The following is an 82,294-nucleotide window of genomic DNA, read 5'->3' as shown; positions in this document are numbered from 1 at the left end:
CGGACAAGTTAACCCCATGAATAGATTATATTTTAATCCTTAAATTAAAAAAAGAGAGCTTTCACCCTCTTTTTTAACTATACCCCTCATTTATACAAGCTTATCACTTCAATTCAGCCCTTTCACATGCAGCGGCGGTAAACAAGACATCAGTAGAACTATTTAGTGCTGTTTCAGCAGAGTCTTGCAGTACGCCAACAATAAAGCCCACAGCAACCACCTGCATGGCCACTTCATTAGGTATATTAAACAGGCTACAGGCAAGCGGAATAAGCAGTAGCGAACCACCTGCAACACCTGAACTTCCACATGCTGATACCGCAGCGATAACGCTTAACAGTACAGCAGTAGGAAAATCTACAGAAATACCTAAGGTGTTAACCGCAGCCAGCGTCAACACGGTAATTGTGATCGCAGCCCCAGCCATATTTATAGTAGCGCCTAACGGAATGGATACCGAATAGGTGTCCTCATCAAGCTTTAAGCGTTTACATAGCGCCATGTTTACCGGAATATTCGCCGCCGAACTACGGGTGAAAAACGCCGTAATACCGCTTTCTTTAAGGCATTTGAAGACCAAAGGATAAGGGTTCTTTTTGGTTGCAAAAAATACTAATAAAGGGTTGGTCACAAGTGCGATAAATAGCATTGCGCCAATCAGTACCGTTAATAAATGAGAGTAGCCAAGCAATGCTTCAAAGCCTGTTGTAGCAATGGTATTAGCTACCAAGCCGAAAATACCAAATGGCGCAAGCCTGATAACAAAACTCACTACGGTTGTTACGCTATCTGCCATATTTTGAAGTAGCGCTTTCGTTGCCTCGCTAGCGTGTCGAAGGCCTAAACCTAGGCCTACAGCCCAAGTAAGAATACCGATGTAGTTTCCATTTACTAGCGCATTCACTGGGTTATCCACCATGTTATAAAGCAACGTGGTAAGCACTTCCGACACCCCTTTTGGTGCAGCTTGACTAATGTCGGAGGTCACTAAACTTAAACTTGTGGGAAAAGCGAAGCTTGCTAATACGGCAGTTAGCGCAGCCAGTAACGTACCTACGAGGTACAGCACCAAAACGGGTTTGATAAAGGTTTGCTCGTTTTGCTTGTGATTGGCAATGGACGCCATGACCAAAACAAACACTAACAGAGGCGCAATCGCTTTAAGGGCCTTTACGAATAAGCTCCCCAACAGCCCTGCTGATTGAGCAGCTGAAGGTGAAAAACTCGCTATCGCAATACCACATACAATACCGATGATAATTTGCAGTACCAAACTGCCATTCATGTAGCGCTGAAACAAGCTTGGGCGTGATGTTGAATCCATAAATGTTGGTCCATTATTATTTTGACGAAGCACCATAAAGGATAACGCCCAACAAATGAACCTGTTTAGTCTTAGTTACACGCAAATAACCGCACGCTGGCCGTTTATGAGGGTTTACATGCCTTCAAGTATCTTTTGCGTATAAGACGTCCACTCATAAATAGGGATCTCTTCGTCAATATAATAGTCTGGCTGAATGCCCACTCCATCAATGGCCATGTGGGGGATGCGCAAACTTTTGGTTAGACTGTAATGCAAAGTAAAAGTACCGCTCGGCGAATCAGTTTGATACATATTAGAGATATCAAGTACACCTGCGGTGGTTTGCCCAAACAACTTTACTTTCTTGCTTTGTTTAGCCGCCAGTAAGAACTGCTCAGCGGTACTGCCATTACTCGAATCTACAAGTACGCCTATACTTTTTGGCAAGGGTTCAATTTTATCAAATGTCTCTACTGTTACATCTTCACCAATATTGATGTAGCTACCAATGTGTTGCTGAAGTATGTCGTACCCGTCTTTGGCCCATTGCTTTTCTTCGTCACTAAAATGAGGGTTTTGCAAAAAGCCGAGCATTCTAGAATTGTTAAGCTCGGTGGATAAGTATTCCACGCCTACAGTGCGAATAGGGTTGGTGTATAAAATTGGTAGCAAAGAAGCATAGCTTGCATCACTACCACCACCGTTTCCTCGGATGTCGATAATGAGGTTTTCGGTTTCTAAAATCGTATCCAGGTGCTCAGCGATAACCCCGTCGATATCTTTTTTGAAGGCATGGTCGAAAGACGGTATGCGAACTAATACTGTGTTCACTGAAATTTTTTCGAATAGCGGAGCCTTTGTACTTAGTAGGCGAACATAGCGTGTTATTTCAGGCGACGATTCTTCTCTCGGTTCCTGGCGCGACATAACAATGAAGCTATTGCCCAACACCACGTCATTGTTACCCAAGAGTGTCATGGTATCGATTTGTCGGGCGGAGTGATCGCCCATAAAAAACGTCACTTTTGCAGTATTGCTGTCTGCAGGGTCGTTAAGGATGAACTTTACTTGTCCCGCCTTCCATGAAGGGTTGGTACTTTCAACGATATAAGCCTTATGGACATTACCCTCTTTTTTAAGCGCAACCGTATAGCTTGAGAATTGCCAGATCCCTTCAAGGGTTTCGTCACGTTGGCTTTTCAAATACTGTTTAAATGCCGATAAGTCGAAATCATGCACTTCCGATTCGGGTACCGCTTCCTCTGAACCATTCGTATTTAGCGCAAGACCAATGTGCCCCTTGCGAAAAAATGTAAGCCAGTCGCTAAGCACCGTGTGGCATTGCGCTTCACTTTTCGCGCTTTGTATCCGAGTAAGAGTGGCATTATTGTGGGCGAAATAAAGGTCCTGCCCGTTTTTCTCGACGCTATATTGAAAACCAGCATCGTTATTTTCAAATGTGCTTTTTAGCCATGTAAACTCACTTTCACACTGAAAGGTACTACCAAACGAACAGAAAGAGGCAAAAAGAGGGAATATTACAAATCGTTTCACTGTTTATGATGTCCATATCTACTTTTGATAACGATAAAGTATCATAAAACCATGATCTTGCGAGCATTTACCAAGCACATACTTTTAAACAAACGTTTTAGCTACTAATTCCTAAGCGGTGAGTTCACCCACCGCATAAGGTTTTTCTAGTGCACTTAACCCTACACCGTTGCGTTTAATCACTTTAAGCTGAGTAGGAATACGCTCTTTCATGGCTTCAATATGGCTTATCACACCAATCATTTTTCCACTGGCATTTAAGTTGTCTAGGGCATCAAGGGCCACATCCAAAGTTTCTGCATCCAGGGTGCCAAAGCCTTCATCTAAAAACAGCGAATCGATGCTGGTTTTGTGACTGACCAAGTCAGATAAAGCTAAAGCCAGCGCTAGGCTCACTAAGAAACTTTCTCCGCCAGACAGGGTTTTGGTATCTCGCACCACGTCGCCTTGCCAGGTGTCTAATACACTCAAACCCAACCCTTCGTTTTCTTTTCGCATTAGCTGGTAGCGACCGTGTAATTTATCAAGCTGCTGATTAGCAAGCTGCACTAAGTTGTCCAGAGTAAGCCCTTGCGCAAAACGTCTGAATTTATCGCCGCTTGCCGAACCAATTAACGAGTGCAGGTAAGTAATATCATCGTAATAGGCATCGAATGCAGCCATCTCTTCTACAAGCTGCTGCTGCTTTTCACGGGCTTTATTGTTAGCGCTTAGCTGCTGTTCAATTTGCCCTAGGGAAGATAACAGGGTGTCACGCTGCCCGGCTTGCTGGGTAATTTTCGTATCGAGCCACTGTGCACCGTGCTCTTCTAACTCGCTCTGCCACTGCGCTGCGTTAGCATGGGCTTTCAGCGATTGTCGTGTAGCCAGCGCGTTTTCTAGCTTTAAGTCTGCTTGTTGTTTTTTCTGCGTTAATCGCTTTTGCAGTGCAAGCAAGGTGTGACGGGTATCTTCGTCTAAGAGCGCATTGCTAAACGCCTGCTCATCGTCAAATGGGCTGCTTGCCAACTGACGGTTAAAGTGCTCTATTGCTTCTGTAAGTGCCATTTCTTTTTCGTTTAATTGTTCGTTTAATTGAGCAATTTCTGCTTCTAAACGAGACAAAATAGTGTCCGTTTGTTGCAGGCGAGATTTGCATTCATCTACGCTTCGTTCAGCCTTTTCTTGGGCAGCGCCTGCCTTATTCCTTGTTTCAGCAATATTGCCTTCAGGAAATACGTTTAAGCGTGAATCACGCAGCGCCTTTAAACTATTATCTAGCTCCACAAGCTCTTCAGATACATCCTTCAGCTGATTCTCAGCGCTTTCGATGTCTCGGTTAAGCACAAGCAAGGTACTGCCTACCTCTTGCAACTCATTTTTAAGTTTGGCGTGTAGCTGATGATTGTGTTTATAAGTTTTAAGCGCTTTGGCTTTTTCATTTAACCATTTGGTGATTCCATCAATAGACAGATTGTGAATGTCGGCACCGTGCGCCGACATAGTCTCGCTGAGCGCTAAAATACTATTGTTAATCCCTTGTGTTTTGTTCTCTAGCTCCACATTGCGTTCGGTGAACTGCTTTCCTAAGGTTTCGCGCTGCTGCAGCGAAACAGCATGCTCTGACTGTTTGGCTTGTAGCAACTGTTGCGCCTCATTTTTAGCCTGCAGTGCAGCATTTAAAGCTTGCTCGCACTCTTCTAAACGCGTTAATTGGGCACTAATGTCATCAAGACGGGTTTTAAACTGTTCGGTAAATTGAGCGACGCTTTGCGATGTATTAATGTCGACCTTTTCAAAGCTCGGTATATCAGCGCTAAGTACGTTTGAAAGCTGCTGCCACTTTTCTAGCAGCGTATCTCGTTGAGCGCTTGCCTGTTCTAGCTGCTTATCAACCTGAGTAAGGGTGTATTCAGTGTGTGTAACGCTTTCTTTTGCCCGCGCCCCTTGCTGCTCAATATCATCTAACTGCTGCTTTAAGCTATCTCGTTTTTGAATAGTTTCAGGCACATCTATAGCCACGCTAGACGTGGTGTGCTCGTTAGCCCCACAAACAGGGCATGGCTCGCCACTTTTTAACTGTGCGCGCAGGTGCGCCACTTCAGCATCCAGGGCGATAAGCGCCTCTATGTCTTTTAAATTACTACGAGTTTGCTTGTAGGCGTCAACCAAGGCTTGGCGGTCAGATTGCTGCTGGGCTAGTTGCTTCGTTAAGTCTTCTTTCTGTGCACTCAGCGATACTTTGTCTTGCTCTAGAGCCAAATATTGCTGTTGAATATGCCCTAGCTGTAACACGTTATCCCAATGATGAAGCTTGGTATCGCGCTCTTGCTGAAGGCTTGCTTTGCTGGTTGCACTAGCACTATTAGTATCAGTTAGTTTATCAGATAGCGCGGCGTGAAGTGCCTTTTCGCACTCGGCAACTTGCGCGTTTTTGTCATCGAATGTCTGCGTTAAGGTGTTTAACGACTCATTTGTTATTGCAATAGCTTCATCTAGGGATGAAAACGCCTGACGATCATTCTTTACACTTTGTGTCAGTGTTTCTAACTGCTTCTGATCATGTTCAATATGGCGCGCCGTTTCACTCCAGCCACTTATAAATTCTGCAATGCCGCTAAGTGAATGATGTTCATTCAAGTAGGTTTCAAGTTCACCAAGCTTGGTCTTGTTATCTGCCGAAGCGTTCTCTATTTCTGTGCGCTTCAGTGTTAACGCGTTTATTGACTGTCTTAAACTTGCCGCGCTTTCGTTTGCTTTTTGCTGTTCAGTAGTGAGCTGCGCTATTTGGTTATCAAGCGGCACCACCTGCTCGTTTATGCGCTTTTCAAGCTCACTGCTTTGTTGCTTTGTATGCGCTAGCGCTTTTTCGGCATGGGTTACTTCTGAACTAAGTTGTGCCTTTTGCGTTTTTAAGCCGGGAAGCTGCGTAGCTTTCTCGTCGAGCCTTTCTTTATAACGGGTTACATCCTGCAGAAGGGCGTTTCTTTGCAAAAATGGCAAGCGAAGCTTTTCAGCCGGCTCGCTTTGAGTTAGAAGATCAAGCTCATGCTTCGCCTCATTGATGGCATTATTCGCGGCCTGCTGCGCTTCACTGGCTTCTTTAATGGCGAGCTCGTTGGCGTTAAACGCATGTTGCCACTGCTGTTGCTTTTGCAGTTCAGTAAGTGTTTGGTTAAACGCTGCGACTTGGTTCTTGGTTTGTGCTTGTTCATCTTCAAGCTGAGTGATTTGCTCGTCGCTAAGTAAGGTTACGCCTTCTAGCTTTATCTCAAACTCTTTTTTCTTTTGTTTAGCGTCACTAAATTGCTGATGTACCGCCTGTGATATCTGCCCGTAAATTTCGGTGCCGGTTAACTCTTCAAGCAGCTCGGCTCGGTCGGCCTCGTTAGCATTTAAGAATGCAGCAAAATCGCCTTGCGACAACATCATAGACTTGGTGAAGCGGGCAAAATTAAGGCCGGTCAGCTTTTCAATCTCTTCACTTTTCGGCCTAACCTGAGTGGCTAATACCTTGCCGCTTTCAACTTCAGCAAGCTCAACATCGGCACTTTGCAGATTACCGTCAACTTTCCCTCTGGCCCGACGCATACTCCAAAACGCACGATATGCTTTACCCTTAATATCAAACTCAACCTCCGCCAAACACTCCGCCGTGCCGCGAGTCATGATGTCGTTGTTTGACGTTGAAATTGGCCCCAAGCGAGGGGTTTGGTGATAAAGCGCTAAACATATGGCATCAAGCAGCGTGGTTTTACCCGCCCCTGTTGGGCCAGTAATGGCAAACAGGCCATTGTCGATAAACGGCGACTGGGTGAAATCTATCTTCCACTCCCCTTTTAGGGCGTTTAAGTTTTTAAGGCGTAAGGTCAATATTCTCATTGTGTTACTCGCCCTTCCCTTTGTGACCGTGTTGTTGAGCATCGCCTTGCTCAAGCTCTGCCTTACCTATTTCCGTTGATGTAGAATAACTTTCATTCTGCGAAGACGCTCCAGCGCTAGTTTTACGGGCTGCACGTGGTAGCGATATTTCACCTGACACGTCGACATCTTCATCATTAGTGTGAACCCGCTCTACCGCTTCATTGAACAGCTGTCTTATCCTGTTTATGCGTGAAGCGCTTTTCTCTGAAGCTGCTTCTTCAGTTTCTCCGGCACTTTGTGCCGATTCAGGCTTGGTTGCCTCTGCTGACTCACCACTTGGGTTATCATCTATGCTCTCAAGAGCCAAACGCGCTTCAAATACGTCGTTTACCGACAGTTCACTAAGCTGTACATTTTGCTTTTCCGTTAAACTATTTGCCGTGCGCTTACGCTTGCGTTTCAACTGCAAGATTTCAGCGTTTTTTCCCTCTAATAAGCCCTGAATACGTTGCTGTAGATCAGTCAGATAGTCTTCTGTTTCAACTTCAATGCATAACCACACTGGGTCTTTAGGGCTAATGGCGTTTTCCGTGGCGCTAAGCGTTTTATTCAACTCGCTAAAGGCTTTATCTACTTCGCTAACGGCATCATCTGTTTGAGAAGCTAGCGCGATAGCTTCGCTTTCATTAATGGCCGCCTCAATCGCTTTTAAGTCACCTTTTATGACTTCCATGGCCTGAAAGCGCGGTACCGGAAGCGTTGAGATAGTTGGCGTTGTGCTTTGAGATTCAAACGAAACTAACACCACTTGCTTTTGCGTGTTCAGCTCATCAAAACTAAGTGGTATGGGCGAACCTGAATAGCGAATATGTTCGGTTTTTGCTACTTTCTGTGGCCTATGAATATGCCCCAGCGCAATGTAATCGGCGGGCGGAAACCCTTTAGCGTCAAAGCCTTCAAGGGTGCCAATGTAAATATCACGCACACTTTCTGACTGACTCACGCCTAAAGCAGTTAAGTGCCCTGTAGCAATAATAGGAATGGCAGCGCTATTTTTGCTGCCCTCTTTTATTCTCTTTTCTTCCATTAAGGCGCGCAATGACAGCGCTTCATTATAAAGCGCCACGTAATGCTGCTTTATCGCATCGCCCAGCGCTTGGCGCTTGTCAGTGGCGCTTTGCCCTGCCTCACTGACTAGTACATCACGTGGGCGAATAAAGGGAACAGCACACAGTACGGCACTGGGTAGCCCCTTGCGATCATTAAGCGTGACTACTTGTTCACTTATTTCGCCATACGTACTAGCTATAACGTGGCTATTTAAATATTTCAGCAGAGCCTTACTTTCGTTTAACACCGACACTGAATCGTGGTTTCCACCTAACACTACCAGTGTACAACTCATGCCTTGTAGTTCACCGATGAACCCGTGGTAAAGTTCTCTGGCATAGCTAGGCGGCGTGCCCGTATCAAACACATCACCCGCGACAATAATCGCATCTATTTGATGCGTTTCTACTTGTTGAAGAAGCCATTTGAGGAAGGCGGCATGTTCGTTTTTGCGGCTTTTCGTAAAAAAACTCTGACCTAAGTGCCAGTCAGATGTATGCAATATTTTCATGTAGAAGTGAACCAGGCTTGTTGCATTGGAGATAGAGAAACGCTTTGGGCGCTGCGGTCTGAAGATCTAGTTCAACACACCGTTCAGCAACTATAGAGATTTTGTGGTTTTATGACAATGGTTTGATAACTCGGTTACTGGCCTTAATTCTCTTATGCCACGCGTGTCTAAATGTTCGCTTCGCAAAGAATGCAGGTGGAATAACCCAGCACGTGCAATCTTTTAGTCTGCACAAGAATAATTTAAACAGGCTGGTAAATGTTGTCCCAGTAATCATCGAGTATCTTGACAGCATCATGAAGCGTCCGAGCAACGTAAACATCGCCATTTCGTTCGACTAGTTCCATAGTTAAAAGTTTGTCTATAGCATCGGAAACATCGAAATCGAGAGCACAGTTGAGCTCTTCTAAAAAGTAGGTTTCTATTGCGCTATCAAGGGTTGTCAATACCATTCCACCAGCGGCAATCTCCCGCTCTGTACGCACCTCGCAGAATGCAGCACCGCCCTCTACAGACACTTCACTACATTTAAGCAAAAACGTATAGGCCAATAAGGCTTCTTTGCAGTTTTCTTCCTCTGCGGCATCAATTAACGTATGAAATACACCTGCGTTATTGTCTAAATTTTTAAAGTACAAATTGTCGGACAGTGCTTTCATAAATCGAATTTTTCGGTTTTTAAACTTTGTCCATTCCTTAAAGATAAAGCTACCAAATACGCCCATGCCAATACCAAAGGTGATTAAGCTCTGCTTAGTTAATTCCACTTCTTCGTTTTTAAAGCCCAGCCAGAACGCCAAAAAGGACGCCATAAGAAGCAGCGACGCGCCTAACTTAGTCACCAAGACGACGGTGCCGCCTATTGCAGCCGAAGCACTAATAATCAGCTTATCTAGCGGACGCATTTTGACTTCGCTATTGGGAAACAGCATTTCTAAGTCTGCTTTAGGTACGTTTTGAAAAAGCTTTACTATGGTTGAGCCAGGTTTGAAGGTTACCGGTATCTGGCCCTTATCTTTAAAGTAAGTCTCATCTTTAAAAGTAATATAAACAGCTACTTTGTCATAGTTGGTAAACGACACCTGCTTTTTGCGTAGCCCGAAAAAGGTACGTACAGTTTCCGTTTTTATAGACTCCCCCCGGCGATAGAACACAACATCCTCAAAGTCATCGAAGCTTACCGCGAGACGCACTTTGAACAAGGATTCTTCATTCAGCGCAGCTTCCAAATCATCATCTGTGACTTTCTCAAAATTTGCTGCGTTTAAGAGGTTGGCAAAACCCTTGGCAAAGGCTTTTTGGTTCAGCTTGCGTACCCTTTCATTCGAAGATTGCAATTCACGTGTGTCTTTATTTGGATCGAAATGGCTGTAGCTGTCTTTCAGCGCTTCCAATTGCTCGTGATACTGGTAGTGAATACGATTCGCTAACAAGGTTGAGAAGTATCGGAAGTTAACAATCTCGTTCGCTAGCAAATTTTCACATAAAGTAGCGATATCGCGTTTGCGAAAAGGAATAAATCGTTCTAATGGCATCAGGTGGTCTTATGAGTTTTATTGATTCTTGTACGATGTGAATAGTTACCGTAGTGTAAGAAAAACACAACCATTCTCAACGGAATTAAGCCCATTGGGTAATATTTAGGCCGTAAATTCCGCCTAATGTCTAAACGAATTAATCCCCCAAAGAATATAATCTACACTATACTTATTCATAATAATGCATGTAACTTCAGGAGACGTTATGTTCGTATCAAGCTCTCGATACAATAATGACATATCGGCTCTTAGGGATGAGAGTCAAGGTTTGCTTGGTACGCTGGATGCGTTCAAAAATAATATGGCTTATGCCATCTATAGCACCGATGGGCAGTGTACCTTTGCCTCTCAAGCATTACTTTCCATTTTGAACTACCCAAACTCCACAGTAGCATCGTTTTCCCATGCTGCGATGCGTGTAGAAGGTATTGAAACCGAACATCAATACAAAGCGTTTTGGCAACAGCTTGTCAATGGTGGCAGTTTTAGCGACACAGTGGCTAGAAAGTCAGCACTTGGTGAAACTAAATGGCTTAAAGCAAGCTATGTTACTGTGAATAGAAACGGTAGTTTGGAAATTCATGCTATTTATCATGATATTACTGAGCACGAAAAAGCATATTTTGAAGGTAAAGCAGTCACTGATGCGCTAAACAAATCAATGGCGGTTATCGAGTTTGAACCAGACGGAACAATTATTACGGCAAACGAAAATTTCACTGCCACAGTAAAATACAATTTGTCCGACATTCAGGGCAAACACCACCGCATGTTTTGTAATGATAAATTTTATCAAGATAATCCCAATTTTTGGGATAATCTTGCGCGTGGAAATTTCTCTTCAGGTCAATTCGAACGAGTCGATGCTAACGGTAATACGTTGTGGTTAGAAGCAACGTACAACCCTGTTTTTGATGCCTCAGGTCGTGTTACTAAAGTTATTAAATTCGCTTCAAATATTACCGACGCCGTGAACGAAAAACATGCCATTGCTCAAGCGGCAGAGTTAGCGGTATCAACAGCAGAAGAAACCTCTCAGATTGCTGCTGATGGCGCCTCTTCCTTACAGCGCAGCGTAGAAACTTTCGACGTTGCTCTTTCAGAAGTTGAAGAAACCAATCTACTCATGCACGAGCTCAGTGAACAGTCGCTTAAGATTGAAACCATCGTTACGACCATTAGTGGTATTGCTGAGCAAACTAACTTGTTAGCGTTAAATGCTGCGATTGAAGCAGCACGAGCTGGCGATCAAGGCAGAGGTTTTGCCGTGGTTGCAGATGAAGTGAGACAGCTTGCACAGCGCACTAGCGACTCGACGGTGGAAATAGAAAGCGTGGTTGCAGAAAACAGGAAACTTGCAGACAAGTCCACGAAGAAGATGGCCGGAGTAAAAGATAGCGTGGACCAAAACAGTCAGCAAATTGCGCAAGTTCAAAGCATAATTGATGAAATTCAAAAAGGTGCGTTGAATGTATCAGAAACCGTTTCTGGTATTCTTCGTTAACAAACATTGAAAATTACTAAGAAGGGGCTGTTGATTATCAACGGCCCCTTTTTCATTAGAGATTGTGTTTTACTCTGGTAAATATTTTAAGTCCGTAAACACTGAGAGCGTTTTTTTACCTGACACTTTTGCACTAGTTAGTATGCGCAACATTAGCAATGTGCTGCTGTTGAATATTCAGATACTTCTTAATGCTGTCGCCATTTTCACCATACTGGTCGACAAAGGCCGAAACCGTTAAGCCATTACAGGTCATTTCTTCTGCAACGTATTTTTTATCTAACGCTGATGCTTTAATTTGATTGTGAAACTTCCATTTATTTCCGGAAGCGGCCGTTACGCAGAGGTTAGACGTTACCGAATCGTCAGAAGGAGTGAACTCAACAGAAGCTAAAGCGCTTCCAGTGAAAAGAGATGTAAGAGCAATAATGGTAAGGGCAGTAGTACGTGATTTCATAGCATGATTTCCTTATTGGGACGAAGTTACCTTGTAGTGGCAATACGTCTTAGCCACATTCACAATTACAATTACTGTTACAATCATTGCGCCAACTTTAAAAAACCTTTTATCTTCAACATCTTAACCTTAACAAAAGAAGTATTTGCAGACTAATTGTCGAGCACTAGTGCCACCTTTCGACAAATTTAACTAATTAGTAGCATTTTTGACCACTTCGTTTCCATATGTTTTTTAAGGCCATAAGTCTCTTTGTTTACCGATAAAGTGCGTAACCTAGCCCATTTGTCTTAAATAAAAAATTATCTTCGCTTACAATATAACGATGACTTATCCCGTTCCCGCTAAACAGGTTGAAACCCTGTACGAAATTAAAAAAAGTAAATTCATCGCTTGTGCTGGCTTTGCCAACTCTCGTGAAAGTGCAATGGCGCTTTTAGACAGCGTTAAGCAACAATATCCCGACGCAAGACACCACTGCTGGGCCTATATCTTTGGTAATCCTACCTCTCCCACTAGTGCAGCTATGGCCGATGACGGCGAACCTAGCGGTACCGCAGGAAAACCCATATTAAATGTGCTTCAGCATAAAGATATCGGCGATATTATGGTTATTGTTACGCGATATTTTGGCGGCATTAAATTAGGTGCAGGTGGGTTGGTAAGGGCTTATTCGGCAGCAGCTCAGCAAGCCATTGACGCTCTTGAAGTAAGACAAGAGATTAAGCTAGAACCACTAAGCGTGAACATCGATTTTAAGCATGAGCAGTTCGTACGACACTTAGTGGAGCAAGCGAATGGAAAAATTGCAAACTGCGACTACGGTAGTAGCGTAGTTGTTGAAGTTGAGTTGCCAATAGATGCACTAGATGACTTTAAAAAGCAGATGGCGCCTATTGCGTTTTCAGTGGCAGTAAAGGACAAGTAAACCTTATAAAAATAAGATGCTGGTAGTGACATCAAAAGTAGCTTTGGGCTGTTTTCGCATGCAAATTAGATAGGCTCAGTAAGTGAAGTGCCCCCAGTGATTGGATAGTCCAACTATAGGGAGGCACTTTATAACAACATTAAAACTTCTTTTCTGAAGCCAAAATTTCCAATAATTACCCTTTAAACGTGCCTCGAATAGGATAGTTATTCTCTGGATTGCGAATAAACTCTAGGCCAGATACAAGCTGTTCTAAATCAGGGCGAACAAAAGGCGCATTCGCGATTTCAGCAATGTGAATTTCATTGTCACCGTTAAGCACAAACAAGGCTGGCTCTGCGAAGTTATGATCCGTTTCTTTTTCTGAACGAGGCTCAGAAATGTACAAACCTAGCTTTTCCATATCGCTTTGCGACAAACCGTACGCAATCGGGTAGTTTATCGACAAGTCATCTAAATGCGCTTCAAGCTGATCTTTACTGTCGCCGCTTACTGCAACGACATCAATATTAAGCTCACGTAGTCGACCTGTGAAATCTTCAAGTTTATTTAGGTATTTGGTACAAATCGGGCAGTGCTTACCACGGTAAACCACCACCATTTTCCAGTCACATCCATCGCCCTTGTCAGCCAGCGATATAGTTTCGCCAGTTGATAGCGTTGCCTTTACTTCAGGAAAAGTAGTAGCTGGGTGCATCTTTTGTGTATACATAAAAACTCCTTAACGATTAATTCAAATCCTTCAGCGTGCGGCTAGCAAATAAGCTGCTCAGCTACACTTGAATTACACTAGGTAAACGTTAGTACGCTTTTCCTAACTTTAAGATCGCCCTTTTGAACAATCGTTCAATTTTTGTTTATAAGTATTACTCTTGGTAGAAATAAAAAAGCAGCGCCTGCTGCGCTGCTTTACTTGTTACTATATTAACAGAACCACTGATGATTAATTCACATAGCCTTCATTCGCTTTCACCGTAAGTGGGTGATAGCCAGATTTAGCTTCTTCAAAAGCGCGCTTTGCAAACGCTTTGCCTTCTGGCGTTTTAGATAGCTCGCGATAAAGCGGCTTAACCAGTTTATTTCGACCAATCGAAACCAGGTAACTATACAAACGCTCAAACGCAGGCTGATAGTTATTCTCTACTGCAATCATCAACCAGCTATGGGCAATTTCGTTATTTTTAGTCGTTGTTAGTGAAAACGCTGAATCAAGCTCAGCAAGTTGAGCTTTGCTTAACGTTTCAGGCATGTTGTTTAAGAAATACAGCCACTCATGTACTGTCCATTGCGCTGTTTCAATATCTGTCGCTTTCACATCGCCTGTTAGCCATGCGCTTCGTGTATCATCAATTTTAGTGAAGGCATCAGATTCTGGCTGCGGTGCGCCCTTTGGAATACCGGGTTCAAAAATCCAGGTATGAATACGATCTGCATCTAGCTTATCTGGATACTGCTTTAACAAGGTGTCATCTAAGTAGGCGATAAAAGTGTCGGTGGTAATGCTCTTAAAGGCAAAGTCTTTAAAGTATTGCATTAAAAACGCATCAAAATTCTCGCGACCTATCTTCTGTTCGATTTCACGTAAGAAAAGTGCGCCTTTTTCGTAAGGAATGTTTGAAAAAACATCGTCTGGGTTGCGGCCTCGAAGGTCGACGGCAAGGATCTCATCATTCTGATCTAGGGCTGCAATATCGTTCTCTAAATCTTGATAACCTAGCACCGCTTCTTTCTTAAAGCGATCATGCCCATAAATCATCTCCATAATTCGGTAGGTGAGATAAGTCGTAAAGCCTTCGTTTAACCACAGGTCGCGCCATGTAGCATTGGTGACGGTGTTACCAGACCAGCTGTGTGCCAGTTCGTGAGCTATTAACGACACCAAGCTTTTATCACCTGCGATAACCGTTGGCGTAATGAAAGACAAACGAGGGTTTTCCATACCACCAAACGGGAACGATGGCGGTAGAATGAGAAGGTCGTAACGGTCCCACTGATAAGGGCCATAAGTTTCCTCTGTTACCTCTAACATGGCTTCGGTATCTTCAAATTCTTTTGCGGCGCTTTCAAGAAGCGCGGGTTCTGCGTACACACCCGTGCGCTCACCCATAGCTTTAAACTTCAAATCACCGATTGCTAAGGCAATAAGATACGAAGGGATAGGCTGTGGCATGGTGAACTCATATTCACCGTCGCGGGCAGTAGTAGGGTCGTTCGACGCACTCATCACTGCCAATAGGTCTTCAGGTGTTTTTATCGTAGCGTCATAAGTTACCCGTACTTGCGGAGAATCTTGAAGTGGAATAAAGCTTCGTGCGTGTACCGCTTGCGCTTGGGTAAAGAGAAACGGATGCTTTTTACCCGCAGTTTGCGCTGGCGTTAACCATTGTACGCCAGACGCTTCAGGCGAGGTTGAGTACGCCACCGTTACCGCGTTTGCTGCGTTAGGTAACGTAATAGAAAGAGGTGTGCCTAAGTCTTTGTCAGTTTCACCCATTGCAAAAGGAACGCTTTCACCGTCAACGGTAACACTTTCAATGTTTAAAGCGCGTGTATCTAAAACTAGCGTGTTGTTTTCAGGCGTTGTGCGTTTTACATCAAGAGTTACGTCACCAATAAGCTGCTTAGTCTCAAAGTTAGCCGTTAGATTTAGGCTCAGATGAGTAACCCTAATCTCATTAGGGTTCGCGAAGGAGTGATAATCTACCCCAGAGGCAATAGCTGCGTCAGCTTGGTTTGCTACTACAACATTTTGTGCTTCGGTGTCTGAAGTTGAGCCTACGCTAAAGGCTTGATCTTTGTCTGTCTTGGCTGCATCTACATTGCTGTTGTCGCTGCATGCGAACAACGCTGGCGCGCATACAAATGTAGCCAGTAATCCGTACTTTTTCATATAACTTCCTAAAGGATGATTAATACTAAATTAGTGTATCAAGCTGTTATATGACTGGCGAATCTAATTCAATAAACACGCCCGCTGCTGCGGGCGTTACTATCAACGTTTATTGCGTTAACACCTAAAACGGTTTTCGTGAAATTAGACTAGGCTTATTTCTACTTCAATGTTGCCACGGGTCGCATTTGAATATGGACATACCTGATGGGCAGTATCGACTAAGCTTTGTGCTTGTGCTTTGTCTATATCGCCCAAATCAACTGTCAGTTTAACCGCTATAGCAAAACCTTGCTCAATAGGGCCAATTGATACATCGCCCGTTACGCTAATATCATCAGCTAGCTTTAACTTTTGCGATGCAGCAACGTGCTTAAGTGCGCCAATAAAGCAAGCCGAATAGCCTGCCGCGAACATTTGCTCAGGGTTAGTGCCTTCACCACCAGCGCCCCCCAGGGCTTTAGGTGTAGACAATTTAAGGTCTAAATTACCATCACTAGATTTTGCTGTACCTTCGCGACCGCCGGTTGCAGTTGCACTTCCGGTATAAACGACTTGTTGAAGCTTATGCATAGTTGTTCTCCTGAATTATTAATTAAAACATTTGCTTTGCATGCAAAATAAATTAACACCGAACCAACTTGCAGATCAAGTACTTTGTATGCAAAATATAAACAGCATTCAAAAAGCAGTATTAATAAGGGTTAAGTGTCATGTCTGAATTATTGAAGTTGGAAAATCAGCTTTGTCATCGTTTTTATACGCTGTCGAATGCATTCACTCGCGCTTACCGCCCACTTCTTAAAGCGCTAGATATCACCTACCCTCAATATGTAACATTAATGGCCCTGTGGGAAACCGACGACATCACTATTGCTGAGCTCCTAGATAAAACAGTAATAGATGGGGGTGCCATGTCTCTCATTCTTAAAAAGCTGGAAGAAAAGGGCTTTTTGGTCGTGACTAAAGATGAGAGCGACAAACGCGTTAAGCGCGTACAGCTGACAAAAATGGGTAAAGAACAGAAAGTCATAGCAGAAGATGTACCCGCGCAAATGCTTTGCAAGCTCAATGGTATGAGTGCAGAAGAAAGTCGCACGCTAAAGCACCTTCTAGATAAACTAGGCGGCTGTTTGAAAGGACCGATTTGTAAATCCTTTTGTAATCTTATCGTCATTACACCATCAGCGTTTTCTGTTAATATTTTCACATTGAGCGAACAAGTGTGCGCTATAATTGTCCAGATATGCGAATAGACAAATAAGAGGTGCGCGTATTTCTACTGATTACAAAACAGGAGACGTGATGACAGACGTAAAGGAACAAACAAAAGCTATTTCTGCCAAAGCTTACTCCGTTTTAGAAGAGTGGTTAAATAGTATTACTCACGGCATTGGCTTTATTGCGGCTATCGTGGGTTTAATATTTATGCTGTATCGCGCTGAAGATACACTGGCGCTAACCACGGCCGCCATTTACGGCTCTACCCTCATTCTGGTTTTTTTAAGTTCTACGCTTTACCATGCAATTTCGCATCAAAAAGCAAAGGGCTGGCTTAAGTTATTCGACCATAGTGCAATATATTTATTGATAGCGGGTACTTACACACCTTTACTATTGGTTTCAATTGGTGGCGTATTAGGCATTACCATGACCGCTATTATTTGGAGCTTAGCGCTAGGTGGCGTCGCGTTTAAACTTATCGCTCAGCACAGATTCCCAAAAGTATCGGTAATGACTTATTTATTAATGGGCTGGATTGCCCTAGGTCTTATCTATCCTCTATATGTCGCCCTGCCCGGCGCTGGCCTCTGGCTATTGGTAGCAGGGGGGCTTTGTTTCAGCGTAGGCGTGTGCTTTTATGTGGCAAAAAAGGTAAAGTACACCCATGCAATTTGGCACTTGTTCGTTATCGGTGGATGTAGCTGCCATTACTTTTCTATTTATTACTTCGTCGTTTAACAAAAGGCTTTAGATAACGCAGCTATGCAAGAAGGTAAGAAAAAAGAAGACAGCGCAACAGCAAAACCGAATATCGCGTGGTTTTCACTGCGCGCCGGACAAATATGCCTTGGTAAAAAACCCGTTGAAAGTGATTTTGAAAGACTTAAATCACTAGGCGTGACTCACGTGGCTACGGTACAAACCAGTGAAGAGAACGCACCGATTATTCGCGATAGTTCAAACGCGGCTGGGTTAGAATGGTTATGGGTTCCCTTTTTACACCCGTCGTCAGAGTCTCCCACCGAAGATGTACACCTTCACCAATACCTTCATGAGTTGTCTCAAATGTTGACTGAGGGAGCCAAGATATATCTACACTGTGATGGTTCACAGCACCGCTGTAGTCTTTTGTTCTATGCACTTTGCCACTATTGCCGCGTTCCATCTAACAGCGCTTACAATGCGCTGCACAGCTTTGGCGCTAGTGCGGCTAACAACCTTAAAAGATCCGAACTCACATGGGCTGCAGAATTAGGGCGTATCGCACCTAAAATGTAGGTCATTAAAAATGCGCCTTTGTTGACAATGAAGCTAAGAAAGGCGCACCTTTTGTTTAATAGCGCAAAGCGTTTACAAGTAACAGGGCTAATCGCAACTCATAGCGTCATGTTTTTCTGCTCAAAACTGATAAATGTTAGCGTTGGTGAGAAGCTTATTTGCGTCTATTTTTTCTTGAACGCAACGTACTATATCGGCACGAGTAAATACATAAATTCGGTCCCTACGCTCTCGACTTTCGTCAATTTCAAAATCCTTAAGTACCATGCTGAGGTGTTCATTTTCAGGCAAACCGCGAAGACCAGACCCGAATCGGCATAAACTCTCACTCATGCCAGATTCGAAACCGGCTAAAAACGTTTTGCGAGCCTGCTGTTGCTCAGCTTTACGTGCCTCCATCTGCTTTTCTTGCTTCTTCTCAATTGCTTTAAGCTCATCCTTCATACTTTTTTCTTTCGCTTCTAATTCCTCAAGCTGCTCACCATACTGCTCTTTTTGCGTAAGTAATTCCTTTTTTCGCGCTTCGTCAGCGTGACGCAATTCGAACGTGATATCTCGCAGTTCTCGCTCTACTTCTCTTGCTTCCCAAGCAAGCTCGCGCTGCATGTTACGTAAGTCCCGTAAGCGATTGTTGTTATCAGAAAACGCTTGGGAAAAACGGTGACTCGTCTCTTCTGCGTAGGCTTCCCACTCCCTCGCGGCCTCAAATACAATATCATCCACATCGCTAAACGAGTTTGCCGCAGAAACCGGAGGTGCAGGCGGAGCCGGTGGCACTGCGCCAACCAAACCTTCTACCAAGGATTCAATTTCTCGTACCCAATTACCACTTTTCCCCCTTACCGAAAAAGTAAACACTGCCCCCTGCCCCGCTAAATAACTAGTTTCAATGTGACTCACTCTCCAGGTATCTGTAGCAGCATTTTGTCGTAGGGACGTTTTAAGCACCCCTGACATTATTTCTAACTCGTTCGATAGCGTGTCATATTTTTGCGCGGTTTGTGCACTTGCAAGGCCGCTAGCAGCTGAGCAAAGTAGTAAAGCAGATAATAATTGTTTCATAATTTCACCTAGTTACATTAGTCATCTAGCGAAGACTGTGGATTGTTTGTGGCGTACGGTATTGTTGATGACACGCCTGACCGGCTGTTCGGCAAATTTACCGCGCTGTACCCTATTTCAATATCATCGATTTCATCTTGAAGACGCGTAAATTGGCGTGCGTAGAATCGCTGATCATCAATTCGCTGCTCGTTAATAAATTTAATAAGCTCAGCGAAGTCATGCTTGCGCTCTTCTCGGCTCGACGCTAATAAGTACTTGGTAAGTTCCGCACTGCTTTGTTGCTGTTGAGTAGATAGCGCATGAGCATACTCTTTGAAAAGTGTTTGGTTTGCTTGTTGATAGAAGTCACGTTGTTCACCTAATGCTTTGGCAACTTCTTGTGTAACCCGTTGGTCAACCATTTCATCGACGCTGCTTGAACTATTGTTTAATAACGTAAGTGCTACTTTGTTATCGCTATATGTGAGTTTTGCACCAGTAAGAACGGCTAATAGCGCACACGCTGACATGGCCATGGCGCACGCTGGCAAGTTAAACCAAGACCAAAGCGAACGTGGTTCATCTTTCTTGAAGAAGATCCGTTCTTTGCCCCACGGTGGAAGTGCTGGGGCAACGAAGTTTGAACTTGCGTTGCTAAAACGAACGCTATTTTCTATCACCTGTGCGAATTTATCATCTGACTCACACAGCGCTTTAAACTGCTTCTCTTGCTCGCTAGTAAGCGAGTTGTTCAGATAAGCTGAGAATAAGGCTTCTTTGTCATATAAGGTCATTATTCCAACTCCAACTTCAATTTTGCCAAGGCTGCGTAAAGTCGCGACTTGGCGGTATTAACTGAGATATCCATTTGCTGTGCAATTTCTTCAAATGTGAAATGGCCGAAGAATTTCAACTCCACCACAGCTTTTTGGCCTAAAGGTAAGGTTTGCATGGCCTGCGTTAACGCTCTACTTTCCCTATCACTATAAAGCTGCATTTCAGGGCACGGCGTATCACAAAGTGGCGCTTGTATGTCGTCGATATCTGTGTGCGGTTTTCGCTTGCGATACAACTCAACACAGCGACAGTGGGCAATACGATAGAGCCAGCTTTTAAAACTGCCCTTTCCTTTAAAACAGGCAAGGCTGCGAAACACAGAGATAAAAATCTCCTGCATTAAATCTGCTGCATCATGGCTATTTCCCGTCATTCGAATACCGTATTGATACATTGCGGTTTCGTAGCGAGAGATAAGCGTAAACCACGCTTTTTTATTGCCCTTTAATGCCTGTTCCACGAGTTTCTCATCTCGTTTTTTAAACACGCCATTCCCCGTTTTACGCTCTATTTTTTTACTTAACCATTAAGTCGATAAGCTTTGCAAAAAAGTTTGTTTATTTTAAAAATAAATGTCTATGTAAGCTCAGTATCACCGTAATGGAGACTGGATTCGAATAAAGAAGTCAGGTTCAAAATATCAGATTGAAGAAGTGAGGTTGAAAAAATGAGATTGAAGAGCTCTAAGCAAGGTAAAAGAATAACTATTGTTACCAACAAAAAACGGCTGAACGCACGCGTTCAACCGTTTTAAATGAAAGGCTAAAAACTGCGCCTTCAGCGCAAGCGTTATTTTAAAGTTGGCTTTGGCAACAGAGGCGAAATAATTTCACCTATACGACGAAACAGCTGCATACGAGTTGTGCCTGAACGCCATACTAGACCAATCTCTCTAAAGCCCTGTTCTTCTGCCGGGAAGCTCTTAAGACCGGTGTGCTCAAGAATGGATTGATTGATCGCAAGTTCAGGCAAAAAGGTGTAGCCCATTTTGCTATTCGCCAATTGCACCAAGGTGTACAGACTGCTTGCTGCCACGCTGCTAATCTGGTCGCTATGTTGAAGGTTACATGCGCTTACGGCGTGGCCTGTCATACAGTGTTCTTGCTGAAGTAAGAAAATACTCTTTTTAGGCAAGGTAGAGATATCGACAGGGTTGGGCAGTTGCTCGGCCATATCTTCATGAGCAATAAGGTGAAACGGGTCGTGCCCCAAGACCATTTGTTTGCACCCAGGGGTGTCCATTGGCAGCGCTAAGATCAGTAAGTCTAATCGACCGTCAGTCAATTGCTGTAGCAACTTCTCGGTGGTGTCTTCCTGCATTTCTAAATTGATCTCAGGTAGAAATGCAGAAAACGCTCCCAACATGCCTTCAAATAAAAACGGCGCTATTGTTGGTATAACACCTAGCTTTAACGTGCCTCGCTGCCAGTTACCCGCGTTTTGCGCATACTCAACAAGCTCGCCGGCTTCTTGAAGGAGCATTTTGCTGCGCTCAACAATATCCAAACCTAATGAGGTGAACACAAACGTTTTATGTTCACGTTCAAGAAGCTGGCTTCCAAAGTGTTCCTCTAAATTTTGAATGGCAGTACTCAATGTTGACTGACTTACATTACAGCGCTGGGCTGCTCGGTGAAAATGCTGCTCTTGATGTAGCGTCACCAAATAGTGCAGGTGCTTAAGATTAGGCCATTTCATGGATATCTCACTATTATTCAAAAAGGGATTAGAAAATATTGGATTAATCTAACATAAAGATTAAATACAGCCTAGCGCTGTAACCTCCACGTAACTTGTACTACCGTCTACTATTTCAAGCAGCGTATAGACATTCACTGCAGCCCTTCAATTAATAAGAACCTTTTAAGAATTTATAGTTTCCCGCTGGAAAGCCCTTATAAGTAGCGTTAGGATTAAGAAAGTATGTTAATTATCACGTTTTTTTACAGCGAAGTAAGACACGCTCTTGTATCATTCAGTCAATAAAGCGAACCACTATTGAGGGCAGTATGAAAGGACATTATAAAAACATTTTATGTGTGTTGAGCGACTCACATCGTCAAGATGACACAGTTGCTCAAGCACTGCATATCGCCAAAGCTCACCAAGCCTCGCTTACTGTTATGCTTTCTTTAGAATCACTACCGCCTAATGCGAGTATGGTCATGGAGTCATTCTCTTACGTGGACTCTCAGCAAACCATGGAAACTCAGGCTCAGGTTTGGTTGAAGCAGCAGGCTGAAAGCTGGAGTAAACAATATGAAGTGTCGACAGCAGTAACTGTGGGGCACCCGTTAATTGATATCGTTCGCTATGTAATGACTAACAATATCGACTTAGTCATAAAGCGAGCAGAAGAAAGCTTTTTGGACAAACTGTTTGGCAGTTTGGATATGCAGCTGTTTCGCAAATGCCCCTGCCCTTTGTGGGTGATAAACCACAAGCCTCGCAGCCAATACAAGAACGTAGTAGCCGCACTAGATCTTAACTATCATTACCCGAACCACGAGGTTTCAATAAGACGCGACCTTAATCGCGATATATTGCGACACGCTAGCCAAATAGCCTTATTAGAATTTGCCCAGCTGCATATTGTTCACGTGTTTGATGCGGTACCTGAAAATATAGCCAGAGATGGCTTTATTACCGTCGATAACGACAGAATGGAAACTGATCTAGCGAAAATTCACGCTGAGCGTGAAAAGGAATTAGAGAAGCTACTTTCTGAACTTTCTGATGAACTTGATGACAATGTTTGGGAATACCTACAGCCTAAGAACCACATTGTGCACGGCTACCCACGTCGGGAGATTGCTGCCACAACCACATCGCTAGATACAGATGTAATTGTTATGGGTACAGTATCTCGTCTAGGCGTGCCAGGTTACATTATGGGTGATACTGCAGAAGAAACCATCCACCAGTTAAAATGTGCTGTGGTGGGTGTTAAACCAAGAGGATTTGAGTCGCCAATTTCACGAGGTTAATACGGTTAATTGACTATCGACTTAAATCAAAAAGGCCGCGCTTCATTGAAGCGCGGCCTTTTTGAATATAACAATAAGGTTAGCTTACTAAGCTACGCCAAACGCTGCTTTCAATATAAAGAAGAAAATAATTGAAAGTAGTGCACCTGCCGGCAAGGTTACAATCCAAGACACAACGATATTTCTAACAATACCTAGGTTCAGTGCAGATACACCACGCGCTAAACCTACACCTAGAACCGCACCCACTAAAGTTTGCGTAGTTGAGATAGGTAAACCTGTACCCGATGCAATTACTACCGTACACGCTGCTGCGAGTTCAGCTGCGAAGCCGCGGCTTGGCGTTAAGTGTGTGATACCTTGACCAATGGTTTTAATAACGCGGTGACCAAATAAAGCAAGACCTGCAACAATACCTAAACCACCTAATGGTAAAATCCACCAAGCAAGCGTTGCGCTTGAGTTAATCTCACCACCGCTAGTAACAACACTTACTACAGCCGCAAGAGGTCCAATCGCGTTGGCAACATCGTTAGAGCCATGGGCAAACGCCATACAGCATGCAGTTACTACCATAAGCAGCGCAAATACTTTTTCAACGTTTGCTGCCTGTAAGTCTGCATCTTCAGAACCGCTGAATTTCATGCGGCCGATGAACCATTTACCCAAGAAACCCAGTGCTACGGCAATAGCAATCGCCAGTAGATATCCGTTAACGGCACTTAGCTCTAGACCAACGTGTTTAAGGCCTTTCTTAATGGTAACTAGCGACATAACGAAGCCCGCTAATGCCATGTAGAACGGCACATAACGTTTAGCATTGGCAAACGGAGCTGCGGTTTGGAAGATAAGCTTATGAGCGCTCATAAAGATAAGATAAGCAATGATGCCTGATATAGCAGGTGTTACTACCCAACTACCTACAATACCACCCACTTTGTCCCACGCTACTGCGTCCATGCTGACGCCAGTTGCCGTAAAGCCGATAATGGCACCTATAATTGAGTGCGTAGTAGATACAGGCCACCCCAACCACGACGCTACCGCTAGCCATATTCCAGCCGCAAGTAATGACGAGATCATGCCTAATACAAGGTATTCAGGTATGTCTATAAAAAAGGTTGAGTCGATAATCCCTTTTCGAATGGTAGACGTTACTTCGCCACCTGCGAGGTAGGCGCCAGCAAACTCAAATATCATTGCAATGACAATGGCTTGTTTTATGGTTAAAGCTTTAGAACCCACTGACGTACCCATTGCGTTGGCAACGTCATTTGCTCCGATACCCCATGCCATGACGAAACCAACGCCGGCGGCAAGGATTATAAGAATTAGGCCATAACTTTCAAAAAATTCCACGGATAATCGCTCCCGATCTAAACGCGATTTAGGCTGGACGCTACTTGAGTAAGTAGCATGATCCCTTCACCCCAAGGGCAAGAGAATGAAGTTAAAGACAAATTGTGTTTTATCATAAGGTTCGATTAAATTTTGCACGATCTGTTCTTGGCTGCGGCGCATGATAACGTAATCGTCATAGAAGCCATAGCGAAAATCACCGAAAAACGATAAAAGTATGCGGAATCATTTGAATACGATGATAAATTCACCAAATATTGCAGTTTTATGACAAATTAATTTCGCAAACAATCATATTTAATTACTGATACGCAAAATAACACTGACCATTTGGACAGGATTACGTCAAATCTTCTAGTTTTTGCTGCATATTTTCCAGCGGCGTATGCCTTACATCGGTACCGCGAGTGAGATAAACCACATACTCACACACGTTTTTACATCTATCACCAATTCTTTCTAGCGAGCGCATAGCCCACAAAACATCCAGCCAATCCTGCATATCATCTGTGCTTTTCTGCATTTCTGACGTGGTGTAGGACAATAACCTCTTGTACTCACTGTCAATACGGTTGTCTTGGTCGTACACTTCTAGTGCCGCCGCTTCATCCTGACGGGCAAAGGCATCGAATGTACCGCGCATCATTGCCGCTACCCTCTCACCAATAAGCAGCATGCTGCTTTTAATGGTATCCGAACTTGGCAGCTTATTGCGCGTTACTAGTTTGGCGATACGTTCTATTTCATCGCCCATTCGCTCAATGTCGGTAATGGCTTTAGAAATGGTCATAATTAAACGCAGGTCACTGGCGGTAGGGTGACGCTTGGCAATAATGCGCAAGCACTCTTCGTCAATTTGAATTTCCATGGAGTTAATTTTTAAGTCATTTAACACCACTTTTTCAGCCAGAGCGGCGTGATTGTGCTTCACCGCTTTTAAGGTATCTACCAGCTGCTGTTCAACTTCACCGCCCATGGTCAATACCGAGTTACGCAAGTTTTCTAACTCAATGTTAAATGTACCTGAGATGTGAGTATTTAAGGCTACCTGTCGCATGGCGATTTCTCCTCGCGGCTTAAGCTTGGTAAGTAGCATTCGAATAAAGTGCTAATGTTTTTCGTTTGGTCATTATGACAAACCGCTTTGCCCTCAAGGCAGTCAGCAGCACTGCGATGAAATACAGTGTCGATGCAAAGCTCCATATCAGAACTAACACTCATTTCTGCATTATCCATAACGTCCCGTTATGTAGTCTTCGGTTTGCTTCTTATCTGGCATGGTGAACAAGGTGTCACTATCTGCATACTCTATCAGCCTGCCCTGATGGAAAAAGGCGGTATAGTCGCTTACCCGCGCAGCTTGTTGCATGTTGTGCGTCACAATAATAATGGTGCACTGCTTTTTGAGTGCGTCCATCAGCTCTTCAATAAAAAGCGTGGTTAAGGGGTCGAGGGCCGACGTGGGCTCATCTAAAAGCAAAATGTCAGGTTTTAATGCCAATGCTCTGGCAATAACTAAGCGCTGTTGCTGACCACCAGATAAGATATGAGCAGAGTCAAATAGACGATCTTTTACCTCATCCCAAAGTGCGGCTTGTTTTAATGCGCCTTCAACGGCATCGTCTAAATGTCTGCGAACCTTCACGCCTTGAAGCTTAAGTCCGTAGCACACGTTCTCATAAATGCTCATAGGAAAAGGATTAGGGCGCTGAAATACCATCCCCACATTCGTTCTAAGGCGAGACACATTGACTTTTCGACTATTGATATTTTGACCATCAATAATGATTTCACCCGTGTACTTGCAGCCGTCATATAAGTCGTTAAGACGGTTAAAACAGCTTATGAGTGTAGACTTTCCGCAACCACTTTGACCAATTAACGCCGTAATTTTGTTTTTGGGTATTCGCATGCTGATGTCATTTAACACATGCTTACTACCAAACCATAAGTTTAGTTTTTTCACCTCCACTGCGGTTTGTGCTCCACTAATGTCGTTAACGTTTAGCGTATTGTGTTCAAACAACTTCAACATGTTATAAAACCTGTATTATCCTTTGATATAGCGTTTGCGCAGGCGCGCTCTAAGTATCACTGCCAGTATGTTTAATACAAAGACCACTACGAGTAAAAGCAAGCAGGCGGCAAACATCATACTTGCACTTTTCCCATCGGTTTGGCTGTGAAAAGCACCGTCATAAATAAGTACACCCAAATGCATAAACTGCCTATCAAGGTGGAGGTAGGGAAACTCACCATCTATGGGTAGCGATGGCGCAAACTTAACCGCCCCTACAAGCATTAAAGGAGCGACTTCCCCTGCCGCTCTTGCGATGGCTAGAATTACGCCAGTCATAATACCGGGAGACGCGATAGGTAATACAGTACGTACTAACGTTTCAATTTTGGTTGCACCTAATGCGTAACTCCCCGCTTTCAAACCTTCTGGTACGCGGCGCAAGCCTTCTTCAGTGGCAACAATCACAACAGGTAAGGTTAAAATAGCCATAGTCAGCGCTGCCCAGAATACGCCAGGACTACCCATGGTTGGCGCGGGCAGTGTTTCGCTAAACAATAGCTCATCAATACTGCCGCCCAAGGTATACACAAAGAAGCCAAGCCCGAATACACCGTACACTATAGAAGGAACCCCGGCCATATTACTTACGCTAACACGAATAATTGTGGTTAGCGCGGTATTGGGTGCATACTCACTTAGGTAAATAGCGGCTAGCACACCAAAAGGCGTTACAATTATGGTCATTAAAAAAACCATGAGCACGGTACCAAACAAGGCTGGGAATACGCCGCCAGAAGTATTAGCCTGCTTCGGGGAATCGCTAAGAAACACCCCAATTTCTGAAAACACTACCTGCCATTTTTCGAACGTACTTAAACGGCTTACGAAATCCACATCCTGAATACTTGAGATGGGGATAACAAAGGGCGTACCGTCTGCAAAACTCACCAGCAAGGTATACTCAGCCCGTGTGTCTTCCAGCGCTTCTACTCGTTTTTGGTACTCGTTAAATGAAGCAACTAAGCGCTCTCTTGCCGGTGCATCTTCAACAACATTACGTTTATCAAACTGAGACAGCGCTTCGTGAATAGGCGCGAGGTGCCGGGTATTGAGCGCTTCAATTTGTGCGCTAATCTGTGCTACTTCTTCTATTACATTATCAATATTATCTAGAGTTTGAGGCGGCTGGGACGGTACAACGATGTATTCAGGTACCGCTAAAACACGCCTACCATCTATCAGCTTAATTTCTGCGCTCTCTTTCGCAAGTAGCGTATCATTCACCTGACCGCGAGATAACTGAATTTGAAAACCATATGGATGCTGAGCATCCGAATACTTAAGGGTAATGTCGTTATTTGATGGATCATCATATAGGTTTGCAAGTACTGAGAACGTGGAGCCGTCTTGATATTTGCCCTTTACGGTGTAGATAGGCTCTGGCCAAAAGTAAGCGGTACCGCGAAAACTAATCAGTATTAGTACACTCACAAGCGCAATCAGTAACAAACTAGTAAAAAAAGCGGTTAAGCTAATGACTAGCGATTGGCGTTGGACTGCATTTAAACCAAAAGATACTTGATTAGCCATAGTACGCCCTTCTTCTTATACGCTGTCGCAGTAGCTCTGCTATGGTGTTTACTATGAAGGTGAACACAAACAAAATGCACGCGGTGAAGAATAAAATTTGGTAATGCGCTGAAGACACATCAGCCTCAGGAAGCTCAATTGCCAAGTTAGCAGTAAGTGCTCGCAAACCTTCTATAAGCCCCCAGCTGGAGATTGGCGTATTCCCCGTTACCATAAGTACTATCATAGTTTCGCCAAACGCTCGCCCGAAACCTAACATTATTGCGGCAACAATACCTGGTAGGGCAACATGTAGCACTACATACAGCAAAGTTTGTAGTCGGGTCGCTCCCAATGCGAACGAAGCGTGTTTTAAATCGGTTGGCACACCGTTAATAGCGTCTTCAGCTAAAGAATAAATACTGGGTGAAATAGCTACACCCAACGCTAGGGCTACCACTATGGTTGTTTTTCCAATAGGACTATCTGATTCTGCCGCTAGCAACGTAAACCCATCAACCCCCATCAGCGAGAAGATAAGCGATGGCGCATATTCCACACTGACAAAACCTAAAAGGAACACGCCACCAACTGCGAAGAATAACTCTGCACCATGCCTTAACTTCTTAGGTAAATACTCCGCTACGGGGCGCTGCACTAGTGCAACAGCGATAAGTACAAAGGGAATAACAATAAGAAAAAAAGCAAAAGAAAATAAAAACTGCTCAGCCTTTGGCGACAACCAAATAGCCGCGATAAAACCTATAAGAACACTGGGGATAGCTTCAAGCAGTTCGATGGCGGGTTTAACAATGTTGCGCAATCGGCTTTTAGCGAAAAACGCGGTGTAAATCGCGGCGCCGATAGCAACTGGTATCGCAATAAGCAGCGCCAAAAAGGAAGCTTTAATACTGCCTATTAAAAGCGGGGTTAAGCTGAATTTTGCCTCTTGAAAGTCAGAGGCATGGGTAGTTTGCCATACGGTTTCTTCAATTTCATACCCCTCATAGTGCTGAGGTTCAAACAGCGATGTCCACGTAGTAATACCGCTTAAATGCTTGCCTTCCCACACCGACAAGGCGTTGTCAGAGTAGCTGTAAAGCTTATTCCCATACCAAATGATGTTCTTAGCGGTACCTTCTATTTGTTGTGAAGCCACCACATCGCCAGACACTCGGTTTACCAATAACACCCTTGATTCATCTGTCAGCAAAGCCACTAAGTTCATACTGGCATGCTCCGCTACGTCCCTGACTGTTTCTCCTGGTAGCGTTATTTGATAGGTTTGTTCAAAGGTAAGGCCTTTTTCGCTTTTGCTAAACACCCAGCGAGTAAGCGCCTGTGTTTTGCTGTTCATTAAGAAAAAAGTGCGATCTTTAGCAAGAGGAAAAACAATTTTTTTATCTAACGACGCGGTTATGCCTTCAGCAATGGGCAGTAGTGATGCTCCTTTATCACCGAGCCTGTTAAGGTAAAGGGCATCATCCACTTGAAGTAATACGCTCTTGCTCCCAGGTAGCAATACTAACCTGTCGATATTGTAAAACCGTTTATCAACCACCTGGGTAGGGCGCAGCCGATTTACCCATCGAATAAATACACTGTGTCCGTGGAAGATAGACACCACAGCCCATTTTGAAGAAAGAGCGATACCCCAACTACTACGGTTATTCCACTCGTTTTTAGGTAGTGCAAACGTAATATTACTTGCCAACGCAGCTCGCGGCGCGCTGGTCGCAAAATCCACCCCACTGCTGTCACTCATATTGAAAGATCTTACTGGTAAGATTCTCACTTGAGCACTAGGGGAGACATCAACAATATAGTTCTCTCCCATCACGCTGTGGGCCGACAACCTATGTTCACAAGGACGAATATAATCGTGATTACTCACCAGAGCATCGTCTTTAAGCAACTTTAATCCCAATCGACAGTCAGACTTTCTGACCAGCAAAGGCTGACTGTTAACAATGTCGCCTGCGCTGATAATCGCTTCATTGTCTGGCGTTTTCACACTCAAGAAATGATTTAAGCTAGGGGTGTATGCCAAAGGTAAAGCTTGGCTTATAAGATGGGTAATAAGAATAACGAGGGTTAACAAAACAAGGCCACCAAAGCCCGTCACTACATAGCGTGACCACTTATCGCTGCGCTGGCGTTTTTTGTTTGTGCTGTTGCTGTCGAAAATCATGTGGCTGTTTAGTAATTCTTATTTTCGAAATTCTTCATTTTTAAGAAGAATAACCCTAAATTTGCACTGGAGAGCAGTGTAAGTTTTGTTATGCTAATAGCAAGTGAAAGTTTATAGCATTACCTTCGCGCAACCTATTCTGCGCCTATGGTATTACCCAACAGGAAGACGATCAAAGTTTTTCTCTACACGCCCTATAAGGAGCACTGTATGCAATCATTAGTTATAAGCATCATGGGTAAGGACAAGCCAGGTTTAGTAGATGCACTCGCTAAATCTGTATATAAACATGAAGGCAACTGGCAAGGATCAAGTTTTGCACACATGGCAGGCATGTTCACCGGCTTCGTAGAAGTGCATGTTGCCGATGAGAACAAGCAAGGCTTAATTGATGCGCTAAACGCCATTAGGGATTTGTCGGTGCAATCTGTTGCAGTTTCAAGTAGTGAGAATAGTAATACGACTAAGTTAACCGTTGATGTAATGGGTAATGACAAAACCGGCATAGTGCAAGAGCTCACTTCTGTTCTCAACCAGTTTAACTTAAACATTCTCACTTTTGCTTCTCATTGTGAGAGCGCGCCTAACTGGGGCAACCTTATATTCAAAGCAAAAGCAGAAATCGCAGTAACTGAAGATTTTGACGACGGCGCGTTGCAAGATGCGTTAGAGTCGCTAGCTAACGATTTAGTAGTAGATATTACCGCAAAGCGATAATAATAAGGGCGTGAGTGTAATAACACGCGAGGGGCTTCTAACACAGAGTCTTAAAATCATGCCCACAGTATTAATACCAGTCCGCATAGCTAATTACCCACTCAGCGAGACTTAAAATGTTCGTAATCGCGGCGTGTTACCGCAGGTATAGTAGCTATGCGGATTGGTATAAGAGGTAACGGAATCACCGCAACGTATTGGGTAGGCCTTAGTGCCAGAATACGTGTTGTCACAGTAGTGTCACTGACTGATGTCAGTCTTTGACCATTTTTCTAAACGTGAATTGAGACATTATGGATAACGACGTTTTATATTATCCCAAAGAGCTAAGCTGGCTATCGTTTAACGAACGTGTATTGCAAGAAGCCGCGGATAAGAATAACCCTGCAATAGAACGCATTCGCTTTCTTGGCATTTACTCTAATAACCTTGATGAATTTTATCGGGTACGAGCGGCAGATGTTAAACGCCTAATCACCATTGCGCAAAACGATGGGAACGAAGAAGAAGCAGAGCGCCTTACCGACCTAATGGCGCAAATACAAAAGAAAGTGGTACAGCTTTCTGAAAAGTTTGACCATATCCACAAAGATGTCGTAAAAACCCTTGCCCGTTACAATATTCACATTCTGCGCAAAGATGACTTAGATGATTATCAAAAGCAGTGGGTACGCAACTTCTTTATCAATAAAGCAATGCGCCACATTGCGCCTATTCTTATTGATAAGAAAACAGATCTGCTAAGCCGCTTAAACGGTAACTCTGTTTATTTATATGTTGCGTTACGTAGAAAAGACCGTAACCCTAGATTTGCCGTTATTCAGGTTCCTACCTCTGAAATGTCACGCTTTACGCTGATCCCTCCGCAGAAAAGCCGTAAGAAAAAGAGCATTGTTATGCTCGACGACATGATTCAACTGTGCATTGAAGATATTTTCCGCGGGTTCGTCAAATTTGACGAAATTGAAGCCTACTCGTTTAAAATGACCCGCGACGCGGAATATTCGATTAATGAAGAAATTGACGAAAGTTTCGTTGAGAAAATGTCAGAAAGTATGAAGCAGCGTCTAATTGCTGAGCCTGTGCGCATTATTTACGACACAGACATGCCGGAAGATATGCAGTATGATCTTCGCAAACGTCTTAAAATTACTAAGCTTGATACCATGCACGCTGCAGGGCACTATCGCAATTTTAAAGACTTCATTGGTTTCCCAAATGTAGGGCGCGATTATCTAGAGCACGCGCCACTTCCTGCAATCGATAGCAATGCATTTTCTAAATACAACACAGTATTTGATGCAATTACTGCAAGGGATATTTTACTGTATTACCCCTATCACCGCTTTTTGCACTTTACAGAGTTCGTGCGTCAGGCCGCATTCGACCCTAACGTAAAATCAATTCGAATTAATATTTACCGCGTGGCAAGTAATTCTCGCATAATTAACTCATTAATTGACGCGGTAGATAACGGTAAAAAAGTAACGGTAGTCGTAGAGCTTCGCGCACGCTTTGACGAAGAAGCAAATATCCAGTGGTCTAAGCGCATGACCGATGCGGGAATTCGCGTTGTCCTAGGCGTACCAACCCTCAAAATTCACTCCAAGCTGTGCATTGTTACTCGCGAAGAACGGGGCAGTTTAGTGAACTATGCGCACTTTGGTACGGGTAACTTCAACGAAAAAACGGCAAAAATATATACCGATTACAGCTTATTTACCCGCAATCAAGAGCTTGCTAACGAAGGCGTGGGGGTATTTGACCTTATTCAATACCCTTATAGGCGCTACAAGTTCCAGCACCTGCAAATATCGCCGTTAAACGCCAGAACCAAAATCCAGTCGCTAATTCGACAAGAAATTCAGCATCTAAACCAAGGACAGGATGCGCAAATTACCTTTAAGATTAATAATCTTGTTGATAAAGAACTTATTGATGATTTGTACCGCGCAAGTCAGGCCGGGGTTAAAATCCGCGGTATTGTACGCGGTATGTGCTCACTTAATCCTGGAATAAAAGGAATAAGCGAAAACATCGAAATTATCTCTATTGTAGATAGGTTCCTTGAACATCCTCGCGTGATGATTTTTGAAGGCGGTGGCGAAAGAAAAGTGTATATTTCATCTGCTGACTGGATGACCCGAAACATGGATAACCGCATAGAAGTAGGTTGCCCAGTGTATGATAAAGGTCTTCAACAGCGCATTGTTGATATAATGGAGCTACAATTTAAAGATACCCTGAAGGCTCGAGTAATTGACAAGGATCAGAGCAACAAGTACGTTCCTAGGGGTAATCGTAAAAAACTTCGCTCGCAAATAGAAATTTACGACTATTTGAAGAAGCTAGAAGACACTTTGTAGGATAGAAAATTAATACATGACCCAGCACGAATCAATTTTTAATGACGTGGAAACTCGCGAAGTCAGTAAAGTCGCAGCACTAGATATTGGCTCGAATAGTTTCCACTTAGTAGTAGCACGTATTGTTGCTGGGTCTGTGCAAATTCTGCATAGAGTTAAACAAAAAGTTCGCTTGGCCGAAGGGCTCAACGAAGACGATATATTGTCTGATGAGGCAATGGAGCGCGGGCTAGCTATGCTTAAAGTGGTAGCAGAAAGCCTTAAAGGCTTTGAGCCTGACTCGGTTAGAATCGTCGCCACTCACACACTGCGTAAGGCTCGTAACGCCCGAGACTTTATTAGCGCAGCAAGAGACATCCTCCCCTACCCTATAGAAGTTATTTCTGGAGTAGAAGAAGCGCGTCTTATTTACTCAGGTGTAGCCCATACTAATCACGCAGACGGTCAACAGCTGGTAGTTGATATAGGCGGTGGCTCAACAGAATTTGTTATTGGCGAAGGGTTTACACCTTTGCTTTGCCGCAGCCTTCAAATGGGGTGTGTTAGCTATACCAAACGCTTTTTCCCAGACGGAGAGCTAAAACCTAAAGCGTTCAACCGTGCAATCACGGCTGCGCAGCAAGAGCTTGAGTTAATTGACAATAAGTACCGCAGACTTGGCTGGGTCCAATGTATTGGTACGTCGGGCACCATCCGCTCGCTGTTCACCCTTTGCCAGCAAGACAGACCCAATGGCCACGATATCCCGGTAACGCTTAAAAGTTTGCGCAATTTAATGAAGCAATTCACAAACGCAGGGCATATAGACAAGCTAAGTTACCCAGATTTAAGTGAAGATCGTCGTGTGGTTATCGCTGGCGGCCTCGCTATCCTTATCGCCGTTTTCAGAGCGCTAGAAATTGAAGGTCTGGTGTATTCTCCAGCGGCATTGCGCGAAGGTGTGCTTTATCAGATGGAAGATGAGTTACATCACGCGGACATTCGCGGCAGAACCGCGAGCAGTTTGGCAACCCGTTACGATGTAGACACATCACAGGCAACTATGGTGCTCAATACAACGCTTTCACTTTTCAATGATGTTGAAAAAGAATGGAAGCTTAAAGGGCGCGACTTTAAAAGTATGCTCGGCTGGGCAGCGTTACTTCATGAAGTTGGCATGCAAATTAACTCTCGAGGCATACAAAAACACAGCGCCTATATACTTGGCAACGTCGACATGCCTGGGTTTACGCAAGAGCAACAGTTACTGCTCGCTACCCTAGTACGTTTCCATAGAAAGAAAATTCGTACTAATGAACTACCTACTTTTAATTTGTTCGATGGCCAATCGGTAAAACACCTAATAGCTCTACTGCGTTTGGGCGTGCTGCTCAATATAAAACGTCAAGAAGGCTTCGTACCAGAGCTTGTGGTAAGCGTAGAAAAAAACGAACTCACTATTACCTTCCCTGACGGCTGGTTGGATGAAAAGCCTATAATTTCTGCAGACTTGCTAAGAGAAAGCCACTATTGGAAAGCGCTAAACCTAAAACTTACGGTTTTACCCGATATCGCGCAGTTACATTCCGCTGTAGAATAGACATATACTGTTTAACAACATCCTAATCTGAACATTTTATAGGCAAATATCGATATTATTTGCCTATAATCCGAGTATACTACGCATTAGCATTACCTTATTTAAACCTTCGATTAGTGTTATTTCTATAGGTCCTTAACAGTATTTATGTTTCGTAGTATCTGTACATATTTGTTGCTGATCGTATGTTCATCAGCCTTTGCTTCGCCTAACCATGTCTATTTTCTCAGCGAGGTTACCCCGCCCTATTATTGGTATGACAATAATGGCAAACCGCAAGGGGTCAATGTAGACCTAGCTAATGCTCTAAAACCTCTGCTGCCTTTTAGCAGTTCGTTAGCACATATGCCCTGGGCACGTGCCTATCATGAGACACTTGAAAAACCAAACCTTGTGCTTTTATCACTATTAAAGACCCCAAAGCGAGAAAACCAATTTGAATGGCTAGCCGAAGTTAATCATGTTCAGGCAGCACTTATTAGGCTTAAGCGAAAAGACACAACGCTTATCAACTCATTAAACGATGCTAAGAGCTTTCGAGTTGGCTCAATTCGAGGCTACGCTTCAGCATTATATTTACAGCAGCATGGCTTTAAAGAGAAAAAAAACCTTGCTTTGGTCACAGAGCCAGAACAATTGTGGAAGCTGCTTTATAAGGAGCGGATAGACTTTGCATTGGCAAATTTCGAGACAGGTAAATACGAAATTAGCGATGCGGGGTTTAACCCTGACGACGCCACGAGCGAATATGTCATAGATGCATTGGGGGCAGATCTTTTTGTTGCTACCGGTCTAAAAACTGATAAAGACAAAGTGAAGTCGCTAAAAAATGCACTTTCAATTTTAAAAGCAAATGGCGAGTATGCTCGAATATTAAAAAAATGGGGCCTTGAACCGATTGAATCGGCGCAATAGCCCCATTTATCTCTAGCCACGCGAAACTAACGTTTCTAAACGTTGATTTAATTACTTGGCTTTGGCTTTGGCATCATCAAAGTGCGCGCTGTCGTACTTTTTAAACCACGCCAAAATATTTTCCACTTTACCAATCATTCGAGAAGGTTTAGAAGCAATCCCATGGGGCGAGCCGGGTACTTTCACCAGTACACTATCAACCTTTTGAAGTTTCAACGCTTGATAGAACTGCTCAGTTTCAGACATAGGCGTGCGTTTATCTTCCACACCCGTAATCAACATGGTAGGTGTAGTCACATTGCCTACAAGCGATAATGGCGAGCGCTTCCAATAATGCTCTACATTATCCCAAGGTTTACCTGGGAATTGGAAAGGTATCTGATAAAGGCCCGAATCGGCGGTTAATACCTTGGATAACCAATTAATAACGGGTTTTGCAACCACGGCTGCTTTGAATCGGTTTGTAAGTCCAATGGCATAGGCTGATGCAATGCCACCTGCTGAGCCACCCGTTATAAATAAACGCTCTGGATCGGCTATTCCTTTTTCAATCAGCGCGTCTACCCCAGACATATGGTCAGCAAAGTCGTACTCAGAGCTATATTTTCCCTGAAGTAGCAGTGCAAAGCGCTCACCATAACCCGTACTACCTCTGTGATTATTATAAAATACTACATAGCCTTCTGCTGCCATGCGCTGAAGTTCAGCAGTAAAAACGGGCCCATACGCAAGGTTGGGACCACCGTGAATTTCAAGAATAAGCGGATAGGTTTTTGAGCTATCATAGTTAGGCGGCAAAATGTACCAACCTTGAATTTCTTCGCCATCAATAGAAGATTGATAAACAATTTCTTTCACTTCGCCAAGTTGTTTGTGACCTAAAACATCTTCATTTAGTGCGGTAAGCTGTCGCTCTTTTCGCGTAGTGACATATAAATCTGCGGGACGGTCTGTTCGCCCTTTAGTGTAAGCCACAACATTGCCTACCGCATGATAAGTACCAAACACATAAGGTCGTCCTAACGTAGTGCCTCCGAGCCCCTTCGCTACGGCTTTTACATTGCCCGATAGCGATACCACATCCACTTGCGCTAAACCGCGTACTGACTGCTGAAAGTAAATACGTTTATTATCTTTCCAGTGAAGGTTAGACACCGAATTATCAATGTCTTTTGTTACGTTTCTTTGCCCAGAGCCATCGCTATTCATCACGTACAAGTAGCTATTTTTATACATCACTTTTTCATCGTCGCGGTGTGTATAGGCAATGTGCTTTCCGTCTGGCGATACAACAGGTGACGATTCTCGCCCTTTATCCTGCGTCAATTGTTCGATATTCCCCGTCATATCAACAGAAAATATATCGGCCTCAACTGGTTCATACTCCCAGTTATCACTACGGTTAGCAGAGAAGTAAATCTTTTTCCCGTTCGGCGCAAAACTTAAACGCCCCTTGTGATGATAATTACCCGAGGTTAACTGCCTTGCGGTGCCTCCATCAGAAGGGACAATAAAGATATGAGTATAGGCAGGGTCTAGTACACCTTTGCCATCAGCTTGATAACGCGCCTTAGTGATATATTGAAATTTAGGCGACCACTTTGCGCCTTCCGGCTTCTTCGGCATTTTAACGTCAAGCGGCTTTTCTTTGGCATCTACGCTCATGGTAAAGGCAATGTATTTACCGTCGGGTGACCATGTGATATTGCTTGGGCTTGATGTCACGTTTGTAACTAACGCCGTTTGCCCTGTATCCATCCAGCGTACATACAGTTGCGGTTTACCCTCTTCATTGGATAGGTAAGCTAATCGGCTGCCGTCTGGTGACCAGCGAATAGAATAGTAACTCTTTTTCGATGATAGTAAGGGACGGTTTGACTTACCATCAACCGACGCTAGCCAGACGTTCGCGCGGCTACTGTCTGACATGATATCGTTTGAACGGCGCACGTACGCGATATATTTACCGTTTGGGGATACCTGAACTTCGCTTACATATTCAAGGTTAAAGATATCTTGTGATTGAAAAAAGTTATTTTTCTTTGAGGTAGCGTCATCCGACTGAGAATTTGCAAGTACAGGGGAGGACAACATCAGTGCACCAAGACACAATAGCGCCAACGCCCCACTACGCCGCTTACTCATCTGATGTAATCGTCGGATTTTAAAAAAAGACATAGTTCACCTTTAGATTATGGTTATTGTTTTGCCGTTTTGTTTTGGCGGTGATCGCTCAATTTTCATCTTACTTAAATATCACCGCCTATAAAAATTAAACGTTGAGATGCGTAAAGAAGACGATAAAACAAAAAAAGGAGAGCAACCGCTCTCCTTAAATAGTTATTAACTTAGCCAATCTAGGTTAGGTCGACGAAGATTGCCAACCACCTCCTAGGGCTTGATACAGGTCAACGAGTGCTGCAAGTTGCTGCTGACGAGTTTCGATAAACTCACTGCGTGCTTCCAATGCTTCGCGCTGCGCCAATAGTACTTCTAGATACTCACCGTGCGCTGATGTAAACAACCTATTCGCAATATCAACTGACGACTCCAAGGACGCAATTTGCGCTTTTTTAGCGTCGGCACTTTTTTCAAGTTTATCCAACTTAGACAAACTGTTCGACACTTCAGACACCGCTTTTAGCAGCGTAAGCTCATACTCATAAGCGGCCTGGATTTGCTCGGCGCTCGCATTTTTATAAACGGCTTCAATAGCACGCCGATTGATTAAAGGGGCAAAAATATCGCCAGATAGCGAATAGGCCAACGACTCAGGTACATTAAACAAATACCGGCTATCAAACGCAGACAACCCTACCCCAGCCTTAAGCTCTAAAGAGGGGTAAAAATTGGCTTTAGCAACATCTATATTTAAGTTTGCAGCCTGCAGTGTAAGTTCAGCTTCTCGAATGTCGGGTCGGTTTTCTAACAATGAAGCGGGCACACCAATATTAGGCTTAACGATGTCTTCGCTAAACAACGTGTTGCTATTTCGTTGAATAGGTTGAGGCATGCGACCTAGCAATAGATTGATTGTGTTCTCTTTCTCCACAATTTCCTGTTCAATGAGAAAGCGTTCACTTTCATTCTTCTTCACCTCAGCATTAAAGCGCGCTACGGGTAAAGAAGAGGCTCGTCCATATTCTTTAAGTGCATTAATGGTTTGAATAACATTACGCTGCAACTTTATGGTGGCATCAATATTCGCCAGCTTGTTGTCTAACGCTAATAGTTCGTAGTAGCTACGAGACACTTCAGAAACAAGCTGCGTGATAAAGAAATTCTTACTTTCAATAGAAGCTAAGTATTCAAGTGACGCCACCTTTGAGGCATTCCTTAGCTTATGCCAGATATCCACTTCCCACGACGCGTTTAGCCCAAGCTCTAAATTAGCTAAGGGGTCAGGGAAAACTTTCCCCTCCCTGATATCAAGCTGTTCTTCAACCGCGCCTTCTCGCGTATATTCCCCCACTTTTTCGGTTTCAGCAGCAGCACCTGCAGACACGCTTGGTAAATACTCACCTTCCCGCGCATACACCTCGTTAGACGCCATATTAATGCGTTGTGCAAGTACGGCGACTTCCTTGTTATTCGCTACAGCGGTTTCAACTAACGATGTCAAATATGGGTCGTTGAACCACGCCTCCCATTCAATTTTTGCTTCACCATTACTAAGGTTGTTGCTTAATTCAGTGCCCAGCTCTGTACTAAGATCAGTACTTTGCCCTGTACTTGCTCTGAACTGTTCTGGCAAAGTTACATTCGGGTCCCGAGTTTCTATTGTCGGGATAGCACACGCTTGAACTAGAAGTGCACTGCCAATCGCCATAAAAAGAGGCTTTTTCAAAAGACGCGTGTTATTTCTCATCGCTTAGCACCTCATCGTTGTAGTGGTAGGTTTCTGTAAGTGGAACGTGATCTTCGTTTTTAATTAGCGACTTACCCTCTTCTAACTTAGCGAAAAGGTAGTACAGCCCTGGAATAACTATGATTCCGAAGACACTTCCGCAAAGTGTACCTCCCAGTGCTGAAGCACCAATCGTACGGTTTCCTACAGCGCCTGCACCTGTGGCGATGACCAGAGGGATAAGCCCTGCTACAAACGAAAATGAAGTCATTAATATAGGGCGGAATCGCTGTTTCGCTGCGTCAACGGCGGCTTCTGCGATAGATAAACCTTGCTGGTTTTTCTGTACCGCGTATTCAACAATCAGCACGGCGTTTTTGCCCAGCAGTCCAACCAACATTACAAGCCCTAATTGCGCATAGACATCGTTAGCTAGGCCCATTAGGTCAAGCAGAATAAATGAACCAATCAGGCCGCTTGGCAAAGACAATATAACCGCTAGGGGAAGCAATAAGCTTTCATATTGCGACGCCAATACGATATACACAAATAGCAGAACTACACCGAATATAACGATGGCTTCACTACCGCGTTTCGCCTCGTCAAAAGATAACCCTTCCCAACCTATGTCATAGCCTTTGGGTAACGTTGCCGCAGCAACTTCTTCAACCGCTTTAATGGCTTCGGCAGAGGTATAGCCTTTTGCGGGCTCCGCCCGAATGGCTGCAGAGGTGTACAGGTTGTATCGGGTAATTTCATTTGGCCCTTGCGTTTTAATTAGCTTCATAAACGCAGAGTAAGGCACCATTTCACCTTCCTCGTTTTTAACGTAGTAGTCCATTAAATCGCTAGGGTAACGACGATACTCTGGGGCACTTTGGGTATACACCTTGTAGAAGTTATTGAAACGGGTAAAGCCTTGCTCGTAGGTACTACCAATCAAAATATTAAGGTTTTCCATTGCCTTACCAATTGATACGCCCTTTTGCATCGCTGCTTGATTATCTATTTCAATTTTATATTGCGGATAATTAGCCGCGTAGAAAGTAAATAGCCCTTTGAGCTCTTTACGTTTTGACAGTTCATCCATAAAGGATTGGTTTATTTCATCAAACTCTTGGTAGTCCGTCGTGTTCGTTTTATCGAGCAAACGGAACGACAGCCCAGATGACGCACCATAGCCAGGCACTACAGGGGGCTCGAAGTATTCAACCACAGCGCCAAGGTGATGGGTCTTAGCCTCAAGTTCTTCAATGATTTCCTGTACCGTCTGGTCTCTATTTGCCCAGTCTTTGAGGTTAATTAGACAAGTACCCGCATTAGAACCTCGCCCTTCCGTTAAGATTTCATAACCTGCAAGTGAAGAAACCGATGACACCCCTTCTACATCAAGAGCAAGGGTTTGGAGTTCTCGCGCCACCTCATTTGTTACTTCAAGGGTACTTCCTGGAGGAGTTTGAATAATGGCGTAAATTTGCCCCTGATCTTCTCCAGGAATAAAACCTGTAGGAAGAATGTGGTTAAAACCAATAGTGCCTGCGACAAACGCAAAGAGCGACAAAATAGTCACCACGCGACGGGTTACTAACGCTTTAATAATGTTAGTGTAACCACCGGTGAGCTTGTCAAACCAACGATTAAATACATCAATAAGCTTACTGATTGGCGTGGCTTTTTTGGTATGTGTATGCGGATTTTTAAGCAGCATCGCGCACAACACTGGCGTTAATGAAAGCGCTACAATACAAGAAATGATAATAGACGATGCCATGGTGATAGAGAATTGACGATAAAAGACGCCCACCGGCCCAGTCATAAACACTAAAGGCACAAATACTGCTGTCATCACAAGCGTGATAGCAATAATAGCGCCGCCCATTTCACCTAATACCTGCTGCGTCGCCATATAAGGGGTCAAGCTAGCGCTCTCTTCCATTTTTGCATGCACAGCTTCGACGATAACAATGGCGTTATCTACCACTATCCCGATAGCCAATACCAACGCGAAAAGGGTGATCAAGTTAATGTTTACACCCGTTGCTTGCATACAAAAAAAGGTACCGATTAAGGATACGGGGACGGCCAATAGGGGAATTAAGGTGGAACGCCAGTCTCCTAAAAAGATGAAGACCACCAGCGAGACTAAGATAAACGCTTCAAATAAGGTATGCAGTACCTGTTCTATTGATGCATCGAGAAACTTAGACACGTCATAGTTAATTTCGTATTTCATACCTTCAGGGAAGGTTTCTTCAAGCTCTGCCATTTTAGCTTTCACTTGAGATATCACTTCAGTAGCGCTACTGCCATAGTTTTGCTTTAACACGATTGCGGCAGAAGGATATCCATCTTTATTTGAATAGATATCGAAAAACTCACTGCTAAGCTCTACGTCTGCTATGTCGCTTAGTTTAAGCAGCTTGCCGTCACTATCCGCTCTGATAATGATATTTTTGTATTCATCAGGCTCGTCATACCGTCCTTCATAAACAAGCACATATTCTTTAGACTGCGCACTTATTCCCGAGCTTCGTCCGAGTCGGCCTGGACGACCAATAAGGCTTTGCTCATCAATCGACTCCATCACTTCATCGACTGAAATGTTATACGCTCGCATGCGATCTGGCTTTAACCAAATGCGCATAGCATACTGCCGACTACCCAATATCTTAGCGCTGGCTATACCGTTAACACGCTGTATTTCGGGTATAATGTTGATGTTCGAGTAGTTATAAAGAAACTTCTCATCGGCGTCTTCATCGGTGCTATAGACGTTGATATACATCAACATACTAGGCTGCACCCTTTGAAGTACCACTCCCTCTAGTTGTACCAACTGCGGGAGCCGGTTCATTATCTGGTCAAGCCGCGTTTTCACGTTTATTAGTGCTTGGTTAGGGTCCACATCTAAGTCAAAGATAACTTGAATTGTCGCTTCACCGGCACTTGTGGCATCAGACACTATGTACTTCATGCCCGGCACACCATTTATCGAACGTTCAATAGTCACCAAAGATGACTTTACGAGAACATCAGCACTTGAACCAGGATATGCCAATGAAATTAAAACCCTGGGGGGAGCGATATCTGGAAATTGAGAAGTGGGCAAGGTAACAACGGAAAGCGCGCCCAAAAAAATAATCATAAGGGATAGCATGATCGCCATCACCGGACGTTTAATAAATACACCAAACATACTAAATCCCCTACTCTGCCTGAAGTGCTAGTTCAGCTAACGTATCGTCAGAAGAAATAAGGTTTGGCTTAATGCGATCGCCATTACTTACTCGTCTCAAACCCTCAAGAAGAATAGTGTCATCTTCTTTCAGCCCTTCTGATACCAAGAAGATGTGAGGTAACTCAGCTGCAATCTCTATATGTCGTGTTGTGAGGGTATTCTCAGCATCTAGAACATATACATAGTTCTGATCCAATATTTGAAAAGTTGCCTTTTGGGGAATGACTAGCGCGTTTGGATAGTCGACATCGACCAGTATATTGCCTGTTTGCCCATGACGTAACATTTCATCGGGATTAGGGAATGATGCACGCATTTCAATCGTTCCCGTATGGTTATCAAAATCGGCTTCAATAGTATCTATCACCCCTTTGTAAGGATAAATCGTACCGTTTGCGAGTTTTAACCGAACGCTCGTCCCCTCATTCGCTTTTCCGCTTTGTACATAATCTAGGTATTCAGACTCTGGTACATTGAAGTAAACCCACATTTGACTTAAATCAGACATGGTTGTGAGAAGTTCCCCCTCATCGAGCAGACTACCTGTTCTTGCTTCTAAGTGGTCCATCTTACCGGTAAAGGGCGCCTTAATATCAGTGAATGCCAAATGTGCTTCTGCTAGTTCAACTTCAGCCTGCGCTTTTTGATACTCGGCTTCCACAACAGCAAGCTCGTTAGGTGACACTATATTTTGGTCAACTAGCGACTTGGTGTTTTTGAACTCCATTTGCACGGCTTTAGCCTCTGCCTTAGCTCGTTTAAGTTCTGCTTCGTAGATAGTAGGCACTATTTTAAACATAGGGCTTCCTTTCTTTACCGTCTGACCTTCATCAACGAACGTAGAGGCAAGGTACCCTCTTTCCATTGCTCTTAACTCAATATGTTGAATGGCGCGGATTTGACTGACGTACTCTTTAACAAGAACTGTATCTTTGTTTATTGGATGCGAGACATTGAACTCTAGCGGACCACTATGATGAGCTTCGTGCTCTTGATGACCACACCCAGTTAATATGACGGTAAGAATACTTGCTGCTAAAAGCGTTTTTTTGCTCATAATTTTTAAATCGTTCTTATAGGTGTTACCCATAGACAGGCAACAGCATTAGTACGGCATAGCGAGTAAATTACTGCTCGTTTTTGTTTACCGGTCAGTTTTATTGCCGCTCGGGCTTTTTTACTCGTTAGCTATGCACGCACGAATATATCCAGCTCTGAAGAGAACTGACGTTTGTGAAAATTTTGAAATTGAAGGGCTTTTCTCTCGAAAATTAAAGCAAGAAGAAAAGCTTAAGCAGCAGGTGGCGCTCTTGTAAGTGGGGTGACGTAGCTCTTTTTAGCCCAAGAGACTAAATATGGAGGTGGGTTTTCACTAAGTGAACTAATAATCGCAGCGTTACCAAGGGTATTGATAACGGACAAAAATAAGTCGTCTTGCCCATTTTCTTCTGCGCTACTTTCTATTGATAGGGTCGATACGGATGCATCAAGCTGATGCTTAAACGAGATTGGCTTAATATCTTGTTTAATCGTAAGCAAGCACGTAAACAATAACAGCGCTAAACCGTAGCAAAAGCGTTGAGTATTTATGTGTTGGAAATTCACCAGTTTACTTCCAATGCTAGGCTTCAATGATATCAAGCAATGACAATGGCGCGAAATGCTACACAGTCCCCTTTTTTTTGACAACAGGCTTTGAATTGAATGCGTTAATATAAACAAAAAGAGCGCTGAATAGCGCCCTTTGTAATAAACAAGTTAAGAAAAAGTCTAGGCTTTAGAAGCTTGGTAAATACCTTCAATCGCTTTATCTAGTGTTGCTTCAAACTCTTCTTGAGATTGCTGTGCAGATACACCTTCGGTTAAAGCGCGAGAGAAGCTCGCGATCATGCCTTGGTTTTCTGTTAGTTTTGCGTTTGCGTCGTCACGACTGTAGCCGCCAGAAAGTGCAACCACTTTAAGTACGCGAGGGTGATCAACAAGCTCTTTATAAAAGTTAGCTTCAGTTGGTAGCGTTAGCTTAAGCATCACTTCTTCACCTTCGCTAAGAAGATTAAGCTGGGTTAGGATCTCTAACTTAAGTAGCGCTTCAGCTTCTGCTTTTTGCGGGCTGTGAATATCAACTTCTGGCTCGATAATCGGAACAAGGCCAGCAGCTAAAATTTGCTTACCTACTTCAAACTGCTGAGCAACGACATCTTTAATACCTTGATGGTTCGCTAGCTTCACCACACTGCGCATCTTAGTGCCAAATACGTCTTGTGCTACCGCTTTAGCGAGCAATGCATCTAGACCTGGTATTGACTTCATTATTTGTACGCCGTTACTTTCTTCAGCCAATCCTTTATCAACCTTTAAGAAAGGAATAACACGCTTTTTCTGCCACAAAAAGTGTGCAGTAGACATGCCTTCAATTTCTCTATCAAGGGTGTTTTCAAATAAGATTGCGCCAAGAACGCGCTCGCCGCTAAAAGGGGTGCTGGTGATAATGCGCGTACGCATTTCGTGAACTAGATTAAACATCTCTTCGTCTGAGCTGTATTCAGACTCTTCGATGCCATATAAGCGTAACGCTTTAGGGGTACTACCGCCGCTTTGATCTAACGCTGCAATAAAACCGGTTTGTGTTTTCAGTTTATCCAGCATTGCCTGCTGAGCTTGTGATGCCATTGCAACACTCCTTTTGTATATTACTGCCTTAATAGACAGGTGTAGGGTTTATTGTTATACCAATTCTATTAAAGATCTGTTTGTCTCTCACACGGCATGCCGGCACCTAGAGTAAACACATCTGTAATAAAATTGGTATTTATGCCAGCGTACTTCACTGTTTCGCTGGGGTAATCGTTTCCGATTAAATGGTCACGCTCAAAAGTGCTGTTACTGAGCGTGACACAAATTGGGGCAACTTTGCACTAGGCCTTAGCTTTCGAGAGCTTGTATGCGCTGCATTGATATACAGCGCTTAGGCTTATTTATTTTTTTCTTCTAGTACTGCTACCGCTGGTAGTGTTTTACCTTCCAAGAATTCAAGGAACGCGCCACCACCTGTTGAAATATAAGAAACCTTATCGGCAATTCCGTATTTATCAACGGCTGCTAGTGTATCACCACCACCTGCGATTGAGAATGCGTCGCTTGCTGCAATCGCTTCTGAAAGCGCTTTCGTACCTGCACTGAACTGTTCAAATTCAAAAACGCCTACAGGGCCATTCCAAACAATGGTACCCGCATTCTTAATAATATCTTCTAACGCTTTCGACGAATCTGGGCCGATATCAAAAATCATATCGTCATCAGTAACATCACTCACTACTTTTAGCGTTGCTTCAGTGTTTTCATCAAAGGCCTTGCCCACCACTACGTCTGTTGGCACCGGAATATTACCGCCGTTTGCCTGCGCTTCATTCATAAGCTGCGTAGCTTGCTCAGTTAAGTCCATTTCAACTAACGACTTACCTACATTGTGACCCTGCGCCGCAATAAAGGTATTGGCTATACCGCCACCGACAATTAGCTGGTCAACTTTTTCAGCTAGCGTTTTTAGTACAGTAAGTTTGGTCGATACTTTTGAACCACCAACAATGGCCACCATTGGGCGCTTAGGGTTGTCCAGCGCTTTGCCCAATGCATCTAATTCAGCAGCAAGTAACGGGCCAGCGCAGGCTTTCGGAGCGAATTTAGCCACGCCATGGGTAGACGCTTGTGCGCGGTGCGCGGTGCCAAAGGCATCCATAACGAAAATATCGCAAAGTGCGGCGTACTGTTTCGCTAGCGTCTCGTCGTCTTTTTTCTCGCCGTTGTTAAAACGCACGTTTTCAAGGATAACCAGTTCGCCTTCGCTAAGTTCAACACCGTCTAGGTAGTCTTTAACTAGCTTTACTGGAACGTCTAGGGCGTCGTTAAGGTAATCAACCACAGGTTGAAGAGAGAATTCATCAGCAGGCTCACCTTCAGTAGGGCGGCCAAGGTGAGACATCACCATAACTGCCGCGCCAGCGTCTAGGGCCGCTTTAATTGTAGGAATAGATGCTTTGATACGCGCATCTGAGGTCACTTTACCGTCTTTTACCGGCACATTTAAATCTTGTCTAATTAGTACGCGCTGACCTTTTAAGGCCATATCGCTCATGCTTGGAATTGCCATCGTCTTTCCTATGTTAATTTAAATTCAGTAGAGCATGCTTTTAAAAAGCATGCTCAAATTAACTGTGAAAGCTGCGCGGGCTGGTGCTACCAGCCCTGGCAGCATCAATGCGTTATTTTGCGTCGAACATCACTTTAGCTGTGTCGAGCATACGGTTTGCAAAACCCCATTCGTTGTCACACCACACCAGTGTTTTAACCAGCTGTTTGTGACTGACTCTTGTTTGTGTGCCGTCTACAATACACGAGTGAGGGTCGTGATTGAAATCTACCGACACTAAAGGCTCTTCAGTGTAATCCAAAATTCCCTGCAAACGCCCTGCTTTTGCATTGCGAAGGGCTTGGTTCACTTGTTCAATGGTTACCTTAGATAGAAGCGTTACGCTTAAGTCCATTGCGGTTACATTGATAGTAGGCACGCGAACGGCAATAGCTTCGAACTTGCCGGCGAACTTAGGTAGAATGCGCTCTATACCTGCAGCGAGGCGAGTATCAACGGGAATAATAGACTGACTAGCCGCACGGGTTCTGCGCAAATCTTCGTGATAAGCGTCGATAACCTGCTGGTCGTGCATAGACGCGTGAATGGTTGTGATCGTACCACTTTCAACACCGAATGCAGCGTCTAGCGCTTGGATAACAGGAACAATACAGTTTGTGGTGCAAGAGCCGTTGGAGACTAATTTTTGTTCACTGGTCAACGTGTCTTCGTTGGTGCCAAAAATAACGGTATTGTCTAAATCAGAAGACCCAGGTGAAGAGAAAAGCACTTTGCCAGCGCCTGCATTTAAATGCGCTTGCCCCGATGCTCTGTCATCAAACTTGCCCGTACACTCAAGCACAATATCAACGCCTAAGTCTTTCCAGGGTAGGTCTTTAATATCGCTTATCGCGAGCAGCGTAATATCGTCACCTGCCACATTAAGCGTGTTGTTTTCTAAGGCCACATCAAAACGGAACCGCCCGTGGGCGGTATCGTATTTAAGTAAATGTGCTATGCCTTCGGGTTTAGCAATGTCGTTAATGGCCACCACGTTAAATTCGTTGTTGCGCCCACTTTCATACAGCGCGCGCAACACGTTGCGACCAATACGACCAAACCCATTTATGGCAATATTTACCATAGGCTTATCTATTACCTCTTACAGAGACAGTGCAGCCTCTACTACAGCGTCAGTAGTAATGTTGAAATGCTTAAACAGGTCGCCAGCAGGTGCAGACTCACCGAAGGTGTCCATGCCCACGATTGCACCATTAAAGCCAACGTACTTGTACCAGCTGTCTTTAGACAAGGCTTCAACCGCTACACGCTTAACCACACTAGGCGGCAGTACGCTCTCACGGTAATCGGCAGACTGACGGTCAAATACGTCAGTAGATGGCATAGACACTACGCGAACGGCCTTACCTTGCTCGGTTAGTTTTTCAGCTGCTTCAACGGTAAGTTGAACTTCAGAACCGGTACCAATCAGAATAAGCTCTGGTGTACCTTCACAGTCTTTAAGTACGTAACCGCCTTTTGCGATATCTGCAACTTGTTGAGCTGTTCTCTCTTGCTGCGCTAAGCCTTGACGCGTAAAAATTAACGTTGTTGGGCCGTCAGTACGCTCAATAGCAGACTTCCACGACACAGCAGACTCAACCTGATCACAAGGACGCCAGTTATCAAGATTAGGCGTTGCACGTAACGCAACCACCTGCTCCACCGGCTGGTGCGTTGGGCCGTCTTCACCCAGACCAATTGAATCGTGGGTATAAACGAAAATAGCAGGCTGCTTCATTAGGGCCGCCATACGTACCGCATTACGTGCATATTCCATAAACATTAGGAAGGTTGCGCCGTACGCTTTGAAGCCACCGTGAAGGACAATACCATTCATCATGGCAGACATTCCAAACTCACGTACACCGTAATAAATGTAGTTACCTGATGCATCGTTTGCTTCAACGCCTTTGCTACCTTCCCAAATGGTAAGGTTAGAACCCGCAAGGTCGGCAGAGCCGCCTAATAGCTCCGGAAGTAACGGGCCAAAGGCGTTTAATGCATTTTGCGACGCTTTACGTGAAGCAATGTTTTGTGGGTTAGCTTGAAGATCAGCGATAATAGCGTCCGCTTTATCGCTGAAATCTGCTGGCAGTTCGCCATTTACACGGCGTTTAAATTCTGCTGCAAGCTCTGGATAAGCCGTTTCGTATGCTGCGAAAGCATCGTTCCACGCGCTTTCCGCTTTTGAACCTTTCTCTTTACCGTCCCAGCCCGCGTAAATATCGTCTGGAATCTCAAACGCGCCATGGCTCCAGCCAAGCTTCTCGCGAGTAGCAACAATTTCGTCGTCACCTAGAGGTGCGCCGTGGCAAGATTCAGTGCCTTCTTTATTAGGCGAACCAAAACCAATGGTAGTTTTACAACATATAAGCGTAGGCTGCGCTGTATTCGCTTGTGCCTTTTCAATGGCGGCTTTTACTTGCTCTGCATCGTGACCATCAACGCCACCAATCACTTCCCAGCCGTAGCTCTTAAAGCGTGCCGGTGTATCGTCAGTGAACCAGCCTTCAACTTCACCATCAATTGAAATGCGTTGTCATCCCAAAACGCAATTAACTTACCAAGGCCTAGCGTGCCTGCTAGTGAACAAGTCTCGTGAGAGATACCTTCCATCAAGCAGCCGTCACCTAAGAATGCATAGGTGTTGTGATCAACAATTGTATGGCCGTCACGGTTAAATTGCGCAGCAAGTACTTTTTCAGCAAGCGCCATACCGACTGCATTACTGATACCCTGACCTAGGGGACCAGTAGTAGTTTCAACACCTGGCGCATAACCATATTCTGGATGGCCTGGTGTTTTTGAATGTAACTGGCGGAAGTTCTTTAGCTCTTCGATAGGCAGTTCGTAACCTGAAAGGTGAAGTAAAGAGTACAACAGCATCGAGCCGTGACCGTTTGATAGAACAAAGCGGTCGCGGTTAGCCCAAGATGGGTTTGCAGGGTTGTGTGATAAGAAATCACCCCATAGTACCTGCGCGATATCAGCCATTCCCATTGGGGCACCTGGGTGACCAGATTTAGCTTGTTGGACAGCGTCCATGCTTAATGCACGGATTGCATTAGCGAGTTCACGACGAGAGGGCATGTTGTCTCCTGATTTATTTTGTATCTTTTGTTTCGTATCATATCGGGCTAGGCAAGCTAGCTAGACGAGCGCAGAGGTAAGGCGTTCGCTCTACTTCTTTATACGATTGAATGTGGCGTTATTCTTACCTATGCCACCTAACAGTTCAATGGGTTTTCATTGCCAATAGCGAAAGTAATAGTAAAAAATGGTCTATAACCTAAGCTTCACGTATTCCCCATAAAGCAAAAACAGTTACATCTAGCATCTGGTACTACGATTACGTCAATAATTACAGCATTTACTGTATGAATACCCCTGAAAGTGATCGGGTTATGTCAACTATTCGTAACGATGAGACTTTTAGACGTCTAGAAGTAAAGACTGGTATTTATAACTTGTTTTAGTACAATATACGACTATTTTGATAATTTAACGCTTACGGAGCATTTATGGCCACGCATTTATTCACATCCGAGTCAGTGTCTGAAGGACATCCGGACAAAATTGCTGATCAGATCTCAGATGCGGTTCTTGACGCAATTCTAGAGCAAGATCCTCGCGCTCGGGTGGCCTGCGAAACGTATGTAAAAACCGGAATGGTTTTAGTAGGTGGTGAAGTTACTACCTCTGCTTGGGTAGACATTGAAGAACTTACCCGTAAAACAGTAAAAGAAATTGGCTATACGCACTCAGACATGGGCTTTGACGCCGATTCATGTGCAGTATTGAACGCTATTGGTAAGCAGTCTCCCGATATCAACCAAGGTGTTGACCGTGCAAGCTTAGAAGAACAAGGTGCAGGTGACCAAGGTCTAATGTTTGGTTACGCTAGCGACGAAACCGATGTACTTATGCCGGCACCCATCACATACTCTCACCGCCTTGTACAAAAGCAAGCGGAAGTGCGTAAATCTGGCAAGCTAGACTGGTTACGCCCCGATGCAAAAAGCCAAATTACCTTCAAGTATGAAAACAACAAGCCTGTTGGCATTGACGCAGTTGTGCTTTCAACCCAGCACTGCGATTCAGTAAGCACTGAAACAGTTCGCGAAGCGGTAATGGAAGAAATCATTAAGCCAGTGCTACCAAGCGAGTGGATTGATGGAAGTACACGCTTTCACATCAACCCCACAGGCCGATTTGTTATCGGTGGTCCAATGGGCGACTGTGGTCTAACAGGCCGTAAAATCATAGTAGACACTTACGGTGGTATGGCTCGTCACGGCGGCGGTGCGTTCTCTGGTAAAGATCCATCAAAAGTAGACCGCAGCGCAGCATACGCTGGCCGTTATGTTGCTAAGAACATTGTTGCAGCTGGTCTTGCTAAGCGCTGTGAAATTCAAGTGTCTTACGCCATTGGTGTGGCAGAGCCAACGTCTATCAGCATCGATACCTTTGGTACAGGTGTAGTAGATGAAAAAACATTAGTAGCATTAGTGCGCGAACATTTCGATTTACGCCCTTACGGCTTAATTCAGATGCTTGATCTTGAGCGCCCTATATACCGCCCTACTGCAGCGTACGGTCACTTTGGTCGCGATGAATTCCCATGGGAAGCTACGGATAAAGCAGAAGCGTTGAAAGCGTCGATCTAATTCGATAAGCGCATTGCGCTTTTTTAAACGCCGCTAGTTTTGTAACGCTCTGCTTAAGAGCGATTGCACGAGCTAGCGGCGTTTTTAGTTGGTTCCCGTCGAAAAAGTTAAATTGGCTAGGTAAACTGAAATAGGCAAAGAACATTTCCATCATTTATTTTTTGCAGCTATGCTTAAGTAACGAACACACTTTCGCTTGTATTTATTCACCGCTTACAAGCCAAGACAACAACAACTTGGGCTCATCCATGAATGTAGTTTCTGGTACTCTTATAGCGCTAATACTGGCGGCCTCTATGACGGCGTTGCCTTCGTATGCGAATATGAATAATACCAACTACAGCCCTATCCAATTCAAAAGCAAAAAAGTAGCTCGGTGGCAGCTAAACAGCATGTACCGTGTTCAATCGACCACTGAAACTTATCTGTACGACAATAGTTATACTTATCCAGCGGGTTCACAAGGTATGTTTAGCGCCAGTCGCCGATTTGATACTTGGGTTCCGCAAAAGGTCTATGCAACCTACAAGACGAACAATACCGCATTTCAACATTACGCTGAGTGGCTTTATATACCCCACGATGTAGGTACGTTTACTCGATTAGGCTGGCTGCTTGGCAGAAGTGAAGGGCTCAATATGGCGGTTGAACTTGAGCATAGGCAGGTAGGGGAAGAAGAAAATATGGCGCTTTCGTTTGGCGTCAATTACTTATTCTAGTACGTTTCGTCAACTTCAATCTAAAACCCTTGATATCCGTCGCTCGCTCAAATTATGAATGTGGAAAAAACAGAGTCACTTATTTGTTAACCCCATAGTCTTTGCGTAGGTTTGTTGAATAATCATCGCATCTGAACTCGCTCTGTGACGCTTTACGTCGAGCTTGGCAGCAAGGCCGTTTTTGATGTCATGCCACTTTTCCATCTGTGGCTCAGTCAATATATATTCAAGAGCTCTGCAGGTGAACGACATTTCAACTTGGGCTGTGGCGTATAGCTTTATCAACCAAGGGTTATCAACAACCCATCCATCACTATATACAACGGTATTTCCAAGAAAATTGTTTAGTTCAACACACACTTTTTGCGGCTCTTCGCCACGCGCGTGCAACATATTTCGAGAAATGCCGTGTAGAGACTCTGCGTTAGAATCCCAATGGACCCAAGAAGCAAATGGTCTCAACAATTTGCACCACTTTGCACCATCATAGCGCACAATACCTATTTCGATAGGATAACTCCCGGCCCCAAATCCACTCGCTTCCACATCTATGATTGTAGGCAGTGTTGTATTTCGCACTTATACTCCAAACTACTGTTATCCTTAATGTGCTTCAGTGACAAAGAATTTCTTTCACACTGACAAGACGAATCTTTCCAACTTAATTGCACTTTGCAACATCGTGAACTTAGTCACCAAGCAATTAAACAACTTTCCTTTTTAAGTTCAATGGTAGAATCGTGCCACATTTATTTTAGCTATCAGATACGGAAACAGAAGCATTGGAAGTAATTTGTTTATAAAACAAACAAACCTATACTAAAGAACAATGCGTAAACAAACAAACGTTTAGAACATTGCTATACACTTTTAGTAGTGAATAATTAGGTAGCTAAATCATGCGTGCAATCCTGCTTCTATTAGCGCTTTTTTGCTTTGTTTCTTTCTTTAATTCGTGTCAAGCAAACAGCACTCAAGAACCATTAATCATAGGTATAGATACAGACCTTTCTGCTGTTGCTGTTGAAGGCGGAATTGCTATTTCTCGAGGCGTAGAGCTAGCCGTTGAAGAAATTAACGCAAGTGGAGGAATTCTTGGCCGTAAGCTGAAAGTGATTGCGAAAGACCATCGCGGGAACCCAGCTCGCGGCATATACAACATTGAACAGTTTGCGCAAATGCCAAACTTGCTAGCAGTAATTGGTGGAGTACACACGCCTGTTGTGCTTGCAGAAATCGATGTTGTACATGCTAAAAATATACTCATGCTGGTACCTTGGGCTGCCGGCACTCCCATTATCGCTAATGCGCATTCCCCCAATAACGTTTTTCGAGTCTCAGTACGAGATGCTGAAGCAGCTTCTGTACTTGTCGACTTTGTGAGTTCCAAAGGGTTAACAAACGTTGCTTTGGTTCTGGAACGCACAGGATGGGGACGCTCTAACCTTGAGTCACTGACAAAAGCGGCACGAGAACAAGGCATAAACATCAGCGCAACCCATTGGATTAATTGGCAGCAGAAAGATTTTTCTGAAGATGCTAAGGCGATAAAAGAGGCAAAGGCAGACGGTGTCATATTAGTTACCAATGTACCTGAAGGCGTAGTCACCTTAGATGCGTTGGCCGCACAAGGGCTGAGCTCGCTCCCTGTAATTTCTCACTGGGGTATCGCATCAGGTCAGTTCGCATCTCAGTTAGCCAACCCTATTAGCCATCACGACATTTCAGTCCTTCAAACGTTTCATTTCCACCATCAAAAAAATAACAAAGCTAAACAGCTGTTAGAAGCCTATTATAGTAAGTACGGTCTGATCAATGCCGCTGCTATTGAGGGTGTCACAGGTTTAGCTCATGCTTATGATTTAGTTCATTTAATTGCAATGGCTGCCGATAAAGCAGGTAGCGTAGAAATTAACGAATTGCGTAGTGCCCTAGAATCACTTAAAGATATTCAAGGTGCAGTTAAAAACTATGAAGCACCATTTACAAAAGAAAGGCATGATGCACTTTGGTCAAAGGATTACTTTATGACAAAGTTTAATGATAACGGGCACTTGGTAACAATGGACAATAAATAATGCAGCATGAACCTATGAGGCTGCGCTCCTTATTGCTCTCAAGCATGATCCCGAGGCTAGCATTGTTAATCGCAGTGCTGTCTATTACGCTAGTTGCGCTTTCCTTTCACTTCATTATTAAGCAAACCAATAGCCTTCAGCTTCAGTCGGTAGAAGGCCTGGAACAAGACATTAATTACATTGTAAATGACACAACGCGTCAACTTGCAGACCTCGCGGCAAACGACATTATTATCAATTCGCTGGTTGATATAGAGCAAAGAGATAATTACCTTCCTATGTTTTTTCGCTCTTTAAACCTCACTCAAGCGAAAAGTGTTGAATTCTCACTATTTGATTTTGCGGGGAACAAAGTTATCGATAAAAACTGGACTGCAGCGCTACCTGAATCGCTTGGTAGTGCTTGGCGTCAGCAAACTCTTGGTTCATCGAACACATTTTCTTCCGTATCTAAATACGGTGTAATTATTAGCGTTCCCGTTTTGCTTAATGGCGTATCTGAAGGGGCTCTTGTTATGTACGTCGACAGCCTTCAGTCATTACTTGCGTCCTACCCTCGCCTCACTAACCAGTTGGTCACTGATTCAAGCGGGACTGTGCTTTTCAGCAGTGAACCCTCTCTTATCGCACCAAATTCAAACTTTTTGGACTTTGATGAAAGTGGCTACTCGGTAAAGCAAAGCAGTTGGAAGAATCTTCAACTATATAGCGTTAAACCGACTATCACCGCATACAGAGAAGTTGCATGGACTGGCATTGTATTATTGACGGTAATCGTTGGGTTTATTTTTATTATATTTCATATGGTGAGTATGACTGGCACCTTGGCCGAACGAACGTTATCAACCCTGTATGACGATATCAAAAATAGACTTACCAACAATAGCACATCATCACTTCATGATGACCAGCAAGCTGAAGCGAAAGAACTTGCCGACATACGAGCCGCTTTTGACAATCTTATTTGGGACTTAACAGAAGTATCTTTGTCCAACGAACAATTCTCGAATGTATTGGAATCGATGGGCGATATGCTAGTAGTCGTAGACCAAATGCAGGAAATTGTGATTTCTAACAAGCGGTTCGACGAATTTTGCAATGACCAGTATGGTGAAAAGAACGGTATTTTAAAATTCATTCTGCAAAAACTCGCTTCTTCTCGAAGTCGAGAACTTACCCACTTTTCCGTATCGACAGGTCAAGAGCGATTTATTAATTGGACTAAAACATCACTTGCCGATGCTAATGGCAATATACGTGGAGATATCTATGTTGGTAGCGATGAAACCGAACAACGTTCATTAGAAAGCCACGTAAAAGTACTCAATCACGCTATGGATGAAGCGACAGTTTCTATCATCATTTCTGATATTAAACGCGTAGGTCAACCAATAATTTATGTTAACAGTGCCTTTGAAGAGCTTACTGGCTACAGCCGAGAAGAAATTATCGGCCATAACTGCAGGTCTATGCAGGGCGATGAAACCAGCAAACAGACAGTTGATCTAATTCGAAAAGCTATTGCGGTGCGCGAGCCAATTGAAACCACGCTGCTTAACTATAAAAAAGACGGAAGCCCTTTTTACAACCGTTTGAATTTAACGCCAGTTAAGATAAATGGTGAAGTCACTCACTATATCGGATTTCAACAAGACGTTACTCGGCAACGGCAAACTGAGCAATATCTACAAGATGCGCGGGAAAAAGCGGAAGAATCAGCTCGTCTTAAATCAAGTTTCCTTGCCAGTATGAGCCATGAAATTCGCACACCAATACATGGTATTTCAGGTGTATTGCAGTTAATGTCAAACTCTGAACTTACTGAAGATCAAAAACACTACCTTTCGCTGGCCAAGTTCAGTATCCAAGGCCTTCTACATATCGTAAACGATATTTTAGACTTCTCTAAGATTGAGGCTGGTCAGTTACAAATTGAAGAAAACCCTTTCGACATTTTAGAGTCGCTGGAGAACCTTCAAAGTCAGTACGCCATCATGTGCCAAGAGAAAGGCCTTGAGCTACACTTCCACTTCGATTTACAAAGTTTCCACGTTGTACAAGGTGACGACGTTCGCTTCAGGCAAATACTGTCAAACTTGCTAGGTAACGCTGTTAAATTTACCGAATCTGGTTACATCGAAGTTACCACTAGCATTAAGCAAAACGCAGACGACAGCCTTAAGCTTTTGTGTCACGTAAAGGATACCGGAATAGGTATTGCGCAAGATAAACAAAGCACCATTTTTGATGTTTTTACGCAAGAAGATCTATCCACTACCCGCAAATTTGGTGGAACCGGGCTTGGCTTATCGATAAGCAAACAACTTTGCGAACTCATGGGTGGCGACATAAAACTTGAAAGTGTGAAAGGTCACGGGAGTACATTCTCTTTTACTATTTCCCTTGAGCCCGCTGATGAGACCTTGCTAAACCCAGTAATTCACTCATCTTCGTTAAAACGCGAAAAGAGTAAAAAGCGCAAAGTACTGATTGTTGAAGACAACGACATTAATCAGATTATCGCAAAACAGCACCTTAACAACCATACTACTCTTAGTGCTAAATCTGGCTTAGAAGCATTAGAAGCTTTGAATAAGATGAAAGTGACCTTTGATGTCATTTTGATGGACTGCCAAATGCCAGAAATGGATGGCTTTGAAGCTACTAAGCGTATTCGAAACGGTGAAGCAGGAACCCGTTATTTAAATATCCCGATCATCGCATTAACCGCCAATGCCATGAAGGGTGATAAAGAGCGCTGTGTGAGCGCAGGAATGGACGATTACCTAAGTAAACCTTTCGATGCAGCTGATCTCATTGATAAAGTGGAGCATTGGGCTAGTGTCGAAAGGAACAGTGAAGAAAATGCCATCACTGGTCAATAGAATTGGGACACATTGTTTGAAGAGTTCCACAAGAATAACGCATAGCATTAAAAGGTTTCTTTTATTAAACCTTGTACTTAGCATTTCAATTTTGTGCAATATCGCTACTGCTGACGATGTACTGCGGTACAACTTAGGTACATCGGGTAGTTCTATCCCATACGAAAACGCTGTTGACGAAGATAGAGCGGGTATTTTAGTGGAGATCTTGGCGCTCATTATGAATAGAGCTGACATTAAGACAGAAAAAGTCATGCTCTCTACCAAACGCGCCATGATTGCATTTAAAACAGGTGGCCTTGATTTCGATTTCTTCAGTCCAAGTTGGCTTCCTAACAATGAGCCAAAAGGCGATTTCACATTCTCAGACCCTATTATAAATACAACAGAGTTCTTTATCACCTTGCCCGAAAACCATAGCCGATTTAACACCATAGAAGCTATTTATGGTAAAACCGTGGGTATGATTTCAGGTTATGTATATTTCGACTCAGACAAATACAAAAGAATGGATTTTCAAGCTGAGAGCAACCTTATTTTAGCCCTTAGCAAGAAGAGAATAAACGTGATTATTATGGAAGAAGCGGCCGCGCGCTACTGGTCTACTATTCACAACGTAAAAATTGCGTTAGGCCCCATCCACACTTCAGGCCATATGGCTTTGCGTGTTCACAATCGACATAAAGACAAAATCCCCGCTATTAACCGCGCGATTGCAGAACTTAAACAAACAGGTCAAATAGACAGGATACTTAACAAGTATTCTGACTTTTCGCTATAAGCGTCTCTCGTTTTCCTCGCTTCTACCTTACACGGTTACTTTTCGCTCATAGCGCTTCAAAGCAAAAGGAAACTTTACTGATTGGATAAAAAGACACAAACATACCAGTGTCATGCCAACCCACCCTACTGGTTTAAATACTTCACCGATAAGGAGAATAGCAAAAAGTGTCGCAACCAGTGGTTCAATTAACGTTATAAGTGTGGCTTTACTCGCTTCAGTAGTACGAAGGCCATAGCCAAATAATAAATAACCAAGAAACATCGGCACCACAGCCATGTAAAGCGAAACACTAGTGTGAATAGTGTTAGCAAACAAGTTCTGCCCGGTAAACCAAAGGGAAGGTATTAGCACGATCGCCGCACAGCCGAAGAGTCCGGCCATTGCCGACTTTGAATTTGCGCCAGTGTCGATGTGCTGCTTCGCAGCCCATGAATAGCCCGCGTAAGTTAAACCTGCAATTAAGCCCAATATTACGCCGTACACTTGCTCACCTATAAAGGCTGACGATTCTATTGTGCCCTGCGCCTTACCCATCGCTAACAAGCCAATCCCCAACGCACCGAATATAAAGCTAATAAACCACTTTAAAGACACTGGCTTTTTACTCAAAAAATACTCTAATAGCGCAGCGAATAGAGGCGCACTGGCAATAGATATCACGGTACCTATAGCTACACCTGACAAACGCATGGAGCTGTAAAAGGCAAGTGGATAAATAGCAACACACGCACTGCCAAACAGAAAGGTTAGAGGTTTAGCCAAAAGAATACGTGCGTCTTTTGCCAGTGATTTTCGGGCACTAATACACAGCAACACACCACCTATTCCCATTGCAAAGGCGCCGATAGCCAGTGGGCTTATCGCTGGTGCAAACTGAGCCGCAGTGCCTGTTGTCCCCCACAAAAAACTTGCGACAACAATTGCTAACGCACCTTTAAGTACCTCATTAGCGCTAACTGAACTCTCCATTGCAGCTCCCTCAAATGACTTTCGTTTTTGCTATTCAGCTTAGATAGGATTCACGCTTTAAACATCGTTGCGCTAACCGTTGCGATAACTGAGGTATTCTTTTAGTAAAAGCTGAACCTCGTCTAACTGAGATCATACCTACATCATTTGTAAAGTAATTAGCCTGATAGACGCTTGTTTTGACCTTTTAGACGCATTTTCCAGCACAAATTAAATTAACAAAAAATAAACATAAAGAAACGCATATTATCCATTACAACTAAAGTAGAAATATTTATTTCGCCAGATATAGAAATATCTAACTTTTTTTGCCACATTACGCCCTTGCCTAATAACAAAACAGAAACAACCAACCTGGATGGACATATGTTTAACATAGAAACGTCGTCATTTAGACGAAGCACACTAAGCATTGCGATAATGGGGCTGCTTAGCTCTGGCGCAGTGGCACAGGACACACAACAAGAGGATAAGAACGACTTTGAACAGATCATAGTAACGGCGACAAAGCGCGCAGAATCCATTGAAGACATTCCTTTTTCAATTAACGCACAAACGCAACGAGATTTTGAACGCAGCGGCGCTGGTAACTTAGAAGATGTAGCTAGAAATGTGGCAAGTGTCTCTATTCAAAATTTAGGACCAGGGCAAAGTCAGGTTTCAATGCGTGGCGTATCGGCAGGGCAAATAGTACGTGACCAACCTGGCGTTAAAGAGCAGGTAGGCGTGTACCTTGATGAAAGTGTTATTTCGTTATCTCTATTTACCCCAGATCTGGATCTGTTTGATCTTAACCGCATCGAAACCCTACGTGGACCGCAAGGAACACTTTTCGGCTCGGGCTCTATCGGCGGAACCCTTCGTTACATTACCAACCAGCCTGAATTAGACACCTTTGAAGGTAAGTTTGAAGCTAACCTTAATAGTGTTACTGACGGCGGTGTGGGTGGTCATGTAAAAGGTATGGTGAACGTACCAATCTCAGATACAGTTGCCATGCGCGCGGTGGTATACCGCACTGATTACGCAGGCTTTATTGATGCGTTAGGTGAAAACGGTGCCTTTAACGAAGACGTCAACGACGGTGACAGAACTGGCGGACGAGTAGCGTTTGTTATTGCTCCTAACGATAAACTCACCATTACGCCGCGACTGATCTTCCAAGAACTCGAAATGAACGGGTTTAACAGACAGGATGTGTACAACGTATTTGCTAACCCTTACACCACGACCCGCCCTGCTATTCAATTGGGTGAGCGCGAACAGTACCTGTTACTTGAAGAAGGGTTTACTGATGAAACCTTGATAGCTGATGTAACCGCTGAATACCAAGCTGACGTTGCCGACTTTACTTTTGTTTATAGCTATACCGACCGAGATATACTGGTGAGCCGTGATGCCAGCGCACTGTCGGGCTCTGTAAGTATCGACTTAGGGTTCCCGGATGAAGCCGTATTATTGCCGTCGAACCTATTAGACAGAACCGAAGTAGAGCAAGATACCTTTGAGCTTCGCGCCGCGTCTAATGACGATGGCGCACTAGACTGGTTAGTTGGCGCTTTTTACTCTTCAACTGAGCGCGTTTACGATCAATCACTTCCTACCCCCGGCTATGATGCGTTTACAGATGCAACATTAGGTGAAGGCACGTCAGCAGCGGTTGCCAATGGCTTTGAAGCCGATTCGCCATACAACGCCTACTTGCCTTATGACTTAAAGCAGCTTGCTGTGTTTGGTGAAGTGAACTATCAAGTTAACGATGACTTCAAGATGACCGTGGGCTCTCGCTTTTACGATTATGAAGAAGAGCGCCAATTTATTTCCGGCGGCTTATTTGCCAACGGCGACAACCAAACTGATTCGACAGAGTCAGACGGCTTCACATCGCGTGTAATTGGTCAGTATAGCCTGAACGACAACGTAAACTTAAATGCTCAAGTGTCGCAAGGTTTTAGACTAGGAGGCGTTAACGACCCGCTAAACCGTAGCTTGTGTACCGACCAAGATGAAGCCATCTTTGGTTCATTCCAAGACTATGACGATGAAAAACTCACCAACTATGAGATAGGCATGAAGTCGTCAGGACGGGGCTGGACAGCGAACGTGTCAGCTTTCTATAACGACATTGAAGACCTTCAAGTTACCTTAGATGCGGGTTCTTGTTCTTCACGGGTGTCATTTAACGTACCTGATGCCCACACCCAAGGTATTGAATTTGAACTTACACGTCAGTTTACCGATCAGCTATTTTTCTCATTAACCGGTAGCATTATCGAGGCTGAGTTCGATTCAACGGTTGTTGACGGCGATGGTGCGGTGCTAGGTGGCGTTGAAGACGGTAACCGCTTAGCGTCAGTACCTGAAGAAAGCTTCGCTATCGCATTTACTTATGATTTAGCGCAGCCTTTATTCTCGTCAAACAGCACCTACTTCCAAGGCTCTTATCAATACGTGGGCGACCGCATTACCCAGCCTAGTGACCAAGTTGCAGGTGCAGGTATATTCACTTCAGGGCTTGCCTTTGGTGGTGCCACCGGCACTGAAACAACGGAGTTAGATTTGTTGCTAGACGACTACGGCACAATGAACATGAGCTTTGGTCTTACCTACGATGACTACGAAATCTTGCTATACGCCAACAACCTGTTTGATGAAAACGCACAGCTTTCGTTTGATAGAGAGCGTGGTGGACGTGCTCGACTTGGGTTTACGGTGAACCAGCCTCGCACAGTAGGCGCAACTTTCCGTTACTTCTTCCAGTAACACAGTTAGATATCTCTGCCTGAGGGATGTGCCTTCAGGTAGAGGCTTTACCCGTTCGAGGAAGAGCCTTCACCTTCTTTAGGAAAAGAATCGTCTAAAAGCGGCACAATAAACACGCTTTGAAAAGCTATGTAGGAAAAGAGTGGAGTTGGCCGTAAGCCGGGTTCTGTCGTGGGCAATCATTCCTCTAGATCAGCAATCGCTCACTGATTCAAGCAACCTACCCGATCCCCATGCGGGCCACACGTTGAGGGATCCTATTTGGTCTTGCTCCGGGTGGAGTTTACCTTGCCACACTCTGTTACCAGAGGTGCGGTGCGCTCTTACCGCACCCTTTCAGCCTTACCGGCATGTAAACATGCTTAGGCGGTCTTCTCTCTGCTGCACTTGTCGTCGGCTCACGCCGCCCAGACGTTATCTGGCACCCTGCCCTTTGGAGCCCGGACTTTCCTCCCCTTTCTTACGAAAGCGGCGATTGCCTGGCCAACTCCGCGGCGCATTCTACATGAAGTACTTTACAATAGCACCCTATTCCTGCTCGTTGTAAAAGCGCTGCTCAACGGCATTTTTATCAAGCAGTTTGGTGATAATAAAAATTTGGTCGCCCATTTTTATTTTAGTGCTTCCTTTGGGGATCAGAGTTTCTTCGCCGCGGGCTATCATTGCCACTACCGTATTATCGGGTAAAGCTAATTCACTAATCGTTTTATTAAGAGCAGGAGATAACTTTGATACTTCTATTTCGATAAGTTCTCGCTTGCTCTTAGCGACTTTTACAATTTCTAATGTGCTCGATTCTTTTACCTCATCTACTAATACTAAGCCTAACTTTCGCGCCGCGTAGGGTAAAGTTGAGCCCTGCAACAGAGCCGATATTAATACGATAAAGAACACCACATTGAAAATAAGCTCAGCATAAGGCATACCAAATATCAGCGGGAAAATAGCTAAAATAATCGGCACTGAACCGCGCAAACCCACCCATGATATAAGGAGCGATGCTTTGAACGAGAATTTCGAGAGCAACAAAATAGGCATAACCACCAGCGGTCGGGCAATAAAAATAAGTACAAAGGCAATAAGCAACCCTTCTTTCCAATTAACGAAAAGCTCGGTGGGTGTAACGAGCAAACCGAGGATAACGAACATGGCAATTTGCCCCAACCAAGCCAGCCCGTCGAGAAACACAAAGGTATTACGCTGATACGCAAAGCGGCTGTTACCCACGATGACGCCCGTAATGAAAGTAGCCAAGAAACCACTGCCATTTAAGTTTGCTGCTAAGCCAAAAGACAGTACCCCAAACAGCATTACAAATACCGGGTACAAGCCTATGGCCATTAAAGTTACACGCCTGAAAAGCCACACAGCAATACCGCCTATTGCAAGGCCAACTGCTGCGCCAACGCCCATTTGGCTAGCAAATAAAGAGAGCAAATCCAAGGGTTTAGTCGTGCTATCTTGAATAAGCGTAATAAGGCCAATAGTGAGGAATATAGCCATGGGATCGTTCGAGGCACTTTCTAGTTCTAGCGTCGACTTTATTTTAGCGGGAATGCGTATACCTGCGTTGCGCAAAACGGAAAATACCGCTGCGGCGTCGGTTGACCCCACAATAGCCCCCAGCAATAAACCTTTATAGAGTGGTAAATCAAGAATGACCATAGCGGCTATACCGGTAAGTACTGCCGTGCCAACCACGCCAAAGGTTGCAAGCAGAGCTGCCGGTTTCCACGCTTGAATTATGGACTTTTTCGACGTTTGCAGGCCGCCATCAAATAGAATGAGAATAAGAGCAAATGTACCTATAGCATGGGCGGCATCGGCATTATCAAAAAAAATTCGTCCAATACCGTCTTCGCCAGCTAACATGCCTACACCAAGGAACAGCACCAAAACAGGTACACCAAAGCGCGGAGAAAGCTTACTGGCCAGCACACCTAAAATGGCCAGCACTGCGCTAAGTAAAATAATGTGATCAACTGCAAACATTATACGTTCCTTATTGCCCTTGATGCTCACACGCAAAATATAAGGTTATGCGCGCACGCATCAAGGATTCCTGTTAATACTGCTACCTTATCGCGTTTTCTTACCAATGTATTGAGGTACAAAAACGCGGCAGGGTAATGAGGTTAAGGAACTTGTGTCGCCTAAGGGATATGCGACAACGAAGCCTTAATTTCTTCGGCAGTGGGCTTTAACTGTGCTTTACCCTGCTTCTCTCGTCTACTTCCCAATAAATACAGCAAAGTGGAGGTAATAAACAAGGTTGAAGACGTACCAATTACGACAGCAAAGACCATAGGCACCGCAAAACTTTCTACTGCGTCACCACCAAATAAAGCCATAGGGAGCAGCGCTAACAGCGTGGTAACGGACGTAAATACCGTTCGGCTTAATGTGCTGTTCACCGCTTCGTTGATGGTGTTTGCTAAAGGTTTATTCGAGTCTAAACGCAATAGTTCACGGATGCGATCAAGCACCACCACCTTATCATTTATAGAATAACCGATTAATGCCAACAGTGCCGCGACAGCCGTTAAGTTGAATTCAATGCCCGTAAGCGCGAAAAAGCCTATGGTTTTGGTTAAATCGAGTATTACCGTAAGTAGCGCCGCGGTGGCAAAGTGCGCTTCAAAACGCGCCCATAGGTAAACCAACATACCACCACCAGCTATAAGCAGCGCAAGTATTGATAGCTCCGCAAAACCTCCGCTGACTTTAGGCCCAACCATATCTATTTTATCAAAGCGTACCTCACTGTCGGCTTGCGAAATCGCACGTTTTAGTGCGTCAGTCTGCTTTGCATTGCTATTTTCAAGCTCACCACTGCTGTCGAGAACAGGGGCCCGCAATAAGTAGTGATGCTCACTGCCATATTCCTGAATTGCTACTTGATCAAAACCATTACTTTCAATGACATCTCGTAACTCGTCAGTCGAAAGCGCTGGCGCGGTCAACTCAATCATAGTACCGCCAGTAAAGTCGACGCCATAGTGTAAGCCTGGTTTGACAAATAATCCGATTGAAAGCACGGTTAGCACTACTGAAATAGACAATGCAATTTTACGTTTTGCAAGAAAGTTAATACCGCTAAGCTTATCGCTTAAGCGCAGTAGTGGTGAAGAGAAGCGCATAGGCGTGCGATCTCTTACATTTCTTTTTTTCGACTTGACCGCTTTTAGCATTAACATTTTAGTTAGAGCAACCGCAGTAAATACTGAGGATACAAGCCCAAGAGCAATGGTAATGGCAAACCCTTTGATAGGCCCACTACCGAACATAAACAACAAGCTTACCGCTATAAGCGTAGTGAAGTTTGAATCTACTATTGTTGCGAATGCTTTTTCAAAGCCCACTTCTATTGCACTGGCTGCCGGACGGCCTTTTTTACTTTCTTCGCGAATACGCTCATTAATTAAGATGTTCGCATCTACCGCCATACCCATAGTCAGAATCAAACCTGCGATACCCGGTAACGTCAGTGTTGCACCAAATAAGGTTAACGCGCCAAATACCAATGCCATGTTGATACACAGAGCAAAACTTGCAATTGCCCCCCACCTGCCATAAATCGCCACCATAAATGCCAATACCAGTAACGCACCTATCACGCCGCTTTCAACACCAGTTTGAATAGCATCACTACCTAAATCAGGCCCCACCGTGCGTTCTTCAATTATGCTAAGTGGCACGGGTAGCGCGCCAGTGCGAAGCATTAACGCGGTATTACTCGCCTCTGGCAAGGTGAAGTTGCCGGTAATTTCTCCGCGACCACCTGGGATCACGCTGTTAATAACCGGGGCGGTCACCACTTTATCGTCAAGCACAATAGCAAGCACGCGGCCAATGTTGTCACGGGTCATAGTGGCAAACTGCTTAGCACCGGCACTGTCTAAACGAAACGTCACTACAGGCTGACCGGTTTCACTGCTTAGAACACCGGCCGCATCAGTGATATGTTCGCCTTCTAGCGCCACTTTTTGTTCTAAGCGATAGGTATTACCCGCCGCGTCTTGCTTATTCATTACCTGCTCAGACTGGCTGTTCGCGGCCCAGTGAAAAGTCATTTGTGCGGTAGTGCCCAGTAGCTTTTTCACTTGGGTTGGGTCCGACATACCTGGCATCTGAACTAAAATCGCGTCTTTACCCTGCAAGGTAACACTGGGTTCCGTAAGCCCCGTCTCGTTCAAACGCTTTCGTACTACCTCAACACTTCGACTTAATGTGTCCTTAATTAGCTGCTCAGCATAGAGTTCATTAAGTGTAAGAGAGACGGTGTTTTGCTTTATCGCAACATCAAGTGCACTTGTTCCGTTCGGTTGCGCCGAAATTTGATAGGCAATGTCTTTAACCTTTCTTGCATCGTCTGTACTGCGTAACGTAAAAACAACCCTTTCAACACTATCTACGCTGCTGGCCTTCGAAGAAAGAGAGTGAGTTGTTCTGGTATAGCGTACATTTTGACTACGTAATTCGCTAAGTACATCGCTAGAAAAACTGCTGAGTTGCTTCTCAAACAAAGCATTTGTGTCTGCTGCTAAGAGAAGATGCGATCCGCCCTGTAAATCTAAGCCTAATGAAAGTGTGTTAGTGGTGTACCACGTGGGTAACTGCTGTTTAACTGATTGTGGCAATATGTTGGGCGCAGCGCTCAGTAAACCGAGCATAACGATGAGCACATACACAAAGCCACGAAATGAAAATCGTGCCATTTTAAATCCTGAATAATTAAGTTTTAAAACGCTTGAACGAAAAACAAAGATGTTTTGCTTTCACGTTAGCGCATGTAAAGGGATTCACTCAGGATGGAAGGTGGTCCTCGCGGGCTCGCTTTTACCCATGCTTTACTATTAAAGAAAGGGCCTGCTGATGGTACCTTGGTGGATAACGCTTTGTTAAAGGCAAAGTTTAACAATGCCGTTATAGAGCCTTGCGGCTCTGCGTCGATAGGCTTTTCGCCTTTCTCACCGGTTAGCTTAGTTACGCTAAACCTAAGAGAGTAGCTTTGCGTATTGTGAACAAACTTGGCCAGCGGGGATTGCGATGTAACTTCAGCATTACTCGCTACATCGGCTGTCTGAAAACCTGTACTAACAATTAGATACGACAATACCCACGCCAAAAGAAACGGCGTAAATGAAGAAGGTTGAAAGCGTTTTATAAAAGCGCGCACGGTATTTAGACTGGTTTTATTAACAATACGATTTTAGACAAGCGATAAATGGGGGCGGACAAATTATTTTCAACGCGAGTTTGCACAAGTCTTACAAATAAAAAAGCGCCGTTAAAGGCGCTCTTTTACAATTTATACTTACTTAAAACAGCTGGCTGTTCTATAAGAACTAAACCACTGCAATTACGTCATCTTTTGGCAAGCGGGCTTTAGGTAAACCGTAGTTCCAGTCTTGCTCTGTATCAGGGTAGCCCATAGCCAGTGCAACTTCACAAATATGACCGTCTAGTTCGTCAGCGAATAATTCACCTAACATATCAGGGTCAACACCCTCCATCGGCGTAGACGCAATACCCAAACGAGCTAATGTATGCATTACATTTCCAAGTGCAAGATACACCTGCGCTTTAGTCCACGCTGCGTTATTACCATTTTCATCGGTATTCGCTTCAGCGAAAGCATAAGCACCCATAAAGTTTTCACGCATATCTTCAGGTAAATGACCAGAAGCGACTTCTGCATCTACACGTTTAACAAACTTTTCTTTAGTGAATTTAGGGTCGTAAGCAAATAAGATAGTGTGCGATGCTTCTTTCGCGTGAAGCTGGTTAAACTGATGCTTATTTTCAAAACTATCATGTAAACGCTGCTTTGCTTCGTCGCTTTCAACAACCACAAACTTCCACGGTTGTGAATTAATCGAAGACGCTGATAATCTTAACGTTTCTAAAATGGTAGCAAGGTCGTCAGCTGAGATGCGTTTGTTTGCATCGTACTTCTTGACCGTATAACGCTTGTTTAAATCTTCGATAATTGGATGAGACACAACTAACTCCTCAATATATAAATGGGAAAAATCTAAAAGTTGTGCGTATGGTATTGACTCATCTTTTCAATGATAAGCCCTCTAATAGCTGAATCAGTTTCAAAATATTTTTGAAACTGTGATGGATACCCAGAAAAATTAGGGTTTAGAACTGTTTATTTCGCAAACCCATCAATAATTAGAAATGACTAATATAAATCGATAACTAAGCAGATAGTAACTAATGCATGAGAATAATTGAATAGGCTATTGAGGTAGTCTATCTTTTACGAAGAAAGGTAATATATCGCTAGCAGGTTACCCTAGATTTAGCCGCAAAAGCTTCGACAAATTTTTCTGTAATATGGATATCAAATAAAATTTTGGAGAACCACACTCAATCTCATGATTTAGCAAAAGGTCAGCAAGAAATGGTCGCCGTGCGATTTCGCCGGCGCTATCGACTCTGTCAAGTATTAACCATTATTGGGGTGCTGTTTCTTTTGGCTTTAGGCAGCATAAACCTAATGGGTAACATGGTGTTTCTGGGCGTTCTACTGACGAGTAATGCAGTTGTTGGTTTGATTAACCTGTACTTCCTAAAACGTTCAGGTAATGTGGAACGCGCTGCCACTGTACTTAGCTGTATTCTCTGTTTTCTTTCCATATCACTGCTTATTACTGGCGGAAAAGACAATACGGGTATGCTATGGATTTACCCGATAATGGCCATCAACCTATTTATTAACCGCTTTTGGCCAGCAGTTGTCATTTTTTCCTTTTTTACTATTGCTAGCCTGCTTGTGCTATTCACGCCGCTCTCTTTTTTATTAATGACTAGCTACTCTTTAGTCGAAGCAATACGTTTTGTTCTTACCATGCTGGCACTGAATGTTATTTGCTTGGCCGCACTTTATTCAGAAGAGCAGGCCTATCGAACGATCATTCAACTTCACGCTGATGATGTCCGTCAAATGGCTTTTTTCGATACATTGACAGGCCTTCCTAATCGCTGGAATTTCAAAAACAATCTACAGCGTTTAATCAGCCGTGCGAAAAAAGACAATCGTCGCATAGGGCTACTTTATATCGACCTTGATAACTTTAAACAGGTAAATGACCAATTTGGTCATGAAGTTGGAGACCGGTTACTACTCGAGTTTAGTGAGCGCCTCTGGGAAGTCATTCGACCTAGCGACCAATTATTCAAGCCAAATAAAGATAGTCTGGCTAGGCTAGCAGGTGACGAATTCGTAGTCATTTTGCCTGATATGAAAAAGCCGCAAGATGCCAGCAAAGCCGCAGAACGCATTTTACGGGTATTTGACAATGGGTTTGATGTTGACGGTGTTTCTCACAATGTTTATGCCAGTATAGGCATAGCCGTTTACCCGGATGACGCAATCGAGCCAGCGACATTGCTGCAACATGCTGATGCGGCTATGTATGATGCGAAAGATAACGGTCGCAACTGCTATAGGTTCTTCACTAAGGATATAGCAATGGCGTTACACCAACGCCAAAAAATAGAAAAAGGGCTGAGGCTTGCAATCAGTGAAAGCCAATTTTCATTGGTATACATGCCAATATTTGATTGTAAAGATAACACTATTGTCGCGGTGGAAGCATTGCTAAGGTGTCAAAGCGAAGAATTAGAGGGCATTGGACCTGACGACTTCATACCCGTTGCAGAATCTACCGGTCTTATTAAAGAAATAGATTTGTGGGTCATTGATAATGCGTTAAATGCGCTAACGCAATTACAAAGCTCTTGCGCCTTCGAAGGGAAGATGTGTATTAACGTATCTGGTGTAGAACTCAATAACGAAAACTTCCCTTCACAAGTTAAAGCGCTTCTATTGAAAAACAAAGTTTCACCTGAAAGCGTTGAATTCGAGATAACGGAAACAGCATTCGTTGCTGGAGATATGACCTGCCTTGATACGCTTAAAGCATTGAACGAGCTAGGCATTTCGTTAGCGCTTGATGACTTTGGAACAGGTTATACAGCCTTCAGCCAGCTTATTCACTACCCCGCCAACTGCCTGAAGATAGACCGCTCTTTCGTAAACGATCTTTTTTCTGCTTCTGAGTCGCGTAGTAAAATGGTCATGATTATTCAAAACCTTGCCAAACTGTACAGTCTTCGCGTGATCGCCGAAGGCGTAGAAACAGAAGAACAGCTCGCTTATTTAAAGAGCCTTGGGTGCGATTGGGCACAAGGATATTACCTTTCTCGCCCACTACCATGGAACGAACTACTAAATCAGATTACTGTAAACATCAAAGAACGCGAATAACGTTATGATAATCCAAACATAGCACCGCGATAACACTATTAGGCTCAATCAATGATAAAGCGCTTGTTACTTCCCTTACTTTTTTTATCGCCGTTAGCAAACGCTGATAGCGGCTCTCGCTTAATAGCCTCGGGCGGAATTAATGGCTTTGAAGGTACCGCAGGTGGCGGCATAACTCCTTGGGCATTTATTGGCGGGTACACGAGTAAAGAAGAGGTTAACTATTCTGCCAATGTTCAATACTTAAGCCTTAACGATTACTCACTCACTACTGCTGGTGCTGGCATAAGTCTTTTCGACCGCGTGGAAATTAGCGTACAGCGTCAGCGTTTAGATATTTCAGCCGGGTTAACCAGCAATGTTTTTGCGCTACTTACAGATGGTGCGGTGACCAATGCTAACAGTACAACTATTGAGCAAGATATTGTGGGGGCAAAGGTTAAATTGTTCGGAGATGGCGTTTTTACCCAAAACTCATGGGCCCCGCAAATTGCTTTAGGCGCCCAATACAAGAAAAACAGAGATTTTGATAGCTCACTTTCATTGCCAGATGGCACCGTTCCACTACCTGAGGTAGGGGTACCTTTACTGTTAGGCGCAAAGAACGACAGTGGCACTGACATCTACCTTTCAGCGACTAAATTATGGTTGGGCACACCGTCAGGCTATAATTTACTTACTAATTTAACCGCCAGGTACACTAAGGCAAATGTGTTTGGTCTATTGGGTTTTGGTGCTGAAGGTAACAACAATGCAGAAGTTGAGTGGGAAGGCTCCGTTGCAGTATTAATCAGCCCTACCACGGCAATAGGCACTGAGTTTCGGACGCAAACTAATCGGCTGGGGGGGCTAGCCGAAGAGGACACGGTTATTGATGCTTTTATTGCTTACTTTCCAAATAAGTCTATTTCAATCACCGCTGCCTATGTGGATTTAGGTAATTTACCGCTGCAAGAGAGCACTAGTGGCTTCTACCTAACGGTAAATGGCAATTTTTAATGGGGAGATACCGCATATGAAATTGTTGAAATGTATTCCTATTGCAGTACTAGCGCTACTAAACATTTTACTTTCAGGTTGTGCAAGTACTGAAAAGCAAAGTCTGTATGATGAAATTGGTGGCCATAAAACCCTGAACACTGTCTATGGTGTGGCTATCACCCGTATTTACACTGACCCTGTCATTGGACACTACTTTAAAGGGGTGCCAAAAAAGCACCTACGAGACCAACTCGTTTTGCAAACCTGTGAATTAATTGGCGGGCCTTGCGAGTACGATGGAAAAACAATGTTGGAGTCTCACAAAGGTCTTAACATCAAAGAACGTGAATTCTATATTTTGGTAGAGTATGTTCAAGGCGCTATGCGCGATGTAGGCCTTACCTATCAACAAGAAAACCGTATTCTGAAAAAGTTAGCGCCAATAAAGTACGAAACGGTTTATCTTTAAACGCCGTTTAACGTTTGAGCACATGAAAAAAACCTCGCATTGGCGAGGTTTTTTATTCATGAGGATTGTGTTTATTAGTTACTGCTCGGCGTAATCGCGTTGTGGTAAACGTCTTGGACGTCGTCACAGTCGTTAAGCATGTCCATGAATTTTTCAAACATTGGCATATCTTCTTCGCTGATCTCTGTTTCAGTCTGAGGCATCCAGCTCATCTCATCGGCAATAAACGTAATATCTGGGTAAGCTTCAGTTAGCGCTGTTTTTACTTGATAGAATTCAGTATGCGGCGCATAAACCGTCACTTTACCGTCTTCAACTTCAACGTCAGTTACATCTACATCTGCTTCCATCAGCACTTCTAAGATAGCGTCTTCGTCGTCACCTTCGAACTGGAATACCGCTTGGTGATCGAACATATGCGATACCGCACCCTGCGCACCTAACTTGGCATTGGTTTTAGTAAAGCAGTTGCGCACCTCGGTAATAGTTCGGTTTGCGTTGTCAGACAAGCAGTCAACAATAACCATACAGTTACCCGGGCCGAAACCTTCATAACGCATAGGCTGAAAATCTTCGCCAGCGCCACCAGCCGCTTTATCAATCGCTTTTTCGATAACGTGGCTTGGTACTTGGTCTTTCTTCGCTTTTTCCATTAGGCGGCGAAGTGAAAGGTTGGTGTCTGGGTCAGCACCACCATTTTTCGCACACACGTAAATTTCTTTACCGTATTTAGAATAAACTTTAGTTTTTTGGCCGGCAGTTTTTGCCATGGCGTTTTTACGAACTTCGAATGCTCTTCCCATCTTAAAATTCTCTTTCTCGCAATTTGAAATGCTGCGTTGGGTTTTATCGGGCTACCTGTTGCCTGACCGTTCATCAGGCGCATCGCTCTGCCTTACTTGGTAACATTGCCGAACTCGACGTTTCTATAAATGGTCGAACGCGACGGTGCTAAAAATTGCCAAGCGAAACACTGCTCAAAATAACGGTAGGCCAAGCGACACAAAAAATTTGGACGAAATTCTACCTTAATTTTCGTGTAATACCAATGTGAACGCCTCTAGAAAGGGTGCAGGTTGGTAGCTTTCACATTTTCAATGAGGTCAAAATGTACTCTGACCCCATATTTATGCTTACGGTAGGTGTTCGGTGGCCAGATAATCATGTGACTGCATTTCCTTTAAGCGGCTAAGACAGCGTCTAAACTCAAAGTTAAGCAGCCCCTCTGTATACAGGCTTTCTAGCGCCACTTCTGCCGATATGATGAGTTTTACGTTTCGCTCGTAAAACTCGTCTACCATAGCAATGAAACGGCGCGCTACATCGTCATTATGCTGGCCCATTTCTTTAACGTTAGCTAGCAGCACGGAATGATAACAGCGGCTTAATTCTATGTAGTCGCTCTGACTACGCGGCCCACCACACATTGCTTTAAAATCAATCATCAATACCCCATCAGCGTTTTGGAGGGTAGCGATTTTGCGGTTATTCACCTCTATTTCTTCTTCTTTAGAACCTTCCTCTGGCGCTAGTTGAGAAAAGTAGCTACGTAAGTTTTCTGTGGCTTCATCATCGAGTGGATAATGGTAAATTTCAGCTTGCTCTAACGTTCTAAGACGATAATCGATACCGCTATCAACATTTACCACTCGGGTGTTTTGATTAAGTAAGTCGATAGCTGGTAAAAATCGCGCACGCTGTAAACCGTTTTTGTATAAATCATTAGGCACTATGTTAGAAGTAGCTACTAACACAATTCCATGGCTAAACAACTCTTCCATTAACGTCCCTAAAATCATGGCATCGGTTATGTCAGACACGAAAAACTCGTCGAAGCAAATAACTCGCGCTTCTTTTGCTAGCTTAACGGCTACCAGCTTTAACGGATCCTGCGCATTTTTGAGCTGTTTTAGTTCGTCGTGCACGCGATACATAAAGCGATGAAAGTGCACCCGCATTTTCTTTTTAAAAGGCAAGCAATCATAGAAGGTATCGACTAAGTAGGTCTTACCTCGCCCTACCCCACCGTAAAAATAAATACCTTGAATACCTGGTTTTGTATGGCCCTTACCAAACGCTGCTTTTAACTTAACCCGCCAAGTCACTTTCCTTTCAGGCTGGGTAAGTTCGTCGTACAAACGCTGAAGTTCTTTTACTGCATTTTCTTGTGCCGCGTCATAATGAAAATCAGACGACTTAAGATCTAGCTGATATTTTTCCCATGGCGTCATCGCCGAAACCACTCCGTACAAAAGTCAATAGCGGCGCACGCTGCACCGACCTGCTTGAATTTCTCAATTATGACCTTAATTTTAATGTAAATCACGGTAGAATCTCACATTGAAATTCGACATACACTGAATAAATGTCACTATGTATGCGCTTTTCGGGTTTGACCTTGCTATATTCAGCATATGGTCGAAAGCAGCTTTTAGATCGTAAAAGTAGAGATCGGCTGCACGATGTAGATTTATTCGGAGAATATAATGGAATTGTTAGTATCTCTTGCTTTGTTAGTTGTTGGTTTAATTATTGGCTTTTTCGCTGGTCGCTTTCTTCAACAAAAGCAAGGCGCAGGTAACGCTGCACAAACTGAAAAACAAGTTAAAGAGATTCTCGCACAACAGGCGCAGCATCACATTCATCAAACTCGTCAAAGCTTAGAAAGCATTGAGAGCCAGTGCGAAACGTTAAAACAACAGATTGAAGAATACGAAACACTGCTTGAACAAGGCGGTGATGAAGAAGACAGCAAGGTTCCTTTTTATGGGGAACAAGCTACAACTTATTTGCGCAATAATTTGAAAGGGGCTGACAAGTCTAAAGTAAATCGTGTTTCTGATACCCAACCGAAAGACTTTGCAAACACAGGGTCTGGGTTATTCGTCGGCGGTTCTGAACAGAATAACGCAGAAAAACAGTAACATCGGGAACTTTATTCCAACGTCAGACTCTTTTACTGAAACCATGCTATGTCGCATATAACATGAAGGAGTGTAAGCGAACATGAAAATGTCTTTCCGCCATTGTCTATTGGCGTCTGCCGTTGTTGTAAGTTCATTGGGCTTTACTGCTAGTACGCAGGCGGCGTTACCGTTTTTTTCTGATTCAAAAGACGAAGTGCCGTCTTTAGCCCCTATGCTCGAAGAAGCGACTCCTGCGGTAGTAAGTATCGCTGTTGAAGGTACGCAAACTTCCACACAACGCGTACCAGAAATGTTTCGCTACTTCTTTGGTGCACCGCAAGAGCAAGTTCAAGAACGTCCTTTCCGAGGTCTTGGTTCTGGTGTCATTATTGATGCCGATAAAGGTTATGTGGTAACCAACAATCACGTTGTTGATAACGCGGACGAGATCACCGTTAAATTAACCGACGGACGCGAGTTCAAAGCGAAAAAGCTGGGTTCTGATGAACAAAGTGATATTGCTTTACTTAAGATTGAGCCCGATGATTTAAAAGCGTTGCCGCTTGCCGATTCTGACGTACTGCGCGTGGGTGATTTTGTGGTAGCAATTGGTAATCCATTCGGCCTTTCACAAACGGTTACCTCAGGCATTGTGAGTGCCTTAGGCCGTTCTGGTTTAAACATAGGTGGTTACGAAGACTTCATTCAAACCGATGCAGCTATTAACCGCGGGAACTCTGGTGGCGCACTAGTTAACCTTCACGGTGAGTTAGTTGGTATTAACACCGCTATTTTCGGTCCTAATGGTGGCAATGTAGGCATTGGTTTTGCTATTCCTGCCAATATGATGAAAAGCCTGGTTGACCAAATTGCTGAATTTGGTGAAGTACGCCGTGGTCTATTAGGTATTTTAGGTAGCGACATAGACGCGGGTCTTGCCGAAGCCATGAATGCCGACGTAAATATTGGTGCATTTGTGAGTGAAGTACAGCCTGACTCGGCCGCAGAGAAAGGCGGTCTACAAGCAGGCGACATTATTACCGCAATAAACGGTCGAAAACTTCACAGTTTCCAAGAACTACGAGCAAAGATTGCGAGTATGGGGGCTGGCGCTGAAGTTGAACTTACCGTTATGCGTAAAGGTAAGAAGATGAGCGTAGATGTTGTACTGGACGATGCTACCGATACCACAGTTACTGCAGCTCAAATTCATCCAGCCCTTGACGGTGCCACGCTATCTAACGGTACTGACGATGCTGGCAATGCCGGTGTGGTCGTGTCTGAAATTGAACGCGGTGCGCCTGCGTCGCGTATTGGCCTTCAGTCTGACGATGTAATCGTTGGTGTAAACCGTGTACGTACTTCGACGGTAGCCGAATTTAGAAATGCTCTTGATGAAGCTAAAGGTGTAATTGCTCTTAACGTCAAACGTGGCAACTCTACTTTGTATTTAGTTATCAGGCAGTAGTTTTTATCTAGGCAACTACTGAGTTATTTAATTAAACGGCGCTGAATAGCGCCGTTTATTTTGGTACCACCAAAATACCCCCCTCCACAATGTGTGGTGAAAACGCGCTAGGCAAAGAACAATACGTAAATTGTGTTACATAAAATTTGCGTTTCATTACGGTAGTTTAGTGAATAAAGTGATATCCTTTACAGTAATAATGTAATTTCAAAACGTTGCGCTTTCAATTTGTGAAGTAGCACCGCTATAACGGTGCGTATGAAATAAGTGTGACAGATAACAATAAGTGTGACTTGTGACTGGCCGCTCAATATTTAACTTCTTACTTAAATCTATCATCCTAGGCGTTGCCGTTGCGGCTTTGCTGTTGATTTTTGTGCCAGAGCTTAGGCAAGGTAAGGGGCTCGCCCAAGGCTTTTTTAATGAGCCATCCGTTAGTGCCAGTCGCGAAAGCTATTTTTCAGCGTTGAGCCGTTCCGCGCCAGCCGTTGTAAACATATATAGCGTTAGTATTGAAAACGGTTCAGGCATATTTCGAAATCAATCTCGTGGGCGCACCAACTTGGGCTCTGGCGTTATTATGACAGAGAACGGCTACTTACTTACCTGCCACCACGTTGTAGCCAATGCCGACAGCATTTACGTAGCAGTGCAAGACGGCCGTATCTTAGAAGCGCAGATTGTAGGTACCGACCCGCTCACCGACCTTGCCGTATTGAAAGTTACCGCTGATAACCTACATATTATCCCTCAAGTTTCAGAACCCGATACCCATGTGGGCGACGTGGTAATGGCGATTGGCAACCCGTTCGACTTGGGTCAAACCATTACTCAAGGCATTGTTAGTAGAGCGGGTCGCAATGGCCTGTCGAACTATGTCGATTTCATTCAAACCGATGCGGTGTTAAACCAAGGAAACTCTGGTGGTGCTTTAGTAGATAGTAACGGTATTCTACTGGGTATCACTAACGCAAATTTCCAAGTGCTAGATTCTAACAATCGCGCTCGCAATGTAGATGGAATTAACTTTGCTGTTCCTTATGAACTGGCTAAGCGCGTTATGGATGAAATTATCAGCAATGGACGAGTTGTGCGCGGCCAGCTTGGATTTGTAGGCGGAGAGAATCGCAACCGCCCAGGCATTGATGTCCAGGCGGTAGCCAAAGGTAGCCCTGCCGATATCGCAGGTATTCGCCCTGGTGATATTATAGTAGCCATTGACGGTGTACGTTTGGAAAGCGCGTCTAAGACACTAGATATGATTGCTGAAACCGAACCTGGCACCGAGCTTGAGATTGAACTTAGTCGCGATGGTCGCTCGATTGCGCTAACAGCCACCGTTGGAGAGCTTCGTGCGGGGCAATAGGCCTTTGTAATACTTAGCGTTTGCTTAGTCAGCGTTTAAGCTTTTAACACAGCTGTAGAAAGCATCTAGAAAAATTACGTAAATGAAAAGTTTATACATAGAAAAGCGCCGCATTAACTAATGCGGCGCTTTTTTTACTTTACAGAGCTACAAAATCACTCTTTAACACGTTCGATAATAGCTCCTAGGCCACCTAACTTTTCTTCAATCGATTCGTAACCACGATCTAAGTGGTAAATACGATTTACGTGAGTCTCGCCTTCTGCGATAAGCCCAGCAATAACCAAACTTGCTGAGGCGCGAAGGTCGGTTGCCATTACAGGCGCACCTTTTAGGCTTGAACTGCCTTTAGACACGGCTGAGTTCGCTTCTAACGCAATTTCTGCGCCCATACGCTGTAACTCTGGCACATGCATAAAGCGATTCTCAAAAATAGTTTCTGTAATTACACCTGTACCTTCTGCAACGCAGTTTAGGGTAACAAACTGAGCTTGCATATCAGTAGGAAATGCTGGGTGTGGTGCGGTTTTTACGCGCACAGCCTGTGGCTTACGCCCTTCCATATCTAACTCAATCCAATCTTCGCCTACGGTAATTTTCGCGCCAGCTTGCTCTAGTTTATCTAGCACAGCATCTAACGTTTCAGGCGCCGCATGGGTACAGCGAATTTTGCCGCCGGTTACGGCAGCCGCAACCAAGAAAGTACCGGTTTCAATACGATCTGGCAGTACGGCATAATCACAACCATTTAAGGTTTCTACACCTTCAATGGTAATTTTATCGCTTCCTGCACCTGTAATTTTCGCACCCATTTGAATAAGACAGTTCGCTAGATCAACAATTTCAGGTTCACGTGCCGCGTTTTCCAAAATAGTCGTGCCGTCAGCTAACGCTGCAGCCATCAGTAGGTTTTCGGTTGCGCCTACACTCACCATATCCATAAAGATACGCGCGCCTTTTAAACGGCCATCAACCTCTGCACGAATATAGCCTTCGTCTACTTCAATCTTTGCGCCCATCTTTTCAAGGCCAGTCAAATGAAGGTTTACCGGGCGTGCACCTATGGCACAACCACCAGGCAAAGACACGTTTGCTTTGCCCTGCTTAGCTAGCAATGGACCTAACACCAAAATTGAAGCACGCATGGTACGCACTAAGTCGTAAGACGCGGTCACACTTTCAAGTGTACTTGCATCGATAACTATATCGTTAGGCGCGGGTTGCGCTACTTCAACACCAAGCTCCCGCAAAAGCGCAGTAGTCGTGTTGATATCACGAAGACGAGGTACATTGGTGTAACGACAAGAGGAATCGGTAAGTAGGCTTGTCATCAATAAAGGCAAAGCAGCGTTTTTCGCTCCTGAAATACGCACAGTACCATTAAGGGCCGGGCCCTTTTTAATTACGAGTTTATCCACGTGATGCGCCTATTATTGAGGGATATTAAACTGGCGCTCACGCTCCCAGTCTTTTACTGAAAAGGTCTTGATAGTGATTGCGTGCATGCTGCCGTCTGCAATTTTATCGGCCAGTGGTGCATATACAGCTTGCTGGCGCTTCACACGGCTCATTTCGTTAAATGCATCGCTTATGGCAATGATATTAAAATGCGAACCTTCGCCCTTAACGTGGACTTCGTGAAGGTCTAGCGCATCTTTCAAGATTTTTTCAATTTCAGACAATTCCATAACTTACTTCTTAATTCGCTTACTGGTGTTTATTTTACGGGTAAAAAGCTATCCGCGTCGCTAATTTTTGCAAGCTTTTGTAGCTTCTCAGGCATTTTATAAAGGGTCATGCTAACACCATTTTGCATTGCATCCCTAACGGCATTAATAAGCCATGCTAAACCTGCACTGTCTGCACGCTCCACATCGCTTAAATCGATTTCGCATCTTTTTTTGTTAATCAAAGTACTACGTTCGTTGCCACTTAAACTTTCCCAAAAGTTTTTAGTCAGCGTCTCACGGTCGAGGTGACCGTGAATCACTATATTGCCTTTGTCGTTTACCTCGAATAGGCTCACTCAGCCTCTCCTTCGATCTCAATTGGCTCACCCTGCTTAAGCTCAACTGGCTTGCCGATTTTGTCACGCATTAATGCGATAACTGCATCAATACCATCTTGACGAAGGATTGATTCAAATTCACTGCGCTTGCTGTTCAGCATACTAATACCTTCAGCTACCATATCGTAAGCTTTCCATTTATTCGTTTTACTATCTTTACGAACTTTAAAAGCGATTTTGATTTCAGGACGGCTTGGGTCTTGAACTACAGCGCGAACAGTCACTGATTTTTTATCGTCAAAAGAGGATTCAGGCTCAAAGATAACTTCTTGGTTGTCGTAGTACCCCATCGCAACAGCGTAGGTCGTCACTAGATATTGACGGAAAACGCTGATGTACTCACCCATTTTTTCCTGAGGCACAGATTTGAAATGCTTACCTAACACCATAAAAGCTGCAAATTTATAGTCAATGTGCGGAACAAGCTCTTCCTGCATGATAGTACGCAGCATTTCAGGGTCGTTTTTAATCGCTTCCTGATTTGCTTTAATACGCTCAAACGTGCGATTCGCTACATCTTGAACCAGCTCATACGGATTCTGTTCATTCACTTCTTGCGCATTTGCTATGCCCGCCACAGACATCATGAAGATGCCAATTGCTACCATAAACTTTCTCAAAATAACTCTCCTAACTTCAAACTCTTTTAAGCAGACCTGACAAACCCTTAGTTAGTTTCATCAAGTCGCAACAATTTATTAACGGCCGAGTGTTTAACACTCGCGATGTTCTAATAACGATTAGTCGTCGTCACTGCCACGGTTAAACAAGAACTGACCGATCAGGTCTTCAAGCACTAACGCAGATTTCGTATCTTGTAAGTAATCTCCGTCTTGTAGGTTAGCAACCCCGTCAAAAGAAAACCCTGGTTGGAAACCAACATACTGCTCACCTAGTAATCCTGACGTCAAAATAGACACCGAGCTTGTTTCAGGGAATCCGTTGTATTCATTTAAAATAGATAGTTCCACTACCGGCGTGAAATCTTCTTGATCTAAAGAAATAGATGACACGCGACCAACCGTTACACCACCTACTTTCACAGCAGAGCGAGGCTTTAATCCACCAATGTTGTCGAACTTCGCGTATAACGTGTAGGTATCGCCTTCGGTAGCTACTGTTTGGTTCGCCACTTTAAGTGCCAATATTAACAACGCACCGATGGTAAGCATGACAAACACACCAACCATTACTTCCGTTTTATACTTACTCATACCAATCCCCTACTCGATACCAAACATAAGGGCGGTTAGCACGAAGTCCAGCCCTAATACTGCTAATGATGAATAAACTACCGTCTCGGTAGTCGCTTTGCTGATCCCTTCCGACGTTGGAATAGAATCGTAACCTTTAAATATGGCAATCCACGTTACAACCAAGGCGAAAACAAGGCTTTTTATAACGCCGTTGATGACATCTTGGTTCCAGTCTACAGTTGACTGCATAATTGACCAATAACTACCCGCGTCAACGCCTAGCCAGTCAACACCGACTAAGTGTCCGCCTAAAATACCAATGGCACTAAAAATAATGGCTAGCATCGGCATAGCTAACATCCCCGCCCAAAAGCGCGGAGCAACAATTCGTCTTAGCGGGTCTACCGCCATCATTTCTAAGCTGCTTAACTGCTCAGTGGCTTTCATAAGCCCAATTTCTGCAGTAAGGGCCGAACCGGCACGACCGGCAAATAGTAATGCAGTAACCACTGGCCCAAGCTCTCGTAGAAGCGACAGCGCAACCATAGGGCCTAAGCTTCCCTCTGCACCGTAATCCACTAAGATGGTGTAACCTTGAAGAGCCATTACCATGCCGATAAAGAGTCCCGACACCATAATGATCAACAGTGACTGCACACCAACCACATACAATTGTTTAATAACCAGTGGGATATTCTTTGCTCGAGGAACAGCGATGAGTGCGCCAAACAACATCAGCGCTGCTCGACCAATCGAGGTAACTTTCCCTATTGTTTTAGCGCCTATCGATTGAAAGAAGTTCATTTGCCTGCCCCCAAAAAGCTTGTTTTCAAGTCAGGAGCAGGATAATGAAATGGTACAGGACCATCTGCTTTTCCTTTCAAAAACTGCTGAACCAATTCAGAATCGCTGTCTTTGATTTGCTGTGCTGTACCTTCACCTATTACCCGCTTATCGGCCAGAATATAAATATAATCGGCAATGGTCAGCACTTCCGTTACGTCGTGGGTCACGACGATGCTTGTAAGGCTAAGGGCATCATTAAGCTCACGAATAAGCTTCACAAGCACGCCCATCGAAATAGGATCCTGTCCGGCAAACGGCTCGTCATACATAATTAAGTCAGGGTCTAGCGCTATAGCTCTAGCCAAAGCAGCCCTTCTCGCCATCCCACCTGAAAGTTCGCTCGGCATTAATTTCGCCGCGCCACGCAATCCCACCGCCTGTAGCTTTAAAGCGACAATCGTAGCGATAACATCGTCGCTTAATTTTGTATGCTCGCGAAGTGGAAACGCCACATTGTCGAAGACGCTCATATCAGTGAACAAAGCGCCACTTTGAAATAGCATGCTCATTCTGCGACGGGTCTCGTAAAGTGATTTTCTCGACATAGAGACAATTGAGTCGCCGTCGAACTTAACGTCACCTTCATCTGGTGTTAACTGCCCGCCTATAAGGCGAAGCAAGGTGGTTTTACCTATTCCACTTGGCCCCATTACCGCGGTAATTTTACCCTTAGGTACCTTGAGCGAAATCCCTTCATATATGATGCGATCTGCGCGTTTAAAGGTAAGGTTATCTACTTCAACTAAATGATCCATAGTTACTTAAATGTCGACCCTTGACGTAAGATTGAGCCCTTTTTACAAAGCGTTCAATTCACTTAAAAATAATATTAAATGCATATGAG

General features: G+C 44.1%; 62 protein-coding genes, 1 other RNA gene and 2 pseudogenes. 22 read left to right on the top strand and 43 right to left on the bottom strand.

The genetic code is table 11. The annotated features are described in order from the left end of the window. Nucleotides 1-103: 103 nt before the first annotated feature. The 5 genes from sstT to KL866_RS02470 form a co-directional block, all read right to left on the bottom strand. Nucleotides 104-1,324, bottom strand: coding sequence for a serine/threonine transporter SstT (gene sstT, locus KL866_RS02490; RefSeq protein WP_214993112.1), 1,221 nt, complete (start codon nucleotides 1,322-1,324; stop codon nucleotides 104-106). A gap of 114 nt (nucleotides 1,325-1,438) precedes the next feature. Then, nucleotides 1,439-2,860 carry a S41 family peptidase gene (locus tag KL866_RS20530; RefSeq protein ID WP_214993109.1) on the bottom strand — a complete coding sequence of 474 codons (1,422 nt, stop codon included), beginning with the start codon at nucleotides 2,858-2,860 and terminating at the stop codon, nucleotides 1,439-1,441. 111 nt (nucleotides 2,861-2,971) lie between these two features. Continuing rightward, entirely contained in the window at nucleotides 2,972-6,721 is a 3,750-nt protein-coding gene (locus KL866_RS02480; protein WP_214993106.1) for an AAA family ATPase, read from the bottom strand. Between the two features lie 4 nt (nucleotides 6,722-6,725). Beyond that, a complete protein-coding gene (sbcD, locus tag KL866_RS02475; RefSeq protein ID WP_025256389.1) occupies nucleotides 6,726-8,324 on the bottom strand; it encodes an exonuclease subunit SbcD in 1,599 nt (532 codons plus the stop codon). A 242-nt stretch (nucleotides 8,325-8,566) separates the two neighbouring features. After that, nucleotides 8,567-9,859, bottom strand: a complete 1,293-nt coding sequence (locus KL866_RS02470; protein ID WP_214993104.1) for a TMEM143 family protein — start codon at nucleotides 9,857-9,859, stop codon at nucleotides 8,567-8,569. Between the two features lie 208 nt (nucleotides 9,860-10,067). Between KL866_RS02470 and KL866_RS20440 the strand changes: the two genes are divergently transcribed. Beyond that, nucleotides 10,068-11,366, top strand: coding sequence for a PAS domain-containing methyl-accepting chemotaxis protein (locus tag KL866_RS20440; protein WP_025256391.1), 1,299 nt, complete (start codon nucleotides 10,068-10,070; stop codon nucleotides 11,364-11,366). 133 nt (nucleotides 11,367-11,499) lie between these two features. Here KL866_RS20440 and KL866_RS02460 read toward each other — a convergent pair whose 3' ends face one another. Next, the gene (locus KL866_RS02460) at nucleotides 11,500-11,823 is read right to left on the bottom strand and encodes a DUF3718 domain-containing protein (protein ID WP_025256392.1); all 324 of its coding nucleotides are present in this window, start codon (nucleotides 11,821-11,823) and stop codon (nucleotides 11,500-11,502) included. A 325-nt stretch (nucleotides 11,824-12,148) separates the two neighbouring features. On the opposite strand from KL866_RS02460, the gene KL866_RS02455 reads away from it, so the two are divergent. Beyond that, nucleotides 12,149-12,751: a YigZ family protein gene (locus KL866_RS02455; RefSeq protein WP_214993101.1), complete on the top strand. Its 603-nt coding sequence runs from the start codon at nucleotides 12,149-12,151 to the stop codon at nucleotides 12,749-12,751. A 175-nt stretch (nucleotides 12,752-12,926) separates the two neighbouring features. On the opposite strand, the gene KL866_RS02450 is transcribed toward KL866_RS02455, so the two are convergent. The 3 genes from KL866_RS02450 to KL866_RS02440 all read right to left on the bottom strand — a co-directional run bounded on the left by KL866_RS02450 (nucleotide 12,927) and on the right by KL866_RS02440 (nucleotide 16,214). Continuing rightward, nucleotides 12,927-13,463: a redoxin domain-containing protein gene (locus KL866_RS02450; protein ID WP_025256394.1), complete on the bottom strand. Its 537-nt coding sequence runs from the start codon at nucleotides 13,461-13,463 to the stop codon at nucleotides 12,927-12,929. Nucleotides 13,464-13,694: 231 nt separating this feature from the next. Further along, nucleotides 13,695-15,641 (bottom strand): M1 family metallopeptidase, encoded by a 1,947-nt coding sequence (locus KL866_RS02445; protein ID WP_214993088.1) that lies wholly within the window; start codon nucleotides 15,639-15,641, stop codon nucleotides 13,695-13,697. A gap of 144 nt (nucleotides 15,642-15,785) precedes the next feature. After that, nucleotides 15,786-16,214 (bottom strand): organic hydroperoxide resistance protein, encoded by a 429-nt coding sequence (locus KL866_RS02440; RefSeq protein WP_214993085.1) that lies wholly within the window; start codon nucleotides 16,212-16,214, stop codon nucleotides 15,786-15,788. A gap of 140 nt (nucleotides 16,215-16,354) precedes the next feature. On the opposite strand from KL866_RS02440, the pseudogene KL866_RS02435 reads away from it, so the two are divergent. From KL866_RS02435 to KL866_RS02425, 3 genes and pseudogenes are all read left to right on the top strand, one after another. Beyond that, a pseudogene (locus tag KL866_RS02435) lies at nucleotides 16,355-16,780 on the top strand (MarR family winged helix-turn-helix transcriptional regulator); the annotation flags it as partial. A gap of 166 nt (nucleotides 16,781-16,946) precedes the next feature. After that, the gene (trhA, locus tag KL866_RS02430; protein WP_025256398.1) at nucleotides 16,947-17,603 is read left to right on the top strand and encodes a PAQR family membrane homeostasis protein TrhA; all 657 of its coding nucleotides are present in this window, start codon (nucleotides 16,947-16,949) and stop codon (nucleotides 17,601-17,603) included. Nucleotides 17,604-17,627: 24 nt separating this feature from the next. Further along, nucleotides 17,628-18,143 (top strand): hypothetical protein, encoded by a 516-nt coding sequence (locus KL866_RS02425; protein WP_025256399.1) that lies wholly within the window; start codon nucleotides 17,628-17,630, stop codon nucleotides 18,141-18,143. 120 nt (nucleotides 18,144-18,263) lie between these two features. Here the strand turns inward: KL866_RS02425 and KL866_RS02420 are convergent, their stop codons facing one another. The 4 genes from KL866_RS02420 to KL866_RS02405 form a co-directional block, all read right to left on the bottom strand. After that, entirely contained in the window at nucleotides 18,264-19,205 is a 942-nt protein-coding gene (locus KL866_RS02420) for a hypothetical protein (RefSeq protein ID WP_025256400.1), read from the bottom strand. A 17-nt stretch (nucleotides 19,206-19,222) separates the two neighbouring features. After that, entirely contained in the window at nucleotides 19,223-19,981 is a 759-nt protein-coding gene (locus tag KL866_RS02415) for a hypothetical protein (protein ID WP_214993081.1), read from the bottom strand. Next, complete coding sequence (locus KL866_RS02410) at nucleotides 19,981-20,511, bottom strand: RNA polymerase sigma factor (RefSeq protein ID WP_025256402.1); 531 nt, start codon at nucleotides 20,509-20,511, stop codon at nucleotides 19,981-19,983. The genes KL866_RS02415 and KL866_RS02410 overlap by 1 nt, the downstream gene beginning before the upstream one ends. Nucleotides 20,512-20,813: 302 nt before the next feature. Continuing rightward, entirely contained in the window at nucleotides 20,814-21,722 is a 909-nt protein-coding gene (locus KL866_RS02405) for a hydrogen peroxide-inducible genes activator (protein WP_025256403.1), read from the bottom strand. A gap of 311 nt (nucleotides 21,723-22,033) precedes the next feature. Here KL866_RS02405 and KL866_RS02400 point away from each other — a divergent pair, with 311 nt between their 5' ends. After that, nucleotides 22,034-23,011, top strand: coding sequence for a universal stress protein (locus KL866_RS02400; protein WP_025256404.1), 978 nt, complete (start codon nucleotides 22,034-22,036; stop codon nucleotides 23,009-23,011). 87 nt (nucleotides 23,012-23,098) lie between these two features. On the opposite strand, the gene KL866_RS02395 is transcribed toward KL866_RS02400, so the two are convergent. The 5 genes from KL866_RS02395 to KL866_RS02375 all read right to left on the bottom strand — a co-directional run bounded on the left by KL866_RS02395 (nucleotide 23,099) and on the right by KL866_RS02375 (nucleotide 30,150). Beyond that, complete coding sequence (locus tag KL866_RS02395) at nucleotides 23,099-24,370, bottom strand: inorganic phosphate transporter (protein WP_025256405.1); 1,272 nt, start codon at nucleotides 24,368-24,370, stop codon at nucleotides 23,099-23,101. 340 nt (nucleotides 24,371-24,710) lie between these two features. Then, complete coding sequence (phoU, locus tag KL866_RS02390; protein ID WP_014948403.1) at nucleotides 24,711-25,427, bottom strand: phosphate signaling complex protein PhoU; 717 nt, start codon at nucleotides 25,425-25,427, stop codon at nucleotides 24,711-24,713. A 171-nt stretch (nucleotides 25,428-25,598) separates the two neighbouring features. Beyond that, nucleotides 25,599-26,405, bottom strand: coding sequence for a phosphate ABC transporter ATP-binding protein PstB (gene pstB / locus KL866_RS02385; protein ID WP_214993078.1), 807 nt, complete (start codon nucleotides 26,403-26,405; stop codon nucleotides 25,599-25,601). A gap of 15 nt (nucleotides 26,406-26,420) precedes the next feature. Then, complete coding sequence (gene pstA, locus KL866_RS02380; protein ID WP_025256407.1) at nucleotides 26,421-27,980, bottom strand: phosphate ABC transporter permease PstA; 1,560 nt, start codon at nucleotides 27,978-27,980, stop codon at nucleotides 26,421-26,423. Continuing rightward, nucleotides 27,973-30,150, bottom strand: a complete 2,178-nt coding sequence (locus KL866_RS02375) for an ABC transporter permease subunit (RefSeq protein ID WP_214993075.1) — start codon at nucleotides 30,148-30,150, stop codon at nucleotides 27,973-27,975. The genes pstA and KL866_RS02375 overlap by 8 nt, the downstream gene beginning before the upstream one ends. Before the next feature lie 210 nt (nucleotides 30,151-30,360). Here KL866_RS02375 and KL866_RS02370 point away from each other — a divergent pair, with 210 nt between their 5' ends. The 4 genes from KL866_RS02370 (at nucleotide 30,361) to KL866_RS02355 (ending at nucleotide 35,727) form a co-directional block, all read left to right on the top strand. Continuing rightward, nucleotides 30,361-30,867 carry a glycine cleavage system protein R gene (locus tag KL866_RS02370; RefSeq protein ID WP_214993073.1) on the top strand — a complete coding sequence of 169 codons (507 nt, stop codon included), beginning with the start codon at nucleotides 30,361-30,363 and terminating at the stop codon, nucleotides 30,865-30,867. Nucleotides 30,868-31,160: 293 nt separating this feature from the next. Then, nucleotides 31,161-33,233: a polyphosphate kinase 1 gene (gene ppk1 / locus KL866_RS02365; RefSeq protein WP_025256410.1), complete on the top strand. Its 2,073-nt coding sequence runs from the start codon at nucleotides 31,161-31,163 to the stop codon at nucleotides 33,231-33,233. A gap of 16 nt (nucleotides 33,234-33,249) precedes the next feature. Next, the gene (ppx, locus tag KL866_RS02360; RefSeq protein ID WP_214993070.1) at nucleotides 33,250-34,812 is read left to right on the top strand and encodes an exopolyphosphatase; all 1,563 of its coding nucleotides are present in this window, start codon (nucleotides 33,250-33,252) and stop codon (nucleotides 34,810-34,812) included. 147 nt (nucleotides 34,813-34,959) lie between these two features. Next, complete coding sequence (locus KL866_RS02355) at nucleotides 34,960-35,727, top strand: transporter substrate-binding domain-containing protein (protein ID WP_214993067.1); 768 nt, start codon at nucleotides 34,960-34,962, stop codon at nucleotides 35,725-35,727. Between the two features lie 51 nt (nucleotides 35,728-35,778). Here the strand turns inward: KL866_RS02355 and KL866_RS02350 are convergent, their stop codons facing one another. The 9 genes and pseudogenes from KL866_RS02350 to tkt all read right to left on the bottom strand — a co-directional run bounded on the left by KL866_RS02350 (nucleotide 35,779) and on the right by tkt (nucleotide 50,091). Next, nucleotides 35,779-37,905: a S9 family peptidase gene (locus tag KL866_RS02350; protein WP_214993064.1), complete on the bottom strand. Its 2,127-nt coding sequence runs from the start codon at nucleotides 37,903-37,905 to the stop codon at nucleotides 35,779-35,781. 184 nt (nucleotides 37,906-38,089) lie between these two features. Next, nucleotides 38,090-39,595: a TolC family protein gene (locus KL866_RS02345; protein WP_025256414.1), complete on the bottom strand. Its 1,506-nt coding sequence runs from the start codon at nucleotides 39,593-39,595 to the stop codon at nucleotides 38,090-38,092. Next, nucleotides 39,585-42,770, bottom strand: a complete 3,186-nt coding sequence (locus KL866_RS02340; protein WP_214993061.1) for an efflux RND transporter permease subunit — start codon at nucleotides 42,768-42,770, stop codon at nucleotides 39,585-39,587. Before KL866_RS02340 ends, KL866_RS02345 begins: the two co-directional genes overlap by 11 nt. Before the next feature lie 10 nt (nucleotides 42,771-42,780). After that, complete coding sequence (locus tag KL866_RS02335; RefSeq protein WP_025256416.1) at nucleotides 42,781-43,869, bottom strand: efflux RND transporter periplasmic adaptor subunit; 1,089 nt, start codon at nucleotides 43,867-43,869, stop codon at nucleotides 42,781-42,783. Nucleotides 43,870-44,102: 233 nt separating this feature from the next. Continuing rightward, nucleotides 44,103-44,417, bottom strand: a complete 315-nt coding sequence (locus KL866_RS02330; protein ID WP_034325333.1) for a hypothetical protein — start codon at nucleotides 44,415-44,417, stop codon at nucleotides 44,103-44,105. Between the two features lie 165 nt (nucleotides 44,418-44,582). Beyond that, nucleotides 44,583-45,482 carry a fructose bisphosphate aldolase gene (locus tag KL866_RS02325; protein ID WP_214993058.1) on the bottom strand — a complete coding sequence of 300 codons (900 nt, stop codon included), beginning with the start codon at nucleotides 45,480-45,482 and terminating at the stop codon, nucleotides 44,583-44,585. A 301-nt stretch (nucleotides 45,483-45,783) separates the two neighbouring features. Then, the gene (locus KL866_RS02320) at nucleotides 45,784-46,959 is read right to left on the bottom strand and encodes a phosphoglycerate kinase (RefSeq protein WP_025256419.1); all 1,176 of its coding nucleotides are present in this window, start codon (nucleotides 46,957-46,959) and stop codon (nucleotides 45,784-45,786) included. Nucleotides 46,960-47,071: 112 nt separating this feature from the next. Beyond that, nucleotides 47,072-48,082, bottom strand: coding sequence for an erythrose-4-phosphate dehydrogenase (gene epd / locus KL866_RS02315; protein ID WP_214993055.1), 1,011 nt, complete (start codon nucleotides 48,080-48,082; stop codon nucleotides 47,072-47,074). 18 nt (nucleotides 48,083-48,100) lie between these two features. Further along, a pseudogene (tkt, locus tag KL866_RS02310) lies at nucleotides 48,101-50,091 on the bottom strand (transketolase). A gap of 431 nt (nucleotides 50,092-50,522) precedes the next feature. Between tkt and metK the strand changes: the two are divergent. Continuing rightward, complete coding sequence (gene metK / locus KL866_RS02305) at nucleotides 50,523-51,668, top strand: methionine adenosyltransferase (protein WP_025256422.1); 1,146 nt, start codon at nucleotides 50,523-50,525, stop codon at nucleotides 51,666-51,668. A 248-nt stretch (nucleotides 51,669-51,916) separates the two neighbouring features. After that, entirely contained in the window at nucleotides 51,917-52,387 is a 471-nt protein-coding gene (locus KL866_RS02300) for a hypothetical protein (RefSeq protein ID WP_214993043.1), read from the top strand. Nucleotides 52,388-52,462: 75 nt separating this feature from the next. On the opposite strand, the gene KL866_RS02295 is transcribed toward KL866_RS02300, so the two are convergent. Then, on the bottom strand, nucleotides 52,463-52,966 hold the full coding sequence (locus KL866_RS02295; RefSeq protein WP_025256424.1) for an exonuclease domain-containing protein: 504 nt from the start codon (nucleotides 52,964-52,966) through the stop codon (nucleotides 52,463-52,465). 320 nt (nucleotides 52,967-53,286) lie between these two features. On the opposite strand from KL866_RS02295, the gene KL866_RS02290 reads away from it, so the two are divergent. The 3 genes from KL866_RS02290 (at nucleotide 53,287) to KL866_RS02280 (ending at nucleotide 58,131) form a co-directional block, all read left to right on the top strand. Beyond that, the gene (locus KL866_RS02290; RefSeq protein ID WP_214993040.1) at nucleotides 53,287-54,465 is read left to right on the top strand and encodes an ABC transporter substrate-binding protein; all 1,179 of its coding nucleotides are present in this window, start codon (nucleotides 53,287-53,289) and stop codon (nucleotides 54,463-54,465) included. Further along, nucleotides 54,465-57,350: an ATP-binding protein gene (locus KL866_RS02285; RefSeq protein ID WP_214993035.1), complete on the top strand. Its 2,886-nt coding sequence runs from the start codon at nucleotides 54,465-54,467 to the stop codon at nucleotides 57,348-57,350. Before KL866_RS02290 ends, KL866_RS02285 begins: the two co-directional genes overlap by 1 nt. A gap of 91 nt (nucleotides 57,351-57,441) precedes the next feature. After that, nucleotides 57,442-58,131 carry an ABC transporter substrate-binding protein gene (locus KL866_RS02280; protein WP_251139784.1) on the top strand — a complete coding sequence of 230 codons (690 nt, stop codon included), beginning with the start codon at nucleotides 57,442-57,444 and terminating at the stop codon, nucleotides 58,129-58,131. 27 nt (nucleotides 58,132-58,158) lie between these two features. Here KL866_RS02280 and KL866_RS02275 read toward each other — a convergent pair whose 3' ends face one another. Beyond that, the gene (locus KL866_RS02275) at nucleotides 58,159-59,103 is read right to left on the bottom strand and encodes a DMT family transporter (RefSeq protein ID WP_025256428.1); all 945 of its coding nucleotides are present in this window, start codon (nucleotides 59,101-59,103) and stop codon (nucleotides 58,159-58,161) included. Nucleotides 59,104-59,469: 366 nt separating this feature from the next. On the opposite strand from KL866_RS02275, the gene KL866_RS02270 reads away from it, so the two are divergent. After that, a complete protein-coding gene (locus tag KL866_RS02270) occupies nucleotides 59,470-61,866 on the top strand; it encodes a TonB-dependent receptor (protein ID WP_214993024.1) in 2,397 nt (798 codons plus the stop codon). A gap of 140 nt (nucleotides 61,867-62,006) precedes the next feature. Here KL866_RS02270 and rnpB read toward each other — a convergent pair. From rnpB to KL866_RS02245, 5 genes are all read right to left on the bottom strand, one after another. Then, nucleotides 62,007-62,357: RNase P RNA component class A (rnpB, locus tag KL866_RS02265), an RNA gene on the bottom strand. Between the two features lie 37 nt (nucleotides 62,358-62,394). Beyond that, nucleotides 62,395-63,858: a potassium/proton antiporter gene (locus tag KL866_RS02260; RefSeq protein ID WP_214993022.1), complete on the bottom strand. Its 1,464-nt coding sequence runs from the start codon at nucleotides 63,856-63,858 to the stop codon at nucleotides 62,395-62,397. A 161-nt stretch (nucleotides 63,859-64,019) separates the two neighbouring features. Further along, nucleotides 64,020-66,584, bottom strand: a complete 2,565-nt coding sequence (gene secD, locus KL866_RS02255; protein ID WP_214993020.1) for a protein translocase subunit SecD — start codon at nucleotides 66,582-66,584, stop codon at nucleotides 64,020-64,022. 65 nt (nucleotides 66,585-66,649) lie between these two features. Continuing rightward, a complete protein-coding gene (locus KL866_RS02250) occupies nucleotides 66,650-66,982 on the bottom strand; it encodes a hypothetical protein (RefSeq protein ID WP_251139783.1) in 333 nt (110 codons plus the stop codon). Between the two features lie 232 nt (nucleotides 66,983-67,214). Then, a complete protein-coding gene (locus KL866_RS02245; protein WP_025256436.1) occupies nucleotides 67,215-67,871 on the bottom strand; it encodes an NAD(P)H-dependent oxidoreductase in 657 nt (218 codons plus the stop codon). 362 nt (nucleotides 67,872-68,233) lie between these two features. Here KL866_RS02245 and KL866_RS02240 point away from each other — a divergent pair, with 362 nt between their 5' ends. Genes KL866_RS02240 through KL866_RS02230 form a run of 3 tightly spaced genes read left to right on the top strand, consistent with a single transcriptional unit; the run spans nucleotide 68,234 to nucleotide 71,600 of the window. Then, complete coding sequence (locus KL866_RS02240) at nucleotides 68,234-70,150, top strand: bifunctional diguanylate cyclase/phosphodiesterase (RefSeq protein ID WP_251139782.1); 1,917 nt, start codon at nucleotides 68,234-68,236, stop codon at nucleotides 70,148-70,150. A 51-nt stretch (nucleotides 70,151-70,201) separates the two neighbouring features. Further along, on the top strand, nucleotides 70,202-71,149 hold the full coding sequence (locus KL866_RS02235; RefSeq protein ID WP_214993015.1) for a DUF3034 family protein: 948 nt from the start codon (nucleotides 70,202-70,204) through the stop codon (nucleotides 71,147-71,149). A gap of 16 nt (nucleotides 71,150-71,165) precedes the next feature. Continuing rightward, nucleotides 71,166-71,600, top strand: a complete 435-nt coding sequence (locus tag KL866_RS02230; protein ID WP_214993012.1) for a group 1 truncated hemoglobin — start codon at nucleotides 71,166-71,168, stop codon at nucleotides 71,598-71,600. Nucleotides 71,601-71,674: 74 nt separating this feature from the next. Here KL866_RS02230 and KL866_RS02225 read toward each other — a convergent pair whose 3' ends face one another. Both KL866_RS02225 and zapE read right to left on the bottom strand, forming a co-directional pair. Then, on the bottom strand, nucleotides 71,675-72,403 hold the full coding sequence (locus KL866_RS02225; protein WP_025256440.1) for a YebC/PmpR family DNA-binding transcriptional regulator: 729 nt from the start codon (nucleotides 72,401-72,403) through the stop codon (nucleotides 71,675-71,677). Between the two features lie 330 nt (nucleotides 72,404-72,733). Continuing rightward, the gene (zapE, locus tag KL866_RS02220) at nucleotides 72,734-73,831 is read right to left on the bottom strand and encodes a cell division protein ZapE (protein WP_214993009.1); all 1,098 of its coding nucleotides are present in this window, start codon (nucleotides 73,829-73,831) and stop codon (nucleotides 72,734-72,736) included. A 255-nt stretch (nucleotides 73,832-74,086) separates the two neighbouring features. On the opposite strand from zapE, the gene KL866_RS02215 reads away from it, so the two are divergent. From KL866_RS02215 to KL866_RS02205, 3 genes are all read left to right on the top strand, one after another. Further along, nucleotides 74,087-74,524, top strand: coding sequence for a ZapG family protein (locus KL866_RS02215; protein WP_025256442.1), 438 nt, complete (start codon nucleotides 74,087-74,089; stop codon nucleotides 74,522-74,524). Between the two features lie 88 nt (nucleotides 74,525-74,612). Next, nucleotides 74,613-75,974, top strand: coding sequence for a DegQ family serine endoprotease (locus KL866_RS02210; RefSeq protein ID WP_214993115.1), 1,362 nt, complete (start codon nucleotides 74,613-74,615; stop codon nucleotides 75,972-75,974). 295 nt (nucleotides 75,975-76,269) lie between these two features. Then, nucleotides 76,270-77,340, top strand: coding sequence for a trypsin-like peptidase domain-containing protein (locus KL866_RS02205; RefSeq protein ID WP_214993006.1), 1,071 nt, complete (start codon nucleotides 76,270-76,272; stop codon nucleotides 77,338-77,340). 155 nt (nucleotides 77,341-77,495) lie between these two features. Here the strand turns inward: KL866_RS02205 and murA are convergent, their stop codons facing one another. The 7 genes from murA to mlaF all read right to left on the bottom strand — a co-directional run bounded on the left by murA (nucleotide 77,496) and on the right by mlaF (nucleotide 82,205). Continuing rightward, a complete protein-coding gene (murA, locus tag KL866_RS02200; RefSeq protein WP_214993003.1) occupies nucleotides 77,496-78,758 on the bottom strand; it encodes a UDP-N-acetylglucosamine 1-carboxyvinyltransferase in 1,263 nt (420 codons plus the stop codon). A gap of 12 nt (nucleotides 78,759-78,770) precedes the next feature. Continuing rightward, nucleotides 78,771-79,028, bottom strand: a complete 258-nt coding sequence (locus KL866_RS02195; RefSeq protein ID WP_025256446.1) for a BolA family protein — start codon at nucleotides 79,026-79,028, stop codon at nucleotides 78,771-78,773. Between the two features lie 29 nt (nucleotides 79,029-79,057). Continuing rightward, entirely contained in the window at nucleotides 79,058-79,366 is a 309-nt protein-coding gene (locus tag KL866_RS02190; RefSeq protein ID WP_025256447.1) for an STAS domain-containing protein, read from the bottom strand. Continuing rightward, nucleotides 79,363-80,028 carry a phospholipid-binding protein MlaC gene (locus KL866_RS02185; protein WP_214992989.1) on the bottom strand — a complete coding sequence of 222 codons (666 nt, stop codon included), beginning with the start codon at nucleotides 80,026-80,028 and terminating at the stop codon, nucleotides 79,363-79,365. The genes KL866_RS02190 and KL866_RS02185 overlap by 4 nt, the downstream gene beginning before the upstream one ends. Nucleotides 80,029-80,148: 120 nt before the next feature. After that, nucleotides 80,149-80,622, bottom strand: a complete 474-nt coding sequence (gene mlaD / locus KL866_RS02180; RefSeq protein ID WP_025256449.1) for an outer membrane lipid asymmetry maintenance protein MlaD — start codon at nucleotides 80,620-80,622, stop codon at nucleotides 80,149-80,151. Nucleotides 80,623-80,631: 9 nt separating this feature from the next. Next, nucleotides 80,632-81,408, bottom strand: a complete 777-nt coding sequence (gene mlaE / locus KL866_RS02175; RefSeq protein ID WP_025256450.1) for a lipid asymmetry maintenance ABC transporter permease subunit MlaE — start codon at nucleotides 81,406-81,408, stop codon at nucleotides 80,632-80,634. Next, nucleotides 81,405-82,205, bottom strand: a complete 801-nt coding sequence (mlaF, locus tag KL866_RS02170; protein ID WP_025256451.1) for a phospholipid ABC transporter ATP-binding protein MlaF — start codon at nucleotides 82,203-82,205, stop codon at nucleotides 81,405-81,407. The genes mlaE and mlaF overlap by 4 nt, the downstream gene beginning before the upstream one ends. Between the last annotated feature and the right edge of the window lie 89 nt (nucleotides 82,206-82,294).

It is taken from the genome of Alteromonas sp. ALT199, assembly GCF_018619335.1.
Taxonomy (GTDB): Bacteria; Pseudomonadota; Gammaproteobacteria; order Enterobacterales; family Alteromonadaceae; genus Alteromonas.
Note: the sequence above shows the minus strand (reverse complement) of the source record. Positions and strands in the feature narration are given on the sequence as shown.

Bases quoted from the DNA above. Each gene is read 5' to 3' on its own strand.
- sstT (WP_214993112.1), bottom strand. From the start codon at position 1,324: ATGGATTCAACATCACGCCCAAGCTTGTTTCAGCGCTACATGAATGGC.
- KL866_RS02480 (WP_214993106.1), bottom strand. From the start codon at position 6,721: ATGAGAATATTGACCTTACGCCTTAAAAACTTAAACGCCCTAAAAGGG.
- sbcD (WP_025256389.1), bottom strand. From the start codon at position 8,324: ATGAAAATATTGCATACATCTGACTGGCACTTAGGTCAGAGTTTTTTT.
- KL866_RS02470 (WP_214993104.1), bottom strand. From the start codon at position 9,859: ATGCCATTAGAACGATTTATTCCTTTTCGCAAACGCGATATCGCTACT.
- KL866_RS20440 (WP_025256391.1), top strand. From the start codon at position 10,068: ATGTTCGTATCAAGCTCTCGATACAATAATGACATATCGGCTCTTAGG.
- KL866_RS02460 (WP_025256392.1), bottom strand. From the start codon at position 11,823: ATGAAATCACGTACTACTGCCCTTACCATTATTGCTCTTACATCTCTT.
- KL866_RS02455 (WP_214993101.1), top strand. From the start codon at position 12,149: ATGACTTATCCCGTTCCCGCTAAACAGGTTGAAACCCTGTACGAAATT.
- KL866_RS02450 (WP_025256394.1), bottom strand. From the start codon at position 13,463: ATGTATACACAAAAGATGCACCCAGCTACTACTTTTCCTGAAGTAAAG.
- KL866_RS02445 (WP_214993088.1), bottom strand. From the start codon at position 15,641: ATGAAAAAGTACGGATTACTGGCTACATTTGTATGCGCGCCAGCGTTG.
- KL866_RS02440 (WP_214993085.1), bottom strand. From the start codon at position 16,214: ATGCATAAGCTTCAACAAGTCGTTTATACCGGAAGTGCAACTGCAACC.
- trhA (WP_025256398.1), top strand. From the start codon at position 16,947: ATGACAGACGTAAAGGAACAAACAAAAGCTATTTCTGCCAAAGCTTAC.
- KL866_RS02425 (WP_025256399.1), top strand. From the start codon at position 17,628: ATGCAAGAAGGTAAGAAAAAAGAAGACAGCGCAACAGCAAAACCGAAT.
- KL866_RS02420 (WP_025256400.1), bottom strand. From the start codon at position 19,205: ATGAAACAATTATTATCTGCTTTACTACTTTGCTCAGCTGCTAGCGGC.
- KL866_RS02415 (WP_214993081.1), bottom strand. From the start codon at position 19,981: ATGACCTTATATGACAAAGAAGCCTTATTCTCAGCTTATCTGAACAAC.
- KL866_RS02405 (WP_025256403.1), bottom strand. From the start codon at position 21,722: ATGAAATGGCCTAATCTTAAGCACCTGCACTATTTGGTGACGCTACAT.
- KL866_RS02400 (WP_025256404.1), top strand. From the start codon at position 22,034: ATGAAAGGACATTATAAAAACATTTTATGTGTGTTGAGCGACTCACAT.
- phoU (WP_014948403.1), bottom strand. From the start codon at position 25,427: ATGCGACAGGTAGCCTTAAATACTCACATCTCAGGTACATTTAACATT.
- pstB (WP_214993078.1), bottom strand. From the start codon at position 26,405: ATGTTGAAGTTGTTTGAACACAATACGCTAAACGTTAACGACATTAGT.
- pstA (WP_025256407.1), bottom strand. From the start codon at position 27,980: ATGGCTAATCAAGTATCTTTTGGTTTAAATGCAGTCCAACGCCAATCG.
- KL866_RS02375 (WP_214993075.1), bottom strand. From the start codon at position 30,150: ATGATTTTCGACAGCAACAGCACAAACAAAAAACGCCAGCGCAGCGAT.
- KL866_RS02370 (WP_214993073.1), top strand. From the start codon at position 30,361: ATGCAATCATTAGTTATAAGCATCATGGGTAAGGACAAGCCAGGTTTA.
- ppk1 (WP_025256410.1), top strand. From the start codon at position 31,161: ATGGATAACGACGTTTTATATTATCCCAAAGAGCTAAGCTGGCTATCG.
- ppx (WP_214993070.1), top strand. From the start codon at position 33,250: ATGACCCAGCACGAATCAATTTTTAATGACGTGGAAACTCGCGAAGTC.
- KL866_RS02355 (WP_214993067.1), top strand. From the start codon at position 34,960: ATGTTTCGTAGTATCTGTACATATTTGTTGCTGATCGTATGTTCATCA.
- KL866_RS02350 (WP_214993064.1), bottom strand. From the start codon at position 37,905: ATGTCTTTTTTTAAAATCCGACGATTACATCAGATGAGTAAGCGGCGT.
- KL866_RS02345 (WP_025256414.1), bottom strand. From the start codon at position 39,595: ATGAGAAATAACACGCGTCTTTTGAAAAAGCCTCTTTTTATGGCGATT.
- KL866_RS02340 (WP_214993061.1), bottom strand. From the start codon at position 42,770: ATGTTTGGTGTATTTATTAAACGTCCGGTGATGGCGATCATGCTATCC.
- KL866_RS02335 (WP_025256416.1), bottom strand. From the start codon at position 43,869: ATGAGCAAAAAAACGCTTTTAGCAGCAAGTATTCTTACCGTCATATTA.
- KL866_RS02325 (WP_214993058.1), bottom strand. From the start codon at position 45,482: ATGGCATCACAAGCTCAGCAGGCAATGCTGGATAAACTGAAAACACAA.
- KL866_RS02320 (WP_025256419.1), bottom strand. From the start codon at position 46,959: ATGGCAATTCCAAGCATGAGCGATATGGCCTTAAAAGGTCAGCGCGTA.
- epd (WP_214993055.1), bottom strand. From the start codon at position 48,082: ATGGTAAATATTGCCATAAATGGGTTTGGTCGTATTGGTCGCAACGTG.
- metK (WP_025256422.1), top strand. From the start codon at position 50,523: ATGGCCACGCATTTATTCACATCCGAGTCAGTGTCTGAAGGACATCCG.
- KL866_RS02300 (WP_214993043.1), top strand. From the start codon at position 51,917: ATGAATGTAGTTTCTGGTACTCTTATAGCGCTAATACTGGCGGCCTCT.
- KL866_RS02290 (WP_214993040.1), top strand. From the start codon at position 53,287: ATGCGTGCAATCCTGCTTCTATTAGCGCTTTTTTGCTTTGTTTCTTTC.
- KL866_RS02285 (WP_214993035.1), top strand. From the start codon at position 54,465: ATGCAGCATGAACCTATGAGGCTGCGCTCCTTATTGCTCTCAAGCATG.
- KL866_RS02275 (WP_025256428.1), bottom strand. From the start codon at position 59,103: ATGGAGAGTTCAGTTAGCGCTAATGAGGTACTTAAAGGTGCGTTAGCA.
- KL866_RS02270 (WP_214993024.1), top strand. From the start codon at position 59,470: ATGTTTAACATAGAAACGTCGTCATTTAGACGAAGCACACTAAGCATT.
- KL866_RS02260 (WP_214993022.1), bottom strand. From the start codon at position 63,858: ATGTTTGCAGTTGATCACATTATTTTACTTAGCGCAGTGCTGGCCATT.
- secD (WP_214993020.1), bottom strand. From the start codon at position 66,584: ATGGCACGATTTTCATTTCGTGGCTTTGTGTATGTGCTCATCGTTATG.
- KL866_RS02235 (WP_214993015.1), top strand. From the start codon at position 70,202: ATGATAAAGCGCTTGTTACTTCCCTTACTTTTTTTATCGCCGTTAGCA.
- KL866_RS02230 (WP_214993012.1), top strand. From the start codon at position 71,166: ATGAAATTGTTGAAATGTATTCCTATTGCAGTACTAGCGCTACTAAAC.
- KL866_RS02225 (WP_025256440.1), bottom strand. From the start codon at position 72,403: ATGGGAAGAGCATTCGAAGTTCGTAAAAACGCCATGGCAAAAACTGCC.
- zapE (WP_214993009.1), bottom strand. From the start codon at position 73,831: ATGACGCCATGGGAAAAATATCAGCTAGATCTTAAGTCGTCTGATTTT.
- KL866_RS02215 (WP_025256442.1), top strand. From the start codon at position 74,087: ATGGAATTGTTAGTATCTCTTGCTTTGTTAGTTGTTGGTTTAATTATT.
- KL866_RS02210 (WP_214993115.1), top strand. From the start codon at position 74,613: ATGTCTTTCCGCCATTGTCTATTGGCGTCTGCCGTTGTTGTAAGTTCA.
- KL866_RS02195 (WP_025256446.1), bottom strand. From the start codon at position 79,028: ATGGAATTGTCTGAAATTGAAAAAATCTTGAAAGATGCGCTAGACCTT.
- mlaD (WP_025256449.1), bottom strand. From the start codon at position 80,622: ATGAGTAAGTATAAAACGGAAGTAATGGTTGGTGTGTTTGTCATGCTT.
- mlaE (WP_025256450.1), bottom strand. From the start codon at position 81,408: ATGAACTTCTTTCAATCGATAGGCGCTAAAACAATAGGGAAAGTTACC.
- mlaF (WP_025256451.1), bottom strand. From the start codon at position 82,205: ATGGATCATTTAGTTGAAGTAGATAACCTTACCTTTAAACGCGCAGAT.